This window comes from Thioalkalicoccus limnaeus, from assembly GCF_041197575.1.
Taxonomy (GTDB): Bacteria; Pseudomonadota; Gammaproteobacteria; order Chromatiales; family Chromatiaceae; genus Thioalkalicoccus; species Thioalkalicoccus limnaeus.
The window spans coordinates 57,672-162,563 of the sequence record NZ_JBDKXB010000006.1; the positions used below are offsets into that span (position 1 = coordinate 57,672).

82 protein-coding genes, 1 tRNA gene, 2 pseudogenes and 1 CRISPR repeat array (1 of these 86 cut by a window edge) are annotated in these 104,892 nt (G+C 65.2%); of the genes and pseudogenes, 54 read left to right on the top strand and 31 right to left on the bottom strand.

Annotation, left to right across the window (positions count from 1 at the left end; translation table 11 throughout):
- The 5 genes from ABC977_RS06880 to ABC977_RS06900 form a co-directional block, all read right to left on the bottom strand.
- Positions 1 to 1,216, bottom strand: the 5' portion of a protein-coding gene (locus ABC977_RS06880) for an autotransporter outer membrane beta-barrel domain-containing protein (protein WP_369666590.1). 95 nt of this gene lie to the left of the window's left edge; the window shows 1,216 of its 1,311 coding nt (coding positions 1–1,216); it begins with the start codon at positions 1,214 to 1,216; the stop codon falls past the left edge of the window.
- 387 nt (positions 1,217 to 1,603) lie between these two features.
- Complete coding sequence (locus ABC977_RS06885) at positions 1,604 to 3,196, bottom strand: c-type cytochrome (RefSeq protein WP_369666513.1); 1,593 nt, start codon at positions 3,194 to 3,196, stop codon at positions 1,604 to 1,606.
- Between the two features lie 15 nt (positions 3,197 to 3,211).
- Positions 3,212 to 5,230 carry a c-type cytochrome gene (locus ABC977_RS06890; protein ID WP_369666514.1) on the bottom strand — a complete coding sequence of 673 codons (2,019 nt, stop codon included), beginning with the start codon at positions 5,228 to 5,230 and terminating at the stop codon, positions 3,212 to 3,214.
- A 26-nt stretch (positions 5,231 to 5,256) separates the two neighbouring features.
- A complete protein-coding gene (locus tag ABC977_RS06895; RefSeq protein ID WP_369666515.1) occupies positions 5,257 to 6,468 on the bottom strand; it encodes a cytochrome P450 in 1,212 nt (403 codons plus the stop codon).
- A 126-nt stretch (positions 6,469 to 6,594) separates the two neighbouring features.
- A complete protein-coding gene (locus tag ABC977_RS06900) occupies positions 6,595 to 9,399 on the bottom strand; it encodes a peroxidase family protein (RefSeq protein WP_369666516.1) in 2,805 nt (934 codons plus the stop codon).
- Positions 9,400 to 9,912: 513 nt separating this feature from the next.
- On the opposite strand from ABC977_RS06900, the gene ABC977_RS06905 reads away from it, so the two are divergent.
- Positions 9,913 to 10,272 carry a TusE/DsrC/DsvC family sulfur relay protein gene (locus ABC977_RS06905; protein WP_369666517.1) on the top strand — a complete coding sequence of 120 codons (360 nt, stop codon included), beginning with the start codon at positions 9,913 to 9,915 and terminating at the stop codon, positions 10,270 to 10,272.
- Between the two features lie 3 nt (positions 10,273 to 10,275).
- Here ABC977_RS06905 and gloB read toward each other — a convergent pair whose 3' ends face one another.
- From gloB to ABC977_RS06940, 7 genes are all read right to left on the bottom strand, one after another.
- A complete protein-coding gene (gene gloB, locus ABC977_RS06910; RefSeq protein ID WP_369666518.1) occupies positions 10,276 to 11,079 on the bottom strand; it encodes a hydroxyacylglutathione hydrolase in 804 nt (267 codons plus the stop codon).
- A 27-nt stretch (positions 11,080 to 11,106) separates the two neighbouring features.
- The gene (gene dxs / locus ABC977_RS06915; RefSeq protein ID WP_369666519.1) at positions 11,107 to 13,023 is read right to left on the bottom strand and encodes a 1-deoxy-D-xylulose-5-phosphate synthase; all 1,917 of its coding nucleotides are present in this window, start codon (positions 13,021 to 13,023) and stop codon (positions 11,107 to 11,109) included.
- Positions 13,024 to 13,166: 143 nt separating this feature from the next.
- Positions 13,167 to 14,216: a nickel/cobalt transporter gene (locus ABC977_RS06920; protein ID WP_369666520.1), complete on the bottom strand. Its 1,050-nt coding sequence runs from the start codon at positions 14,214 to 14,216 to the stop codon at positions 13,167 to 13,169.
- A complete protein-coding gene (locus tag ABC977_RS06925; protein WP_369666521.1) occupies positions 14,204 to 14,848 on the bottom strand; it encodes a DUF1007 family protein in 645 nt (214 codons plus the stop codon). The genes ABC977_RS06920 and ABC977_RS06925 overlap by 13 nt, the downstream gene beginning before the upstream one ends.
- A 188-nt stretch (positions 14,849 to 15,036) precedes the next feature.
- Positions 15,037 to 15,339, bottom strand: a complete 303-nt coding sequence (locus ABC977_RS06930; RefSeq protein WP_439849171.1) for a HigA family addiction module antitoxin — start codon at positions 15,337 to 15,339, stop codon at positions 15,037 to 15,039.
- 11 nt (positions 15,340 to 15,350) lie between these two features.
- A complete protein-coding gene (locus ABC977_RS06935; RefSeq protein ID WP_369666592.1) occupies positions 15,351 to 15,629 on the bottom strand; it encodes a type II toxin-antitoxin system RelE/ParE family toxin in 279 nt (92 codons plus the stop codon).
- 320 nt (positions 15,630 to 15,949) lie between these two features.
- Positions 15,950 to 16,891 (bottom strand): LysR family transcriptional regulator, encoded by a 942-nt coding sequence (locus ABC977_RS06940; protein ID WP_369666522.1) that lies wholly within the window; start codon positions 16,889 to 16,891, stop codon positions 15,950 to 15,952.
- Positions 16,892 to 17,285: 394 nt separating this feature from the next.
- On the opposite strand from ABC977_RS06940, the gene ABC977_RS06945 reads away from it, so the two are divergent.
- The 4 genes from ABC977_RS06945 to ABC977_RS06960 all read left to right on the top strand — a co-directional run bounded on the left by ABC977_RS06945 (position 17,286) and on the right by ABC977_RS06960 (position 24,513).
- Positions 17,286 to 18,704 (top strand): form I ribulose bisphosphate carboxylase large subunit, encoded by a 1,419-nt coding sequence (locus ABC977_RS06945; protein WP_369666523.1) that lies wholly within the window; start codon positions 17,286 to 17,288, stop codon positions 18,702 to 18,704.
- Positions 18,705 to 18,832: 128 nt separating this feature from the next.
- A complete protein-coding gene (locus ABC977_RS06950) occupies positions 18,833 to 19,189 on the top strand; it encodes a ribulose bisphosphate carboxylase small subunit (protein ID WP_369666524.1) in 357 nt (118 codons plus the stop codon).
- A gap of 322 nt (positions 19,190 to 19,511) precedes the next feature.
- Positions 19,512 to 20,972: a dihydrolipoyl dehydrogenase gene (locus ABC977_RS06955; RefSeq protein WP_369666525.1), complete on the top strand. Its 1,461-nt coding sequence runs from the start codon at positions 19,512 to 19,514 to the stop codon at positions 20,970 to 20,972.
- 157 nt (positions 20,973 to 21,129) lie between these two features.
- A complete protein-coding gene (locus ABC977_RS06960) occupies positions 21,130 to 24,513 on the top strand; it encodes a transglutaminase family protein (RefSeq protein WP_369666526.1) in 3,384 nt (1,127 codons plus the stop codon).
- A gap of 159 nt (positions 24,514 to 24,672) precedes the next feature.
- On the opposite strand, the gene ABC977_RS06965 is transcribed toward ABC977_RS06960, so the two are convergent.
- The 3 genes from ABC977_RS06965 to amrS form a co-directional block, all read right to left on the bottom strand.
- Positions 24,673 to 26,037: a saccharopine dehydrogenase family protein gene (locus ABC977_RS06965; protein ID WP_369666527.1), complete on the bottom strand. Its 1,365-nt coding sequence runs from the start codon at positions 26,035 to 26,037 to the stop codon at positions 24,673 to 24,675.
- Between the two features lie 167 nt (positions 26,038 to 26,204).
- Entirely contained in the window at positions 26,205 to 26,510 is a 306-nt protein-coding gene (locus ABC977_RS06970; protein WP_369666528.1) for an FmdB family zinc ribbon protein, read from the bottom strand.
- A gap of 122 nt (positions 26,511 to 26,632) precedes the next feature.
- Positions 26,633 to 27,730 carry an AmmeMemoRadiSam system radical SAM enzyme gene (gene amrS / locus ABC977_RS06975; RefSeq protein WP_369666529.1) on the bottom strand — a complete coding sequence of 366 codons (1,098 nt, stop codon included), beginning with the start codon at positions 27,728 to 27,730 and terminating at the stop codon, positions 26,633 to 26,635.
- 168 nt (positions 27,731 to 27,898) lie between these two features.
- Between amrS and amrB the strand changes: the two genes are divergently transcribed.
- From amrB to ABC977_RS07035, 12 genes are all read left to right on the top strand, one after another.
- Complete coding sequence (gene amrB / locus ABC977_RS06980) at positions 27,899 to 28,684, top strand: AmmeMemoRadiSam system protein B (protein ID WP_369666530.1); 786 nt, start codon at positions 27,899 to 27,901, stop codon at positions 28,682 to 28,684.
- Complete coding sequence (gene amrA / locus ABC977_RS06985) at positions 28,671 to 29,291, top strand: AmmeMemoRadiSam system protein A (RefSeq protein WP_369666531.1); 621 nt, start codon at positions 28,671 to 28,673, stop codon at positions 29,289 to 29,291. Before amrB ends, amrA begins: the two co-directional genes overlap by 14 nt.
- A gap of 455 nt (positions 29,292 to 29,746) precedes the next feature.
- On the top strand, positions 29,747 to 32,179 hold the full coding sequence (locus tag ABC977_RS06990) for a Lon protease family protein (RefSeq protein WP_369666532.1): 2,433 nt from the start codon (positions 29,747 to 29,749) through the stop codon (positions 32,177 to 32,179).
- The gene (locus ABC977_RS06995) at positions 32,176 to 32,982 is read left to right on the top strand and encodes a hypothetical protein (RefSeq protein WP_369666533.1); all 807 of its coding nucleotides are present in this window, start codon (positions 32,176 to 32,178) and stop codon (positions 32,980 to 32,982) included. The genes ABC977_RS06990 and ABC977_RS06995 overlap by 4 nt, the downstream gene beginning before the upstream one ends.
- Before the next feature lie 133 nt (positions 32,983 to 33,115).
- The gene (locus ABC977_RS07000; protein ID WP_369666534.1) at positions 33,116 to 33,715 is read left to right on the top strand and encodes a DUF502 domain-containing protein; all 600 of its coding nucleotides are present in this window, start codon (positions 33,116 to 33,118) and stop codon (positions 33,713 to 33,715) included.
- Between the two features lie 240 nt (positions 33,716 to 33,955).
- The gene (locus ABC977_RS07005) at positions 33,956 to 34,456 is read left to right on the top strand and encodes a hypothetical protein (RefSeq protein ID WP_369666535.1); all 501 of its coding nucleotides are present in this window, start codon (positions 33,956 to 33,958) and stop codon (positions 34,454 to 34,456) included.
- Positions 34,457 to 34,500: 44 nt separating this feature from the next.
- On the top strand, positions 34,501 to 34,878 hold the full coding sequence (locus ABC977_RS07010) for a hypothetical protein (RefSeq protein WP_369666536.1): 378 nt from the start codon (positions 34,501 to 34,503) through the stop codon (positions 34,876 to 34,878).
- A complete protein-coding gene (locus tag ABC977_RS07015; protein WP_369666537.1) occupies positions 34,875 to 35,888 on the top strand; it encodes a type II toxin-antitoxin system VapC family toxin in 1,014 nt (337 codons plus the stop codon). Before ABC977_RS07010 ends, ABC977_RS07015 begins: the two co-directional genes overlap by 4 nt.
- A 297-nt stretch (positions 35,889 to 36,185) precedes the next feature.
- Complete coding sequence (locus ABC977_RS07020) at positions 36,186 to 37,268, top strand: Fic family protein (RefSeq protein ID WP_369666538.1); 1,083 nt, start codon at positions 36,186 to 36,188, stop codon at positions 37,266 to 37,268.
- A gap of 388 nt (positions 37,269 to 37,656) precedes the next feature.
- The gene (locus tag ABC977_RS07025; protein WP_369666593.1) at positions 37,657 to 38,241 is read left to right on the top strand and encodes a Uma2 family endonuclease; all 585 of its coding nucleotides are present in this window, start codon (positions 37,657 to 37,659) and stop codon (positions 38,239 to 38,241) included.
- Positions 38,242 to 38,283: 42 nt separating this feature from the next.
- Positions 38,284 to 38,598 carry a type II toxin-antitoxin system RelE family toxin gene (locus tag ABC977_RS07030; RefSeq protein ID WP_439849172.1) on the top strand — a complete coding sequence of 105 codons (315 nt, stop codon included), beginning with the start codon at positions 38,284 to 38,286 and terminating at the stop codon, positions 38,596 to 38,598.
- Positions 38,599 to 38,796: 198 nt separating this feature from the next.
- Complete coding sequence (locus ABC977_RS07035; RefSeq protein WP_369666539.1) at positions 38,797 to 40,533, top strand: N-acetylmuramoyl-L-alanine amidase; 1,737 nt, start codon at positions 38,797 to 38,799, stop codon at positions 40,531 to 40,533.
- 202 nt (positions 40,534 to 40,735) lie between these two features.
- Here ABC977_RS07035 and arsA read toward each other — a convergent pair whose 3' ends face one another.
- Both arsA and arsD read right to left on the bottom strand, forming a co-directional pair.
- Positions 40,736 to 42,448 (bottom strand): arsenical pump-driving ATPase, encoded by a 1,713-nt coding sequence (gene arsA / locus ABC977_RS07040; protein ID WP_369666540.1) that lies wholly within the window; start codon positions 42,446 to 42,448, stop codon positions 40,736 to 40,738.
- A gap of 87 nt (positions 42,449 to 42,535) precedes the next feature.
- Positions 42,536 to 42,886, bottom strand: a complete 351-nt coding sequence (gene arsD, locus ABC977_RS07045; RefSeq protein WP_369666541.1) for an arsenite efflux transporter metallochaperone ArsD — start codon at positions 42,884 to 42,886, stop codon at positions 42,536 to 42,538.
- Between the two features lie 426 nt (positions 42,887 to 43,312).
- Between arsD and ABC977_RS07050 the strand changes: the two are divergent.
- Positions 43,313 to 43,462, top strand: a pseudogene (locus ABC977_RS07050) (IS3 family transposase); the annotation flags it as partial.
- A 266-nt stretch (positions 43,463 to 43,728) separates the two neighbouring features.
- On the opposite strand, the gene ABC977_RS07055 reads toward ABC977_RS07050, so the two are convergent.
- On the bottom strand, positions 43,729 to 44,016 hold the full coding sequence (locus ABC977_RS07055; RefSeq protein ID WP_369666542.1) for a hypothetical protein: 288 nt from the start codon (positions 44,014 to 44,016) through the stop codon (positions 43,729 to 43,731).
- A gap of 268 nt (positions 44,017 to 44,284) precedes the next feature.
- Here ABC977_RS07055 and ABC977_RS07060 point away from each other — a divergent pair, with 268 nt between their 5' ends.
- The 12 genes from ABC977_RS07060 to ABC977_RS07115 all read left to right on the top strand — a co-directional run bounded on the left by ABC977_RS07060 (position 44,285) and on the right by ABC977_RS07115 (position 59,322).
- Positions 44,285 to 45,997: a CRISPR-associated endonuclease Cas3'' gene (locus ABC977_RS07060; RefSeq protein WP_369666543.1), complete on the top strand. Its 1,713-nt coding sequence runs from the start codon at positions 44,285 to 44,287 to the stop codon at positions 45,995 to 45,997.
- Positions 45,998 to 46,039: 42 nt separating this feature from the next.
- On the top strand, positions 46,040 to 46,888 hold the full coding sequence (locus tag ABC977_RS07065; protein ID WP_439849174.1) for a hypothetical protein: 849 nt from the start codon (positions 46,040 to 46,042) through the stop codon (positions 46,886 to 46,888).
- Positions 46,889 to 46,905: 17 nt separating this feature from the next.
- The gene (gene casA / locus ABC977_RS07070; RefSeq protein ID WP_369666545.1) at positions 46,906 to 48,498 is read left to right on the top strand and encodes a type I-E CRISPR-associated protein Cse1/CasA; all 1,593 of its coding nucleotides are present in this window, start codon (positions 46,906 to 46,908) and stop codon (positions 48,496 to 48,498) included.
- Complete coding sequence (casB, locus tag ABC977_RS07075) at positions 48,485 to 49,057, top strand: type I-E CRISPR-associated protein Cse2/CasB (RefSeq protein WP_369666546.1); 573 nt, start codon at positions 48,485 to 48,487, stop codon at positions 49,055 to 49,057. The genes casA and casB overlap by 14 nt, the downstream gene beginning before the upstream one ends.
- Before the next feature lie 21 nt (positions 49,058 to 49,078).
- A complete protein-coding gene (cas7e, locus tag ABC977_RS07080; RefSeq protein ID WP_369666547.1) occupies positions 49,079 to 50,278 on the top strand; it encodes a type I-E CRISPR-associated protein Cas7/Cse4/CasC in 1,200 nt (399 codons plus the stop codon).
- 1 nt (position 50,279) lies between these two features.
- On the top strand, positions 50,280 to 50,996 hold the full coding sequence (cas5e, locus tag ABC977_RS07085; protein ID WP_369666548.1) for a type I-E CRISPR-associated protein Cas5/CasD: 717 nt from the start codon (positions 50,280 to 50,282) through the stop codon (positions 50,994 to 50,996).
- Positions 50,993 to 51,712: a type I-E CRISPR-associated protein Cas6/Cse3/CasE gene (cas6e, locus tag ABC977_RS07090; RefSeq protein WP_369666549.1), complete on the top strand. Its 720-nt coding sequence runs from the start codon at positions 50,993 to 50,995 to the stop codon at positions 51,710 to 51,712. The genes cas5e and cas6e overlap by 4 nt, the downstream gene beginning before the upstream one ends.
- Before the next feature lie 29 nt (positions 51,713 to 51,741).
- On the top strand, positions 51,742 to 52,596 hold the full coding sequence (gene cas1e / locus ABC977_RS07095; RefSeq protein WP_369666550.1) for a type I-E CRISPR-associated endonuclease Cas1e: 855 nt from the start codon (positions 51,742 to 51,744) through the stop codon (positions 52,594 to 52,596).
- 37 nt (positions 52,597 to 52,633) lie between these two features.
- On the top strand, positions 52,634 to 52,864 hold the full coding sequence (cas2e, locus tag ABC977_RS07100) for a type I-E CRISPR-associated endoribonuclease Cas2e (RefSeq protein ID WP_369666594.1): 231 nt from the start codon (positions 52,634 to 52,636) through the stop codon (positions 52,862 to 52,864).
- A gap of 64 nt (positions 52,865 to 52,928) precedes the next feature.
- Positions 52,929 to 56,861: direct repeats of the CRISPR family, unit length 29 nt; unit sequence GATTCCCCCGCGCTCGCGGGGATAGGCCC.
- A 34-nt stretch (positions 56,862 to 56,895) separates the two neighbouring features.
- On the top strand, positions 56,896 to 57,273 hold the full coding sequence (gene vapB, locus ABC977_RS07105; RefSeq protein WP_369666551.1) for a type II toxin-antitoxin system VapB family antitoxin: 378 nt from the start codon (positions 56,896 to 56,898) through the stop codon (positions 57,271 to 57,273).
- Complete coding sequence (locus ABC977_RS07110) at positions 57,270 to 57,674, top strand: type II toxin-antitoxin system VapC family toxin (RefSeq protein ID WP_369666552.1); 405 nt, start codon at positions 57,270 to 57,272, stop codon at positions 57,672 to 57,674. Before vapB ends, ABC977_RS07110 begins: the two co-directional genes overlap by 4 nt.
- 472 nt (positions 57,675 to 58,146) lie before the next feature.
- Positions 58,147 to 59,322, top strand: a complete 1,176-nt coding sequence (locus ABC977_RS07115; protein ID WP_369666553.1) for a methyltransferase domain-containing protein — start codon at positions 58,147 to 58,149, stop codon at positions 59,320 to 59,322.
- 125 nt (positions 59,323 to 59,447) lie between these two features.
- Here the strand turns inward: ABC977_RS07115 and ABC977_RS07120 are convergent, their stop codons facing one another.
- From ABC977_RS07120 to ABC977_RS07140, 5 genes are all read right to left on the bottom strand, one after another.
- Positions 59,448 to 59,918, bottom strand: a complete 471-nt coding sequence (locus tag ABC977_RS07120; protein WP_369666554.1) for an Hsp20 family protein — start codon at positions 59,916 to 59,918, stop codon at positions 59,448 to 59,450.
- Positions 59,919 to 60,361: 443 nt separating this feature from the next.
- Positions 60,362 to 60,438: transfer RNA gene (locus tag ABC977_RS07125), tRNA-Met, on the bottom strand.
- A gap of 39 nt (positions 60,439 to 60,477) precedes the next feature.
- Positions 60,478 to 61,818 carry a replication-associated recombination protein A gene (locus ABC977_RS07130; RefSeq protein WP_369666555.1) on the bottom strand — a complete coding sequence of 447 codons (1,341 nt, stop codon included), beginning with the start codon at positions 61,816 to 61,818 and terminating at the stop codon, positions 60,478 to 60,480.
- 31 nt (positions 61,819 to 61,849) lie between these two features.
- Positions 61,850 to 62,530 (bottom strand): outer membrane lipoprotein periplasmic chaperone LolA, encoded by a 681-nt coding sequence (gene lolA / locus ABC977_RS07135; RefSeq protein ID WP_369666556.1) that lies wholly within the window; start codon positions 62,528 to 62,530, stop codon positions 61,850 to 61,852.
- A gap of 335 nt (positions 62,531 to 62,865) precedes the next feature.
- Positions 62,866 to 63,906, bottom strand: coding sequence for an alpha/beta fold hydrolase (locus ABC977_RS07140; protein WP_369666557.1), 1,041 nt, complete (start codon positions 63,904 to 63,906; stop codon positions 62,866 to 62,868).
- Between the two features lie 285 nt (positions 63,907 to 64,191).
- Between ABC977_RS07140 and ABC977_RS07145 the strand changes: the two genes are divergently transcribed.
- From ABC977_RS07145 to pabB, 9 genes are all read left to right on the top strand, one after another.
- A complete protein-coding gene (locus tag ABC977_RS07145) occupies positions 64,192 to 65,583 on the top strand; it encodes an isochorismate synthase (RefSeq protein ID WP_369666558.1) in 1,392 nt (463 codons plus the stop codon).
- Complete coding sequence (gene menD / locus ABC977_RS07150) at positions 65,580 to 67,316, top strand: 2-succinyl-5-enolpyruvyl-6-hydroxy-3-cyclohexene-1-carboxylic-acid synthase (protein ID WP_369666559.1); 1,737 nt, start codon at positions 65,580 to 65,582, stop codon at positions 67,314 to 67,316. The genes ABC977_RS07145 and menD overlap by 4 nt, the downstream gene beginning before the upstream one ends.
- 22 nt (positions 67,317 to 67,338) lie before the next feature.
- Positions 67,339 to 68,202 carry a 1,4-dihydroxy-2-naphthoyl-CoA synthase gene (gene menB / locus ABC977_RS07155; RefSeq protein ID WP_369666560.1) on the top strand — a complete coding sequence of 288 codons (864 nt, stop codon included), beginning with the start codon at positions 67,339 to 67,341 and terminating at the stop codon, positions 68,200 to 68,202.
- A 3-nt stretch (positions 68,203 to 68,205) separates the two neighbouring features.
- Positions 68,206 to 69,105, top strand: coding sequence for a 1,4-dihydroxy-2-naphthoate octaprenyltransferase (gene menA / locus ABC977_RS07160; RefSeq protein WP_369666561.1), 900 nt, complete (start codon positions 68,206 to 68,208; stop codon positions 69,103 to 69,105).
- Complete coding sequence (menC, locus tag ABC977_RS07165) at positions 69,102 to 70,178, top strand: o-succinylbenzoate synthase (RefSeq protein ID WP_369666562.1); 1,077 nt, start codon at positions 69,102 to 69,104, stop codon at positions 70,176 to 70,178. The genes menA and menC overlap by 4 nt, the downstream gene beginning before the upstream one ends.
- Before the next feature lie 45 nt (positions 70,179 to 70,223).
- Entirely contained in the window at positions 70,224 to 70,682 is a 459-nt protein-coding gene (locus ABC977_RS07170) for an acyl-CoA thioesterase (protein WP_369666563.1), read from the top strand.
- Between the two features lie 133 nt (positions 70,683 to 70,815).
- Complete coding sequence (locus ABC977_RS07175) at positions 70,816 to 72,297, top strand: lipopolysaccharide biosynthesis protein (protein WP_369666564.1); 1,482 nt, start codon at positions 70,816 to 70,818, stop codon at positions 72,295 to 72,297.
- 272 nt (positions 72,298 to 72,569) lie between these two features.
- Positions 72,570 to 72,920 carry a cytochrome b5 domain-containing protein gene (locus ABC977_RS07180; RefSeq protein WP_369666565.1) on the top strand — a complete coding sequence of 117 codons (351 nt, stop codon included), beginning with the start codon at positions 72,570 to 72,572 and terminating at the stop codon, positions 72,918 to 72,920.
- 109 nt (positions 72,921 to 73,029) lie between these two features.
- Positions 73,030 to 74,475, top strand: a complete 1,446-nt coding sequence (gene pabB / locus ABC977_RS07185) for an aminodeoxychorismate synthase component I (RefSeq protein ID WP_369666566.1) — start codon at positions 73,030 to 73,032, stop codon at positions 74,473 to 74,475.
- Positions 74,476 to 74,589: 114 nt separating this feature from the next.
- Here pabB and moaE read toward each other — a convergent pair whose 3' ends face one another.
- Positions 74,590 to 75,051 (bottom strand): molybdopterin synthase catalytic subunit MoaE, encoded by a 462-nt coding sequence (gene moaE, locus ABC977_RS07190; protein ID WP_369666567.1) that lies wholly within the window; start codon positions 75,049 to 75,051, stop codon positions 74,590 to 74,592.
- Positions 75,052 to 75,235: 184 nt separating this feature from the next.
- Here moaE and ABC977_RS07195 point away from each other — a divergent pair, with 184 nt between their 5' ends.
- The 3 genes from ABC977_RS07195 to ABC977_RS07205 all read left to right on the top strand — a co-directional run bounded on the left by ABC977_RS07195 (position 75,236) and on the right by ABC977_RS07205 (position 78,017).
- A complete protein-coding gene (locus ABC977_RS07195) occupies positions 75,236 to 76,633 on the top strand; it encodes an NfeD family protein (RefSeq protein WP_369666568.1) in 1,398 nt (465 codons plus the stop codon).
- Positions 76,634 to 76,635: 2 nt separating this feature from the next.
- Complete coding sequence (locus ABC977_RS07200; protein ID WP_369666569.1) at positions 76,636 to 77,412, top strand: slipin family protein; 777 nt, start codon at positions 76,636 to 76,638, stop codon at positions 77,410 to 77,412.
- A 392-nt stretch (positions 77,413 to 77,804) separates the two neighbouring features.
- The gene (locus ABC977_RS07205; protein WP_439849175.1) at positions 77,805 to 78,017 is read left to right on the top strand and encodes a cold-shock protein; all 213 of its coding nucleotides are present in this window, start codon (positions 77,805 to 77,807) and stop codon (positions 78,015 to 78,017) included.
- A 172-nt stretch (positions 78,018 to 78,189) separates the two neighbouring features.
- Here the strand turns inward: ABC977_RS07205 and glgB are convergent, their stop codons facing one another.
- Entirely contained in the window at positions 78,190 to 80,529 is a 2,340-nt protein-coding gene (gene glgB / locus ABC977_RS07210) for a 1,4-alpha-glucan branching protein GlgB (RefSeq protein ID WP_369666570.1), read from the bottom strand.
- A gap of 248 nt (positions 80,530 to 80,777) precedes the next feature.
- On the opposite strand from glgB, the gene glgC reads away from it, so the two are divergent.
- From glgC to ABC977_RS07225, 3 genes are all read left to right on the top strand, one after another.
- Positions 80,778 to 82,061: a glucose-1-phosphate adenylyltransferase gene (gene glgC / locus ABC977_RS07215; protein ID WP_369666571.1), complete on the top strand. Its 1,284-nt coding sequence runs from the start codon at positions 80,778 to 80,780 to the stop codon at positions 82,059 to 82,061.
- A 256-nt stretch (positions 82,062 to 82,317) separates the two neighbouring features.
- Positions 82,318 to 83,814, top strand: a complete 1,497-nt coding sequence (gene malQ, locus ABC977_RS07220; RefSeq protein WP_369666572.1) for a 4-alpha-glucanotransferase — start codon at positions 82,318 to 82,320, stop codon at positions 83,812 to 83,814.
- Between the two features lie 217 nt (positions 83,815 to 84,031).
- The gene (locus ABC977_RS07225) at positions 84,032 to 84,808 is read left to right on the top strand and encodes an enoyl-ACP reductase FabI (protein ID WP_369666596.1); all 777 of its coding nucleotides are present in this window, start codon (positions 84,032 to 84,034) and stop codon (positions 84,806 to 84,808) included.
- A 352-nt stretch (positions 84,809 to 85,160) separates the two neighbouring features.
- Here ABC977_RS07225 and ABC977_RS07230 read toward each other — a convergent pair whose 3' ends face one another.
- Positions 85,161 to 86,210, bottom strand: a complete 1,050-nt coding sequence (locus ABC977_RS07230) for a class I fructose-bisphosphate aldolase (RefSeq protein ID WP_369666573.1) — start codon at positions 86,208 to 86,210, stop codon at positions 85,161 to 85,163.
- 212 nt (positions 86,211 to 86,422) lie between these two features.
- On the opposite strand from ABC977_RS07230, the gene ABC977_RS07235 reads away from it, so the two are divergent.
- The 8 genes from ABC977_RS07235 to ABC977_RS07270 all read left to right on the top strand — a co-directional run bounded on the left by ABC977_RS07235 (position 86,423) and on the right by ABC977_RS07270 (position 100,324).
- Complete coding sequence (locus tag ABC977_RS07235; protein WP_369666574.1) at positions 86,423 to 87,637, top strand: hypothetical protein; 1,215 nt, start codon at positions 86,423 to 86,425, stop codon at positions 87,635 to 87,637.
- A gap of 220 nt (positions 87,638 to 87,857) precedes the next feature.
- The gene (locus ABC977_RS07240; RefSeq protein ID WP_369666575.1) at positions 87,858 to 88,472 is read left to right on the top strand and encodes a mechanosensitive ion channel family protein; all 615 of its coding nucleotides are present in this window, start codon (positions 87,858 to 87,860) and stop codon (positions 88,470 to 88,472) included.
- Positions 88,473 to 88,704: 232 nt separating this feature from the next.
- Entirely contained in the window at positions 88,705 to 90,522 is a 1,818-nt protein-coding gene (locus ABC977_RS07245) for an SLC13 family permease (protein ID WP_369666576.1), read from the top strand.
- A 37-nt stretch (positions 90,523 to 90,559) separates the two neighbouring features.
- Positions 90,560 to 92,425 carry a glycoside hydrolase family 15 protein gene (locus tag ABC977_RS07250; RefSeq protein WP_369666577.1) on the top strand — a complete coding sequence of 622 codons (1,866 nt, stop codon included), beginning with the start codon at positions 90,560 to 90,562 and terminating at the stop codon, positions 92,423 to 92,425.
- A gap of 149 nt (positions 92,426 to 92,574) precedes the next feature.
- Positions 92,575 to 94,695 (top strand): glycogen debranching protein GlgX, encoded by a 2,121-nt coding sequence (glgX, locus tag ABC977_RS07255; protein WP_369666578.1) that lies wholly within the window; start codon positions 92,575 to 92,577, stop codon positions 94,693 to 94,695.
- Positions 94,685 to 97,339: a malto-oligosyltrehalose synthase gene (treY, locus tag ABC977_RS07260; protein ID WP_369666579.1), complete on the top strand. Its 2,655-nt coding sequence runs from the start codon at positions 94,685 to 94,687 to the stop codon at positions 97,337 to 97,339. The genes glgX and treY overlap by 11 nt, the downstream gene beginning before the upstream one ends.
- Before the next feature lie 2 nt (positions 97,340 to 97,341).
- Complete coding sequence (treZ, locus tag ABC977_RS07265; RefSeq protein WP_369666580.1) at positions 97,342 to 99,084, top strand: malto-oligosyltrehalose trehalohydrolase; 1,743 nt, start codon at positions 97,342 to 97,344, stop codon at positions 99,082 to 99,084.
- Between the two features lie 109 nt (positions 99,085 to 99,193).
- Positions 99,194 to 100,324 (top strand): site-2 protease family protein, encoded by a 1,131-nt coding sequence (locus ABC977_RS07270; protein WP_369666581.1) that lies wholly within the window; start codon positions 99,194 to 99,196, stop codon positions 100,322 to 100,324.
- A gap of 190 nt (positions 100,325 to 100,514) precedes the next feature.
- On the opposite strand, the gene ABC977_RS07275 is transcribed toward ABC977_RS07270, so the two are convergent.
- Together ABC977_RS07275 and ABC977_RS07280 are read right to left on the bottom strand one after the other, a co-directional pair.
- Positions 100,515 to 101,288: a competence/damage-inducible protein A gene (locus ABC977_RS07275; RefSeq protein ID WP_369666582.1), complete on the bottom strand. Its 774-nt coding sequence runs from the start codon at positions 101,286 to 101,288 to the stop codon at positions 100,515 to 100,517.
- Positions 101,285 to 101,830 carry a glutathione peroxidase gene (locus tag ABC977_RS07280; protein WP_369666597.1) on the bottom strand — a complete coding sequence of 182 codons (546 nt, stop codon included), beginning with the start codon at positions 101,828 to 101,830 and terminating at the stop codon, positions 101,285 to 101,287. Before ABC977_RS07280 ends, ABC977_RS07275 begins: the two co-directional genes overlap by 4 nt.
- Before the next feature lie 167 nt (positions 101,831 to 101,997).
- Here ABC977_RS07280 and ABC977_RS07285 point away from each other — a divergent pair, with 167 nt between their 5' ends.
- Complete coding sequence (locus ABC977_RS07285) at positions 101,998 to 102,741, top strand: ferredoxin--NADP reductase (protein ID WP_369666583.1); 744 nt, start codon at positions 101,998 to 102,000, stop codon at positions 102,739 to 102,741.
- A gap of 159 nt (positions 102,742 to 102,900) precedes the next feature.
- Here the strand turns inward: ABC977_RS07285 and rbp are convergent, their stop codons facing one another.
- The 3 genes and pseudogenes from rbp to ABC977_RS07305 form a co-directional block, all read right to left on the bottom strand.
- Complete coding sequence (rbp, locus tag ABC977_RS07290; protein WP_369666584.1) at positions 102,901 to 103,185, bottom strand: RNA-binding regulator; 285 nt, start codon at positions 103,183 to 103,185, stop codon at positions 102,901 to 102,903.
- 286 nt (positions 103,186 to 103,471) lie between these two features.
- Positions 103,472 to 104,256: pseudogene (locus ABC977_RS07300) on the bottom strand (DNA-formamidopyrimidine glycosylase family protein).
- Positions 104,256 to 104,892, bottom strand: a 637-nt coding sequence (locus tag ABC977_RS07305; protein WP_439849173.1) for an Lhr family helicase, incomplete at its 5' end; no start/stop codon positions are given. The gene ABC977_RS07305 and the pseudogene ABC977_RS07300, both read right to left, overlap by 1 nt.

The window sequence follows — 104,892 nt, forward strand, 5'->3', positions numbered from 1 at the left end:
GCGCGAATTGTGCCGACACGGCCACCGCAAGATCGAAGTAGTTGCGATCCGGCTCGTTGGTCACGACGAACAACGGCTGTTGATTGATATCATTGATGAAGGTCGCGCCGACCCTTTTCTGATCGTTCTCGAACTCATGGATCCATGACATGCGCAGTTGGGGCACGATCACGCCTGTTCGGTGGCTGATCGCATTGGCGATCTGCACCCCGAGGTTCGAGGTGAACGAGGTGTAGGTTTCCGAGTCGATCGCGAGCGCCATGCTACGCCCCGTGACGGTCGAGCCGACCATCCGCTCGCGAACCCGATCGATCTCGTTCTGTAAGTAGTTGAGACGCAGCGTAGGGGTGATGGACCAGGAGCCTTGCGACAGCGTGTAACCGGCCCCGAGGTGGAGGTTCCAAAGATGCCCGCGCGGCTCCGACTTGGCGATCTGGCTGGCCTCCTGACCACTGACCGTGTAGCGAACAAGGCGGTCGAGGTTGTAATCATGCTGGCCATAACCCGCGAGACCATCGACGAAAAAACCATTCGGTAGAAAATAGGTGCCGAAGGCCGTGATCGCCCAGCCGTTCCCCGTCATGTCGCCACGATCAGCGTCATAGTCGACATCCATATCATGATAGCGGACTGCTAAGCCACCAATCAGATTGTCGGAAAAACGATAATCCAGTCCACCAAGAACCGCCCAGCGGTCCAGGTCGTAGCCCGGCTGAAATGGGGTCGCATCTTCCTCGCCGGTGCCATAGTCGAATTGCAGAAAGCCGCCGAAGCGGCCAAACGCCAGATCGCCGCTAGCCCCTCCACCGGTCCATTGCACGGTGTGACCGTGAGCCGCTAAACGGTCACCCGACTGCCTGGAAGATCCTGTGCTTGCCAGGCGGAGGCGCTCGAGACGGCCCTGAATCATTGCCACACCCAAGCCGGCGGCCCGGCTCGCTCCCGAGTTCTGAGCATTGATCTGGTCGGCCGCGAGCGAGGCAAGAGCCTGCGACGTCTGACCCGCGCTGCTGTTGGAAACGATGAGATTGCAGTCACTCTGGAATGCCTGATTGCTTGGGCTGCCCAGACCATTGGCACCGCTCGCGCAGGTGGAAAAAAGTGCCGCACCGAGAACGGCCCCGTTCACGGTGGTTACCCCCAACGCAGTCTGATACGGCGGCGGCGGGGTCTGAGCCAGGGCCGGAAGGGCCGTGCCGACCACGACGGGGAGCACGAGCGCCAAAACGGCCACCATCCGATGAGCTGACGCGAGACAGCAATGGCGCGCCTTGGCCGTGCGGACCATTGGGGAGCGATCGAGCCTTCTCTTCACTGTCCGTTCTCCTGTCGTCAAGGCCACGAATAGGACGAGCCATCCGAGCCGGCGGGCTCGTCGTCCGGGGTGCTGGCGCCTTTTCCGTTGCTGGCGGATTCGCGTGCTGCGATAACACGACCCACCCCGATCGTTGGCAGCTCGAATTCCGCTCTTCGTGTCCCGAGAATGTGCTACCAGCACCTTGGGCCTTTTGATCTTATTGCTATTAGGATCGGAAGGCATCAAGGGTCGCTGCCATGATCATATTCGCATGCCGGTAATTTGCGAATGCTGCCCTTGGCCGAACTAAAGCGTCTTCAGGTACTCGACCAATGCGTCCTTCGACGCCTCATCCAGCGTGGTCCCGTAGGCATGCCCGCGATTACTGTTGCCACGCTCGGCGGTGTCGAAAAGCCAACCTTCGTGCCGAGGCATGCAGCCCCACTGCAATGATTCGCGATCCGCCGGCAACCCCGCATCCGCACCGGCGCAGCGGCGCGAGACGAAGCCGCCGTTCCAGCGATCGATCACATCGTAGCCGCTGTAGAAGACCCGAGGCCGCCGCTCTTCAGGCTCCAGCAGCGCGCGCAGGGTCGGCACGGAACCATTGTGCAGATAGGGTCCGCGCAGCCAGACGCCGTCCAGTTGCAGGGCGATGTAGCCGCGATCCTCCGGCTGCCCCATCGGCGTCCGGCCCAATTTGAAGCGATCCCGCACCAGGCGGTTCGCGGCATCGGCCGCCTCTTGCGACCAAGCTTCGGCGCGCTCGGGATCGGTCCCGATCTCGGCCAGCGGGATCACGGTACCGAGGCGGTTGTCGCGCCCAGCGGCATGGCAGCCCGCGCAGTGCTGCTCGAACAGGGTCTGGCCGGTCGCCGCGAGTTCCGCGTCGATGGGCAGGGGGTAGGCCGGTGCCGGCAGGGTCAGTAGCCAGTCTTCCAGCTCCTGTACCCGCTGGCGGAAGAACGGCGTGTTCTGGGCTTGCAAACCCAGCGCCGAATCGATGACCACGGCCCGAAACGACGTGGTCGCGCCGTCGAGATTCATCAACATCAGCCGCGAGGGTTCGATGTCCAAGGTGGACCAGTCGGCCGTCAGTGCATGATTGTCCTCGGGCCAGGTGCGGCCCGGTTGCACCCGGGCCTGTAAATTCCACAGCGAGGGGAAGCTGGTGTTGTCCACGCTGCCGTCCACCGGCATGTCCAGGAAATTGAACTTGGTCAGGTTCATCGGGGCATCGCGACCCGGTCCCCAACGCGGCAGATCGTCCGCCCAGGCAAAGTCACGGCCCTGTTCCTGCAAACGCTTGCGGGCAATCGGAATGTACAGGTACTTGTAGAGCTGACGGTCGACCCAGCTCAGCGGATACGAGAGATCGATCTGGGTCAGGATGGTCTCGGCGTTGAAGCGTGGATCGTTGGCCGCTCGGCTGAAGAATTCCAGCAGGGCCTGAATGTCCGCTGTATGGCTACCGCCGGCGGCCACGATGACCGGCGATTCCTGATCGTGGGTCCGGTATTGGGTGGCGTGACACAGAGCACAATTGAAACCAACGCGCTCGAAGCCCACGGTCTTGCGAGAGAATCCGACCGGCAACTCGGTGCCCTCGATCCAGGGCAGGCCGAACGCCGCGTAGCCGCCGGGGCCGGGCATCAAATCGTCGAAGATCCGCGGCAGCACCGCGACGATCCAATAGGGAATCCCACCTTCCGCCTCGCCGCCGATCGAGCCGTGCAGGAAGTTGGCTTCCGGATCCGTGGTGATCCAGGCCGGTTGCGGCACCTCGCGGACGAATTTGTACCAGCCATAGGCCGCGAGCGGCACCGCGAGGATGACCAAGAACGCGACCCCCCGCACCAGCCGTCCTTTCCAGTTGCGTTTCTTCGCTTGGCTGTTCATCGGCTTGCCCCCCGATCAGAAGGTCTTCAGGTACTCGATCAACGCCTCCTTGAGGTCCGGCGCGAGCAGGGTCCCATAGTCGTGGCCACCATTGCCGTTGCCGCGTTCGCGAGTGTCGTACCGCCAGCCCTGGCGTTCGGCGTCCGGTCCGAAACTGACGAAGCCGACATCCTGGTAGTCGTAGACGTCGTAGCCGATGTGGAACACCTCGGGCCGGTTCTCGGCCGGTTCGAGCAGGTCATACAGGGTCGGAACCGAGCCGTTGTGCAGATAGGGCGCGCGCAGCCACAGGCCGTCGAGCGGCAGGTTGGCGTAGCCGTAGGTCTTGCGGAAATGGCTGAAACGGGCCGGGTAGCAGCGTTCCAGGTCGCCGGGGCGGTCCCGGCAGTGCGCCTCGTCGGCCGGGAATCCGGCATAGAGCGAGTTCTGCGCGACGGCCAGCAGGCGAGTATAGGAATCCAGGCGTGCGCGGTCGGTGCCGATCTCGGCGATCGGCGTCACGGTTCCGACCAAACCGCCGTCGCCTTCGGTACGATAGGGCGGCTCGCGGTTGCCGTGGCAGGACCAGCAGTATTGCTGGTAGACGGGCTTGCCGCGCGCGGCCAGCTCTCGATCGATGAACGGCTCGGGAAAGTCCGGCGGCTGAGCCTTGTCCCAGAGCCAGGCCGCCACCCGCAGCACCTTGTCCTTGTCCAGGGTAGTCGGGGTGGCCCCGGTCCCGAAGGCCGCACTCAGGTTGCGCTCGTCGACACTGGTGTTGTTGCCGTCCCAGTGGAGTTGCATGCCCTGCTTCCAGCGCTGGTTCCAGACCGACGGCAGATCCGCATTCCCGACCAGCTCGCGTTCCGGCGCCTTCTCCATCGGGAACCCGAGCAAGGCCTTCGGCGGATTGAAGGTATCGACGCGACCCGGCCCCCAGGTGGTCATGTCCATGAACGCAAGGCGCGAGGTCAGGGTCAACAACTGCTCGCGCATCAACGCGATGCCGACATAGCGGAAGATCGCCCGGTCCAGCGCATCGAGCGGTTGCGGCTGGTAGCGGTCACCGGACAGCGTCAGTTCCTGCTGCAGCCGCGCGAGCTCCTCGATCTTCGGCAGCATCCGATCGGAGCGGAAGCGCCAATCAGTGGCGGCGCGGCCCAGAAAACCGGCCAGCGCACCGAGATCGAAGGTGTTGGCCGGCATGCCGAGCACGATCTCGGCCGGCTCGCCGGGCGCGGCACGCACGGTGCCCGTATGACAGACAGCGCAGTTGAAATAGACCCGGTCGATGCCCTGGACCCGGCGCATCGACATGCCGATCGGAAGCTCGAGCCGCGGATCGCGATCGGGCTCATAGATCATGCCAAAGGCGCGGTAACCCACCCCCGTTTGGCCGTCCGGCAGGTACTCCGGAAACAGCTCCGGCAGTGCCACCCACATCCAGTACGGGATACCGAACCCCAGTTGCTTTCCGAAGCCGCGCTCGCCGCCGGTGGAGCCGTACTTGAAATGGTCCTCGTCGAGCGCGTAGGTGACCGGTCGGTCGTCGGCCAACCTGATCGCGACATAGGCCCCGCCGATCAACAGCGTGGCGAGCGTAACGACCCCGACCGCCTTCGTGAAACCGGCGAGCCGGCCCTCCCCTTGATCGTCGGATTCCAGCGTGAAGCGGGCGATCCGACGCTTGCCCCAATAGACCACGCCCAGATACAAACCGGGGCTCACCAAGCGGATCTCGTCGCGGATCTTTCGCGCGAGGAACGACGTCTGCGAGTAATCGAGGATGACCGCCGGCCCGTCGGCGAACCAGCTGTCGCCCTCGGACACGGCCGCTCGAATCAGCCGCCAACCGAGCGGACCGACGCGGTTCTTCAGGTCGCCGGATTGCGGACGGAAGATCTTGCCCTTCCAGAACAGCACGCGAATCATGACTGACAGGAGACGGCCGAACCAGCTGCCGGCAAACAGGATCGCGGTGCCACGGGTCCGGCCCACCGGGATCGGCCCCGCAGGACTGCCGCGGAATAGCGTGTCGAGTTCGCTCCCGGACATCGATCGGAGGTCCTTCGCCAGCAGAATCATGACGGTGTCTCCGGGTGGAAATTGGCCTTGGCCAACGGAAACCTCACCGGCAGTGGGTCCATGGACAGACGGGACGCACGCACGCCGAACCCGATCTCGCCGAGTTGCCGCGCGAGCGCGGCCTTGCACACGAACAGAATCAAGGGCTGGCCAGGACAGCGGCGCGGACCGCGCAGGAACAGGAGGGACGCATCGGCGGCGGCATCGTGGTCAACGTTCAGCCAGCGTTCCGGCCGGAACGCATCGACCGAGTCGCCGAGAGCAGGGTCGCGATGGAGCAAGGGAAACCAATGGGCGATCTCGGTTTTGTCGTCGGCGCTGCGGTGGAAGGTTCTTGCGGCGGGCGGAAACAGGCGGCCAGCTTCCAGCAGACAGGCCTCGGTGTAGCGCAATGCGCTCAGGGTAGCCGCCTGATCGAGGGCACCGGCGCCCGCCAGTTCGTCCCGCACCCGCCGGTGGACCTCGGCACGGGCGGTGATCAAGGCCAGGGTGCGGGTCAGCAGATCGGTGCCCGAACCGGTGAAGGTGAACATCCAGTGCGGAATCTGCTGGATAAGCTCATCCTCGTCGGCCGGAGGTTGCTCTTGCAGCGCCAGATCCATCAGATCGCCGGGGTCCGCCGCAGCGCCCTGGCGAACACGGCCACGCAGATCCTCGTACAGGCGCTCGCGGACACGGCGATAGCGGAACCCCAGAAGCATGCGGCGGACGGGGCTTTGCACGGCCTCGAAGAGGGCCTGCACGTCGTCAAGGAGACCCTCCCGGGAGGCATCACCCGGCACGATGCCCAACATCGCCTTCCCCATCGCACGCCGTATGTCTTCGGGCGAGTGCACGGGCTGTGCGAAGGCGGCGCGAACGCGGTCCAGGAACCGCTGGGCCAGCGGATACCGATGATCGAAGTCGAGCACTCGTTCGTGGAAGGCCCGCAGCCGTGCCCAATCCTCGCCGTGCGCGATGGTCAGCGCCCGCGGCGCCAGAAACGACATGGCCTTGCGCTTCAGGCGGCCCGGCGGACAGGCACCGCTGGCGGGCGAGGCATCCAGAATCTGCCTGGAACGCTCGCCGTCAACGACCAGCGCGACCCGTCGCCCAGGTGTCCGGACGCTGATCGTGCCGTCCTCGACCGGCTGCAAGCCGGCCCAGCGGCACAGGACCCGGGCCGGATCGGCGTCGGATCGCCGTTGCACGCGATCGACCAACAGCATCGTCGCAAGACCAAAGAGCCCGGGCGCTCCAGCGCCCTGGTTCCGGTTCACGGCTGCGGCGCGAAGGCGGGATCGGTGGTCGCGTCGCGGCGCGGTCGCCACTCCAACGAATAATAGCGGCCCCGGTCACGCGCCCAGGGATCGAACACATTGACCACATCCCGCAGTTCGTCGTCCAATTCCGGCATGGTGCGCAGCAGGACCCGTTTCATCGGCGACACTTCCTGCGGGGCCGTTGTCGTTGACCCACGCGACGCCGTAATGGGTGTAAAACTCGGGGCGGAAGCTCGAGGTGAAGAAACGGTCGCTGAACAAGCGCCGCGAGGCATTGAGGATGAACACGGTAAACTGGGTTTCCGAGATCGCAAAGCCGTGCGGGCGGGTCGACTCGGCAAGCCAGCCGACCACCGTGTCCAGATCCTCGACGTTGTCGACCAGGGTCCCGTCGGGATGGCCGAGGCAGTCCGTGACCGGTTTGCCATTGAGGCGTTGGACGGCGGAGATCACCTTCGAATCGTCGCAGCGATGCTGACCATAGATCTCGCGCAGCTTCACGACGATCTGCGCTTGGCGCTCACGTTCGGGCGAATCGGCGGGCAGCCGGCGGTCGATAAAGTCATCGAAGCTCGTGAGACTCTGAAGGCCGTATTGGCGGCGGAACTCGTTGAAGCGGGGGATGCCGCGTTCCCGATCGCGGATCAGGTCCAAGGCCGCGACGTCAAGGAGCCGGGTCTCGCTGTCGAGCCGCGCCATCGGCAGATTCTGCAGGAAGCGCGGATGGTTCTGCAGCGTCAGCGCCCCGAGCCGCTGGCGGCCCATGCTCACCGCCCAGTCGGCCAGACCACGGTCGTGCATGGCCGGCGTCGCCGCACCGCGGAAGGTCGACATGACCGGAACCTGTTCGCGGATCGGATTCGGATCATCCCAGTGGCGGTATTCCAGCAGGTCCGGTACCAGCGGATGCAGGCGATAGACCGTGACGAATTCCTCGGGAAAATTGAACGGTGATCCGAAATGGTTGACGCCACCGTTGACGTGTTCTGGGTTGCGCAGATCCCAGATATCCTCGCCCGAGGGGCGGATCTTCAGGAGACCAGGGCTGTCGGCGTAGCGACGGCTGCCTAGGCCGAAGATCCCTGAACCGGAGGCGAACACCGACCACCAACTCGTGCGATCCACATCTCGAACCGAGGTACCCAACCGATCCACCACCACCTTCTCGAGGATCTGCGACACCCGGTCGCGGTCGCGGAACAGGCCGTGCCAATTGGAGTTCATCGCGAGGTGGAGGACCTCGTCATAGAGCAGCTGCGTGGTCCACTCGGTGGTGTGGATCTTCGCGATCGTGGCTGCCACGACCAGCCGTGCGACCTCATACAGTTCGTCGGGGGTCACGTCCTGGTAGGCGATGACTCGATCCGGCTCGGCCGGGTTGCGCAGGCCGGAATCGATATCCGGGTTGCGCTCGGCGTGGCGGCGGAATTCCTCGACGAAGATGTTGTGCTCCCGCGCGAACAGGTTGTGCAAAAAGCTCATCCCCACCGACCAATTGTCGGGGAAAGCGACAGCCTCCTGCCCTTGCCAGTCGCGATGGATCGGATCGTCGGCTTCGAACACCGGCAAATAGCCCTGGCGTTCACCGGGTCCAGCCGCCTCTCGCCCGGCGGCATCGTCACGCGGGACCATCAGCAGCTTCGCCGCGTCGTCGGGGTCACGCTTGACACGCTGCAGCGAGACATCGCTGTAGCCATACATCTGTGAGGCGTCCCACCAGGCCGTCGTGGTGTTGCGCGTCGTACGGTGGGCCCGCGCCAACCGCTCCTGCCCGTTCGCGGTGAACACAGGGGCCGGCTCGGTATCCTGGTACAAGGCGCGGTCGACCCGGTCTCCCGGCCGGCAACCCAGCGCGGCGATCTCGGCCTCGGTCAGCGGCCGTTCGACGCCGTCCTCGAGCCGGTTGCGGCAACCGACTTCCATGAATGTCGGGCTGTTCCGCCCTTCGTCCAGATGCGAGAACCAGTCGTGCGTCATGAACTGGATCCAGAAGGCGGCGATGACGTTGAAAAACGGCGCCTGGATGTAGTCGCAGTGGGCCCGGTCATCGCCGGTCCCAAGGCCGTCATTGCAGCGCTCCGGATCGGATTGTTCACGCGTGAAGAGCTCGCGGCTGATCAGCTGCGGATCGGGCCGCAGCACGCCCAGCCGGTCGCCGTGGCGGTTGCGGACGAGTTCGGACGGACTGAGCTCGGGAAAAGTTTCCTCGAACTGAACGTTGCGAGCGAACAGCGTGCCCGTCGACCCCATCAGCGGATTGCGGATGTCGTTGCAGACGCCGCTGACGGTGCGATGGCGAATCAGTTCACCGCTGCAGAGCTGATCGCCGCTGCCGCCCACGTCCCGATAGTGCGGGTGATCGGGTGGCAGCCGCATGGCCGCCCACTGAGTAACCGCCCGGCCCTCCACGCCATCCCGGCCCCGCAGGTAATCCGGGTATGTGTAGTTGTCGAACAGATTGAATTTGATCAACTCGATGCGTTGGTACTCGAGATCGAGCAGCGCCCCGTCGATGCCACGCTGGTTGCGCGAGAAGCGATCGAAGCGCTCCCCGGGCAGCAGACGAAAGCCCGATAGCGTGCTTTCGTCACCCGTGCCCCAATAAGTGGACCAATCGACCCAGGGCGTGTCCCGGTGAGCCAGCGCGTTCGAACCGCCGCGACAGCGCGCCGTGAACTCCTGGACCTTGCCGAGAAACCGATCCGCGGGCTCCTGCGCGACCGGCCGGAAGCCGGCGCGCCCGAGTTGGTAGCAGGCGGTGAGGGACAGCGCTTCCTCGCGCAAGTCCGGCCAAGCGGCCAGCAAAACGACGGGGATACCGAGAACTGCCACCACACCGATCAGGACGGCGCGGAGGAACGACCGTTTCGCTGCCATCTTCGAGCCCTCCTTTCTGGGGCCAAGGGGCGCAACGTGCCAGAGGCACTGCGCCTTATCCGATGGAAATCAAACCCGACCGCTTCACGAGGTTCAAAAGAAAGCTAGTCGGCGTTTGACCATTGGTCAACCTCAGGGATCATGCGTTAAAGGCGCGAATTCGCGGCCCCGGGTGCCGACGTTGGCGCCGCTAACCCGATCCAACGGGGCGCGTCGCAAAGAAGCGAGCAGAAAAGGGGGTATCGGTGTCGCACGAGGCACTCGCCGCCCACCGCCACTGGATCGGCGAAGAGGTGCGCTGGCGAGTAGCCATCAGGTGACGGCGCCCGAGAAGTGAGGCTCGGAATGAAAAGGAGGTCGGGGTCCGGTGGAATCGCTCCCATGGCTCACGGGGCCGCGAGGATCATTACGCGATTACCCTGCGCCGCTGGGCTTGACGATGACCACCGGACCTTCGCAGACTGCGAATCGGCCGCTTCGACCCATCGATCCCAGAGCAGCAGGAGGCGAACCATGACGACGACCATGCGCGACATCCTGAACCCCGGTTCGAACGAACCGGATGCCGAGTTCCCGAATGCCCCGAGCGACTGGACTCGGGCGACCGCCGAGGCCACCGCGGGGAACGAGGGTCTCGCCCTCGGCGCCGACCATTGGGCGACGATCCAGGCCTTGCAGAGCTATTTCGCGCGCAACGAACGACCGAACATGCGCGAGTTACAGGACGCGCTGGAGGAGCGCTTCCACGCCAGCGGTGGGCTCAGATATCTCTACGCACTCTTCCCCGGGGGACCCATCGCGCAGGGCTGTCGGCTGGCCGGCATCGAACCACCGGCCGGGGCCGTCGACAAATCCTTCGGCAGCGTCCGCTAAGCGTCAGTCGTAGCACGTGTCTTTCCAGCGGCGCAACGCGGCGAAGACCTCGGCCTGAGTCTGAAGGCGCATCCCAGCGAAGCGCTCGGCCGCCGCGACCACGACCGGCTCACCGGTGCGCAGAAACGGGTTGGTCGCCAGCTCGAGCGCGAGCGACGAGGGGACGGTCGGCTCGTGCCGGGCACGCTGGGACTCCACCTCGCGCTGACGCTCCTGCCGAGCGGCATTGTTCGGCTCGACCCACGCGGCGAACCCCAGGTTCGCCAGCGTGTATTCGTGAGCGCAATAGCAGAGGGTGTCCGGCGGCAAAGCCGCGAGGCGTGCGAGCGATCGCGCCAACTGCTCGACGGTGCCGTCGAACACGCGACCGCAACCGGCGGCGAACAGGGTGTCGCCGCAGAACAGGGTGCGCCCGCCCAGGAAGGCGATGTGCGTGGCCGTATGGCCCGGCACCTCGAGGACCCGAAAGGCCTCCGCGTGGCCGGGGACCCGGACCTCGTCGCCCTCGGACACCGGCCGATTCAGGCCCGGTATGCGCCGATCCTGCGGGCCAAACACCAACGCATCCGGGAAGGCCGCGAGCAGGTCCAGGACGCCGCCGGTATGGTCTGGATGGTGATGGGTGATCAGGATCGCCGCGAGCGCCAGATCCTCGTCCGCGAGCGCCGCCACGACCGGATCGGCATCCCCGGGATCGACCAGGGTCGCGAGCCTGCGCCCAGGATCCCGCAGCAGCCAGATGTAGTTGTCGTCGAAGGCCGGGATCGGTGAGATCCTGGCCCTCGCCTCGTCAATCTCGCCCGTCATCGCGCCATCCCATCGCCCATGGACTGGTCAGCCAGCGGATGCCAAGGGTTCGGTCATGGGCCCCGAATAGACCGCCCGTACCGCCGCGAGGATGCCGGCCGAGTCCAGGCCGCACTCGGCCCGTTGCTCGGCCTGGCTTGCGTGATCGATATAGCGGTCCGGCAGGCCGAGATGCAGGAGGCGCGTCGCGGATCCGTGCGCGGCGAGCAGTTCGCCGACGGCCGCGCCGGCGCCACCAGCGATGGTGTTCTCCTCGAGCGTCACCAGCAATTCGTGAGTCGCTGCCAATTCTAGGATCAGTTCCTCGTCGAGCGGCTTGACGAAGCGCATATCGATGACCGTGGCCCCAAGCTCGTCGCCCGCCGCGCAGGCCGCCGGGACCAAGCTGCCGAAGGCGAGCAGCGCGATGTCTCGACCCTCGCGGCGCCGGCGCGCGCGACCGATCGGGACCGTGCCAGCCTGCCGATCGACGGCCACCCCGGCCCCGACGCCGCGCGGGTAACGCACCAGGGCCGGGCCGGGATATTCGAAGGCGGTCTGCAACAGCCGATGACACTCGTCCTCGTCGCCCGGCGCCATGATCACGAGCCCTGGTATCGGCCGACAGAAACTGAGGTCGAAACTCCCGGCATGGGTCGGGCCGTCCTCGCCGACCTGACCGGCGCGATCGACGGCGAAGGTCACATCCAGACCTTGCAGGCACACGTCATGGATCAACTGGTCATAGGCGCGCTGCAGGAAACTCGAATAGATCGCGACGACCGGCTTGAGCCCCTCGCAGGCCATTCCAGCCGCCAAGGTCACCGCATGCTGCTCGGCGATGCCGACATCGAAGAACCGGCTCGGATGGCGACGGGCGAACTCGGTCATGCCCGAGCCTTCGCACATCGCCGGCGTGATCGCGATCAGGCGTTCGTCACGCGCCGCGGCCGCACACAACCAGTCGCCGAAGATCTGCGTGTAAGTCGGCCCGGCGCCGCTGGCCCGGGGCCGCCCGGTCTTGCGGTCGAACGGCGCGACACCGTGGTAGGTGACCGGCTGCCCCTCGGCCGGCTCGTAGCCCTTGCCCTTTTGGGTCACGACATGGAGCAGGCGTGGGCCGGGCATCGTGCGCATGTTGCGCAAGGTGGCGATCAAGGCCCCGATGTCGTGACCGTCGATCGGCCCGATGTAGTTGAAGCCCAACTCCTCGAACAGGGTGCTGGGCATCACCATGCCTTTCATGTGCTCTTCCCAGCGCCCGACCAGCTCGCGGATCTGCGGAAGCCCGCGCAATGCCGTCTTGCTGCCCTCGCGCACACTCGTGTAGAGCTTGCCGGACAACAGCCGCGCGAGGTGCTTGCTGATGGCCCCGACCGGCGGCGAGATCGACATCTCGTTGTCGTTCAGCACCACCAACAGGTCGACATCGAGCGCGCCGGCGTGGTTCAGCGCCTCGAACGCCAGGCCCGCACCCAGCGCGCCATCGCCGATCACCGCCACGACTTGGCGCCGTTCGCCCTTCCGCGCCGCCGCCAACGCCATGCCCATCGCCGCGCTGATCGAGGTGCTGGAGTGACCGACACCGAGCATGTCATACGGGCTCTCGCAGCGCTTCGGGAAACCGGATATCCCTCCCTTCTGCCGCAAGCTCAGCATCTGCTGCCGTCGCCCGGTCAGGATCTTGTGGGGATAGGCCTGGTGGCCGACATCCCATACCAGCCGGTCATCGGGTGTATTGAACACGTAATGCAGCGCGATCGTCAGTTCCACGACGCCGAGCCCGGCGGCGAAATGGCCGCCGGTGCGCGACACGCATTCGATCAGGAAGGCCCGCAATTCGTGGGCCAGCGCCGGGAGGTCATCCTCCGACATAAGGCGCAGGTCCGCCGGCAGATCCACGGCACTGAGCAGCGGGAAACGCAACGGAGCGAGCAAGGCGTCAGGATTCGGCTGGTCTGGCATGCCTGGTCATCACGTCATTGGCTGGAACAATCGCGTAGTCTAACGTGAAATGCGATTTCGTAGGGTACGGGGAGACACGAGCCACACGGATGGCCGTGCGCCGGTCGAGCCGACCGCGGGTTCCGGCGGCGATCCCGATCCACTCAGAATCGAATGCCGAGCGGGTGCGTGACCGGGGCATTCAGGCTGCCCACTAGCAGAAGACTGCCGACCGCCATGATCGCGAGTCCACCGGCCAACGCGACCACCTGCCCTGCCCTCTGCCAGCCCGGCCGCGATGCTCCGGTAGCCCACATCGCCAGTTGCCGGGTCTGAACCGCGAGGACCGCGAGGGTCGCCACCGTGATGGCCGTGCCGACCGACATCGCCATGACGGCGACCAGACCGGCGATCCACAACCCCATCAGTTGTGCGACTACCAACACCAAGATGGCTCCGGTACAAGGACGCACCCCGACCGCGGCGATCACGCCGACGACCGGCACAGCCCCCGCGTTCGCGGCGTTCCACTTGGCCGAGGCGATATCCGACGAGGAGGCCTTGCGTTCGGGGCCACCCGCGCCCGCGCGTTCGCAGACCGACGGATCCGACCGGCGGCCAGGCATTGGCTGCCCAGGTTGGCCCCTGGACGCCGCGATGGCGCGCAGTGCTCGGAACGTCAGCCAGGCACCGAGCAGGATCACCAACGTGAAGCTGAATTGCTCCAACAGCGACGCCTGGCTCAGGGCCTCGCGGGTCGCACGCCCAGCAAGGAACAGGACGACCGAGACGATGAGAATCGCGCTCAGTCCTTGCAGCAATGCCGCCGCGAATGACAAGGCGACACCGCGACGAACCGGGACGCGTTGGGTCAGCAGGTAGGTCGTGATGACCGCCTTGCCGTGCCCTGGACCGACCGCATGGAAGATCCCGTAGAGAAAACTCACGAGCACCAGGGCCGCGGCACTCCACAGCGACGGAGTCTCCCGCAGGTCTTGCAGACCCTCGGCCAACTGCCGATGCAACGCCCGCTGCTGCGCCAGCGTCCAGGCCACCGCCCTGTCCCACGGCGTCGCGGGCTCGGTTTCCACAACCTGCGGCCAGTCGGTCTCGGACGTCTCCCGGGCCGCACCGGATAGCAGCGACGCGTCGCCGGACAGGGGCCAGGATAGGAACAACAGCCCGAGCAGAAGAAACCGGTTCAGTGCGGACACCGGACCTCCATCCATTCGGCAAAATACCGACCCAAGGTCGGATCGGCGCGCTGATCGACGGCCATCGCGGCCGCACGTGCGACGATCGCCGGATCGGGCCGCGGCGGTATCCGTCGCGACTCGCAACCCTCCGCGCCATCGACGAAACGCAGCGCATCCTGCTCGGCATGCAGGATCTCGATGAAATAGGTCGGGTCGTACACGGTATAACGGATCTTATTCGCCCGTGCATCGAGCGGCTCGTCGAGCCTCAGCTCGAAACGAAAATCGAGGCGCCCACCGACTCGTTCCAGGCGCGGATCGAACGCCTGAAAGGCGGCGATCGCGCGCCCTTCCGCCTCGATCTCGGTGAAGTAACGGTATTCGGTCAGATTGCCCAGGATCGTCCGGGCGATCCAATCAAGCTTCTCGTCGAGGGACTCGCCGCGCGCCTCGGGCGCCATGTCCTCGATCAACAGCACACTGTAGATCGGATCCATCAGCCAGGATTGGTGCAGCGCGGTGATCCGCCCCCGGTCGTCGGTAGCCAAGGCCACGCGCAGATCGATCCACGAATGCGGGTGCGCATGACAGACGGCCGACAGCACCAGGATCAGGCCGCTGGTCAAGCCGCGGCAGAGCAAGTGTCGCATGCACGAAAGACTCGAATTGTTTCGGAAGAACTCCAACGACATGATCCGGTGCGGAACCATTGGTTCAACCCGACGGCGCCATGGCCGCCGGCTTGGCCCACTCGCTTGATCTCTGTCAAGACCAGATGCCACAACGGTCAGGGCGGGGCTGTCCTAACCGATTCCTCGCCGATTTCCCGGGCCGACGCTCAGGCCGCGCGTGGGCGCACATCCCGCTCGATGGTTGCTCCGAGATCGCGCTCGGCGATTTTCAGGTCGTAACTTGTCTGGAGGTTCAGCCAGGATTGCGCGTCACCGCCGAAGTAGCGCGCAAGGCGCAAGGCGGTATCCGGCGTCACCGCGCGCCGTTCCTTCACGATCTCGTGTAGGCGTGTCGCCGGCACACGCAGTGCTTGGGCGAGTGCATTGACGCTCATGCCGAGCGGCGCCAGGAAGTCCTCCCTCAGGATCTCACCGGGATGGACCGGGCGCATGCCGTTGAAGGGTTTCATGGGTTAACCTCTCAGTGGTAGTCAACGATCTCCACATCGTAGGCGTCGCCCTCGCGCCAGACGAAGCAGAGCCGCCATTGAGCGTTGATCCGAATGCTGTAGCTGCCCGTTCGGTCCCGGCTCAGGGCCTCCAACCGGTTGCCGGGGGGGCTGCGCAGAAAGTCCAGGGTGGACGCGTTGTCGAGCTGCGCCAGTTTTCGCTCGGCGACGGCCTGAAAGGCGCGAAACCGCGCCGGGCAACGGCCACCAAAGAGCCTCTCGGTTTCTTTGCACCGGAACGAGCGGATCATGCCGCCGACGATATTACGCCTGGCGTAATGAGTCAAACGCATAAGTCGATGTATCGCTGTCGAAACCGGGGGCAATCCCTGGATCTCGTCGTGGGGTGGGCGAGCCTGACGGGCTTTTGGGCCTGAGGATCGGGGATCGGAAACCCAACCGTCCTTGGGAGTCGCGAAGCCCAGGGGGCTTGACCGCAGCGGGGCTCAAAGATCGGAAAACAGGAGTCGCGGGACCAACTAGCCGCCGCCTGCATATTCGTGGTACGTCCCGTATTTCCGCGCAGCGGCACCGCCACGAAGGGTCGCCCTAGAAGGGACCTGAACAAGGCCTACGGGCTCGCCCGATAGCGCTCGAGTACGGTCACCCCGGCCAGGTCGGCCAGCGATCGCGCCTCGGACAGGACCAGATCGCGAAAGGCCCGGGCCGCCGGCGAGAGGCGTTTGCCACGCCGGTAAACCAGGTACCAGTGGCGCGACAGCGGAAAGCCCTCGACATCGAGCACGACCAGCCGCTTCGTCTCCAATTCGAGTTCAATCGTGTGCGCCGAGACCACGCTCAGACCCAACCCGGAGCGCACCGCTTGCTTGATCGCCTCGTTGCGCGTCATCTGCATGCCGGCCCTTAAGGCCAGGCCCTGTTCTTCGAAATAGCGTTCCAGGGCCTTGCGCGTCCCGGACCCAGGCTCGCGCATCAGAAAGACCTGATCGGCGAGCGCCACCGACGGGACGCGGTCGAGCCTGGCGAGCGGGTGGTCCGGCGGGGCAACGACCACGAGCGGGTTGTCGAGGAAGACTTCGGATTCCAGGTCGACCCCGTCCGGCGGCTGGCCCATCAAGACTAGGTCGACGTTGTTGGCCTCGAGTAGCCGAACCAGCTGCTCCCGGTTCGTGATATCGAGTTCCAACGCGATGCCGGGGTAGCGACGCTGAAACAGCGCCAGCAGTCGCGGCGCGAAATACTTGACCGTGCTCGCCACCGCCACAGACAGCCGCCCGTGATCCAGCCCCTTGACCGCAGCGATGACCTCCTCGAGGTCCTTCAGCGACTGGTTGATGCTGCGACTGTAGTGATACAGCTCGTGACCGGCCTCGGTCAGCGCGACCGTCCTGCCGAGGCGCTCGAACAGCGGCATCCCGACCTCCTCTTCGAGCTGCCGCACCTGCATCGAGACGGCTGGTTGACTCAGGTGGAGCTCCTCGGCCGCGCGCGTGTAGCTGAGCCGCCGCGCCACGGTCTCGAAGATCCGCAACTGCCGCAATGAGAGGTTCATCGCTGAGGGTCCCAGCCGGCTGACGTGCCGTACCCGAGCGATTGGCCGCTGCGATGCCCGAGCCCCAAGCGGCGCCCGCCCCGACCGAGCGTCCTGTGGATCAGGCAACGGACCGGCATCAGCGGAATCTGGGGTATTACCATGACTGGCATAAGTGATTGCTTATCGCCTTGATTAGAAATACTGAATAGAAATTATAGCTTGGCCGCCTATAATGCACCGAGGTTACGCAGCGACCAATCCGCTGGGTGTAACCCAACGCCCGAGCCACCCGATGTCGGCTCGGCCCGATTCAGCGAACGGGCGATGCGGCGCATAACCAAACGAAAGGCGGGGTGTCGCCACCGCCTGGCACCAGCCCTTCATCACCCTACAGGAACAGAGGACATTGGCCATGGCTAAGACCTACAGCGCGGGCGTCAAAGAGTACCGCGAAACCTACTGGATGCCGGAATACACCCCGCTCGATACCGACCTGCTCGCCTGCTTCAAGATCACGCCGCAGCCGGGCGTGCCGCGCGAGGAAGCCGCCGCCGCCGTTGCCGCTGAGTCCTCGACCGGGACCTGGACCACGGTTTGGACCGATCTGCTGACCGACCTCGACCACTACAAGGGCCGCGCCTACGCGATCGAAGATGTCCCGGGCAACGACGACGCCTTCTATGCCTTCATTGCCTACCCGATCGACCTGTTCGAAGAAGGCTCGGTCGTCAACGTCTTCACGTCGCTGGTCGGTAACGTCTTCGGCTTCAAGGCGGTGCGCGCGCTGCGTCTCGAGGACGTGCGCTTCCCGATCGCTTACGTCATGACCTGCAACGGCCCGCCGCACGGCATCCAGGTCGAGCGCGACGTCATGAACAAGTACGGCCGTCCGCTGCTCGGCTGCACGATCAAGCCGAAACTGGGTCTGTCGGCGAAGAACTACGGCCGCGCCGTCTACGAGTGCCTACGCGGCGGTCTCGACTTCACGAAGGACGACGAGAACGTCAACTCCCAGCCCTTCATGCGCTGGCGCCAACGCTTCGACTTCGTCATGGACGCGATCGACAAGGCCGAGCGCGAGACCGGCGAGCGCAAGGGTCACTATCTGAACGTCACCGCCCCGACCCCGGACGAGATGTTCAAGCGCGCCGAATACGCCAAGGAGATCGGCGCCCCGATCATCATGCACGACTACATCACCGGCGGCTTTTGCGCGAACACGGGCCTCGCCCAGTGGTGCCGCGACAACGGCGTGCTGCTGCACATCCACCGCGCGATGCATGCGGTGCTCGATCGCAACCCGAACCACGGCATCCACTTCCGCGTGCTGACCAAGGTCCTGCGCCTGTCCGGCGGCGACCATCTGCATACCGGCACGGTCGTCGGCAAGCTCGAGGGCGATCGCGAATCGACACTCGGCTGGATCGACCTGTTGCGCGAATCCTACATCAAGGAAGACCGCTCGCGCGGCATCTTCTTCGATCAGGACTGGGGCGCGATGCCCGGCGCCTTCGCCGTCGCCTCGGGCGGTATCCACGTCTGGCACATGCCGGCACTCTTGGCCATCTTCGGCGATGACGCCGTGTTCCAATTCGGTGGCGGCACGCTTGGCCACCCGTGGGGCAACGCGGCCGGCGCCGCGGCCAACCGTGTCGCGCTCGAGGCCTGCGTCGAGGCCCGCAACCAGGGCGTCGCGATCGAGAAGGAAGGCAAGGAGGTGCTGACCAACGCCGCCAAGGACAGCCCCGAACTGAAGGCCGCGATGGAGACCTGGAAAGAGATCAAGTTCGAGTTCGACGTCGTCGACAAGCTCGACGTGGCGCACAAGTAGGCCCCCAACTGGCCAGGCCGTCGTCGCACGACGCGCGGCCCAACGCACGACGACGCCGGGCGCCACAGGCGAACGCAATCAGTCCTGGGCGCGCGCAACCGAACCCACCGAAACCGGAGTAATGACACATGAGCGAGATGCAGGACTACCAATCCAGCCTCGAGGATCCGAACAGCCGCAAGTTCGAGACCTTCTCCTACCTGCCGGCGATGGATGCCGCGCGCATCCGCAAGCAGGTCGAATACATCGTCAGCAAGGGCTGGAACCCGGCCATCGAACACACCGAGCCGGAGAACGCCTTCGACCATTATTGGTACATGTGGAAGCTGCCGATGTTCGGCGAGACCGACGTCGACCGGATCCTCGCCGAGGCCGAATCCTGCCACAAGGCGCATCCGAACAATCATGTGCGGCTCGTCGGCTATGACAACTACGCCCAATCGAAGGGCGCCGAGATGGTCGTCTTCCGCGGCAAGCCGGTATGACGAGAACCTGCACCGACTGACTGAGTCATCGGAACCGGGAGGCCGCGGGTGAGCCATCGCCCGCGGCCGCCCGGCCACATCGAGATCTTCCCACGACCCGGTCGGCGCCATCGCGCCGCACGGCTGCCAATCCTCCCTCGTCGGTCCGGGCGACGGCCATACCCGAGAACCCATCGCGATTGTCAGATATTTCTGACATCCCCGCTCATCGATTTCTCATAGCAGATCGGTCACCACTCACTACAATTCCGACTAGAAGGATCGGCTTTGTGCCGCGCCTTGGGTGCAAGCGTGCTGGCCATCTCTTACGAGGATCCGAACCATGAAAAGATCGGTCGAGGTCGCTGTGATCGGCGCGGGGCATGCTGGACTCAACGCTGTCAAGGAGATTCGCCAGGCTACCGACGATTGGGTTCTGATCAATGGCGGCCCGCTGGGCACGACGTGCGCCCGTATCGGCTGCATGCCGTCGAAGGTGGCAATCCATCTCGCCGACAGTTTCAAGGCCCGGGATCGTCTCGATCGTTACGGCATCGCCGGCGGGGACACCTTGGCGCTAGACCCCTCCAAGGCGCTCGAGCATATCCGTGACCTGCGCGATACCTTCGTCGACCTGGTGCTCGCCAACACCACCGACGAGATGGACCCCGAGCACCTGATCGACGGCTACGCCGAATTCATCGGTCCGCGGCGGATCAGAGTCGGCGACGACGAGATCGTCGCCAAAGCGGTTGTCATCGCGACAGGCGCACGCTCCGTAGTGCCCAACCACTGGCAGGAGGCGTTTGGCGACCGCATCCTGACCGTCGACACCCTCTTCGATCAAGAGACCTTGCCGCGGTCGGTCGCCGTCATCGGACTCGGACCGGTCGGCATCGAAATCGGCCAGGCCCTGCGCCGGATGGGGGTGTCGGTCACCGGCATCGACCATGGCCAGCGGGCATCTCGGCTGGCCGATCCCGCGATTAACCGAGCGGCGATCGAGATCCTCGGCCGCGAATTTCCGCTCTGGTTCGGCGATGAGCCAGAGGTCGAGCCCTGTTGTGAGGGTCTGCGCGTACGCGCCGGCCAACGCGAGGTCGAGGTCGAACGGTTATTCGTGTCCCTTGGGCGGCGCCCGAATCTCGAGCGCCTCGGCCTCGAACGGCTTGGTGTGCCGATAACATCGAGGGGTGCGCCTCGCTTCGATCCCGAGACGCTCAAGGTCGGCCGTCATCGGGTCTTCGTGGCCGGCGATGCCACCGGTGGTCTCGCCACCCTGCAGCGGGCCAGCGCGCAAGGCCGCATCGCCGGATATAACGCGACCCATCGTCGGCTGCGCCGTTACCAGCCAGGCACACCGATGTGGATCGTGTTCAGCGATCCAAACATCGCCTGTGTCGGTGCCAGCTGGAACCAACTGGACGAGCGGCATCTGGCCGTCGCCGAGCGGCGCTTCGGTCCGGTCGGTCGCACCCTGATCATGGGCCAGAACCGCGGCCTGCTGCGCGTCTATGCGGACCGACGCGACGGCCGGCTGCTCGGCGCCGCGATGATCGGGCCGCGCTGCGAGCATCTCGCGCACCTGCTGGCGTGGGGCATCGAATCCGGTCTGACGGTCGAAACGGCCTCGAAGATGCCCTTCTACCACCCGGTCATCGAGGAGGCCTTGCAAGAGGCGCTGATCGAACTGCAAGCCGAGCTCGCGCGCAGTCGCTGGCTGCATCGGCTCTTCCGGGGCTGGAAGCGCCGGTCCGGCCAGGGTGTGCCGGCAGCGACCAGGGCCGCCCGCCCAGCGATTTGACGGGCCACACGCGGGCGGGGACCGCCGTCCGGCCGTTGCCAGCGAGAGTCCATCGGTCGACAATGCCGGACGGCGCGTGCCGGCGCCAGACGTTGGCTCCGGCATCCCGGCCGCGCCATCCGAAATCATCCGAGCCCCCACGCGCAGCAGGCCGTCCATGTCGATACAGGTTGCCATCAATCACAAGACCGAGTACCGATTCGATCGTCCGATCGGTCTTGCCCCCCACGTGATCCGGCTGCGACCGGCGGCCCATTGCCGCACGCCGATCCTTTCCTACTCGCTGCGCATCGAGCCACGCGATCATTTTCTGAACTGGCAACAGGACCCATTCGGCAATTACCTCGCGCGGCTGGTCTTTCCGGAACGCGCGCGGCGGCTCACGATCGAGGTCGACGTGATCGCCGAGATGATCACGATCAACCCGTTCGACTTCTTCCTCGAGGAGTCGGCACAACGCTACCCGTTCGTTTACGAACCACAACTCGCAAAGGAATTGACCCCGTACCTGGAGATCAAGGACCGAGGCCCGCGGCTGATGGCTTGGCTCGCCGAACTCGACATCGCCGAGCCGGGCACGGTCGACTTCCTGGTCGCGCTGAACCAGCGTGTGCAGCAGGATGTCGGCTACGTCATCCGCATGGAGCCCGGGGTCCAATCGGCCGACGAGACCCTCGCGCGCCGTCAGGGGTCGTGCCGGGATTCGGGTTGGCTGCTGGTGCAGATCCTGCGGCATCTGGGCCTTGCCGCCCGGTTCGTCTCCGGATACCTGGTCCAACTGACGGCGGACGTCAAGTCACTCGATGGCCCGAGCGGCCCGGAGCGCGACTTCACGGACCTGCACGCCTGGGCCGAGGTCTATGTGCCAGGCGCCGGCTGGATCGGCCTCGACCCGACGTCCGGCCTGTTCGCCGGCGAGGGCCATATTCCGCTCGCCTGCACACCGGACCCGATCAGTGCGGCGCCGATCACCGGGGCCACCGACCCCTGCGAGGTCGAGTTCTATTTCCATAACCGCGTCCAGCGCATCCACGAGGATCCACGCGTCACGCGCCCCTACACCGCCGAACAATGGCGCGCGATCGAGGCCCTCGGTCACCAGGTCGATGCCGAGCTCGAAGCGCATGACGTGCGGCTGACGATGGGTGGCGAACCGACCTTCGTCTCGATCGACGACATGGATGGGGCCGAATGGAACATCGCGGCCATGGGGCCGAACAAGAAACGGCTGGCCGAGGACCTGCTGCAACGGCTGCAGCGGCGTTTCGCGCACGGCGGCCTGCGCCATCTGGGCCAGGGCAAATGGTATCCGGGCGAGCCGCTGCCGCGCTGGTCGCTCGCGTGCTTCTGGCGCCAGGACGGGCAGCCGGTCTGGCGCAATCCCGACTGGCAGGGGCAGGAACACGCCGATTACGGTCACGGACCGGAACAGGCCGAGCGCTTCATCCGGCAACTGGCGACCCACCTCGGTCTCGATCCAGGCTATGCGGCTCCGGCCTACGAAGACGTCTTCTACTATCTGTGGCGCGAATCGCGCCTACCGGTCAATGTCGACCCGCTCGACAGCCGCCTCGAGGATCCGCTCGAACGCGCACGGCTGGCCCGGCTCTTCCAGCGCGGGCTCGACCAGGTCGCCGGCTACGTGCTGCCGCTGCGCTGGAAGGGCCTGCATCCGAACGGCCGCTGGCAAACCGGACGCTGGACCTTCCGCGACGGCCATCTGTTCCTGCTGCCCGGCGACTCACCGCTAGGGCTGCGCCTGCCGCTCGATGCGCTACCGCAGGTGCCGGAACAGGACCTCGAACCGGACATCGAGCGCAACCCGTTCGAGCCGCGGCACGAGCTGCTGCACATCGACGAGATCGCGCGCCGCCTCGGCCATCGCCCGAACGCACACGCCTCGCCGCAAGCACTCCGCGAGCAGGGAGCGCACCCGGACGCCCTGGCCCGGCACTACGAGCGCGTCGCCCCGCTCGACGGACCGCCGCAACCGATCAGCGAGCAGGACGCGCAGCCGGATGACCCGCGCGTGCGCACGGCGCTGTGCGTCGAGCCGCGCGACGGCCGGCTGTATGTCTTTCTGCCGCCCCTGTCGCACCTCGAACAGTGGCTCGAACTGATCGCGGCGGTCGAGGTGACGGCCGAAACCCTGGCACTGCCGGTGATCATCGAGGGCTACGAGCCGCCGCGCGACCCTCGGCTACTGAAACTCGCGGTGACGCCGGATCCCGGCGTCATCGAGGTCAATGTGCATCCCGCCCACAGTTGGGATCAGCTCGCGCGCGATACCGAGACCCTTTACGAAGAGGCACGGCTGGCCCGCCTCGGCACCGAGAAGTTCCTGCTCGATGGCCGCCACACCGGCACCGGGGGCGGAAACCACGTGACGCTCGGCGGGCCAACGCCGGCCGACAGTCCGCTGCTGCGCCGGCCCGATCTGGTGCAGAGCCTGCTGACGTACTGGCAACACCACCCGAGCCTGTCGTATCTGTTCTCTGGCCTTTTCATCGGCCCGACCAGCCAGGCCCCACGCGTCGACGAGGCGCGCGACGACAGCCTCTACGAGCTCGAGATCGCCTTTCAGCAGATGCCTACCGGCGAGGTGCCGCAACCCTGGATCGTCGACCGGCTGCTGCGCAACCTGTTGGTCGACGTCACCGGCAACACCCACCGCACCGAGTTCTGCATCGACAAGCTCTACTCGCCGGACACCGCGAGCGGCCGCCAGGGTCTCGTCGAGTTTCGCGCCTTCGAGATGCCGCCGCACCCGCGGATGAGCCTGGCCCAGATGCTCTTGCTGCGCACGCTGGTCGCGCGCTTCTGGCGCGAGCCCTACAGGCGGCGTCCGGTGCGCTGGGGGACCGAGCTGCACGACCGTTTCCTGCTGCCGCATTTCGTGCGCCAGGATTTCCAGGATGTGCTCGATGACTTGAACCGCGCCGGCTACCCGTTTGAACTGGCCTGGTTCGAGCCTTTCTTCGAGTTTCGCTTCCCCCACTATGGCGACCTGGTCACCGCGAACGGCCTCGCGATGGAGCTGCGCGCCGCGATCGAACCCTGGCACGTCCTCGGCGAGGAGGTCACGGCCCAGGGCACGGCACGCTATGTCGACTCGTCGGTCGAGCGGATGCAGGTCAAGGTCAGCGGCATGGTCGGTGACCGCCACGTCGTCGCGTGCAACGGCCGGCGCCTGCCGCTGCGCCCGACCGGACGCCAGGGGGAATTCGTCGCCGGCATCCGCTTCAAGGCCTGGAGCCCGCCCTCTGGGCTGCACCCGACGATCCCGGCCCACAATCCGCTGATCTTCGATATCGTCGACACCTGGAACCGCCAGAGCCTCGGCGGCTGCACCTACTACGTCGCTCACCCCGGCGGGCGCAGCTACGACACCTTCCCGGTCAACGCCTACGAGGCCGAGGGGCGCCGGATCGCCCGCTTCCGCCGCATGGGCCACACGCCGGGACCGATCGACCCGCCACCCGAGGAACCGGCCGGCGAACACCCCTACACGCTAGACCTGCGTTACCAACACAAGCTGTGATACCGCGCTGACGACCGCCGCACCAGGTTCCGCACCCGGCGGCCGGTGCGGCCTGGCGCGATCCACTCGCCCGCAACGGCGAGCCGATCCGGTCGTTCGGAGATCGCGCATATCCGCCGGCGCCGCCACAGGCCAGCCCGTGGCGTTCGTGCCCCGACCTCAGGTGTCGATCTGGGTCGCGTCCCGGACGCTGTCGTACAAGTCGATGTCCCAGGCGACCAGGTCGCGGCGAACGGCGTCGGCGCGCGGGCGAGGCAGGATTCGGGCGAGATCCTCGCCCGTCACGACGCCGGCGAGCCGACCCGGGGTGGCGCGGGCGAATTCGAGCGCGTGCCAGGCCAGAATCGCCGCACCGACGCCGGTCGGATACGAGATGTAGGTCGCGCCCGCGTAGGGCGTGCCGAGCAGGTCCTGGTAGCGGTGATAGCTGAACCCGACCGTCTCGATGACGGTCTGGCGGTCGTTGCGCACGATCTCGGAGATGCGGATCTCGGCGGCCGCGGCGAAATGGGCGCGCCGGATCACACCGGAACGCAGGTACTCCTCGATACGTCGCGGTTTGTTCATGCCGGGCAGGATCGCCCGCACCATCGCCTCCACGGTCAGCTCCGGCTGGTTCGGCAGCGTGCGCTTCGACAGCAGGTTGAGCTGGAACAGGGCCTTGACCAGTTCGACCTCGGAACCACCGGTGTAGACCCCGATCGTGTCGACCTCCGGAAAGGACCGCCGCAGCGAGAGCAGTTCTTCTTGGTAGAGCGGATACTGGCGCGTGGGCCGCGGCTCGTGCGGAAAGGCGTAATAGCGCGCAGCGCTGAAGGGTTCGAGCACCTGGATCCGACCCTTCGTCAGGATCCGCGGCTGCTGCGCCAGTTCCTCGAGGGCCACGACCGGCGACCAGGAAAAGACGATCGAATCGGATTCGATGTCTTCGAGCAGGTAGAGATCGATCCGCTCGATCTCGAGGTCCTTGCGGCCGGCCGCGAGCAGCTCATGCAGGCGCCGTCCGATCAGGAAATTGGTCACGCCCGGGGAGATGCCCAGATTGATCAGCGCCGCCGTTCCACGCTTGCGCAGCGCCCGGTCGTAGTCGTACTGGGCGAAGGTCAGAGTCTGCTCGGTCTTCTCGTCGTACATATCCGACGCGAGATCGACGGAGTGCGCACCGATGCGCAACGCGAGCTCGATCAACGGAATGTTGAACGCCGGCAGCGCGGCGTTGATCAGGAGCGCGGCATCTGCCAGGTGCGCATCGTGCGGGACCGCCAGGGCGAAGACCGGCGAGAAATCGGGCAAGCCGATGAACTCGATGCGATCGAACAGGCGCTCGGCGTGAAACAACGCATCACGCGCGGCATCCGGATCGATCGCATAGACGACGAAGCGGACCGGGACGCCGTCGCGTTCGGCCAATTCCGAGAGACAGATCAGCAGGTTCGAACCAACGGCACCGAGACCGAAAAAAACGATCTTGATCGGGTCCTGAACGCCCTTGGGTCGAGCATCGGTCACCTCGCTCTCAGCCATCGCCGCCTCTTCCGGGAGATCAAGCCCCGACCGTGATCGATCTCAAGTACACGAAGACATCCGGCCCGCGCCCCAGCGGGTGGGCCGCGTCATGGTAAGGCCGAGACAGGATCCCGGCAAGGCGGCACGCGCGGCCTCTCCATGAGCATCCCCAGGTCGAAGGGCGGCTAGGAGCTAGCCGGCGCCGGGGCATCGGCCTTCTTCGGTGCGGCTTCCTTTTTGCCGCCGTCGGTCTTTTCGCTGGCAGCCGGCTCCTTCTTGTCACCTCCTTCGTGGAGGTTCTTCTTCTTGCCGCTCTTGAAATCCGTTTCGTACCAACCCCCGCCCTTCAGGCGAAAGCCGACGGGCGAGATGCGCCGTCTCAACGTCGGCTGCTGACACTGCGGACAATCGACCAACGGCGCATCCTTGATCTTCTGCATGACCTCGAGTTCGTGACCACAGGCCTCGCACTGGTATTCGTAGAAAGGCATCGACGATTCCTCATTCGCAAAACGGGTTCAACGGCGCGCAATTATGCGCGCGCCATCGGCTTTTTCAAGATGGATCGTCGCGGCTTCTCGATGTCCCGATCGCCCTGAAGCGAGAAGACGGATCAGACGACCAGGTCGCGCAGACGCACCGGCTGGCGGCGGCTGCCCCAGGAGCCGGGTTGGTCCTCGAACAGGCCGGCGCAGACCGCGCCACAGCGAGGACAGGAACCCGTCGCCGACAGATGCCATTCGGTGATCCGATAGCCATCCCGAGCGATGAGCAAGAGGCCGCAGCGATGACATTCGGTGGCCGCACCATCTCGGTCTTCGACGTTGCCGGTGTAGGCGTAACGGACACCGTTCTTCCTGGCGATGGCTCGTGCGCGCGACAGCGTGGCTCGCGGCGTGGATGGCCGATCGGTGAGCTTGTAATCGGGATGAAAGGCCGTGAAGTGCATCGGAACCGCAGGCCCCAAGTGTTCGACGACCCACTGGGTCATAGCCTCCAGTTCGTGCGTCGAGTCGTTCTCCCCCGGTATCAGCAGCGTCGTCAGTTCGAGCCAGACCCGCGTCTCGCGGACCAGGTATTCGAGCGTCTCGAGGACCGGCTGCAGATGCGCGCCGCACTGACGCCGGTAAAAGGCATCGGAGAAGCCTTTCAGATCGACGTTCGCGGCATCCATGGCGGCGAAGAACTCGACCCGCGGCTCCGCCAGGACATACCCGGCCGTGACGGCCACCGAGCGGATCCCGCGTGCGTGACAGGCTTGCGCGACATCGATCGCATACTCGTGGAAGATGATCGGATCATTGTAGGTGTAGGCGACGCTGCGGCACCCGAAAAAGGCCGCGGCCCGAGCCAGGGTGTCCGGATCGGCCTCATCGGCCAGCGTATCCATCGCGCGCGACTTGCTCATATCCCAGTTCTGACAGAACCGACAGGTCAGATTGCACCCCGCGGTTCCGAAGGACAGGATCGGGGTGCCCGGGAGGAAATGATTCAGCGGCTTCTTCTCGATCGGGTCGATGCAGAAACCCGACGAGCGACCATAGGTCGTCAGCACGATTTCCCCTTGCTCGCAAGCGCGAACGAAACACAGGCCGCGTTGGCCCTCCTGGATTCGACAGGCCCGCGGACATAGGTCGCACTGGACCCGGCCATCCGCGAGCCGGTGCCAATAGCGCGTCGGCACGACGGTCTTCTGCGCTGAGTCTTTCATCCGTCACCCCCGCCCGCACGACGGGCACTGTTTTGAACGCAAAGACTTGGACAACGGTCGAAGCCATATCGACGACCAAAGCGCCGATCCGTATGCTGGATGAGGGCTACGTGACGATGGTTCATCGGCACCCGGCGGTTGCGCTCCCCACACCCAGGAGGTCTGCCCATGTTGAAGGTTCGCTCACCGGCCGTCGCCGGCCATTTCTATCCAGGCCAGCCCGACGCCTTGACGCGGACGATCCGGGACTACCTGGCCGAGGCGTCGGTCGCCGTCCCGCCGCCGAAGGCCTTGATCGTGCCCCATGCCGGCTACCCCTATTCGGGTCCGATCGCGGCGTCGGCTTACGCGACCCTGGCACCGCTTCGGTCGATCGTGACCCGAGTGGTCCTGCTCGGACCGGCCCATCGAGTCCTGGTGCATGGACTGGCGACGAGTCGGGCGGAGCGTTTCGATACACCGCTGGGCTCGGTGCGCCTCGATCGAGCGACGATCGATCAAGCCCTGACCTGGCCCGGTGTCGTCGCGATGGACGAGGCCCACGCCCACGAACACAGCCTCGAGGTCCAGCTGCCGTTCCTGCAACAGGTGCTCGCCGACTTCGAACTCGTCCCCTTCGTCGTCGGCGAGGCGCCCCGCGGGCAGGTCGCCGACGTCCTCGAGCGACTCCTCGGGGGGCCGGAGACCCTGATCGTCGTCAGCTCGGATCTCAGTCACTACCTGGATTACGCCACGGCTCGGCGGGTGGATGCCAAGACGACCAAGGCCATCGAGCAGCTGCAGCCGGACGAAATCGGCCCTGAGCAGGCCTGCGGCTGTCGGGCGATCGGCGGGCTCTTGGAACTCGCGCGGCGGCGCGGCCTCATCGCTCGGACGCTCGACCTGCGCAATTCCGGCGACACGGCCGGGCCACGCGATCGGGTCGTCGGGTATGGTGCCTATGTCTTCCATTGACCAGCGCGACCACTGGGACGACCCGGACGGTTCGTATGACCCGACGGAACGGGCCTTGCTGCTCGACCTCGCGATACGCGCGATGGAACGTGGCTTACGGCAACGCGACCGCTGGGAACCTGCGCTCGACGATCACCCGGACAGCTTGCGTGCGCATCGCGCGAGCTTCGTCACGCTGACGAGCGATGGCCGACTCCGTGGCTGTATCGGCAGCTTGCGCGCGACGCGGCCGCTGGGGCGCGATGTGGCACGCAATGCCTACGCCGCAGCATTCGAGGATCCGCGATTTCCGCCGCTCGCCGAGGCCGAGTTCGCATGGCTCGAGGTCCAGGTCTCGGTCCTCAGTCCGCCGCAGCCGATGACCTTCGGTTCGCGTCGCGAGCTCTTAGCGCAGATCCGCCCCGGTATCGACGGGCTGATCCTCGAAGCAGGAAACCGCCAGGGCACCTTTCTTCCGTCCGTCTGGGAGCAACTGAACGACCGGGAGCAATTCCTCGAACATCTGATCCGGAAGGCGGGTCTGCCACCGGGATACTGGTCCGAACAGCTGACCGTCTCGCGCTACACGACCGAATCCTTCGCTCGACCGGTCAGTGCCCGGCCCTGACCGATGAGGCCGCGAAAGCCGGCTGATCGATGTTCGAATCAGGCACCGTCCGCACGATAACGCATCAGGCTTACGCGGCTATCGATCGAATCCCAACGGATTGGGTGTAGGTGCGGCTTCAGCCGCACGAAGCGCGACCGCCGCCGCCTATTGAGGCCGGTATGGAAGTGTAGGTGCGGCTTCAGCCGCACGAAGGCCCTGGCTGCCAGGGCGAATGGTGTTGCGGCTGAAGCCGCACCTACGCCGATCATATACACTGGGGGTTGCGGCTGAGGCCGCACCTACAAGGGTCATCTGCACCGGGGGTTGCGGCTGAAGCCGCACCTACACCGAGCACCTACGCCGAGCCAACCCCATGCGAGGACGCTCGTGACGACAGGTGGCGGTACCGCGACAGACGCGCCGAAACCGGTTAGTCTTGGCTCACTGCAGACCAACCCCGACGACCGCTGATCATGGCCGTTGCCCCCCTCCGACCCGATGACCTCTATCGGCGTTGCGACCCGAGCCAGTTTTCGTTCGAGACCACCGCCGAGCTCGAGGCGGCCGATGATCTCCTTGGCCAGGAGCACGCGTTGGAGGCGATTCGTTTCGGGATCGGCATAGACCACCCGGGCTACAATCTGTTCGCGCTCGGCCCGGCTGGGACCGGCAAGTACGCGCTGATCCGACAAGCCATCGAAGAGCAGGCGAAGGCGGAACCGGTGCCGCCGGACTGGTGTTACGTCTTCAACTTCGACGCCGCACACCGACCGCGCGCCCTTCGTTTACCGCCCGGGCACGGCATGCAGTTGAAGCGCGACATGGATCAACTGGTGGCGGACCTGCACCGAGCGATCCAAGGCGTGTTCGAAAGCGACGAATATCGCACGCGCGCCCAGGCCCTCGAAGAGGAATTCGAGGAGCGCCAGGAACAGGCGATGGGCGAGATCCGCGAACTGGCCAAGGAAAAGGACGTCATCCTGCTCCATACCCCGACCGGCTTCACGCTGGCCCCGGTCCGTGACGGCAAGCCCGTCGGGCCAAATGAATTCCATGCCCTGCCAAAGGATGAGCGGGAGCGCATCGAAACGGATATCAACGCACTGCAGGCCGAACTCCGGAAGGTCATGCATCGCATGCCGCTGTGGAAGAAGCGATCCGAGGAACAGATCGAGGAACTCAATCTCGAGATGGCCGCCTCGGCACTTGAACCGCTGGTGGAAACCCTGTGTGCGAAGTACCAGGAACTGCCCGAGGTCGTGGCCTACTTGCGGCGCGTTCAACAGGATGTCGTCGAGCACTTCCGCGAGTTTCTGCCGAACCAGGACAAGCCATCGATCATGAATGTCTGGACCCCGCCGAACGGCGAGGGACCACCCTGGCACCACCGCTACCGAATCAACGTGCTGCTGGGTCACGACGGCCATGTCGGGGCACCAGTCGTCTATGCGGACCTGCCTGCCCACCATCAACTCGTCGGCCGCATCGAGCATCGCGCGCACCTCGGTGCGCTGGAAACCGACTTCACGATGATCCGTGCCGGCGCCCTGCATCAGGCCAACGGCGGTTACCTGATCCTCGACGCGCTCAAGGTGCTGATGCAACCCCTGGCGTGGGAAAGCCTCAAACGCCTGCTGCAAGCCGGTGAGATCCGCATCGAGTCGCTGGCCCAGATCGCGAGCCTGATCAGCACCCTGTCCCTGGAGCCGGAACCCATCCCGCTCGACGTCAAGGTCGTGATGCTCGGTGAACGCCAGATCTACTACCTGCTGTGCCAACTGGATCCGGAATTCAGCGAGCTGTTCAAGGTCGCCGTCGACTTCGAGGACCGAGTCGTGCGCGACCCCGACAGTCACTTGAACTTCGCCCGGTTCATCGCCGCCGAAACGCGCCGCGGAGGCCTACGTCCGTTCAATCGCGAGGCCGTCGCGCGCGTCATCGAGCAGGGCGCGCGGCTCGTCGATGACCAGGAGCGCCTGTCCGCGCACATGCGTTCGATCGGCGACCTGATTCGTGAGGCCGATTACTGGGCCGGCTCGTCCGGCCGGACCAAGGTGACCGCCGACGACGTCCAGCGAGCCATCGGTGCCCAGATCGCGCGCGCTGATCGCATCAGCCGACGGCTGCGCGAGGAGACGACCCGCGGAACCATCTTGATCGACACCACCGGCACCCGCGTCGCCCAGATCAACGGGCTCGCGGTGATGAGTCTCGGTGGCTTTGCCTTCGGCCATCCCACGCGCATCACGGCTCGCGTGCGACTCGGCAAGGGCGAGGTCATCGACATCGAGCGCGAGGTCAAGCTCGGTGGCCCGATCCACTCGAAGGGTGTCCTGATACTGCAGGGTTTCCTCGCGGGCCGCTATGCGCTCGACCATCCCCTGTCGCTATCCGCGAGCCTGGTGTTCGAGCAGTCCTACGGCGGGATCGAGGGGGACAGCGCCTCGTCCGCTGAGCTCTATGCGCTGCTCTCGGCACTCGCCGATCTGCCGATCCGCCAATCGCTCGCGGTCACCGGCTCGGTCAATCAACTCGGCGAGGTGCAGGCAATCGGCGGCGTCAACGAAAAGATCGAGGGCTTCTTCGATACCTGTGCGGCCCGCGGCCCGATCGATGGACATGGGGTGCTGATCCCGGCCGCCAACGTCAAGCATCTGATGTTGCGTGCCGATATCCGCGAATCCGTGCGCCAGGGCCGCTTCAGCGTGTACCCGATCGAGACCATCGATCAAGGGATCGAGGTCCTGACCGGGGTCCCGGCCGGGACGCGGAATCCGGATGGCCGGTATCCAGAGGAGACCGTGAACGGGCGCGTCGAGGCCCAACTGACCGGCTACTCGGAACGTCTGCGCACACTGAGATCGGCGCGCGCGAAGCGCGCAGAGCCCAGCGGAGAACGGCCATGACCAAGCCGATGAATCCGATCGCGGTGCGCCGCGTGGCGGTTGCGCTCGATGCCTCGCCCAACAGTCTGCAAGGGCTGGCGCTGGCCGCCGGGATCGCCGCCGCGCTGGGCGCCGAGATCGAGGGCATCTTCGTCGAGGATTCCGAACTCCTGCGCCTCGCCGGCCTGCCCTTCCTGCTCGAGTTCCGCGCCACGACTCGCGGCGAGGGCCGCCTCGACAGCCATCGCCTGGAACGTGAATTCCGCGCTGCCGCACGCCAGATGCGCACGCACCTGGAGCGCTGTGCCAATGAACTCGGTCTGGGCTGGTCATTCCGGACCTGGCGCGGCGATATCGAGGCGGAGATCCTCGGTGCGGCATTGGATGCCGAGCTCTTCACGCTCGGGCGGATCGGCCGCTTCGCGCCGCTGCACCGGCAGTCCAAGGTCAGCGCGACCGCTCGTCCGAGGGAGGGACTCACGGTCGGCGTCCTCGTCGATGCCAGCGAAGGGGCGACGCGGGCACTTGGCACCGCCGCGACCATCGCGAGCCGCGACACGGACCATCTGGTCCTGATCCTGCCGCCAGGAGACCCGCCGACGACGGCCTCGCTCCGCGAACAGGCCTTCGCGCAGATGGGTCCGCTTCGCGACCGGACCCTGATCCTGGCACCGGACCACCTGGATCCGGCGACGCTGGCGGCCATCGTCTCGACCTCGAAGATCGACCTGCTGGTCGTCGACGCCGCCAACCCGATGCTCGAGACGCCGTCGTTGTGGGCGAATCTCGAACGACTCGACTGCCCGGTCGTGATCGGACGCTGAGCCAACCGCGGCCAGCGATTCCGGCTCTGGCGCCCCCTTCCCGATAGGGTCAGAAACGGCATCCTCGCACGCTTCGTCGACGCGACGACCGTCCCCTGATCGATCCGCATTCCACCAATCAAGAGAACCTGGCGTGCATCACATCACTCGCACCTTTCTGACCGGGTTGGCGGCGATCCTGCCGCTCCTCGTGACCTTCGTCCTGCTGCTATGGCTCGGCAATACGATGGAGAGCCTGCTTGGCGCCGTTCTACAATGGATCCTTCCGGAGCCATTGTATTTTCCGGGACTGGGGCTCCTCACCGGCGTCGGGCTGATCTTCGCCCTCGGCTTGTTGCTGCGGGCCTATCTGGTGCAAGGGATCTTCAACTGGATCGAAGGCTTGATGCAGCGTATTCCGGTTGTCAAAACGGTGCATGGCGTCGTCCAGGATGTCACGCAACTCTTCTCCGGAGACATCCACAAGCGTTTCGGCGAGGCCGTGATCATCAAAGTACCGGGCACCGATTTCCGCGTGATCGGCTTCGTCACGCGGGAGGACTTCGATGGCCTACCGGACAATCTCGGTGGCGAGGCCACCATCGCGGTCTACCTGCCGATGAGTTACCAGATCGGCGGCTATACTTTGATGTTGCCCCGCGACCAAGTGGAACCTTTGAACATGTCACTCGAGGACGCGATGCGCTACACGCTGACCGCCGGGGTATCGGCCCGCAAGGGCCGGCGTTCATGATCGCCGGCGAGGCCTTCGACGAATACCGGCCCCCTGCGATCGGTAACGGCTGTTCCCCGCAAGCCGTTTGAAGGAAAGGCCCCCTCCGAACCCACGGGTGCCTGCGGCCGGCATGGACGCAGACGACGGAACCGCCGAAACGCACGATGTCCGATCGATCTTCGACCGGGGTCAGGGATCACACGAACCCCATCGGTTTGCAGAAGTGACGCTCGCATGGCAGAACTCAACAGGACTTCCATGGCCAAGAACATTGCCCCCGGCGCGCGTGTCACCATCCGCGACGAGGACTGGATCGTCCGCCGCATCGATCTGTGCGACGACGGCGGACACGCGCTGTCCTGTGACGGCCTGTCCGAGCTGGTGCGCGGCACCTCCGCGATCTTTCTCGACCGCCTCGAAGACGACATCGCCGTGCATGACCCGGCGAGCACCCAATTGTTCCAAGACGAGAGTCCCTACTTCGGCCAGGCGTTGCTCTATCTGGAAAGCCAGCGCCTGCGCACGGTCGCCAACGACCAACAGATGCATCGGGCGCACCAGGCCGCGATGCAGAGCGCCGCCTATCAGCGCGTGCCGGCGGAGAAAGCGCAGCGGATGCGGCTAAAGCCGCACCTCCACCCGACTTCTTCGCCAACCTCACGCCCGAATGGCAGCGTAACTGCGCCCTACGCACCGACTACGCCCGCCGCCAGGCCCTGCTCGAGATCGACGTCCTGGTCGCCCAAGCCCTCGGCCTGACCCTGGAGGAGCTGCTCACCATCTACCGCGTCCAATTCCCGGTGATGCGCCAATACGAGGCCGACACCTGGTACGACCAGACCGGCCGCATCGTCTTCACCCCCAGCAAGGGCCTGATCGGCGTCGGCCTGCCGCGCAAGGCACGCAAGAGCGACCTGAAGGCCGGCATCCGCTATGCCATCCACCCCCCGGGCGTAGGTGCGGCTTCAGCCGCATCTATGGCCCTCGGCTGGGAAGACGTGCGCGACCTGCCCGCCGGCAGCACCCTCACCAAGACCTTCCCCGACGACACCTTGCCCGGCGGCCCGGTGCAGCGCACCATCACCTACCAGCCCTCCTTCATCCGCCCCGATCGCGAGCAGGACTACCGGATCGCCTGGGCGTTTTTCGAGAAGGAGCATCGTGAGGACACCGCCGCATGACATCCCGCGTCTACATCGAGACATCGGTCATCAGCTATCTGGCCGCGCGCCCGAGTCGGGATCTGATCGTCGCCGCGCATCAACAAATCAGCCATGAATGGTGGTCGATGCGCCATGAGTGGGAACTGTCGATCTCGGCCCTGGTCATTGCAGAGGCCAAGACTGGAGATGCCGACGCGGCCAAACGACGTCTCGAATTGATCGATGGGTTGCAATCCCTGATCATCGACGACACGGCATCTGACATCGCTCGACAACTCGTCAGGCGCGCCGCCCTAACGGAAAAAGCCAAGGAGGATGCATTGCACATTGCCGTTGCGGCCGTGCATGGCATGGACTATCTGCTCACTTGGAATTGCAGGCACATCGCGAATGCCAAGAAGCGACATCTGATCGAAAGCATTTACGAGATGTACGGCTACCAACCGCCGCTGATTTGTACCCCGGAAGAACTGCTTGGAGGCGAAAATGTGGTGACCCCATTGTTGACGAGCTGCATCGCATCCGCGAAGAGCATGCCGCGCGTTTCAATTTCGATCTCGATGCCATTGTGGCGGATTTGCGCCGAGTCGAAGCGGAATGGCCGGGGCCGAAAATCGCCCCGCCACCAAGGCCATCGCAAACCGACCCGACGAACAGCCAGGATCGCGATGCTTCCCAGCCGAATGCCACCCATTGATCCCACTGATTCGGGCGAAGATCTGAAGGCCGACATCACCTACGGCATCCGTCCCGCCGCCGTAAGGTGCGGTGAGGAACGAACGATAATGAATGACGACATTCTCGACGAAGTCCGCGCGATCCGCGAAGCACACGCCGCCGCTTTCCATTTCGATCTCGATGCAATCTACGCCGATATCAAGCAGCGCGAGATGGAGCACCAGGCACAGGGCGCGCGCTTCATCGATCCACCCACAACGCACCGCCAGGTGAAATCGCCGTACCAAGGAATCCGGTTCGGCCATCGACCCTGTGAGGAGCAGCGAGCTGATCAGGAGCGCTCGGGATGAGCCGCCGTGTCGACTGACGCCATTGTCGAAGAACTGCATCGCGTGCGTAAGGCGCATGCCGCTCGCATCCATAACGACCTGCAAACCATCGCTGCGGACCTGCTGAGAACCGAGCGGGAGTGGCCTGGGCCGACGGTCCAGCCACGACCACGGCGGCCGAGCATCCGGCCGAGAACCTTGCCTGCCGTTGCACAGCACGCTGACCAGCGTACCTTGCGCGATCGACAGTAACCGGGCGACGCACGGAATAGGCTCCATGCGCATCGAGCGATGCGTCGAGCATCGGTGGCCATGCTCATGATCACGACACTTCGCCTGTTTCCACTCGATCGACTCGGTATCGGGGCGAGCACCGCCTGGTACCTGAGCGATCTGGGCGAGCTGCGCGGCAAACAGGCGCTCTATACTCAGCAGTCACCCCAGCGCCTGAAGGCCCTGCGTGAGTCGGCGATCATCGAGAGCGCCATCTCATCGAACCGAATCGAAGGAGTCACGATCGACCCGAAGCGGGTTCGCGAGATCCTGGTGGCCCCGCGTCCGCTGCTCCGCGACCGGGACGAAGAGGAGGTGCGGGGCTACCGCGACGCCCTCGCCCTGATCCACAAGCAGGCGCCAGATCTCCCGGTCACCAACGAGACCATCTGCCGGCTGCACGCCCTGACCCGCGGCCAGATCTGGGATGCGGGGCAGTACAAGTCGAAGGACGGTGACATCATCGAGCGCTACCCGGATGGCTCCGAGCGAGTGCGATTCCGTACCGTCTCGGCGGCGGAGACACCCGTGGCCATGGATACGCTGATCCGCGACTGGCACCTGTGCCTGGAAGAGCGCTGGGTGCCGCCGCCGATCGCGCTGGCCGCATTCAATCTCGATTTCCTCTGTATTCACCCATTCCGCGACGGCAACGGTCGCGTCTCCCGCCTGCTGTGGCTGTTGCAGGGCTATCAGCTTGGTTACGAAGTCGGACGCTACGTCAGCCTGGAGCGTCTGGTCGAAGAGAATAAAGACCGGTATTACGAGACCTTGGAGCAAAGCTCCCGGAGCTGGCATGAAGGGGCACACGATCCCTGGCCCTACATCAACTATGTCCTCTCGATCATGAAGGAGGCCTACCGCGACTTCGTCGACCGGGTCGGGGTGCTCAAGGCCCCTCGCGGCGAGAAGCGTCAAATGGTGATCGACGGCATCGAGCAGCTCCTGGCCAGGCCAGGCCACGCCTTCAAGATCAGCGAGCTGGAGCAGATCTGCCCCGGGGTCAGCCGTGACATGGTGCGCCACGTCCTTCGGGAGCAGCAGGAGCAAGGCGTCGTAAGCTGCTCCGGCCGCGGTGCCGGGGCCAAGTGGTCGCAGGGACCAGGCGGAAATGAGGGTAATCAATGACCCTCGAATGAGGGTAAAGAAGGGGGTAATAACCCGTACCCTTACCCATGAGTCGGCAGGATCGACAGAGCAATCGGATGCCCACTCAGCGGTGAAGAGCGCTGCCGGTGCGCTGTAGGTGCGCTGTAGGTGCGGCTTCAGCCGCAACGCCATTCGCCCCCAAGGGGGCTCCTACAGGAGGGGCAGAGGGTCGTCGCCTCGAACAGGCCCGTGCCGCAACGCCAATCTCGCCCGCCAGGCCGCGGCCGAAACCCATCATGGCCATCGCGCTACGCTGCCCATCCGACTCATGGGTAATGGCATGGCCCTGACCCGCGGCCAAGACACGCGACGCCGGGGCTATAATCGACTCAGCCGCATCCGTTGCAACGATCCACCGGAGGCCATGATGCCCGCCGCGCCCCAACCGCGTCTCTCCTTCGACGACTGGCTCGCCATGGAGCGGACTGCCACCGACCAACGCAGCGAATACGTTGCCGGCGAGGTCTTTGCGATGGCCGGCGGCACCGAGGAACACAACCTGATCGTGCTCAATGTCGGCGCAGAGCTGCGCAACCAGCTCAAGGGTCGACCCTGCCGGGTCTACCCGAGCGACATGAAGGTCCATATCGTCCCGGCTGACGTCGGCACCTACCCGGACCTGATGGTGATCTGCGGCGAGCGCCAGTTCCACGACGGACGGCGCGATCTGGTCACCAATCCGACCCTGATCGTCGAGGTCCTGTCGGACTCCACCGAGGCCTACGACCGCGGCGACAAGTTCCGACACTATCGACACCTCCAAAGCCTGCAAGCCTACCTGCTGCTGTCGCAATATCGGATGCAGGCGGAGCTGTTCCTCCGTCAGCCGGACGGGACCTGGAGTCTGAGCAGCTACCAGGATCCGTCGGAATCCATCCCGCTGCGCGTCATCGAGGCCGAGCTGTCGCTGGCCGAGGTCTACGACAAGGTGGAGCTGTCGGGACCTGAATAGGGGAGGCACCGACTTGAAGGACCGCCGTTATATTTGTCAGACATGTCACCGAAGAGCCGACCACCATGCTCGCCGCAAGACTTGACCCAGAGACGGAACTTGACCCAGAGATGGAAAAGGAGCTCGAGCAGCGGCAGGCCGCCATCCTTGATCCTCTCGAAGGCGAGATTGCCGCCCTTGACGATCCCCGCCCTTGACGATCCCCGCCGTCGCGGCAAGCCGCTCGTCGGGGACACGAAGGGCCTTTGGCCTTATCGCGTCGGGGACTATCGGATCCTGTGTGAGCTGCGCGACAACGAGCTGATCATTCTCGTGGTGACGTTAGGACATCGGCGCCAAATCGATCGCAAACCTTAGCGCAACAGGGATCCGGTTATGCTTCCATCGCTGGTCGTCGACGAGGTTCGACGCGGTAGCGATCGCGGCGGGGTCCTGTTGTTGGGCATTCGGCCGCTCAGGGCTATGATTGGTTTGCGCCGCGGTAGTGCCCCGCTGTGATGGCCACCGGTGCCCGTTGGTTATTCGCCTGTCCACCATCTGCTGGGAGACACGCTCATGACCCATCTCGCCGCGTCCGATCTGCCTACTGCCCAGCCCCAGCGCATCATCTGCCACTGGACCGCCGGCGCCTATAACGCCTCTGCTCTCGAGCGCAAGCACTATCATTTTCTCATCGAGGGTGATGGCAAGGTCATCCGCGGCCTGCACAGCATTGCCGACAACGATTCCACCGCCGACGGCCACTACGCTGCCCACACACGCCGATGCAATACCAGGTCCATCGGGCTCTCGGTATGCTGCATGGCCGGGGCCACCCGCACCAATCCCGGCCGCTTCCCGATGACCGCGGCACAATGGCACCGCATGGCGGAGCTGGCCGCCGAACTGTGCAATCACTACGGGATCGAGGTCACGCCAAAGACCGTGCTCGGTCATTTCGAGGTGCAGTCTATCCTCGGGATCGCCCAAAGCGGCCGGTGGGACCCTGGCCTGCTGCCCTGGGAGCCGAGCCTGAACGCGAAGGCAGTGGGCAACCGCTTCCGCAGTCTGGTGCTGACCTGCAAGGAAGGCTCGGCCGGGATCGACGAGACGCCTGGTGCCATCCTCGCCGTCACCGTGCAGGGCAAGCCGATCGCCGACGCGCTGGTGATCAACGAGGAACCGATGGTGCCGGTCAAGAGCCTCGTCGCGGACCTGGGCGTCAAGGTGCCCTATGCGAATGCGAGTCATGCGGTGCTCGACGTCGGCCGCGGACTCACGCCCATCTATCTTCGCATCCACTTCCTGGAGGATGGCCTCGGCGTCGACGAGGGTGCGCCGGAGGACCAGGCCGTTGCGTTGGTGGTCGACAAGGGCTATCTCGCGGTCAAAGAGGTGGCGGAAGAGCTCGACCTGTCGACCGAATACGATGCCGGCACCAATACGCTGAAGGTTGGCATCAAGCCCGCGCGCGGCAGCAAGTCGGCGCCCGCGAGCGTCCGCCCGGTGGTGGTGCGTCGGGGTGACACCCTGAGTCGCATCGCGGCGATCCATCTGGGAAACGGGGGCCGCTGGACACAATTGACGCGCGAGAACGGCCAGCCCTTCACGGCCGAGGAGGCCCGCCGGCTCCGGGTTGGCGAGGTAGTGCTGGTGCCGATGATCGCCGGCGACGAGGTCGGACGAGCGCCGGTCAGTGTTACCGCGCCCCCGTCCGATCTCACACCCACGGGGGTCGACCTGGACCTGCTCGTCGATGCGGCACAACCCGCGTTCCGACGTTTTGCCATCGAATCCGTCCCGGTGATCCTTGCCGAGTGCCTTTCCAGCGGCGTCAGCATGCCGGCGCATGTCGCCTATGTGCTGGCCACCTCGGAGCACGAATCGGGCTGCGGTAGGTGGATGCGGGAGCTCTGGGGACCCACGACGGCACAAAGGAGCTACGAAGGCCGCGCTGACCTCGGCAACACCCGGCCAGGCGACGGGTTGCGCTTTCGGGGGCGGGGTTATGTACAGATCACCGGACGGCGCAACTACACCCTGTGGGCGCGCCGGCTGGGCGTGGATATCGTCGCCGATCCGGATCTGGTCGCCTCCGATCCGAGCATGGCGGCCAAGATCCTGGTCCAAGGTATGCGCGATGGCAGCTTCACGGGCAAGAAGCTCCTCGATTATATCCGCCCGGATGCACCACCGGACTTCTTCAACGCCCGTTCCATCGTCAACGGCGACAAGCACAAGAACGGCGAAAAGATTACCGGCCATGCCCGAAACTATCTCGCGGCACTGACCCCCACATCCGTGCCCGGATAGGGCAGTCGGCGTGACAGCGACAACCCGATCGGCAGTCGCCTGTCTCCCGAACAGGTCTTTCCGGCCGCGCTGGCACGGACGGTGATCACCCCGACCGAAGTCAGGGGTGTCTCATCGGATCTCTTTTCGAACCTGCGGCGGTTGAATGCACGGCAGACGCCTGCAACCTCCTGTCCGCAGCAGGGCCAGTGGCTCTGCGTGATCAGTCGTGGGTCTCGCTCCAGGGCTCCACGACGAGCCGTCGGTGATGCTGCTCCAGGATTTCCCGGATCCATCGACCCTCGGCGGCCTGACGCGCTCGCAGGATGGGATCGCTTACCTTCAATGGGCTCAGTGCCTGATTGACGATCCAAGCGGCGGGCTCGATACCGGCCCGACGCAGATCCGCCTGCAGGGCCGCCGCTTCGTGCACAGGCGTGGCTTCGGGCAGGCTACAGATCAGCACATGGGTGAAGGCCGGGTCCCGCAACCGGGGCAGCAACAGCTCCACCGCCTCCGGCACACCCTGACTCTGGCGCCCCAACTCGCGATGGTAGGCCTGCGCGGCATCCAGCAGAAGGATGGTGTGACCGGTGGGCGCCGTGTCAAGGACCACGAACCGGTCCCGGGCCTGATCGACGGTCTTGGCAAAGGCCTGGAAGACGGCGATTTCTTCGGTGCAGGGAGAACGCAGATCCTCCTGCAACAACCGGCGGCCCTCCTCGTCCAAATCCTTGCCCGCCGAGGCCATGACCTCTTCCCGGTAACGCCGAGTCTCCAGCACCGGGTCCACCCGGCCAACGGTCATGCCCGCGGGGATCTCGCCCACTGCGGCCTCCACATGGGCCGCCGGGTCCGTGGTGGTCAGATGGACCTTGTGGCCGCGCCGGGCCAGGGTCACTGCGATGCGAGCTGCCAGGGTGGTCTTGCCCACGCCACCCTTGCCCATGGTCATGATGACCCCGCGACCGCCGGACTCCAGGGAGTCGACCAGAGTGTCGAAGGCCTCACCCTCGGGAGGCCCAACCGATTCACAGGGCACGGATGGTGGCTCGTTCTCGGCCAGCAGGAGGCGCAGGCCTTCCAGGCCCATGGGTGGGCGCCCCCGCAGCGGGCGTTCGGTGCGGGGCAAATCCCGCAGCAGGTCGGGCATGTGCGCCAGTGCCCGGCGCCCCCGCGCCTCCAGTGCAAGGGCCACCGGATCGTTCGGATCCCGTGCCTGGAACAGGCCATTCACCACCAGGAGCTGATTGGCCACGCCCAACTCCCGCAGCTCCCCACTGGAACGAGCCGCTTCTCTGAGGGCCGCCGCCTCGGGACGGCTTACGAGAATGAGTGTGGTGCGCTCGCCATCGCCCAGGCTGTCCACGGCCCGGGCGTAGATCGCCTTCTGGCTGGTCAACCCCTCCAGGGGTCCCAGACAGGAAGTGCCGGAGGTATTGGTTTCGATATATCCTGTCCAGGCACTGGGCAGGGACAGGAGGCGCAGGGTATGCCCCGTGGGTGCGGTATCGAAGATCAGATGATCGAAGCCCCGGGTGGATTCCGCGTCGCCCAAGAGCGCGGCGAAGACATCGAATGCGGCAATCTCCATGGTGCAGGCACCCGAGAGCTGTTCTTCCATGCTGTTCACCACGGCCTCCGGGAGCTTGCCCCGGTAAGGACCCACCACCCGTTCGCGATAGGCGGCCGCAGCTTTCTCCGGATCGATGTTCAGGGCCTCGAGGCCGGGAACCTCCGGGATGGGGGTCGGCGCGTCGGAAAGGGGACTCTCAAACACCTCATCGACGTTGGAGGCCGGATCGGTGGAGATGAGCAGGACTTTTTTGCCCTGTTCCGCGAGAGCCAGCGCACTGGCGCAGGCCAGCGAGGTCTTGCCCACGCCGCCCTTGCCGGTGAAGAAAAGATGTCGGGTCGGGGTGCGAAGAAGATTCATGAAGGTACCTCGATGCGGATTCATGTCCGCTTGGGCCCCTCTCCCGTCGGCGAGAGAGGGTTGGGGCGACGGCGACGGGGCCTTGATTCAGCCGCAGCAGGTACTGGCCAGACCGATGCTCTTTCTGCATTCGGCCTCCAGCCCCGTCCACTGGGCCAGTTGTTCCCGATCCGGGTACACGCCCTGGCTCTTCACCTGTCCGTCCACCAGGAACACCGGCAGGGCGTCTTCACCCCCCTTCTCCAGAATGGCCTGTATCGTGGCGTTCTCTACGAAGGCCCCCGGTTGCTGGGCCAGGTTATAGCGGGTCACGGTCACCCCGGAATGACGCAGCCAGGCCAGGTCGCCCGCCAGTTTGGAGAGCTTGGGGTCCACACTGGGTCCGCAAACGCCACTGGCGCAGCACTGGGGTGGATCGAACACGGTGATCTCGGTCATGGGTGAATCCCTCGTCGTGGATGACAACAGGTAACGAGAATACGCCGTTTCATATATATGATCAACCGCATGTCTAGGCCGCTCCGACGGTGAAGCGCATGATGGACGGTCGCACCTTTCACCGTCCACGCCGATCCGCAGGGCTTCGTGGTGCTCGCCAAACGCTGGCTGGTCGAACGGCCCCACGCCTGGAACGACCGTGCGCGGCGCCTGGTGATGCATGATGCCCGGCAACCCGGTAACGGATGGAGGTCGCGCGCGGCGGCGATCTCGCGTTCCTGCGGCTCACTGTGATCCTCCCGCCGATGCGCCGTCGGCCCCTTGTGCTGGGGCATCCGGACGCGCGGTCCCGATCCGCGAAGGCCCGGATTGGCCTCGCACCCCCGGTGCGCGAAGCCGGGCGATCGTCTCGCGGGCCAAGGGGCCTTTCGCAAGCTGCTAAAAGCCCACGGCATCGCCGGCAGCATGAGCCGCAAGGGAGATTGCTGGGATAAAGCGGTGCTGGAGGGCTTCTTCGGTTCCTTGAAGTCCGAGCGGATCCACTGGCGCCGCTACCAAACCCGCGAGGAAGGCCGGGCCTTCCATGCCGACCTGCCGCTCTTGCTAATGTGCTTTCGTGGGATGTTGCCGTGTGCGGAATCGTCAATCTGAGATCGACGAAGGTACGATAACCTTTGCAACAAGGTCTTGTGACGGAACGCAGGAATGGGTTCGTTCTTGACCAGGAAGATGGCGCCTTGTGGGTCCGGCTGCACAAGGATCCCGAATCGATCACGTTGCAGCGACTTACCAAGAAGACCTGTGCTGGGCTCGACCCGACATCGAGCGGTCAACGCTGTTGGCTACGGCGGCCCATCCCGATAGAGCCGATCCACCCAGTCCCGGAACCAGGCGGGCCGCGCGAGCAGGACGTACGCGATGAGCAGGGCCGCGAGCGGGATGACCAAGACCAGGGTATCGATGAGGACCAACGTCAGGGCCAGGGTCAGACGATCAACGAAGCGCATGACGACATCCCTCCGGGCAGGGCTCAAGGGGCGGGCGGCGCCGGCGGCCGGACCGACCGCATCGATCGGGTGCTGCAAGGCGCCAGTCGTGCGATTGTAGCGACCGGCGGCGACGTAGCCCAAGAGCGGGATCTCGACGCCGGCTTCCTCCGCGAGGTCGAGCGGTGTCAGATTAGGACCCCGGTTCAGGCGGTGAAGGCGGCGTAAAGAGAACCACTTGATTGCTCAAAACCCTTGCGATCACATGCCATCTCGGCGACGATTGAAGCCGGATTCGCGCGAAGCGGCGCGGCCGGAACGCAGGTCTTAGACCAGCGACTCCAACGGAGCTGGCCCACCTGATCGCGTCGCAGGTTTCGGGCTTGGTGCAACGGATAGGGAGATGATGTGCATGGCTGGCCTGCCGGCGTTCGGGAAACTGGACCGTGACGAGTACGGTATCGTCGTCGCATGGCATCCGCTCGTCGATCACCTTATTGATGTAGCCGCTTGTTTTTGCCGATTGGCGGGCTGTCGGTCGATCCGCCGCGCGATGGAGCGCGCGGCTGGCCGCGAACTGAGCCCGAAAGACCTGGCACGTCTCGCCGTGCTGGTCTTCCTGCACGATTTCGGAAAGGCCAACTGTGGATTCCAGGCCAAGCGATGGCTCCAGGGATCCATCCCACCGGGTTGGCCGAGCCATGCCGGGCATGGTGTTGAAGCGACCAAACTCTTCGCCGATGATGGCTTTCTTCAGCCTCTGGTTGCCCTATTGCCGGTCGAGGCCATTTGCACCTGGGGCGAGGCCGTCGAGCCACTGCTCAAGGCGAGCATCAGCCATCATGGCCGTCCGATCATCGAACGCGTAGGAGACTGGAAGCGCGCGATCTGGAAGCCAGTCGTAGGTCCGGAGGGGCAAACGCTCTACGATCCAGCTCCCGTGCTTGCCGAGATTGGGCTGCGCGCTGTCGAACTATATCCAGACGCCTTCACGTCGGGCGGTGATCCGCTGCCAGACGCGCCGGCCTTCGGTCATCTGTTCGCCGGGTTGGTGCAACTGGCGGACTGGCTCGGCTCGGATACGGCGTTTTTCCCGTTTTCCGCACTTGGCGAAGATCGCGCTAAGACCTCTGTCGACTATGCGGATCGCGCGGTCATGTCGTTGGGCCTGGATGCCGACAGCTCGCGCACGGCCCTGGAGACGCTTTCACCAAGCTTCGCTCAGATCTTCGGCAATCCGCCTTATCCCATCCAGGCGGCGATGGATGGTGCGGATCTGGGGTCCTTGGTCGTCCTGGAGTCCGAGACGGGCAGCGGCAAGACCGAGGCAGCGCTCTGGCGTTTCGTTCATCTCTTCGAGCGCGGTGCGGTCGACAGTCTCTTTTTCGCGCTGCCGACGCGCGTCTCGGCCAGTCAGGTGTACGAGCGGATTCTGGCGGCGGTCGCACGACTCTGGCCAACGGATCCGCCGGTGACCGTGCGTGCCCTACCGGGCTATGCCAGCGCCGATGGCCAGGAGCTCAAGGCCCTGCCGGATTTCAAGGTGCTGTGGTCAGATGATCCGGCGGACGCGGAAGCCCACCGTCGATGGGCGGCTGAATCGCCTAAGCGCTTTCTCGCTGCCCCGATCGCTGTTGGTACCATCGATCAGGCGCTGTTCGGCGCATTGCAAGTGCGTCATGCCCACCTCCGCCACGCCCTTCTCGCACGCAGCCTGGTGGTCGTGGACGAGGTCCATGCCTCCGATCCCTACATGACGGTACTCTTGGAGCGTCTGCTGCAAGCGCACCTGGGGTGCGGCGGCCATGCGCTCCTGCTGTCCGCGACCCTCGGTTCCAGCGCGAGAGCGCGCTATCTCGCGATCGACCACGGTCATCCGTTGGCGCCCTCGACTTACCAAACGGCGTGCGACGCGCCCTATCCCGCACTGTCTGACGGACTTGCCATGCGCGCCATTGGGTCGACGATGCGTCCCAAGTCGGTCACCTGGTCCCTGCGCGATCTCATCGATGATCCAGAGGCCATCGCTGGCCTGGCGATCGATGCCGCATCGGTCGGCGCCAAGGTGCTCATCGTGCGCAACACCGTTCCGTCGGCGGTCGCCGTCTTCCAATCCCTGGAATAACAGGTTCCCGACCTGCTGTTCGATGTCAACGGCGTCAGGACCCTGCATCACAGCCGTTTCAGCCGCCAAGACCGCCCGTTGCTGGACGCCGCGATCCAAGCGCAGCTCGGCAAGGACCGCCCGCCCGGCCCCCGGATCGTCGTCGGCACCCAGACGCTGGAACAGAGCCTGGACCTGGATGCCGATCTGCTCATCACCGATCTCTGCCCGATGGACGTGTTGCTGCAGCGGATCGGGCGCCTGCATCGTCATCCGCGCCCGCAAGGACAGCGCCCCGAGGCGTACCGCTCACCCCAAGCCTGGATCCTGACACCGCCGGATCATGACCTGTCCCCGCTGCTGCAAACTGCCCGGCATGGCCTGGGGCCGTTTCGCGATGGCGATGGCATCTACCCGGATCTGCGCACTGTCGAGGCCACGCGCCGCCTGATCCTAGAGCGTCCGAGCATCAGGATCCCCGAGGACAACCGGGCATTGGTCGAGGGTGCGACGCATCCCGACCGGTTGCAGGACATGGAATCGCTGGGCGAGGGCTGGAAGCAGCTCGGGCAGAAGATCGAGGGACAGACCGGCGCCAAGCGCACGATCGCCCATCTCCACGGCCTGGAAATCGACAAGGCATTCGATGCTCAACAAGGCTTTCCGACCGATCTCGACATCGCCACTCGCCTGGGTATCCGCGATCGTCTCTTGACCTTCGATCCGGCACCGGCTGGGCCATTCGGCCAACCGCTCGAGCAGCTCCCCGTGCGCCATTTCCTAGTGCCCAAGGCGATCGATCCGGACGCCCAGCCGACGGCGGTGGATGTCCAGAACGACGTGGTCCTATTCAGGCTGGAGTCCGCCCTCTTTCGCTACAGCCGTCTGGGATTGGAAAAGATCGACGGCTAGTCCTCAAGGAGCCCGCGATGACGCTGCGTTATTCCCTCCTCGACGAACCCCTGATCGGCGCCCGCCTGACGGAAGATGGCTCACGGGTTCACCTGAGCCTGCCGGCGCTTTTCGTCGCCTTGGCAGACGATCGAATTCGCGACTTTCCGGCCTTGCGACCGCATCAACGCCACCCCTGGCATGCCTTTCTGGTGCAGCTCGCGGCGATGGCCCTGCATGAAGCAGGTCAAACCGCGCCCTTCGCGGACGAAGCCGCCTGGAAAGCCGCGCTGTTGGCCTTGACCCCGGATGATCCGGATGGGGCAGCTTGGTGTCTCGTCAGCCCTCCGGAACGTCCCGCGCTGATGCAACCACCGGTTCCAGAGGGAACCCTGAAGGCATGGAAGAACGCACTTACGGCCCCGGACGAGTTGGACATGCTCGTCACGTCGAAGAACCACGACCTCAAGGTCGCCCGCATGCAGCGATGCGCGCCAGAGGATTGGCTGCTGGCCTTGATCAGCCTGCAAACCCAGGAGGGGTTTCTTGGCGCGGGGAACTACGGCATCTCGCGGATGAATGGCGGATTTGCGAGTCGTCCGGCGCTCGGGGCGGTCCCAAGAGGTGGCTGGGGGCGCCGCTGGGCACGCGATATCCGCCGTCTGCTCGATTCTCGAGCGGAGATCGTGCGCGACATGGAACTCTGCGAGCAGGGCGGCCTTGGCCTGGTCTGGTTGCGGCCATGGAATGGGATCGACAGCCTCGCCTTCACCATCCTCGATCCCTTCTATATCGAGATTTGCCGGCGGATTCGTCTTGTCGAGTCCCCAGCGGGGATCTCGGCGCTGGCGACGGGTAGCAAGGCACCACGCATCGAGGCCAAGAGCCGAAATGGTGTGACTGGAGACCCCTGGATGCCGATCGATATCGGAGCAGGCAAGGCACTCACCATTACCGCTAAGGGGTTCGACTACAAGCTCTCGTCCGAGTTGTTGTTCGGTCAGAAATTCCGCTCCCCGATTGCACAAGCATTGATCGCGGAGGATGGCGCTCAAGGGATTGTCATGCTGGCTCGCGGGGTGACGCGCGGCCAAGGCAAGACCGAGGGCTACCATGAACGGAGGATTCCCATCTCACCGAAGGTTCGCGCCTTCATGATCCAGAAGAAGACCGATGTGCTCGCCAAGATTGCCGAGGAGCGGGTATCGGACATCGGCAAGGTCCGGGGCGTTCTATGGACGGCCTTGGCAACCCTGTTCGAGAACGGTTCATCCAAAGACAAGTTCGGTGACAGCGCCAAAGACATGGCCAATCTCTTCGCTAAACCGTTTGAGCGCTTCGAGGATTCGCGGTTCTTCGACGGTCCGCTCGGGCTGAACGAGGAGGTCGAAGCGGCACAGCCCGAGGATGTGCGCCTGCGCTGGTATCTGGACATGGCCAAGCGCGCCGAGGCCATCCTGATCGATGCCTTCGAGTCAGGGCCGCGCAGCGGTGAGCGGCGCTATCGCGCCCGTGCCGCCGCCCTCAGCCGATTGCACGGTGGTCTGCGCAGCGACAAGACCCTACCAACCCTGGCCCACCACTACAAAGCACAAAAGGATTCGAAGGAGGCACCGCATGTCCAGCTCTGAGATAGAACTCCCAGCACACGCGAGTACGGAGCGAGACAGCTCGCCGATCGCCAAGCTTGCCCACCTCATCGGTCAGGCCGCTCGCTTCAACGGCGATCTCTACGGCTTGGGTAAGGGCGAGAAGGCGGCGTTGGCTCGTCTGGACCCGGACGGCGAGATCCGCCCCCATCAGATCGCGGCGCTGGCGCGGGCGCTCATCCACGCCGGTCTCGAGCCCGAAGGTTGGCCACCGGAAACCTGGCGCCGCTGGGCTTTGATCGCCCACGGTATGGCGCTAGCGGGACACGCCAGCGGTTTTCTGGGTTATCAACTCTGCGCCGCCGAGGTCTCGGAGTCGCGGGTGACCAAGCTCCTTACCTCCCGCGGGGATGCCTTCCGCCAACTCCTGCCGCGCCTTCTGCGCCTGCTCGCGTCCAAGGAGGTTGCTCCGAACTGGCACGAGCTCGGTGGATTGATCCTGGCTGAAGGCCGGGATGAGGAGAAGGCCGAAGCCATCCGCATGCGAATCGCCGGGCGCTATTTTTCGGCGCTCGCCCACTCGAATAATAAAGCTGCCTGATTCACAAGGAAATGTAACGCCATGACAACGCAACCTCGTTTCATCCAGATCCACACCCTGCACTCCTACCCCGCCGCGTTGATCAATCGCGACGATGCCGGGCTTGCCAAGCGCCTGCCGCTAGGTAACGCCATGCGCACACGGATCTCTTCGCAATGCCTGAAGCGGCACTGGCGGATCGCCGATGACCGGTTCGCATTGTCACAGCTGGCAGTGCCGATGGCGATCCGCTCGCGGGGGACGCTGGAGCTGATTCGTAAGCGGATCGTCGAGGGCGGTGTTGCGGAAACTCTGGCCCAAGCGGCGGTGGAGGCGTTGCGTAATGGCGGGTTGGTCGACCGAGCCGGGAAGGAGATGAAGGGTAATGAGGCACTGAAGACCGGGCAGGCCGTCTTGATGGGGAGGGCCGAGATCGATTATCTGGTCGGCCGCTGTATCGAGGCGGCGCAAGCCAATAGCGACGACACCGCGTTACGTGGCGCTGTGGCCAAGATGCTCAAGGATGAGAAGAAGAATATCGAGGCCCTGAAACATGGCAGTGGCCTGGAGTCCGCCCTGTTCGGCCGGATGGTCACCTCCGATGTCCTCGCCAGCCGCGACGCGGCGGTCTACGTGGCCCACGCCTTTACCGTACATGAGGCGCAGGTGGAGAACGACTATTTCACCGTCGTCGATGATCTCCTCGAGGAAAGCGGAGAGATCGGCTCGGCGGGCATCTTCGACACCGAGCTCGCCTCGGGACTCTACTATGGCTACGTCGTGGTCGATGTCCGCCAACTGGTCGAGAACCTGGAGGGTATCGAGGCCAAGGACTGCTTTTCTGCCACGACGCCGCCCGAGAAGCGCGAGTTGGCGGGCAAGGTCGTCGAGCACCTGTTGCACCTGATCGCCACTGTCAGTCCCGGCGCCAAACGCGGTTCGACAGCTCCTTTCGACTGGGCGAAGCTCGCGCTGGTCGAGGTGGGCGATTGGCAGCCGCGCAGTTTGGCGGGAGCCTTTCATGATGCCTTGCCGCTGTCATCGAAGGACGGCAGACCGATGCGCGAGCGCGCCGTGGCGTGCCTGAGCGGCGAAATCGCCAAGATGGACGAGGCCTATGGTGCGACCCTGACACGCCGTGTGATGGCGCTCGACCCGGTCGAGATCCCCAACGCGCAACGCCTCGACCTCAGCGCACTCGCCACTTGGGCCGCTGACACGATCATGACAGGGGCGTGTTGACATGCCTCGCCATCTCCTCCTGCGGCTCGAGGCGCCGCTGATGGCGTTCGGTCGGGAAACCATCGACAACTTCGGCATTATCCGCGACTTTCCGGCGCTGTCGATGATCACCGGCCTGCTGGCCAACGCGCTGGGTTGGCGACGCGAGGAAACCGGGAAACATGATCGATTGCAGGAACGGCTTGTCTTGGGCGCGCGCCTGGAGCGGCCCGGAACACGTCTGCAAGATAACCAGAACGCCCGATTGTCGAAGGACGACAAGGGCTGGACGACCAAGGGTAAACCCGAGGAACGGGCTGGCGGGGCAGGTACCTACGAGAGTCCGCATCGCCGGTTTCGCGACTACCACGCCGACCTCTCCATGCTCGTGGCCCTGCGTCTGGAACCGACCGACGAGCCCCCGACACTGGATGATTTGATTGCGGCCCTCGATCACCCCGCCCGCCCGCTCTTCATCGGTCGCAAGCCATGCCTGCCGAGCCGCCGGCTATTCGCCGGTTGGCACGAAGGCGAGAGCGTTTCGCATGTCCTGCGCTCCGTGCCCTTGCCGAACGATTCGCCAGAGGGGGCGCGGCTGCAATGGCCGGATGGCGAGGGGACGCTGCCGGGCGACCGGGCACTCGACCTCTGCGACGAGCGCAACTGGACCAGTGGCGTCCACGGTGGCTGGCGACCGATTCGGGAAGGCCGGATTCGGGCCGAGGAGGAGTCGGCATGAGCCTTTTCTTGCTGCATTGTTCGCCGGATCCCGAAGCGCTGTCGATCTGGGCGACCCGCCATCGTCTGTTGTCGCCAGACGGCGAAAATGGATACGCCTTGCATGCCCTGCTCACGGCGGCCTTCGGCGAGCGGTCCCCTAAGCCGTTTCGCTATCTTGGCGCGCGACAAGGTCTCTTGGCCTACTCGGACCATCCTCCGGCGTTGCTGCATGACAACGCGGCTCTGGCGACCCCCGACGTGGCCCGGGCACTTGGGTTGGACACCCTCGCGGTTCGGCCGTTTCCGACAGCCTGGACCACCGGTCAAACTTTGAATTTCGAGGTCCGGGTACGTCCCGTCCTCCGTGCAAAGGACGGGCGCGAGCGTGATGCCTTTCTGCACGCCATCGAAGCGGAATCGTCCCCTGAACAGCCAATCAGCCGCGAACCGATCTACGCCGAGTGGCTGCGCAAGCAGTTCGCCGAGCAGGATGCGGCGCAGATGCTTCAGGTCGGTATGGACGCCTTTCGGCTCAGTCGCGTGATCCGACGGGCCGGGGTCGATGAAGCAGGGCAGCGCAAGGTGCGCACGCCGTCTGGCCCTGACGCCGTGTTCAAGGGGCAATTGCGTGTTGGCGATGGGCAAGCCTTTACCCGCCTGCTGACGCGCGGAATCGGCCGACACCGCGCCTTCGGCTTCGGGATGCTGTTGCTAAAGCCGGCGCGCCCATGCTGAAAGGGCGGCTCGGTCTCGAAACCTCGCGGATGCCACATGCCGATCGGCATGGGCTGATCTGGTTCGAGCGCGGCGAGTTGTGCGTCATCGACGGCTGTCTGCACTTCTTCGCCGGAAAAGACTCGCTGACGCCCTACTCGGTGCAGATCCCGCACCAGACGGTCTCGATGATCCTCCTCGGACCTGGCAGCACCGTCACCCACGACGCCCTGCGGTTGCTGGCTCGACATGGCACCCTGATGGCGGCCGTCGGAGAGGACGGCGTGCGCTGCTATACCGCACCGCCGTTGCTGCCGGATCGCTCCGACATCGCGCGCCGTCAGGCCGAGCTTTGGGGGAATCCACGTCGTCGCATCAGCGTTGCCCGTCATATGTACGCCCTGCGTCTCGGGGAAGTGCTGCCCCACCGCGATCTCGATACCCTGCGCGGGATCGAAGGCTCCCGCGTCAAGGCAACCTATCAGCTGATGGCGCAGCGCTACGGCATCGAATGGAAGGGACGGCGTTACGATCGCGCCAATCCGAACGCCGCGGATATCCCAAATCAAGCGATCAATCATGCGGCAACCGCAGTGCAAGCCGCTGCTGCGATCGCGGTACAGGCGGTCGCGGCGATCCCGCAACTCGGGTTCATTCATGAAGATTCAGGTCAGTCTTTCATCCTCGATATCGCCGATCTGTTTCGGGACAACATCACCTTGCAGATCGCGTTCACGGTCGCCAAGAAGGCCGAGACTGACAGTCAGTCGGTCGATCGCTTGGTCAGGCGTGAAGCGGCAACCGTGTTCCGCCAACAGGGGGTGATTCCAGCCATGATCGACCGGATCAAACAAGTTATCCGCATGGAGGAGATCAATGCCTCTGGTCATGATCGTAACCCGTGATGTGGCAAACCGATATCGGGGATACCTTGGATCGCTCATGCTGGAGGTGGCGCCAACTGTCTACATCTCGCCACGTATGAATCCCGGTGTCCGCTCGCGCACATGGGCTGTCCTGACGAGTTGGCATACAGCGGAGCCACAAGGGAGCGTAGTGATGGTATGGAAGGATGTGAACGAAACCGGTGGAATCGGTATCGCTACGTTGGGAACACCTCCAAGAGAGCTCCTAGATGTGGACGGCTTATGGTTGGTGCGGAAGCCCTTGTAGACGCTCTTTAAAAACTGATCGCTCTCCTGATTTACGCTGTTATAGCAATGTTTTAACTGCGAGAGATTCCCCCGCGCTCGCGGGGATAGGCCCGAAAGCGCTTGGGTGGATCAGGCGTTTGTGCTGATTCCCCCGCGCTCGCGGGGATAGGCCCCCCGGCGTGATCACCTCGGCCTACGGTCCGGAGATTCCCCCGCGCTCGCGGGGATAGGCCCCGCGCAAACCGTCCCAAACGCAGACCCATGGGGATTCCCCCGCGCTCGCGGGGATAGGCCTGGTCCAGATCTTCGAACGCGAGCCCTACCAGGGATTCCCCCGCGCTCGCGGGGATAGGCCCTGACGCCGCAATATCTCGATCTGCGCATCCAGGATTCCCCCGCGCTCGCGGGGATAGGCCCTATTGTACAACACGGCGTCTCGGCTCGGACGTGATTCCCCCGCGCTCGCGGGGATAGGCCCTCTGGTCGCGGGTTACAGGTTTATGGGATGACGATTCCCCCGCGCTCGCGGGGATAGGCCCCCTGGGCGCGCGACATGCCCGACATGCCCTACGATTCCCCCGCGCTCGCGGGGATAGGCCCGATGGTGATGGTCTTCATGTTCGGCTCATGGTGATTCCCCCGCGCTCGCGGGGATAGGCCTTTGATCTCACCATCCCCGGCCTCGTCCGAGACGATTCCCCCGCGCTCGCGGGGATAGGCCCCGTCTCCGTGGCGGGTCGAGATCCGGCGACCAGATTCCCCCGCGCTCGCGGGGATAGGCCGCCGACCTGCTACGTCGGCCCGACTGCCGATCTGATTCCCCCGCGCTCGCGGGGATAGGCCCGGGGCGCCGCCATGTGCCACAGCCAGATACTGGATTCCCCCGCGCTCGCGGGGATAGGCCCCCCGGACAGGCCGATGAAGAAGTCCTTGCTGTGATTCCCCCGCGCTCGCGGGGATAGGCCCTCTGGCCGACCGTCGACCCGGATCAGGCGCTCGATTCCCCCGCGCTCGCGGGGATAGGCCCACATTGGTCGGCACCCAGATTCGCCCTTCGGCGATTCCCCCGCGCTCGCGGGGATAGGCCCAATGGGACACCGCTCGCCGGATGCGCGATGCCGATTCCCCCGCGCTCGCGGGGATAGGCCCGGGGCGTGGCCACATACCACGGCCAGATACTGGATTCCCCCGCGCTCGCGGGGATAGGCCCTTCAGGTACGGGATGCTGATCGATTCCGTGACGATTCCCCCGCGCTCGCGGGGATAGGCCCCAAGCTAAGGCCGCGAAATATCAAGAGCGGCTGATTCCCCCGCGCTCGCGGGGATAGGCCCTCGGGCAGGCGCTGGCGGGGCATATTGCTCACGATTCCCCCGCGCTCGCGGGGATAGGCCCAGCACGATTGTCCTGCCGGGCGCGTTCGAGCCGATTCCCCCGCGCTCGCGGGGATAGGCCCGCCAATGTAGACGGCACTTCGTAGCACGGTGCGATTCCCCCGCGCTCGCGGGGATAGGCCCCAACTGGAGATAAGTCGTGATAGCATCCGAGCGATTCCCCCGCGCTCGCGGGGATAGGCCCACGGCGCCCTCACCTCTTGCCCTTGCCCACCCGATTCCCCCGCGCTCGCGGGGATAGGCCCAGTCGGCTCAAGCGAGCCAACAACAAGCAAGAGATTCCCCCGCGCTCGCGGGGATAGGCCCTGAATCTCCGGCCCCTCAGGCAGACGCGCAATGATTCCCCCGCGCTCGCGGGGATAGGCCCCTCCCAAGCCCGCACATGGCCCACAAGACCCAGATTCCCCCGCGCTCGCGGGGATAGGCCCGACGAGCATCCGGAACGCCCATACCCGAGCGAGATTCCCCCGCGCTCGCGGGGATAGGCCCCAGGACCGGCCGACCATAAGAGGACTCTGCCCGATTCCCCCGCGCTCGCGGGGATAGGCCTTTACCGACCGTCCAGCGTCACGGCATGATTCGGATTCCCCCGCGCTCGCGGGGATAGGCCCACTGTAATTTAAATACGACTGTAATTATGTTCGATTCCCCCGCGCTCGCGGGGATAGGCCGCCGCCACGTGCCGTCGACGACGGCCTGGCCGAGATTCCCCCGCGCTCGCGGGGATAGGCCCTATGATATTATGCTATCTATTCCATCCAAACTGATTCCCCCGCGCTCGCGGGGATAGGCCCCGGCGTGGCATCGGCGCCATTGGCCACGACCTGATTCCCCCGCGCTCGCGGGGATAGGCCCGGTGGCGTTGCGGGCGTCATGGGCCATCACACGATTCCCCCGCGCTCGCGGGGATAGGCCCCTCGCAGCCTGGATGTAATTCGGCGCTACCGAGATTCCCCCGCGCTCGCGGGGATAGGCCCCGGCGGAGTGCGGCGAGCGCCCATACGTCGTTGATTCCCCCGCGCTCGCGGGGATAGGCCCAAAAGAGCAAGTGCACGAGGCAGCTGCGGCTCGATTCCCCCGCGCTCGCGGGGATAGGCCCCCCCGGATACCGCCTGAAACAGCCCCCCGGCAGATTCCCCCGCGCTCGCGGGGATAGGCCCCGTGCACGGCGCGTAGAAATTTGGCATGTGCTGATTCCCCCGCGCTCGCGGGGATAGGCCCTGAACGCCCTGGGCGAGTGGGAGTACGTGCAGGATTCCCCCGCGCTCGCGGGGATAGGCCCAGCCGGTTCACGAGCCCACCCGCTGCACCACCGATTCCCCCGCGCTCGCGGGGATAGGCCCTGCACGCCGGACAGGGTCAGCGCCTTCAATCCGATTCCCCCGCGCTCGCGGGGATAGGCCCGACCCGGTGAACAGCGAGGACGCGCTGTTTGGGATTCCCCCGCGCTCGCGGGGATAGGCCCACGCGCATGCGCCTTACTCCTTCGCTCGCCGGGATTCCCCCGCGCTCGCGGGGATAGGCCCAGAAGCGGCCGCGAACACAGTGGCGCGATCCGGATTCCCCCGCGCTCGCGGGGATAGGCCCATAGCAAATTCACCATTGCGCGATCGGGATCAGATTCCCCCGCGCTCGCGGGGATAGGCCCGAGGGATGGGTTGTGGCCTTCGCGCCGTCCACGATTCCCCCGCGCTCGCGGGGATAGGCCCTCATGAAGATTCCCGATCCCGCCGGTGCCGAAGATTCCCCCGCGCTCGCGGGGATAGGCCCGTGCCAGACCCAGTACCGGAGCGACTGAAGGTGATTCCCCCGCGCTCGCGGGGATAGGCCGCCACCGCCGAGGAAATGAAGTGGCCTGAGCAGGATTCCCCCGCGCTCGCGGGGATAGGCCCCTTTGCCTTTATTGCGACGATTGAGGAAGCGCGATTCCCCCGCGCTCGCGGGGATAGGCCCCTTTTGCGGGCAAGGCCAGCAGTGGCATCGCTGATTCCCCCGCGCTCGCGGGGATAGGCCCTCGTCAATGATGTCGTTAGTGTCGGCGGTATGGATTCCCCCGCGCTCGCGGGGATAGGCCCTCAATTCGAGCCGTCGTCATTCTTCGCCTTCGGATTCCCCCGCGCTCGCGGGGATAGGCCCGCGCCGGATCCGGCTTACCGGCCTTCAGCGCCGATTCCCCCGCGCTCGCGGGGATAGGCCCAATTGACGGCTTGCGTGGCTTACAGATCGCTGGATTCCCCCGCGCTCGCGGGGATAGGCCCTCTCGCCGCCGGATGTGCGTCGGGCGAATCGAGATTCCCCCGCGCTCGCGGGGATAGGCCCTCGTCGATTCCCGCGGCTGCCCGTGGATCGAGGATTCCCCCGCGCTCGCGGGGATAGGCCCCCTGGCGTGGGTATCGGCGTCGATCAGTGCCGGATTCCCCCGCGCTCGCGGGGATAGGCCCGGGCCACCTGAGGTTATTTAGTTGCAACGGTGGATTCCCCCGCGCTCGCGGGGATAGGCCCTGACCCCACGGGCAGCACCTCCAGCGGCCTTTGATTCCCCCGCGCTCGCGGGGATAGGCCCCGGGTCTATCGGCTCGGGCGGCGGAGGGTCCGGATTCCCCCGCGCTCGCGGGGATAGGCCATGACGAGGTCGAGCTGAAGCACTGGCTGGCGGAGGTGGAAGCCTTGCTGGCAGAGAAACTCGAACAGGGGCCGGTGGCGCTCTATGGGCATGGCGTATATACTGGATATACAATCGACTGCAAGGAAACCTGTATGCTCACGCGAGTCTTCAAAAGCGGGAATTCCATGGCCGTGCGCATTCCTAAGGAGTTGGCCTTTGCGGACGGCATTCAGGAAGTCGAGATCGAGCGTATCGGCAACACGCTCGTCGTCCGCCCCGCGGGAGCGCAAACCCTCGGCGACGTGATGGATATCTGCGCCATGTTTACGCCCGACTTCATGGCGGATGGCCGCGATGAATCGCCGGAGGTCGAGCGAGATCGGGAGGCTTTCGGCAGCCCAGCCGGCGGGAAGGCGACCGCCGACTCATGAGATATCTGCTGGATACCAATATTTGCATCTATGTCATGCAACGTCGGCCCGCTTCGGTAGCCGCCCGTTTCGAATCGCTGAGTCGGGGCGATGTCGGCATGTCGATCATCACCTATGCGGAAATCCGCGCCGGGATCGAGAAGCGCCCCGACAGCCGAAAGCACAACGAAATGATCCTGGATCTGTTCGTGCAGCGGGTTCCGTATCTTCCCTTCGACGAAGCCGCGGCTCACGCCTACGGCGTGCTGCGAGCCGCCGTTCCCGATCGCCGGCGCAATGCCATGGATCGCCTGATCGCCGCTCACGCGCTCGGCATCGGCGCTACCCTGGTCACCAACAACGAAGACGACTTCAAGGACTATCCTGGTCTGGTCGTCGAAAACTGGATCCTTGACTCATGACCGCTCCGCCCGAAAAGCCCCTCCGCCCTCAGCGGAAAAACCCCGTCAACGCCGCACGCGACGCGGCGGATCTTGGCCGTCAACGTCTGGCGCAAAAACGATACGGCGATCGAGGGCGATTCCGACCAAATCTCAACGTCCACCACCCCGCCGACCAACAACCGTGCCTGACTGGACCTATAGGTAAGCGGCAGTTCGCTCGCTCCGGGGACGCGGAAATACGGTGATATCGTCGCGCCTGCCCCGAGCGGCCGAAGCAGACCTCCCCGGCGCTTACCCGTGACAAAACTCTTATTCACCCCGAGATTCGGGAACGAGCGAAGGCTGAATGCCGATCTCGTCGTGCCCGTTGCAGCGCGAGCCGACGGTCTCGGCGATTCTCCCAGCCCCCGACACGCGGCGTCGATGGCAGCCATCGACGCGCGAAGGTGTATCGGCGTCTTCTCGCAACAGACCCCTCGTGGAGGAACCAATGAAACGCTGTTCGGCATTGCGACGGCTATCCGTGGACCATCACAGGGGTCTGGTCATCGCGTTGCGGGCTCGCCGCGCCCAAGATGCGGTAGCGGCCTGGCATGAGTTGGGGCAGCGCTTTGCCGATGAACTGGAGCCGCATTTCGCGCTCGAGGAGGCAGGCGTGTTACCGGCACTCGAAGCGGCTGGGGAGACGCGCCTGGTGGAGCGGATCTGCGATGAGCACGGCGCGATGCGTGCGCTGATCGCCCAGGGTGGTCCTGACGACCTGTTGACCTTCGCCGACCTGCTCGAGGCGCACATCCGCTTCGAGGAGGCCAGCCTGTTCGCCGCGGCCCAACAGATCCTTCCGACGGCGGTCCTGGACGAGTTGCAAGCCCTGCATGACAAGGCTCCGGCGCCGGGCTGCGCTGTCCCGGGAGCGCATCATGCCGCGCGCCCTGCCCCGCCTTCGGAAGCGAGCATGCAGATCAACGACCCGGCGGCCTACCGCCGCGTCGAGGCGATCGATCTGATGGCCGAGTTGGTCGATCTGCGCGGTCGCCGGGTCCTGGAACTCGGCTGCGGCGCGGCCCATCTGACCCGCGCCATGGCCACGCGTCTGGGCGCGGCCCGGATCACGGCGACCGAGGTCGATCGTCGTCAGCACGCGTGTAATCTGACCATCACCGATCTGCCGCAGGTGTCCTTTCGCTACGGTGGCGCCGAGGCGATCGCCGATCCCGCCGCCAGTTACGACCTCGTGGTCATGCTCAAATCGCTACACCATGTCCAGATCGATCACATGGACCGGGCGCTGGCCGAGATCCATCGCGTCTTGGTCCCGGACGGCCTGCTCTATGTCTGTGAACCCGTGTACTGGGGCGACTTCAACGCGCTACTGCGTCTGATCGAGGACGAGCAGGAGGTCCGACAGGCCGCCTTCGAGGCGTTGCGCCGGGCCGTCGCGAGCGGACGGTTCGAACTGGTGCGCGAGGTCTTCTTCGAGTCCGAGGGGGTCTATCCGGACTGGGCGAGCTTTGCCGCACGGTTCATCGACGTGACCTTCGTCGAGCGTCGGCTCGACGATACCCGAATCGACACAGTCCGCGCGGCCTTCGAGCAACACCTGACGCCGGAGGGTGTCCGCCTCTGGAAACCTCATCGCGTCGATCTGCTGCGCCGCGTCGAATGAAACGGGCCTCGCACCGGCCTTCGCGGGCGCCGCCCGACGATTCCGGTCGCCGATAGCAAAAGGCCGGGCACGAATGCCCGGCCTTCTCACCTGCCGATCAGATTGGCACTGTCAGCGTGCCGTCCTCAGGCGACTTTGGCCTGCTCCGATGCGCCATGCTCGATCGCGGGGCTCGTGCCCGTTCCGCGGATCTCGATGCGCCGCGGCTTCATCGCCTCCGGCACCTCGCGCACCAGGTCGATGTGCAGCAGACCTTTCTCCAGCTTGGCCTCGACGACCTTCACGTAGTCGGCGAGCTGGAATTTACGCTCGAAGCCGCGGTTGGCGATCCCTCGATAGAGGAAATTGCCATCGCGCTCCGTCGCGTGCCGCTGACCCGACACGGTCAGCAGATTCTCCTTCACCTCGAGGTTGAGCTCGTCTTCGCTGAAACCGGCCACGGCCAGCGTGATCCGATAGCGGTTCTCGTCCTGCAACTCGACGTTGTAGGGCGGGTAGCCACCGGGCTCGCTGCGATAGGCAGTCTCCAGCGCATTGGCGAGACGATCGAAGCCGATCATCGAACGAAACAGCGGTGAGAAGTCGAGAGTGGTCATGACATATCCTCCAAATGAGCAATATGAACGAACAATTGGCGTTCGGTTGAACCGCCAGCCGGCAGTCCCCGGATGGGCGGCTGCTGGCAAGAAAGAAGATAGTCATCTGTTAGCACTCTGTCAAGAGGAGTGCCAAAGATCCGTCATGAACCGCCGAACGTCGATAACAGCCGCGGATCGACCTTCTCCACCGCCGTTGGGCGTGCCGCAAGTCGGACCTGGGTACAGAGGAGGCAAGCGTGATGGGCCGCCCGACGAGCGGCTCGATGGCAGTCTGGGCGGACTGGTGCGGGACGCCGACGGGTGTGCGCCAAGGCCGGGAGACCTTGCGGTATCGAGACAGTGGAGTGTCGCCGACCGGCGACCGCGCGAAAGCGAGCACCGACATGCGTCAGGTCGGCCGTCGCACAAAACGGGTGGATGTCGCCGAGGCGACCGAGATCTGGTGGCTACGGGTGGACTCGAACCACCGACCCCCGCATTATGAGTGCGGTGCTCTAACCAACTGAGCTACGTAGCCGAATAAGAGCGGGAATGTTAGCGACCCAGGCGGGCACCGTCAACCTTTTGGTGGCGTGCGTGCGGCGTTTCGATCGAGCTCGCGCAGATGCGCGAGCTTCTCGCCGATGCGGATCTCCAGACCCCGATCGACCGGCTCATAGTAGCAGCGCGGGCCCAGTTCGGCCGGGAAATAGTCCTCGCCGGCGGCATAGCCTTCCGGCTCGTCGTGGGCGTAGCGATAGGTCCGCCCGTGGCCGAGTTCTTTCATCAACGCTGTCGGGGCGTTGCGCAGATGGATCGGCACCTCGGCCGCGCTGGTGCCACGGGCATCGGCCCGGGCCGCATTCCAGGCTCGGTAGACCGCGTTGCTCTTCGCCGCGCAGGCGAGATAGACGACGGCCTGGGCGAGCGCCAATTCCCCCTCCGGGTGTCCGAGCCGCTGCTGGACCTCCCAGGCGTTCAACGCCAGGCCCAGCGCACGGGGGTCGGCGTTGCCGATGTCCTCGGAGGCCATCCGCACGATTCGCCGGGCGATGTAACGCGGATCGCAACCGCCCTCGATCATCCGCGCCAGCCAATAGAGGGCCGCGTCCGGCGCCGAACCACGCACCGATTTGTGCAGGGCCGAGATCTGTTCGTAGAACAGATCGCCGCCCTTGTCGAACAGTGCGACGGGGCCGGTGATGACCTCGGCCACGACGGCCTCGTCGATCTGCGATCCGGGCGCCAGATCCGCCGCGAGCTCCAGCAGGTTCAAACCGCGCCGCGCATCGCCGGCGGCCGCGGTCGCGAGCCGCGAGCAGGCGCCGTCGGTCAGCCTCAGACCGAGCCGACCGAGCCCGCGCTCGGGATCGCCAAGGGCCGCCTCGAGGATGGTTCGGATCTCGGCGGCCGTCAGCGGCTTCAGCAAGTAGACGCGGGCCCGCGACAGCAGGGCGTTGTTCAACTCGAAGGACGGGTTCTCGGTCGTCGCGCCGATGAACAGGAAGGTGCCATCCTCGACATGGGGCAAGAAGGCATCCTGCTGGGCCTTGTTGAAGCGGTGGACCTCATCGATGAACAGGATGGTTCCACGACCCTCTGCTTGGCGGCGTCGTTGTGCCTCGGCGACCGCGTCGCGGACGTCCTTGACGCCGGCCAACACCGCCGAGAGCCTGATGAACGCACTCCCGGAGTGGCCGGCGATCAGCCGTGCGAGCGTCGTCTTGCCGCTGCCCGGCGGCCCCCACAGGACCATCGAGTGCAGCCGATCGGCGGTGATCGCGTGCCACAAGGGCTTGCCCTCGGCGAGCAGGTGAGCTTGGCCTTGGAACTCCGCCAGCGTGCGCGGTCGGCGCCGCTCGGCCAGCGGTGCCTGTCCGCCGACCGGCGTCTCAGTTCGGGTGGGACGTGACACCATGGTCCGACTCTCGCGAACGCCTCGTCGGCCCTCAATCGAATTCGAGAAAATCCCCGCCGATCGAATGATCGAAGCGAAACAGGCTGCCGTCCAGGCGCGGATTGCGCCGGATGTCGTGGAAACGCAGATGGGTGACCTGCCCGAAGCGATCGACCATCACCAACGTATCGAGCTGATCGCCGAGGAAACCGAGCTCGATCCGTTCGATCTCGGTGTCGGCCGCCTTCGGTCGCAGCTCGAGCCACTCGCGCTCGCCGGTCCCCTCGATCGGCCTCAGATCGAACACCCGGTCGAACGGACCATCCTCGGTCAGCAACAAGGCCGGGGTGCCGCGCAGCGCCTCGCGCTGACTGCGATGGTAGACCTGTTCTAGCTCCGGATCGTGGACGTAGACCCGCCGCCCGTCAGCGACGATCAATTGCTTGAACGGTACCTGATATTCCCAGCGAAACTGTCCAGGCCGTTTCAGATAGAAACGCCCGTCCGACTCGAGCATCTGGCTCCGGTCAGCGTTGAAGGTCGTCTGACGGAAATCGGCCTGAAGCGTTTCGAGCCCAGTCAAGTAGGCATCGAGCTGCTTCACGCCGTCGGTGGCCGACGCCCCCGAAACGGCGAACCAGGTGAACAGCAACACCAGCAGCAGGCTCGCGCGCGCGACGACGCCGGGCGAACCAGACCGATTCCGAGACCGACGATGACTGACAAGATGCATGGGGGGAATCACTCGTTGAAGGGTGGGATGGGATGGCGACCGCCAAAGCTGGCCGGCAGTCGAGATATCGCTGGCTCAGACCGGTGATTCGCGAGCAAGATCCCACGAGCGACGCACTCGACGAACAAACCCTTGACCGACCCTGCTTGGCCTGACCTGGCCTGGACAGGCCGAACGACAGCAAACCGCGCTCGCCAGCCCCGCTATCCCAGCCCCGCTACCCCAGCGTCGCCCACAATCGAAGCCGCCGCACCCGCGCGAAGGCGACACCGCGCCAAAACATCCGCCCGGGGCCCCACCTGCGCGCGCGTCGACATCGATACGGCCGAACGCTGTCAATTGGCGTCGCGGAATTCCCCGACATGCACGGATCCAAAGGTCGTTTGGAGGCCCGCCAGCCAGTCGGCGACCGCATCGGCAACCTGGCCTGGACATTCTTCGTGAGCGACATGTCCGCACCCAGGCAGGACGACCAACTCCGACAAGGGAAGCGCCGCCGCCGCCTGCTGCGTATCCGCTAGGGGCACGAGGCGATCCTGATCGCCGGTAATCACCAACGCCGGCTGCGTGATCTCGGGCAGGCGGGCACTGACCGAGACGACATCGGTCAAGGATTGGTGCAGCAGATGTCCCCACGCCAGGTCCCAGTTTGCAACCCGTGCATGGACACCGGCGAGGGCCAAACGCTCGTCCGACAGGCGACTCGGGTCCGCATACGAGCGGCGCAGCAAGGCCGTGCTCTGGCCCAGACGTCGCGCGAGGAACAGACTCAAGCGTTCGGTCTGCGGGAGGTCAGCAAGGGATGGCGGCAAGGTCGGACGTTGCGCATAAACCCAGGGACTGACCAGTATCAATGCCGTGACCCGCTCCGGGCGCGCGAGCGCGGCCTCGAGCGCGAGAGAACCGCCGGCGGAATTGCCGACGAGGATCGCCTGAGCAAGTCCGAGAGCGTCCATAGTCGCGAACAGCTGATCGACGGCCGCCTCACGCGTGTACGGGCTCGCCTCGGCCCAGTCCAGCCGCGTCAGCTTGGCACTGAGTCCGTAGGGCACCTGGTCGTAGGCGATCACATGTCCCTGGCCATCGAAAAAGCCGAGCAACTCGTCCCAGGTGAAGGCATTCAGCGTGAACCCGTGCAGCAGCAGAAAGTTCGGCACCGCCGGTCCCGGCGGTGTCGTGCCCGCCAGGTAATGAACCTCGACTCCATCTGTACCCTCGAAGGGGATGACCAGGAACCGACTCGCGGGCGTCGCCGCCGCACGCGCCGGCTCCAGACCCGGCAGGGGCGTCGTGGACACCAAAAAGGGGCCGAGCCCGACAGCGACGGCGCCGATCAAGGCAAGGATCGTCAACGAGACCAACCAGGCTTTCCACATGACTTGTCCGTCTTCCTCGTCGAAGGATGGGCGTCGGAATCAGCCCGTCTGTGCCGCGTGCACGATACCATGCTCTTCCGAAACCATCGAGGTGGCCAGACTTGTCGTATCATGGGCGGCTGATTGTCGCTGAACCACTCGTAGCGGCCGGATACCCCGTGCCGGTCCTCGACAACTTGCCGGCCAGGTCGCATCGGGCCGGCCTTGTTTTCGTTGCCCGGCTGGCTCGGCCCCCTCGAGGGCTCCAAGCGGCCACGCCGACAACGATCTCGCTGTGGCATTGAGATGCTTGCGCCAACCGAAACCCACGAGTACCTGAAGCAACGCCTTGCGGAGACGATCGGCCTGCTGCCGCTGGATGACGACCAGGGCCTGGTGTCGTTGATCCTGGAGCTCCCCGACTTCCCGAGACTGGCCCCGACGCTGGCGGGTCCTCAGTTCCAGTTCGCGCATGGAGATCATAGAACACTGCACGCCGGCTACGGTGTCGCCGCCGAATGGCAGGCCATGGGACCGATGCGGTTCCATCAGCTTCGCGCCACCGCCCAAGCGGCCCGCGCTTCGTGGACCCAACTGGATGTCGACGACACCGGACATCGCGGCTTCGCGCTGCTGGGTTTCGCGGCCTCCCCCATGGAACTGGAGACCGATGAGCGCGATCATCTTCCCAACGCCCTCCTGTGGGTCCCGGAAGTCGCCCTGCGCGGTCATCACGACCGCGGCGCACTGATCCTGACGACGACCCTGCCGGCGTCGGCGGCGGCGCTGCTCGCACGCTGGCAAGGCTGGATCGAGCGCCTGGTCCCGGCATTGCGACAGGTGGAGCCGACGGCAGACCCCGGGCCGATACGCCTGCGCCGCGACCAGAATCAACCGGAGATTGTCGGCTGGGAACACTTGGTCGAATCGGCGCTGAAACAGATCGCCGAGGGCAAGCTCGACAAGGTGGTCATCTCGCGCCGACTTCGTGTTACTGGGGCACGGCCGTTCGATCGCGCGCGGCTCATGACCACTCTCGGTCGCCTCTTCCCATCCTGTCAACTCGTCTCGATCAGCCGCAATGAAACACATTTCGTTGCCGCCACGCCGGAACGGCTCGTCGCGTGCTCGGGTGACCGGATCGAGGTCGATGCCATTGCCGGAACCGTCGCCAGAGCCGCCCACCCGCATCGCGATGCCGCGCTCGGCGAGGCCCTGCTCAACTCCGTCAAAGACCGCCGTGAGCACGATCTCGTCATCGACGCGATTCGCGCGGCCTTGACCACCTGCAGCGACCAGATCGAGATCCCCGAGGTCCCGGTGCTGATGCGGCTGAAAAACGCGCAGCACCTGTGGAGCCCGATCCGGGCTCGGGTCGCGCCTGGAATGGATGTCTTTCGCCTCGCCGAATTGCTCCACCCGACCCCAGCGACGAATGGCGAGCCGCGCAATGCCGCCAGCTCCTGGCTGCGACGGACCGAACCGATCAACCGTGGCTGGTACACCGGTGCCGCCGGCATCGTCGAACCGGACCTGACCGGCGACCTCTGGGTCATGCTGCGGTGCGCACAGATATGCCGCGATCGGGCCGACCTGTTCGCCGGTGCCGGAATCGTCGCGGGTTCGGATCCCCTCTGCGAATGGCAGGAGACCGAGGACAAACTCGGCGCCATGCTGACGGCACTCCAGTTCGCATGATGGGTGCACCGCGCGACGATCAGGCCTGTCGCAACCTGCGCTGGTCGGTGGCCCTGCTCGATGGTCTGGTCGCGGGCGGGATGCGGCACCTCGTGCTGTCGCCCGGGTCCCGTTCGACGCCAGTGGTCCTGGCGGGGCAGCGCCAGCCGGCCCTGCAGCTGACGCCGATCCTCGACGAACGCAGTGCGGCCTTCTTCGCGTTGGGCCTCGCGCGGGCCACGCGCCAACCGGTCGGTCTCTTGTGTACATCGGGCAGCGCCCCCGCGCACTGGTTTCCCGCTGTCATCGAGGCCGCCGAGTGGGGCCTGCCCCTGATCCTGCTCACGGCTGACCGACCGCCCGAGCTGCGGGCCTGGGGCGCCAACCAGACGGTCGACCAGATCCACCTGTTCGGACGCTTCGTCCGCGAGTTTCACGATCCGGGACCACCCCGGGACGAGGCGCGCGCGATGAAGACCATGACCGCGCTGGGCGCGCGCGCGGCGTCGGTGAGCCGGGGACGACGTGCCGGACCGGTCCATATCAATCTGCCCTTTCCGGAGCCTCTGGTACCCGACACCGACTGTGATCCACCGGCGAGCGGAGATCTGCGACCCTTGCCGCACGCGCGACCTGGGGCGCCCGCCCCGACGGATGACCCGTGGTCGGTGGCCCCCGCGGCAATCGACTTCCACCAGCTGTCCGGCCCGGGCCTGATCTGTTGCGGTCCCGGTGAGTACACGGACGACGATATCGCGGCCCTGTGGTCCTGTGCCACCAACCTGGGCCTGCCTGTCCTCGTCGATCCGCTGTCGGGACTCCGATTCGGACCGGCGCCGGAGGTCCGGGTCACCCGCTACGATAGCTTCTTGCGCAATCCGCTGGCCGCGGCGGCGTTGCGCCCGGCGTGGGTCGTGCGCCTCGGTCGACCACCGGTCTCGCGGGTGCTCAACGAATGGCTGACCGGCGTTCCGTCGCTCCTCGTCGACCCCGCGGAGCGCTGGTGCGACCCGACCCACGATGCCGTGCAACAGATCACGGCAACGCCGGCGGTCTTCCTGGGCTGGCTTCAACGAACGGATCGGGTGACGGCGGCGCCTGGCTGGCTGGACGACTGGCTTGCCGCGGACCAGCGCCTGACGGCCTTGGCCGAGCAACACCTGGCCGAGAGCCCCTGGTGCGAGCCCCATCTGATCCAAACGCTGATCGCGAGGCTGCCGGCCGGCGACGCCCTCTTCTGCGCCAATTCGCTGCCGATCCGCCAGCTCGACACTTGGTCCGGGGCGCGCGCGCGCGCGCTGGCCATCCATGGCAACCGCGGCGTCAGCGGCATCGACGGACAGGTCTCGACTCTCGCCGGCCTCACTCGCGGCGGGTTGGCCACCTGGGGCTTGCTCGGAGACCTGGCCTTCTGCCACGATCTGAGCGGCCTGTTGCTGGCGCACACACTCGACCGCCCTTGCCTGGTGCTGAATAATGGCGGGGGTCGTATCTTCGACTACCTGCCTCAGCGCCATGTGCCAGGCGTCGAGACCCTGTGGCGAACACCCTTGTCGCTCGACCTGGGCGAACTGGTGCGCCCATTCGGCGTGCCCCATCGGATCGTCACCGACGGGGCCACCCTCGATCGAGCACTCGATCAGGTCATCGACCGAGGCGGCGCGAGAGTGATCGAGATACGGATCGACGCAACCTCGAGTCAGCGGGTCCACGAGGGCTTCTGGCAACGGGTCGCACGGCAAGACATCATTTGAAACCAGCGGAGGTAAGCATCCGGTGCGAGCGACGGACCCCACACGACCCGACCCATCGAACAGGGCGATCGACTGGCAGACACCTGCCAATTGCGATTATCAGGACATCCTGTATCAGGAGGCCGAAGGGATCGCGAAGATCACGATCAATCGTCCCGAGGTCCGCAACGCCTTTCGCCCGGAAACGGTCCGCGAGTTGATCGAGGCCTTTCATCGCGCCCACATGGACCCACGGATCGGGGTCGTCATCCTGACCGGCGCAGGGGATCTGGCCTTCTGCTCGGGCGGGGATCAGCGCGTCCGCGGCGACGAGGGTTATCGGGACGGCGCCGGGGTGCAACATCTGAACGTGCTCGAACTGCAACGCCAGATCCGCACGCTCCCGAAACCGGTCGTAGCGATGATCGCGGGTTACGCGATCGGCGGCGGCCACGTGCTCCATCTGATCTGCGATCTCAGTATCGCCGCCGACAACGCCCGCTTTGGCCAGACGGGCCCGCGGGTCGGCAGCTTCGATGCCGGCTTCGGGGCCGGCCTGCTGGCCCGGACCGTCGGGCTCAAGAAGGCGAAGGAGATCTGGTTCCTGTGCCGCCAATACGACGCGCAGGAGGCGCTGGCGATGGGCCTGGTCAACACCGTCGTGCCCCTTCGCGAACTCGAGATGGTCACGGTCGACTGGTGTCGCGAGATGCTGAAGCTGTCGCCGACGGCGCTGCGCGTGCTGAAGGCCGCCTTCAATGCCGACAGCGATGGACTGGCTGGGATCCAGGAACTCGCCGGCAATGCCACCGCCCTCTTCTACACGACCGAAGAGGGGCGCGAGGGGCGTGATGCCTTCCTGGAACGACGACCGCCGGATTTCGGTCGCTTCCCGCGGCGGCCCTGATCCGTGTCGGCTCCGGCGCCCGCCCAGCCGCTCGGCCGTTGGATCGCGGCCGCGCGCCCCAAGACCCTGCCCCTGACCGTGGCTCCGGTGCTCGCCGGACTGCTACTGGCGCTGGCCGAAGCCGGTCAGCTCGTGATCCCGATCGCGCTGGCGACCCTGCTCACGGCCATCGCCATCCAGGTCGGGACCAACCTGCACAATGACGCAGCGGACTTCGAGCGCGGACTCGATACGGCCGACCGCCTGGGGCCGCCGCGAGCGACGGCCGAGGGCTGGTTCACCGCGAGCCAAGTCAAGACGGCCGCCCATCTGGCCTTCGCGATCGCCTTCGTCCTCGGCCTGCTGTTGGCGATCCGCGGCGGCTGGCCGATCCTGATCCTCGGCATCGCCTCGCTGATCGCCGGATATGCCTACACCGGAGGCCCCAGGCCCATCGCCTACGGCCCCCTCGGCGAGGTCTTCGTGCTTGCCTTCTTCGGCATCGCTGCGGTCGCGGGAACCTACTATCTTCAGAACCTGACCCTGACCCCGGCGCCGGTGCTCACCGGGCTCGCGCTCGGTTTCCCCGCTGCCGCCGTGTTGCTGCTGAACAATTACCGCGATTTGGCCACGGATCGTCGCGCCGGCCGACGCACCCTGTGCCACCATCTCGGGCACCCCGGCGCACGGGTCCTCTACGCGCTGCTGTTGATCGCCCCGATCCCGGTGCTGTTCGCGGCCGATCTCCCGGGCCAGCCATGGCCCCTGTTGATCGCGCTCCCACTGGCCGGGATCCTGATCAGGCGCCTGTACCAGGGTGCGGCCGGGATCGAGCTCAATGCGTTGCTGGCCCGCACGGCCCTTTATCAGATGGCGCTCGTGGTCCTGCTGGCCGCGGGCCTGGCGCTGCCTGCGCCGACATGATCGACGCGATCAGGCTGAACCCCTATCGGCTGCCGATGCACGACCCCTGGGTCAGCGCGCACGGGCGCCTCGCGGAACGGAGCGGCTGGCTCGTACGGATCGACGCGGCGGACCATTCCGGGTTCGGCGATTGCGCCCCGCTGGCCGCGGCTGGCACCGAGACCCCGCAACAGGCCAAGCAGTGGCTCGACCAGGCTGGCCACCAGCTGGTCGGGCTCGAACCCGGAGCAGGGCTGGATCGGTGCCAAACCATCGGCCGCGCGGCCCCGGCGGCTCGCTACGCGCTCGAATGCGCCTTGAGCGATCTGATCGCGCAACGAAGCGGCCAGACACTGCGGCACTGGCTCGCTCCCGATGCGGGCGAGCGGGTCGGCGTCAATGCGATGCTCGGCAGCCTGACGACGGTCACGCACAACCAGATCCAGGCCGCCTGCGCCACCGGATATCGCGTGCTCAAGATCAAGGTCGGCCTGATGCCCGCCGAAATGGAACGGGCGCGCCTGGCCGAACTGGTCGCGTCGTTGCCACCCGGGGTCGGGTTGCGCCTCGATGCCAACGGCGCCTGGGACATGGCCACCGCGTCCTGGCTGCTCGAGCAGCTCGCGGACTGGCCGATCGAAGCGATCGAGGAGCCCTTGCGCGCTCCTTCGGCAGCGGATCTGCGCCGACTACAGGCCAGCACCAGGATCCCGCTCGCGCTCGATGAGACCCTCCATCGGCCCGATCTGCCCGCGGACCTGGCCGGCATACTGAGGGGAGATCCCGGGATCTCGCCGACTCGGCGGCTGGTACTGAAACCGGCCGCGATCGGCGGTCTGCGCACGACCCTGGAGCAGGCCCAACAGGCGATCTCCGCTGGCCTGCAGATCGTCATCACGAGCCTGATCGAGTCCGCCGCCGGGCTCTGGCCGACGCTCCAACTGGCCGCCGCGCTGCCGGCCGGGCAACCGCCTCATGGGCTGGCGACATCGAGTTGGCTGGTCCGGGATCTCGGTGCCCCGCCGGTGATCGACGAGGGCCAGGTCCGGCTGCCGCGCTCGCCCGGCAGCGGCTTTCGCCCGATGGCCGCCTAGCGCGATGCGGCCATCGTTCCTCGTTCGTCCGGATCGGACCATAGCATGAGCTTCGTCTACCACCATCGCATCCGGCTGCACGACACCGACGCCGCCGGGCTTTTGTTCTTCGGACACCTGTTCCGACATGCCCAGGATGCCTGCGAGGCCTTCTTCGACGACCTCGGGTGGCCCTTGTCCGAGCTGATCGCCGAACGCCGCTGGCTGCTACCGCTGGTCCATGCCGAGGCCGATTACCATCAGGCGATGCGCCATGGCGACGCCGTCGCCGTCTCGGTCGAGGTCGCACGCGTCGGCCAAAGCTCGTTCACGCTCGCCTATCGGTTCTGCGGCCCCGGCGGGCGGCTCCTGGCGCAGGCGCGGACGGTCCATGTCTGCATCGCTGGCGACAAGGCGGCGAGCCACCCGCTGCCACCGCGCTTGCGTGCGGCATTGCAGCAGCGACTGGCCGAGGTCGCGCCGCACAGATCGGACCCTGGACCGGGCGGAACCAGCGACGAATGATGAGCCGGCGCTCGGATCGGGCATCGATTCCGCAGCGCCGACGCCCCGCCCTTAATCCGAGAACCAAGCAGCCCGGCAAGGCACCCCTGCGAGGACCGCACCGCGATCGACCGGCCGCGCGTGACACGTAACGATGAATCCCCTGCGACGACTCGCCTCCCAGACCGCGATCTACGGTGTCAGCAGCATCCTCGGACGCCTGCTGAACTACCTGCTGGTCCCGGTTCTGACGTACATCTTCGCACCGTCCGAGTTCGGCATCGTCGCCGAATTCTATGCCTACATGGGCTTCCTCGCCGTCCTGCTGCTGTTCGGCCTGGAGACCGGCTATTTCCGGTTTCGCGCGCTCGGCGACTGGCCGGCCGAAACCGTCCTACAGACGGTGCTGCGATTCCTGCTGCTGGCCAATCTGGTCTTCGTGCTGACCGTCTTCGTGTTGCGCGAACCGATCGCCGACCTGCTGCGTCATCCGGACCAGACCCACCTGATCTGGTGGTGTGCCGCGATCCTGGCCTTCGATGCGATCGGCGCCGTGGCCTTCGCGCGGCTGCGCGCCGAGGAGCGTGCGGTGCGCTTCGCCACGATCAAGCTGATCGAGATCGCAATCAACCTCGGCTTGACCCTGTTCTTCGTCTACGTCTGCCGGCGTGCCTTCGAGGCCGACCCCACGTCATGGCTGGGCTCGCTGTGGGATCCGCGGATCGGGATCGGCTATGTCTTCCTGGCCAACCTCGGCGCCAGCCTGGTCAAGCTGATGCTGTTGGCTCCGCAGTTTCGGTCGAGCGGCGGCCGCTTCGAGCCGGCCCTGTTCCGGCGACTGGTTCGGTATTCGCTGCCGATGGTCATCATCGGTTTCGCCGGCGTCACGAACGAGATGCTGGACCGGGCCGCACTCAAGTACCTGCTGCCGTACGACGCCGACACCAACATGGCACAGCTCGGCATCTACAGCGCCGCCTACAAGCTGGCGATGCTGATGACGCTCTTCATCCAGGCCTTCCGTTACGCGGCGGAACCCTTCTTCTTCGGCTACGCGAAGCAACAGGATGCGCGCGCGATCTACGCGCTCGTGCTGAACTGGTTCGTGATCAGCTGCGTCTTCGTGTTCCTGTTCGTCACGCTCTTCATCGACGTCTTCCAGTATTTCATCGGTCGCGACTATCGCGAAGGCCTCGTCGTGGTGCCGATTCTACTGCTGGCCAATCTGCTCCTCGGCATCTACATCAACCTGTCGATCTGGTACAAATTGACCGACCGGACGCTGATGGGGGCGGCGGTCGCCCTGATCGGATCGGCGATCACCGTGATCCTGCTCTTGTGGTGGGTCCCGCGCTACGGCTATCTGGGTGCCGCCTGGGCCCATCTAGTATGTTACGGGTCGATGGCGCTGATCTCCTATCTCCTAGGCCGCCGCTTCTACCCGGTTCCCTATGATTTGCGCCGCGTCCTCGGCTATCCGGCCTATGGCGTCATCCTTTATCTGGCCAGCCTCGTCCTGGCATCCTGGCTGGCATGGCCGTCCGTATTGGTTGGAATCCTGTGCCTGGCACTGTTCCTGTTGGCCGTCGCCCTCGTCGAAGGCCACCGCTTCTGGTCACGGCGAGTTCGGCACTGACTGGAAGACCCGTGCGACTAGAGGCCCCTGATCGCGCGCCGACTGGCCCGCGCCGACCATGTCGTGAATTCGGAAACCGGGCTTGCGCGCGGCATCCGACTCGGCCAGTATCGAATCTCGATGGGGCCGCGTCGCGCGCCGGATCGGCCCGAGGCCCCTGCCACGACCACCGGTCGCCGCGGTACAGCCTAATGGGCACGCTCGCAGCATCCACGCCGTACCGACTGGAACAGGCACCATCCCGTCACGCACCTTTTTCGGAGTCTGCAACGATGACCCAGACGATCTGCCGCCCCTCACGAGCCACGCGAACGACATCGCTGATCTGCTTCATGGTCTTGGCCGGGGCATGGAATCTCGCCGCTGGCCAGTCCGGCGAATACACGCTGGAACAGGTCGCGGAACACGATACCCTGGACTCCTGCTGGATGGCGATCGAGGGACAGGTCTACGATGTGACCAGGCAGATTCCGATCCATCCGACCACGCCGGACGTGCTCGAGCCCTGGTGCGGCCGCGAAGCGACCGAGGGCATGCGCACGCGCGGGCAGGATGAGGATCACAGTCCGGCGGCCTGGGCCATGCTTCAGATCTATCGGATAGGCCGCTTGGCCGAACAGTGACCGACGGGCGCCCGGCGCGATCCAAACGCGGGGCCCATGTGAGGCGATCAGCCCGCGCGTGGCTGAGCCCTAACGGCGGCTTTCCGGCTCGGGGGCGACGCTGATCGCGATGGATCCCAGCCGCGACATCGTCGTTCGCGAACAGGGCTACCACCCCGACAGCAGCCGACTGTTCCCGGCGCTCCGCGGTCTGACCTGGCCCATCTTTCTCGACAGCGGCCGACCCTGGTCTACGTTGGGTCGTTACGACATCCTGACGGCGGAGCCGGGCGTGCGCTTGATCACGCGCGGCGGTCGGACGCACATCGACACGCCATCCGGGAAACGCGAATCCTCGGCCGATCCGCTCGAGCTGCTGGCCGAGCAACTGGGGCCGCGTCGGGCACCGCACCGGTCCTTGCCTTTTGTCGGTGGCGCGCTCGGTTACTTCGGCTACGACCTGGCTCGACGTTTTCAGCCGTTGCCGGACGTGTCCGCCGATGGCGAGGGATTGCCGGAGTTGGCCGTTGGCCTGTTCGACTGGGCACTTGTCGTCGATCACGTCGCGCGCCGCAGTCATCTCGTCGCGACCGACCCGAGCGAGTTGGAACGTCGTGAGCGGCTGTTCGCTATCGATCCGCCCTCACCGTATGACGACCTGGAACGGCGATCCTTCCGCGTGACAGGATCCATCCGCTCGAATCTGACCGCCGACGACTATCTCGCGGCGGTCGCACGGATCCAGCACTACCTGCGCGAAGGCGACTGCTACCAGGTCAACCTGGCGCAACGCTTCTGGGTGCCGGCCGATGGGGATCCCTGGCCCCTGTACCTCGATCTGCGCCGACGCAATCCGGCACCTTATGGCGCCTACCTGGATATCGGCGAAGGCCAGATCCTCTGTTCCTCTCCAGAGCGTTTCCTGACCCTTCGCGGGGACCAAGTGGTGACCAGCCCGATCAAGGGGACCCGCCCTCGCGGACGCGACCCCGAAGCGGACCGCCGCCTGCGCGACGCCCTGTGGCGCAGTCCCAAGGACCGTGCGGAGAACCTGATGATCGTCGATCTGCTGCGCAACGATCTCGGCAAGGTCTGCGCCATCGGGAGCGTGCGTTGCGACGAGCTGTTCCAGGTCAAAGCCTATCCAAACGTTCATCACCTGGTCAGTTCGATCCGCGGACGACTGGCGGCTGGAGTCGAACACCTGGACCTGCTGCGGGCCTGTTTTCCCGGCGGCTCCATCACCGGCGCGCCGAAACGACGCGCGATGGAGATCATCGAGGAGCTCGAGCCCCATCGCCGTGGTGTCTACTGCGGGGCCATCGGGTATCTGGGTTTCGATGGCGCGATGGACACCAACATCGCCATCCGCACGCTGGTCTACTCGTCCGGTATCGCACGCTTCTGGGCCGGTGCCGGCATCGTCGCCGATTCGGACCCACTGGCCGAGTACCGCGAAACCCGCGACAAGATCGCACCGATCATCGCGGCCTTGAAGCGGACCCGAGACGCGCCTCGGCCGGATGGCCCGGATGGCCCGGATGGCATCGAAGACGTAGACCCTGCGTCGATCTGAGCGGTCGAGGCCGCGCCGAGCGGACGCGACAGGTCAACGGGCGATGTCGTCGCCCCGGATCGAGCACCGGCACCTGGTGCCGACGGGCCGGCGACTCGCCGACAGGCATCCCGGTCAAAGGTCGCTCTCCCAACGCCGTGCCGCCGCCTCATCGCTGACCCGTGCCGCGACCCAGTGCTCGCCATCGGTCCGGGATTCCTTTTTCCAGAACGGGGCCTTCGTCTTCAGATAATCGATCAGGAACTCGCACGCGCGAAAGGCATCGCCCCGGTGGCGGCTGGCGACACCGACGAAGACGATCGGATCCTGCGGGGCCAGGGTGCCGATGCGATGGATCAGCGTCAGACCGCCAAGCGACCAGCGATCGGCCGCCTCGGCTGCGATCGCCTCGAGCGCCTTCTCGGTCATCCCTGGATAGTGTTCGAGGGTCAGACGCTCGATCCTGGCATCCTCATTGATGTCGCGGGTGAGTCCAACGAAGGTGACCAAGGCGCCGATCTCGGCGCGGCCGCGCCACAGGTCGTGCTGCTCCGCAGCGATATCGAATGGTTCCCGTTGCACACGAATACGGTTCATTGCCAGCCTCCCGTCGTTACGGAACACGATCGGAATCTTGATTCGCCATCGGGCCAGATCCATCTTGCCGGTATCATGGCTCGGCGCCAGGTTCGCCCGAGACCGCGTCGATGAGCTCACGAGCCGACACTGTTTCGGCCGCTCGTCTAAGCTAACAGTGTCGATCACGCAGAGGGTAGCACTGATGAGACGCCCGCCGGTGGCTTGGTTGATGGCTGCGGTCCTGTTGTTATCCGGATGGTTGTGGGCGGCGACCGACACACCCGGACGGGCATTGGTCGCCCATGTCGATGGAGCGATCGGTCCGGCAACCGAAGCCTTCGTCGCCGACGCGATCGCCAAGGCCGAGGACCAGGGAGCACGCGTGCTGATCCTGCGGATCGATACGCCCGGAGGGCTCGATAGCGCCATGCGCTCGATCATCAAGTCGATCCATGCCTCATCGGTGCCGGTCGTCGGCTATGTCGCGCCAAGCGGGGCGCGCGCGGCGAGCGCCGGGACCTACATCCTTTACGCCACCCACGTCGCGGCAATGGCACCCGGCACCACACTCGGCGCCGCAACCCCTGTCCAGATGGGCGGCATGCCGGGTGGCGGCGAGCGCGACCGGGGCCGATCCCCCGCGGCCGACGGCGATGAGGCCGACGACAATGGCGACGCCGAACCTGCTCCGGTCGACGGCGACGCGATGACCAAGAAGCTCGTCAATGATGCCGTGGCCTATATCCGCGGCCTGGCGAAGATGCACGGGCGCAATGCCGACTGGGCCGAGAAGGCGGTCCGCGAGGGCGCCAGTCTGCCTGCCGAGGAGGCGGTCGCCATCGGGGTCGTCGATCTGGTGGTGCGGGATATCGATCAACTACTTCAGGCGATCGACGGCCGAACCGTACAGCTTCAGGGCGAGGATCATGTGCTCGACACCGCCGATCTGGTGTTGACCGAGCTCGAACCCGACTGGCGGTTAAAGCTGCTCGCCATCATCAGCAACCCGAATGTCGCCTACATCCTGATGTTGATCGGCATCTACGGGCTGATCTACGAGTTTTCGAACCCCGGCGCGATCTTTCCGGGCACCGTGGGCGCCGTCAGTCTGGTGTTGGCCCTTTACTCGTTCCAACTGCTACCCGTCAATTACGCTGGCCTCGCACTGATCCTGCTGGGTCTCGCCTTGATGGTCGCCGAGGCGTTCGCGCCGAGTTTCGGCGCCCTCGGCGTCGGGGGCGTGGCCGCCTTCATCGTCGGCTCGCTGATCCTGATCGACACCGATGTGCCGGGATTCGGTCTGTCGATCCCGCTGGTCCTGGCCTTCGCGGCCACGTCGGCACTGCTCTTGTTCTTCATCGTCACGATGGCGGTCCGCTCGTACCGCAAGCCGATCGTCAGCGGGGCCGAGGAACTCGTCGGCGCACGCGGTCTGGCCACGCACGCCTTCACCGAGGACGGCACCGTGCACCTCCACGGCGAGGACTGGGCCGCCCGCAGCAGCCGGCCCATCGACGCCGGCCAATCGGTGCGAGTTACCGGGCGAGATGGCCTGGTCCTGCTGGTTGAACCTGATATCCAACTCGACAAGGAGCCGTGAACATGCCATTCGAGGTCATTGCCTTTCTCGTAACCCTGGTCGTCGTCTTTTTCGTATCGGCGATCAAGATCCTTCGCGAGTATGAACGGGGCGTCATCTTCACGCTGGGGCGCTTCACCAGCGTCAAAGGACCCGGCCTGATCATCGTGATCCCGGGGATCCAGCAGATGGTCAAGGTCGATCTGCGCGTGCTCGTGATGGATGTGCCGAGCCAGGACGTCATCTCGCGGGACAACGTCTCGGTCAAGGTCAACGCCGTCGTCTATTTCCGCGTGATCGATCCCGAGCGGGCGATCATCCAGGTCGAAGACTTCTTGTCGGCGACGAGCCAACTCGCGCAAACGACGCTGCGTTCCGTGCTGGGTCAGCACGAGCTCGACGAAATGCTGGCCGAGCGTGACAAACTCAACGCCGATGTCCGCAAGATCCTCGACAGCCAGACGGATGCTTGGGGGATCAAGGTGTCGAACGTCGAGATCAAGCATGTGGATCTCGATGAGAGCATGATCCGCGCCATTGCCCGCCAGGCCGAGGCCGAGCGGTCGCGGCGCGCCAAGATCATCCATGCCGAGGGCGAGGAACAGGCCGCGGAAAAACTGATGCAGGCCGCCCGAATTCTCGCCGCGGAACCGCAAGCGATGCAGCTGCGGTTCCTCGAAACCTTGACCGCGGTCGCCGGAGACAAGACATCCACGATCGTCTTCCCAGTACCGATCGATCTGGTCCAGCCCTTGCTCCAAAGGACACCGCAGGCCGTCACGATCGACAAGCGCGAATGATCGCATGGATCGGCGCCGAGTCGGGTCGCGAGACATCGGTTCGGCGCCGACTTCGATACCCTGCAATCCGCCCTCGTTCCGCGTTATTTTTTTGCATCCGACGGGAACTCGTGCGAAGATCGAGTCCCAGGCAGCCCTACTCGCCGGACATCGACCCGAAAACCCATCCCGCAAGCCCCCTTTCGCCAAATCAACCATTCAGATGCCCAGGTTCCAAGCGAGCGACCCTCGCCGAACGCGGTACTGTGCATGCTGGGTCGCTAGGGCGCGGGGATTGCGGATATCGTGGGTGGATCGGGCCTTTACGTTACCGAGCCAGGGGGTTGGTCGAGGATGTGGTTGGATTCAAAGTCATGCCAAGTTTGCTTGGCGCGTTAAGGCAAGAGGTCGATATGTCAGGTCAGTTGGTCACCGGTACCGTCAAATGGTTCAACGACGAGAAGGGATTCGGTTTCATCGAACGCGAAGGCGGTAAAGACGTCTTCGTCCATCACAGCGCGATCAACGGTACGGGTCGCAAGAGCTTGGTTGAAGGCCAGAAGGTCACGATGGTCGTTACCCAGGGACCAAAGGGACCGCAAGCGGAGAATGTAACGCCGGCGTGATCCGTTCTGACCGGCCCTAGGATTCTGGGGCGTTACGGCGGGGGTTATCGCAACCCTCGCGTGCTACCCGTGGCCACGCCTGTGTCGAACGATTCGATCGAACACGGGACGAGACGCGGTGTGGCTCCATGTCAGGATCCCGGCCCTCCGAGCCGGGCTCCTTGTCTCGTGGTCACGCCGCGTCGGCCGGGCCTTGTCCATCGAGGGCAGGCGCCCCCCTACTCGGCTCGACCAGCACTCGTGCCGGAACCTCCTCCCGATCACCTTGCCCGGCGGCAACGTGGTCATCACCGCGCCCGGGCTCGACTTGGTCGGCTGCGAGGCTCTCGTGCCGCAGCAAAAGCCCTCCGAGCGGCGGCAATTGCAGACTTATCGAGAAAGGCCGATCCATCCATGGGATCGCCTCCGCCATGATCCCACCTTGGTTGCCCATATTGGTTCCGCCATAGCATTCGGCGTCTGAACTGATGGCCTCCCGATAGAAGCCCGGCAACGGCACGCCAATCCGGTAGTCGCCGCGCGGCACGGGCGTGAAATTGAGTACCGCAACGACCAGGCCCTCGCCTGCTTGGCCCTTGCGCAAGTAACTGAGAACCGACTGCGAGCTGTCGTGGCAGTCGATCCATTCGAATCCCGAATGATCGAAATCCAGCTCGTGCAACGCAGGACAGACCGAGTACAGCTGGTTCAAGTCCGCCACGAGACGACGCAACCCCTGGTGTTGAGGTCGATCGAGCAGCTCCCAATCCATTTGCGCGGCGGCGTTCCACTCGCGCCCGTGCCCGAACTCGCACCCCATGAACAGCAGCTTCTTGCCGGGGTAGGAAAACATATAGGTGTAAAGCAGGCGCAATGATGCGAATCGCTGCCAGGCATCGCCGGGCATCTTATCGAGCATCGACCGCTTGCCGTGGACGACCTCGTCGTGCGAGAAAGGCAGGACGAAGTTTTCGGTAAACGCATAGAGCAAACCGAAGGTCAATCGGTCATGATGATAGTGCCGATAGATCGGATCTCGCGCCATATAGGTCAAGGTGTCGTGCATCCAGCCCATATTCCATTTCATGCTGAAGCCCAACCCCCCGAGATACGTCGGCCGGGACACGGCTGGCCAGGACGTCGACTCCTCGGCAATGATCAAGGTCCCGGGATGCTGTTGATGCGTCACCTCATTCAGCTGCCGGAGAAAGGCCACCGCATCCAGGTTCTCGTTACCTCCGTACTGGTTCGGGATCCAGTCGCCCGGCTCGCGCGAATAATCCAGGTAGAGCATCGAGGCGACGGCGTCGACACGCAAACCGTCCAGGTGGAACTCTTCCAGCCAATACAGGGCACTCGATAGCAGGAAATTCTTGACCTCGTTGCGGCCGAAATTGAAGATCAGCGTACCCCAATCCCGGTGTTCGCCTTGCCGTGGATCGGCATGCTCATAGAGTGACGTGCCATCGAAGCGGGCTAGCGCATAGGCATCCTTTGGAAAATGGGCCGGCACCCAATCCAGCAAAACGCCAATACCCCGGGCGTGAAAGTAATCGACGAAGTATCGGAAATCATCCGGAGATCCAAAACGGCTGGTCGGTGCGAAATAGCCGGTGGTCTGATATCCCCAGGAACCGTCGAATGGATGCTCGGTGATCGGCAAGAGCTCGATATGAGTGAAACCCATCTCCACCACATAATCGGCAAGACGCGCGGCCAACTCGCGGTAATTGAGGAAACTTCCCTCGCTATCGCGTAGCCAGGAGCCGAGGTGCACTTCGTAGACGGAGAACGGGCGATGCTGCCAATCCGCCGACGCGCGTTGCGCCATCCATTCTTGATCCTGCCACTGATGACCAGACGGACCGCAGATGATGCTAGCTGTGTTCGGCCGAAGCTGATAGGCCTGTGCATAGGGATCGGTCTTGACATGGATGTTCCCATGGCCATCGCGAATCTCGAATTTGTAATAGCCGCCGACCGGCGCCTCGGGTATGAAAAGCTCCCAGACGCCGGAACCACCGCGAACCCGCATCGGATGGGTGCGGCCGTCCCACGCATTGAAATCGCCGACGACGCTGACGCGGGCCGCGTTCGGCGCCCACACGGCAAACAAGGTGCCGGCGATGCCATCGGTCTGATGCGGATGGGCACCGAGAAACCGATACGCATGCCAATGACGCCCCTCGCCGAAAAGGTGCAGATCGAAATCGCCCAACTGCGGCGGAAAGCAATAGGGATCGTGATGATGATGAACAAATCCGCTCGCATCGTACCAATGCAGCCGGTAGCGCTCCGGCACCAGATCGGCCGCCCCCTCCCATGAGAAAAGCCCCGTGCCGCCGATCCGCTCGAGCTCGACGCCGCTCTCGATGATACGGACCCGTTCGGCTCGTGGCAGGAAGGCCAGGATTCTCGCCTGGTTTCCAACACGGTGACGACCGAGTATCTCGAAGGCATCATGATGACGGGCCTCGATCAAGCGCTGGTACGCGTCGGGGATCGGCGACGAGGTGGCGTTCGGGTTCGACATGGCTACGGATTCCTGTGTGCGTCGGATCAGAGTAACTGGCTGAGAGACGAGCCTTAAATAGCTGTTTTCGTACCTTGCTCGGGCGCTTCGAGACGGCCGTCTCCTCGGGGCAGCGCGGCGATCGCGCCGCGGCCGCATTCGACGAAACCGCGCCCCGTAAACGGCCAACATGGTACCATGCGACCGTCTACGCGACGTCTCGGCCTATGACAGGGGTCATCCGCCACAGCGGAGGAGGTTATTCGGTTATGCCCGATCCGAAATCGTTCTACCAACATCGCCTGGTGAACAATACGCTGGCACTGATTCTGGCGGGAGGCCGCGGATCCCGCCTGATGCACCTGACGAGTTGGCGTGCCAAGCCAGCGGTGCACTTCGGTGGAAAATTCCGCATCATCGACTTTCCTCTCTCCAATTGCATGAACTCCGGGATTCGCAAGATCGGTGTGCTGACCCAGTACAAGGCGCACTCGCTTATTCTGCATATCCAAAAAGGCTGGGGATTTTTGCGCGGCGAATTCGGCGAGTTCATCGAACTATGGCCCGCGCAACAGCGTATCGAGCGTAATCGCGATGCTGCCTGGTACGCGGGCACGGCGGACGCCGTCTATCAAAATGTCGATATCATCCGAAACCACAAGCCCGAATACGTACTGATCCTCGCCGGCGATCATGTCTACAAGATGGATTACGGGACCATGATCGCCCATCATGTCGAGTCGGCTGCGGACGTGACCATTGCTTGTATCGAGGTCGAGCGCGAGCGTGCCCGAGAGTTTGGCATCGTGGCTGTCGATGACAACGGCCGGATCACCGATTTTCACGAGAAGCCGAGCGATCCCCGCACGATTCCAGGTCGGCCGGATACCTGCTTGGCGTCGATGGGGATTTACATCTTCAACTGTGACTTTCTCTTCGAACAGTTATTCAAAGACGCCGACACGCCCAGATCCAGTCACGACTTCGGCAAGAACATCATACCGAGCATCATCGCCTCTGGGTACCGGGTGCACGCCTTCCCCTTCATCGATCCCACCAGTGGAGTTCAGGCGTATTGGCGCGACGTCGGCACCGTCGACGCCTTTTGGGAAGCCAATCTGGAACTGATCGGCGTCACCCCGCCCTTGAATCTGTACGATCAGACCTGGTCGATCTGGACCTATCAGGTGCAATTGCCGCCAGCGAAGTTCGTGTTCGACGATGAAGATCGCCGAGGAATGGCCGTCGATTCCATGGTGTCTGGCGGCTGCATCATTTCCGGAGCGGTCGTGCGTCATTCTCTGCTGTTCTCGAGCGTCCGAGTCAACTCTTATTCCTATGTGCAGGATTCAGTCATCCTGCCAGATGTCGAGATCGGCCGTAACTGCGAGATCCGCAACGCGGTCATCGATCGGTTCTGCCAGATCGATGAGGGGATGCAGATCGGCGTGGATCCGGTCGCCGACCGCGAGCGGGGATTCCATGTGACGGCCGGCGGGGTGACCCTCGTGACGCCCGACATGCTCGGCCAGCAGATCAATTTCCACCGCTGATCGGGGCCGGACCTTTCCGGCCGCCGCCATGAGATCGATGGTCGTACAAGCCCTTGCATGGTCTCGTCGCGGCGCGCGGTGAAGCTTCACGGCAGACGGCGGCGAAGCCCCTCGCGCTCGCGATCGCACGGCCGCCATGCGAAGACCCCCGGAAAAATCAAGAAACCAAGCAAAAGAAACGCGCCGGCGCTCTGGTCAGTGACACCAGGCTCGCGTCGGCGACCAGCTCACGCCAAACAACGGAAAGTCGGCTTCGATGCTCGTAGAAGACACCCCTCCATCGGTCGGACAGGATCATCGGCGTGCCGGGATCCTGCTTCATCTTACCTCTTTGCCCGGCACTGGCCCGTGCGGTGACCTCGGGCCGGGTGCCCATCACTTTCTCGACTTCTTGACCGACTGCGGCGTCACCGTGTGGCAGATGCTGCCGGTCGGGCCGACCCAAACCGATTATTCGCCCTATCAGAGCAGCTCTGTCCATGCCGGCAACCCGCGTCTGATCGGGCTCGAGCCCTTGGTCCAGCGGGGGTGGCTCGTTCCGGACGAGTGGGAGGCGGCCAAGACCAGCGATGCAGGCAAGGCAAACGCCTTGCGCACGGCCCATCGACGCTTTCGCCAGCAGGCCAGCCCCGAGGCGACGGATGCGTTCGCACGCTTCGCCGAGCAACACGACTATTGGCTCGCCGACTACGCGCTCTATCGAGCGTTGCGCGAGGAAGCCGGCCAACCTTGGTGGCGCTGGCCCGAGCCGCTGCGCGACCGCGATGACCGAGTCCTCGCGCAGGCTCGACGACGCCTCGCCAATGACCTCGACTACATCGCTTTCGAGCAATATCTGTTCTTCGATCAATGGCAGCACCTGCGCGATCACGCCGATACCCGCGGCATCCGCTTGTTCGGTGACATGCCGATCTTCGTCGCGCACGATAGCGCGGAGGTTTGGGCCCGGCCACGGGATTTCGACTTGCATCCGGACGGCAGTTTGCGCGTCGTTGCCGGAGTCCCACCCGACTACTTCTCGGCGACCGGCCAGCGCTGGGGCAATCCCTTGTATCGCTGGGACGCGATGATCGCCGACGGGTTTCAGTTCTGGATCGACCGGATCCGCACGCAATTTCAATTGTTTCACCTGGTACGCATCGATCATTTTCGAGGCCTGGAGTCTTACTGGGAGATTCCGGCGGACGAGGAATTCGCGATACATGGCCGGTGGGTCAAGGCATCGGGGGCGGCCCTGTTCGAGCGCTTGAACCAATACTTCGGCGAGATCCCGTTGATCGCCGAGGACCTAGGCCTGATCACCGAGGAGGTGGAGACCTTGCGCCGGCGGTTCCGCCTTCCGGGGATGAAGGTGTTGCAGTTTGCCTTTTCCGGCGGGGCCGCCAATCCGTACCTCCCCTTCCACCACGACCGCGACTCCGTCGTCTACACCGGCACACACGACAACGATACGACCCTTGGCTGGTATCGGTCGCTCGACCGGGCAGAACGCGACTACGTCGACGAATACCTCGGTCACCCCCGTGAACCCATGCCCTGGCCGCTGGTTCGCTGTGCGCTGGCTTCGCGCTCCCATCTCGCGGTCGTGCCGATGCAGGACATCCTGGGTTTGGACTCTACCCATCGCATGAATACCCCGGGAACCTGCCATCCGACGAACTGGCAATGGCGATTCGATTGGACCGATATCCCGCCCGATCTCCCGACCCGAGTCCTCCGCCTCGTCGACCTCTATGGCCGCCGGGTTGGCTAACGACAGCCACCCCAGGACAGACGCCGCGGAATCCGGTATGGTTGGCTCTGCGATGGCCACGGATCGGAGCGACCGACCAGACACGGGGCCTGCCGCGTCGCACCAACGAATTGGACGCGACACGCGGAGCTCCGTTTGGGCAACCAGGGCGCTGTCAGGCCCGGATGTGGCTGGTCACCGTAGAGCCTTCTAACAATACGAACGGGAAACGATGACGATGGGGTTTCTTCAAGACAAGCGAGTACTCATTACTGGCGTTGCGAGCAACAGGTCCATTGCTGCCGGGATCGCGACGGCCATGCATGCCCAAGGCGCGGAGTTGGCCTTCACCTACCAGAACGACAAGCTCAAGTCACGAGTGACCGAGCTCGCGTCCCAGTGCGGATCGGATCTGGTACTCCCGCTCGATGTGGCAAGCGATGCCGACATCGAAAGCCTTTTCGACGTCCTGGGCCGCACCTGGGACGGGCTCGATGTGATCGTTCACAGCATCGGCTTTGCGCCGCGCGAACAGCTCGACGGCGACTACATCGATGCCGTTACGCGCGAGGGCTTCGCGATCGCGCACGACATCAGCTCGTACAGCTTCGCGGCACTGGCCAAGGCCGGACGGGACATGATGAGCGGACGCAACGGCGCGCTGCTGACGCTCAGCTATCTCGGCGCGGTGCGTGCCGTCCCGCACTACAACGTGATGGGTCTCGCCAAGGCGAGCCTGGAAGCCAATGTCCGTTATCTGGCTGCTTCGCTCGGCCCGACTGGCACAAGGGTCAACGCCATCTCCGCGGGCCCCATCCGCACCCTGGCGGCATCCGGCATTGCCGATTTCCGCTCGATGCTCAAGCAGGCCGAGGAACGCACGCCGCTGCGCCGCAATGTCACGATCGACGAGGTCGGTCAGGCCGCCGCCTTCCTGTGTTCCGACCTGGCCTCGGGGATCACGGGTGATGTCCTGTACGTCGACGCGGGCTATCACATCCTCGGCCTGGCCTGACCCGCAGACCCCGACACGACCAGCGCCGGCGCATCGCCTCTCTTGCGCACGGCGCTGATCGTGTCCGGCGACGGTGAGTGACCACCAAACGGGAAACAACCTGTCGCGACGCTCCGCGTCGATGATCACGGCCGGACGATCGCTGTTGTCGCGGCTCGTTCACTCGACCGGCCAACCAAATCTCCAATGAGCCATGGCCCTTCAAGGACTCGAGGGCTCGTGACACCCGCTCGGCGGTGTCGCGCTTGCCCCGTGGCGATGTCAAGAGCTCTGGGCCGTCTGCGAGCGTGCGAACGAAGCCCTGTGGTCGCGCGAGGCCGGGGCATCCTGCACGCCTCATCTCGCATGAGTTTCAGGCGATCGTCACCTCCGGCGACAGATAGACGTCCTGGATGGCGTTGAGGAGCCGCACCCCGTCCTCCATCGACTTCTGGAAGGCCTTGCGCCCCGAGATCAAGCCCATACCACCGGCCCGTTTGTTGATCACCGCCGTGCGCACCGCCTGATGCAGGTCATCCTTCCCCGACGGGCCACCGGAGTTGATCATGCCGACGCGGCCCAGATAGCAGTTCGCCACCTGATAGCGTACCCAGTCGATGGGGTGGCTGCCGGAGAGCTCGGCGTAGACCCGCGGGTGGGTCTTGCCGAAACCGATCGCGGTATAGCCGCCGTCGCGCGTGGCCTGCTTCTGCTTCACGATGTCCGCCTCGACGGTCACCGCCAGGTGATTGGCCTGGCCGGTGAGGTCCGCCGCCTCGTGGTAATCGACCCCCTCGTGTTTGAAGGCCGAGTTGCGCAGGTAGGCCCAGAGCACGGTCACCATCCCCAACTCATGGGCGTGGGCAAAGGCTTCGCTGACCTCCTGGATCTGGCGCCGCGACTCGGCAGAGCCGAAATAGATGGTCGCCCCCACCGCCACCGCACCCATATCGAAGGCCTGATCGACCGACGCCCACAGAGTCTGGTCGTGGATCGTCGGGTAGGTCAGCATCTCGTTGTGGTTGAGTTTGACCAGAAAGGGAATCTTGTGCGCGTATCGGCGCCCCACCGAGCCTAGTACCCCGAGGGTGGAGGCCACCGCATTGCAGCCACCCTCGATCGCCAAGCGGACGATGTTCTCCGGATCGAAGTACAAAGGGTTGGGGGCAAAAGAGGCCCCGCCCGAGTGTTCTACCCCCTGATCCACCGGCAGCAGCGACAGATAGCCGGTGCCGCCGAGGCGCCCGTGCCCGAGCAGCGTGGCGACACCGCGCAGCACGCCCGGCTTACGATCCGAATCCATCATGACCCGCTCGACGAAGTCGGGGCCCGGCAGGTGCAACATGTCCTTGGGGATGCCTCGGCACTGGTGTCCCAACAGATCCTCGGCCTCATCTCCCAGCAATGCGGCGATATCGGTCATGGATTCCTCCGGCTGTTCTCGAGAACATTCGAGCTAGAATTGACCCTGGGGTCACGCGCCACACTCTGCGTCTCCAGCGAGGCAGTGTGCCGCGCGCGGGTGTCGGCCAGGATTGCCGATGATCACAGCGCCCCCAGGAGCTTCGAGGATCGGATGGTTCGAAGGTTCGATCCCCTACACCGAGACGCAGACGTGAGCAGCGAAACATCCAGATGACGAAAGCTCATGACGAGTCGAGCACCCCGGTTTGGGAAGTCGTGCCCATCGGGGATTTTGCGCTCCCCTCCGACACCCAACTGAACCTGGCGAAAAAGAGATGGCACTCTTTGCGGAGCCTCTTCCAGTTGCCGCAAGGATCCGTGGAGACCCACGCCAAAGCGGAAGAGGACCTGCGCGCGCTGCCAACGGTGCGACTGGAGCAGCTCGTACCGCCAATCGACTGGTCCGAGCCCGCGACGGCGCTGGATCGGTTCCTGGCGCCCCGGCAAGAGACAGCCGGCCGCGAAACCGGACTCTATGTGCTGATCGGCCAGCCGCATATCGACCACGGTGCCATGCTGCGCGAGTGGGCTGGTCCACGGGCGGCAGCGGTCCACGAAGCGCCTGATCCCGCCGTGATCCTGTCGGAGAAAAGGGATGCCAGCAGACACTGGAAGGCTTCCGACGGCCCCTGGGTCATACCCGAGTTGGAACGCTGGTTCCTGCGCCACGCCCATGGCCTCTGGCTGGTGCGCGACCTGCTCGAACAGGCGGCCCGGGGCCAATGGGGCGCGGGGATCATCGGCTGTGACAGTTGGGCCTGGGCCTACCTCCAGCGCGTCTGGCCGATCCCCAATCCCACGGTCCTGGCGCTCCAAGCCTTCGACGGGCGATCCCTGGCCCGGTACCTCACGGCATCGCGTCTCGCCGGCCCGCGACCGTCCGTGCGCTTCTGCAACGCCCGTACCGGCGAACCCTTGACGTCCGGGGCCGACGACGGAGAGACCAGTCGCGAGTTGCGGCAACTGGCCGCTCATTGCCGCGGCAATCCAGCCATTGCCCGGGAGTATTGGCGCCGGCGCCTGCGCACAGAGCCGGAAACGGCGCACGCACGGGTTTCCGATGCCCCAGATCCCTCGCCGGATCCGAGTGCGGACGAGGATGTCGTCTGGCTCGCGTCGGGCATCGAGACCCCCGTGCTGCCGGTCGAAACCAGCGAAGATCTGATCTTCATCCTCCACACCCTACTGCTGCACAATGGCCTCCCAGCCACGACCCTGGCCGATCTGCTGCCGCCGCCGAGGACCCAGCTGATGTCGAATCTGCTGCGATTGCAAGCGATGGGACTGGTCGAGAGCCAGGACGACGTCTGGCGCGTCTCCGCCCTGGGCTATCCCGGCGTGCGGGAGTTCCTGAGGTCGCACGGCTACCTGGTCGACGCCTTTTGAATGCAGCGAGGCAACAGCATGGATACCGGCGTGGAGCTCTCCAACCTCTTCAACCAAATGGACACCTCCGCGTGGCTCGAGATCGCCGTCGTCGTCGTGCTGGCACTGATCCTGATCGTCGCCTCGCAAAAGGCCCTATCCTGGATCGCGAACCGGCTGCACGACCGCCCAAGGTTCCCTGCTCTTCGCGTCGATACCGCTGACGCGCCTGCTGATCCTGATGGCAGCCGCCATCTGGATCGTGCCGATCTTGATCGAGCCTTCGCTGCGGAACATGGTCGCGCTACTGGGCGCGGTGGGCATCGCCGTCGGGTTCGCCCTGAAGGATTACGTCAGCAGCCTGATCGCGGGCCTGGTCTCGGCCTTCGAACTGCCCTACCGACCGGGCGACTGGATCGAGGTCGACGGCGTCTATGGCGAGGTCAAACACGTTGGAACGCGCACGATCAAGCTCGTGACCCCGGACGACAACTCGGTCAGCATCCCGCATCTGAAGCTCTGGAACCAAGCCATCCACAATGCGAACAATGGTGGTCCCAGCCTGCAGTGCGTGGCCCATTTCTACCTGCGACCCGATCACGATCCCCATGCGGTCTCCCAGACGCTTAGCGACGTGGCCTTGACCAGCCCGTTCCTCGAGATCGACAAGCCGATCCTGGTCATCGCGCAAGAGCGTCCGTTCGGGACGCACTACCGCGTCAAGGCCTATCCGATCGATCCGCGGCAGCAGTTTCGCTTCGTCTCCGATCTGACGCTGCGCGGCAAGGCCGCCCTGCGGCGATTGGGCGCCGCGGCGGCCATGGCGCCGCTATCGGTCGATCAGGCGACCTCCTGAGCCGGACACCTGGCTAACCTCGGCGGAACACCCAGTTGAAACGACCTCGCACCAGAGCCGAAACCCTCGAACCCGGCCCACAGGCGACGCTGGAGCATCGACGGCGGCCACTTCTGGCCGGGCCACCTTTGCGCGACACTATGGCCACCTCGGACGACCGGCCGCGATGCTCCCCCGCGCGCCCAACCGGCCCACGAACGGCAACCCTTCGGGTGCTTCCAGGAGACGACAGGTGACCGTCGAAATCGCGCTGGTCTTCACCATCATCGCCGCAGCCCTCTACCTTTTCGCCAGCGAGAAGCTGCCGCTGGACATCACCGCGATCCTGATCCTGATCACGCTGATCGCGATTCCATTGCTGTTCCACTCCCCTTGGCTGCTGGAGCGCGGCATCGATCTTCAGGCCGCCTTCCCCACGGTCAGCGAGGGTCTCTCTGGGCTTTCGAGCCCAGCCACGGTCACCGTACTCGCAATGTTCATTCTGTCGGCCGGCATCCAACGCTCAGGCGTGATTCATGTCCTCGGCCAACGGCTGTTTCCGATGGTCGGGACGTCCGAACTGCGCATGATCCTGATCATCGCGGCACTATTGGGACTGATCTCCGGATTCATCAACAACACCGCGGCGGTCGCGGTGGCCATCCCGCTGATCCTGGACATGGCACGGCGGTTGAAGATGCAGGCCTCGCGGCTGCTGATGCCGGTCAGTTTCTTCGGCATGCTCGGGGGCACCCTGACCCTGATCGGTACCTCGACGAACATCCTGGCCTCGTCGATCCTCGCGGAGACCGAGGACTTCGGACGTCAGATCGGCATGTTCGAGTTCACGCACCTCGGCCTGATCGTGCTGGGTGTGGGCCTGATCTACTTCGTGACCGTCGGTCGCTGGCTGATGCCGAAAAAGGACCTGATCCGGCTGGGCGGTGACGAGGACCGCTTCATCATCGAACTGGGCATTTCGGCCGGCAGCCCACTGGTTGACCAGACCCTGGACGAGACCGGGTTCGCATCCAATGCCTCCGTCGAGGTGCTGAAGCTCATCCGTGGCGACACCGTCCACATCAAGCGCGCCAAGGAGATCCGCATCCGTCCGGACGATATCATCCAGGTCCACGCCGAACTGCGACAGGTGATGGACCTGATCCGCTCGGACAAGGTCCAGGTCCTCTCGGTATCGGGCGAATCCAGCCGGGTTCGCGGCGATGGCAAACTCGTTCGCGTGCTGCTCCGCAATCCCCGTTTGTTCGACGGCAAAGAGGTCCGTGCCGCGAAATTCTGGGATCGCTATCAGGCGCGGCTGATCGGCCTGGAAAAGGAGACCCTGGCGAAACGCCGCGTTGCCGACGAGCCGCTCGAGGTCGGTGGGACCGCGCTGCTGGAGATCTCGCGCACGGCGCTGGCCCGTCTGCGCGGAACCGAGGATCTGTTCATACTGGAAGAGAGCCAGGACGAGGTCGACCGCCGCCGCATGTGGCTCGCCGGCGGCATCCTCGCCGCCGTCGTGCTCGGCGCCGCGTTGACGCCACTGCCGATCGTGATCACGTCATTGCTCGGCGTGGTCGCGATGGTCGCGACGAATTGTGTCGACAAGAAGGACATGTACAGCGCGGTCTCTTGGCCGGTGATCTTCCTGCTCGCCGGCGTGATTCCATTGGGCATCGCGATGACCAAATCGGGCGGGGCCGATCTGCTTGCCGGACTCTTGGCCAACCACGCCGACACCTGGCATCCGATCCTGGTGTTGATGGCGCTGTATCTGGTCACCACGCTGCTCACCGAACTGGTCAGCAACAACGCCTCCGTGGTGATCCTGGTACCCGTGGCGATCGCGCTGGGAAACATCCTGCAGATCGACATCTTCGCACTGGTGCTGGCGGTGATGTTCGCGGCCTCGACCAGCTTCCTGTCGCCGATCGGCTACCAAACCAATACCATGATCTACGGCACCGGCCTGTACCGTTTCACCGATTTCGCGAAGGTCGGGGCCCCCCTCAATCTGCTCCTGATGGTCGTGACCAGCCTCGGCATCTGGTGGCTGTGGCTGCTGTGATCTGCCGCCACGGCGTGCGACGACGCAGGGGGTTCGGTTGAAGGTCTCCGAGAGACCACCGCTCCGACGAGGCGGCTATCTGCCGATCGAGGATCACGGCCTGATCGGGGACGGTGCCACGGCGGCGCTGGTCGGCCGCGATGGCGCGATCTCCTGGCTCTGCGTCCCCCGTTTCGATTCGGAACCCCTCTTCTGCGGATTGCTAGACCGAACGCATGGCGGCACCTTTTCCGTGACGGCGGAGCCCTTGACCGGCGCATCCCAGCGTTACGAGCCGGACACCGGCGTGCTCGTGACCGAGATGTGCGGTCCCGACGGCCGCCTCCGAATCACCGATGCACTGACCCTGCGCGCCGGTGCAGACCTGTCCGAGGATACCGCGGCGGCGCGGGGAGAACTCCTGAGGACGATCGAAGTGCTCCAGGGCCGCATCCAGATACGCATCCGCCTCGAGCCATGGGGCGGCGCCCACGCCTATCCACATGCGGGCGGCCTGGCGTTGCGGCCGCACCGGCACCCCGAGCTTGAACTGCATCTCGCCTCCTCGCTGTCGCTGAACAGCCTGGACAGCACGCATTCGCTCGCGGCGGGAACCCGGCACCATCTGGTCCTGGCCTGGGGATCGGCAGGCCACCGCTTTCACCCGAAGCCGCCCGACGAGATCCTTGCGGACACGATCGCGGCCTGGCGAAGCTGGATGCGCCACTACCACTACGCGGGCCCGCAAGAACCCCTGGTGCGTCGGGCCGCGATCACGCTCAAGCTGATGGACCACACCGCGACCGGCGCCATCATCGCCGCGCCGACCTCCTCGTTACCGGAGGCAATCGGCGGACCTCGTAACTGGGACTACCGATACGCCTGGATTCGCGACGCGGCCTTCTCTGTCTACGCGCTGGGGCGCATCGGGATGGGACACGAGGCCGCGGGGTTCTTGGGCTGGGTGCTCGACGCGGTCGACCGTGCCGGCCGACCGCTCGTGCTCTATGATGTCGATGGGCAACCGCCGCCACCGGAACGGCTGGACAGCGGCTTGGAGGGGTACCGAGGTTCGGCCCCGGTGCGTTGGGGTAACGCGGCGGCCGACCAGCGACAGCACGACGTGTTCGGCGAAATCCTGGACTGCGCGTATCGCTGGATCCGCTGGGGCGGCACGCTCGACGCCGCGCTATGGGACCGTCTCCGGCGGCTCGTGGAGGCAGCGGCGACCGACTGGCGGATCCCCGACCACGGAATCTGGGAGGTGCGCACCCCGGGTCGGCCGTTCACCTATTCCGCGGCCCTTTGCGCAGTGGCGCTGGATCGCGGCGCGCGGATGGCCCAAGACGCGGGACAGGAAGGAGACATGGAGCGCTGGCGGACGGAGGCCGAGGGCATTCGCACAGCCATCCTGGAACAGGCTTGGGATCCGCGTCTGCAATCGCTGACCGAGCATCTCGGAGGAGGCGGGATCGACGCCAGCCTGCTGGCGCTGCCGCTGCGCGGCGTCATTCCAGCGGACCACCCAAAGATGGTGGCGACCACGCAGGCCGTGACGCGCCGGCTCGGTGCCGGGAACGGGCTCTTGTACCGCTATCTCCCCGACGAATCGCCGGACGGTCTGCCCGGACACGAGGGTGCTTTTCTATTGTGCAGCTTCTGGCTGGCGGACAACCTCCTCGGCCAGGGCCGACTGGACGCGGCGATGGAACTCTTCGATGCCTTGTGCGCACGGGCCAATCCGCTGGGCCTGCTGTCGGAACAGATCGACCCAGCGACCGGCGCCTTCCTCGGAAACTTTCCCCAAGCCTTCAGCCACATGGGCCTGATCTCCACCGGCGTGAACTTGGGGCGCGCCCTGCAGACCCCATCGCACATGGGGCGTGGCGATACCCCGCATACCTCCGGAGAACCCTCTTCCTAATCACCCGCCTCCGGCTCCGCGACCTATACTGAGGGAGCCCCCGGCCGTCGCCGCGGTATCCCTGCGGCCAAGACCGACGCCAGGACGGCCACCGAGATTCTTTCGCGGTGACACCAAGGGACAGGCACCACCCGATCCCAGGAGCCCGTATGAACCAGGAACCCGCAACCGTGCTGCCGGGCGAGCCCTATCCACTCGGGGCCAGCTTCGACGGCAAGGGCACCAACTTCTCGCTGTTCTCCGAGGTGGCCGATCGCGTGGAGCTCTGCCTCTTCGGCGCCGACGGCCAGCAGACCGCATCCCACGACCTGACCGAGGTCACGGCCTTTCGCTGGCACGGCCACCTCCCGGACGTGGGTCCGGGACAGCGCTATGGCTATCGGGTGCACGGCCCCTGGGACCCCGACCATGGGCACCGCTGCAACCCGGCGAAGCTCCTGCTCGATCCCTATGCCAAGGCCGTGGACGGCGCCGTTGAATGGGACGAGGCGGTGTTTCCCCATCGTCTCGATGATCCCGATGGATCCTTCAACGACTTGGACAGCGCGCCCTTCGTACCCAGGTCGGTGGTCGTCGACCCCGCGTTCGACTGGGAAGACGACCGCCATCCCCGCACCCCCTGGCACCAGACCCTGATCTACGAGACCCACGTAAAGGGCCTCACGGCCCGTCACCCGGCCATCCCGGAGCCTCTGCGCGGAACCTACGCCGGCCTCGCGCATCCGGCCGTGATCGAGTATCTGATCGATCTCGGCATCACCGCGGTCGAACTGATGCCGGTCCACCAGTTCATCCACTATGCCTTTCTCGAAGAGCGTGGTCTGCGCAACTATTGGGGATATAGCAGCATCGCCTACCTCGCCCCGCACAACGAATACGCGGCCGACGGTTCCGACGGCGGCCAGGTGCGGGAATTCAAGAATATGGTCAAGGCCCTACACCGGGCTGGCCTCGAGGTGATCCTCGACGTGGTCTACAACCACACCAGCGAGGGCAACCATCTGGGCCCGATGCTGAGCCTCAAGGGCATCGACAATGCCGCCTACTACCGTTTGGTTGCCGACGATCCGCGCCGTTACATGGACTACACGGGCACCGGCAACAGCCTGAACATGCGTCATCCGCACGTGCTGCAACTGATCATGGACTCGCTGCGCTACTGGGTGCTCGAGATGCACGTGGACGGCTTTCGCTTCGATCTCGCGTCCACGCTGGCCCGCGAGCTACACGAGGTCGATCGCCTCTCGGCGTTCTTCGACATCATCCAGCAGGACCCGGTCATCAGTCAGGTGAAGCTGATCGCCGAACCCTGGGACCTCGGCGAGGGGGGCTATCAGGTGGGCAATTTCCCGCCGCTCTGGTCCGAGTGGAACGGCAAGTATCGCGACACCGTCCGCGATTTCTGGCGCGGCACGGACCAAACGCTCGGGGAATTCGCGTACCGGCTCACCGGCAGTTCCGATCTCTACGAACTGTCCGGGCGCTGGCCGCACGCGAGCATCAACTTCGTGACCGCCCATGACGGATTCACGCTACGCGACCTGGTGTCCTTCAACGAGAAACACAACGAGGCCAATGGCGAGGACAATCGAGACGGCGAAAGCCACAACCGCTCCTGGAATTGCGGGATCGAAGGACCGACCGACGACCCAGACATCAATGCGCTACGGCAACGACAACAGCGCAATTTCCTGGTCACGCTGATGCTGTCCCAAGGCGTCCCCATGCTGCTCGGGGGCGACGAGATCGGCCGCACCCAGCAGGGGAACAACAACGGCTACTGCCAGGACAACGAGATCTCCTGGTACGACTGGGAGACGCCCGACGAGGAGCTTCTGGGCTTCACGCGCCGTCTGATCCGCCTGTGGCGGGACCATCCGGTGTTCCGTCGCCGCCGCTGGTTCCAGGGCCGACCGATTCACGGCGATGACATCAAGGACATCGCCTGGTTCACACCCGATGGCGCACAGATGTCGGAAGAACACTGGGGGGAGGGCTTCATGAAGTCGCTCGGCGTGTTCATCAGTGGGCATTCGCTGATCGCGCCCGGCCCGGATGGTCAACGCATCGTCGACGACGATTTCTATCTGATTTTCAATGCCCATCACGAGGCCTTGGCTTTTACGCTGCCCGGTCGCGCTTGGGCCGAGGATTGGATTCGCGAGCTCGACACGAGCACCGGCTGGAGCCACGACCAGAAGACCTTCGCGGCGGGCCGTGTCCTCCCCGTCGCGGCTCGTTCCATCCTGGTCCTGCGCCGTGCCGACTGAACCCATCGCGACCTACCGCCTGCAACTTGATCGGGGCTGCACGCTCGACGACGCCGTCGGCCTGGTGCCCTATCTCGCCGCGCTGGGCATCAGCCACGTCTACCTCTCACCCTTCCTTCAGGCGGTCCCGGGCAGCCCCCACGGCTACGATGTGGTCGACCCCTGCCGCGTGAATCGGGAACTGGGTGGAGAAGGGGCCCGCCAACGGCTATGCGCGGCGCTCGCGAGGGCCGGCATGGGGCAGGTACTGGACATCGTCCCCAATCACATGGCCATTGCCGGCGCTGACAACCCCTGGTGGTGGGACGTCCTCGAGAACGGGCCGTCGAGCCGTTACGCACCCTGGTTCGACGTCGACTGGGAATCGTCCGAGGAGCGCTGGCCCAACAAGGTCCTGTTGCCGGTGCTGGGCGATCACTACGGCCGGGTACTCGAAGCCGGCGAGCTGCAGATCCGGTTTCGGGATGGCCGCTTCAGGTTGCACTATCGCGAACACTGTTTCCCGATCGACCCCTCCTCGCTCGATACCTTGCTGCAGCGGGTCTATCGTCGCAGCCGCGTCGAACTGCTGGGTTTTCTCGCCGAGTCCTGCGCCCGCCTGCCGCGCCCTCTGCTCACCGCCCGCGACCCGGCGGAGCGCCGTCAACGCGACCAGGAGGTGATACGCAGCCTATTGGATGAAATCTGCCACGAGGACGCCGCGGCCCTCGCGGCGGTCGAGGTCGAGTTGGACTGCATCAACACGAGCCCCGACGCCTTGGACCTCCTGATCGGCAGACAGAATTACCGCCTGGCCTGGTGGAGAACCGCGGCCCAGGATCTTGGCTATCGCCGGTTCTTCGATATCAACGACCTGGCCGGATTGCGCGTTGAAGAGCGCGAGGTGTTCGAGGCCATTCACGCCCTGCCGATCCGCTGGGTGCAGGAGGGCTCGGTGCAGGGTCTGCGGGTCGATCACCCCGACGGGCTGCGGGATCCAGGCCAGTATTTTCGGCGCCTGCGCGAGGCGTGCCCGAACGCCTGGATCCTGGCCGAGAAGATCCTCGAGCCCGGTGAACGACTGCGCGACGACTGGCCGATCGCGGGCACCACCGGCTATGACTTCCTGAACCGCGTGCAGGGCCTCTTCGTCGACCCGTCCGGCGAATCCCCCTTGACCGAACTCTACGAGGAGATCACCGGTCACGCGGCGGACTTTGCCGGCACCGTTGACCTCGGCAAGCGCCAGGTGCTGCGGGAGCTTCTCGGCAGCGAAGTCCAACGCCTGACATCCTTGTTCATCACGATCTGCGAACGACATCGCCGGCATCGCGACTACACGCGCGAGCAACTCCATGAGGCGCTTCTCGAGGTTGCCACCTGCTTTCCCGTCTACCGAACCTACGTGACACAGGGTGCCGACCCCACCGAGACCGATATCCGCTCTGTCCAGGCGGCCATCGACCGGGCTCGCGCCCAGGCGCCACACCTGGATCAGGAGCTCCTCGATTTTCTGCGCGCACTGCTCCTGCTGCATATCGACGGTGATCTAGAGGCCGAGCTCGCGTTGCGCTTTCAGCAACTGACGGGGCCGGCGATGGCCAAGGGCGTCGAAGACACCGCCTTCTACCGATTCCATCGCCTGGTGGCCCTGAACGAGGTCGGCGGAGACCCCAAGCGCTTCGGACTGTCCGTTGCGGATTTTCACGAAGCCTGTCGAGTCGCCCTGATGCGACACCCGAGCGCGATGCTCGCGAGCTCCACGCACGACACCAAGCGCAGCGAGGACGTCCGGGCGCGCCTGCTCCTGTTGTCGGAGATCCCGCAGGTCTGGACCACGACCGTGCGTGAATGGATGCGGCGTCACGCTCGCCACCGGTCGAGCGAGGGGCCGGACCCGGCAACCGAGTACCTGCTCTATCAGACCCTGGTCGGCGCCTGGCCGATCGACAGCGAACGCGTGACCACCTACCTCGAGAAGGCGATCCGCGAGGCCAAGGTTCACACGAGCTGGACGCAACCCGATCCCGCGTACGAACAAGCGGTTTTGGACTTCGCACTCGGCCTGCTCGGCAACCGCGACTTTCGGCAGGCGATCGATGCCTTCGTAACTCCGCTGGTTCATCCGGGTCGCGTCAACAGCCTTGCGCAGACCCTGATCAAGTGCACCGCTCCCGGCGTGCCGGATCTCTACCAGGGGACCGAGCTCTGGGATCTGAGCCTGGTCGATCCGGACAACCGCAGGCCGGTGGACTTCGAACAGCGCCACCACCTCCTCGCCGAGCTGGACACCCTCTCGCCAACCGAGATCCTCGCTCGGAGCGATGACGGGCTGCCCAAGCTGTGGATCATCCGCGAGGCCCTGGCCCTGCGCCGTCGCCGACCGGAGATGTTCGGTCCGAACGGCGCCTATCAGCCGCTCGCCGCCGCCGGGGCGAAGGCCGAGCACGCGGTCGCCTACCTGCGCGGGGCGGGTGTCCTGATTCTGGTCCCCCGCCTGGTGATCGGTCTCGGCGACGACTGGCAGGACACCCGGTTGCCGCTGCCGCCGGGACGCTGGCAGAATCGTTTCACCGGTGCGCTACTGAACGGTGGAAGCACACCGGTGGCCGACCTGCTCGCGCCCTTCCCGGTCGCGCTGCTCGAACAGATGGAGGAGGCCTGACCATGACCCTCGTCAGCGTCTGGGCACCGAATGCAAAGCAGGTCGTGCTCGACTGCGCCGGAACCCAAAGGCCAATGGCACGGCGGGACGGCGGCTGGTGGAGGCTCGAGGCCGACCACCTGGTGCACGGTGTCGATTATGGCTTTCGCGTCGATGGCGACGGCCCCTTCCCCGACCCGCGCTCGGCGTGGCAACCCTTCGGTGTGCATGGGCCTTCGCGCTGGGTCGACCACGAGACCTTCGCATGGCGCGACGCGGCGTGGCGCGCACCACCGCTTTCCGCCGCTGTCATCGGGGAACTCCACGTCGGCACCTTCACCCCCGAGGGCACCTTCGATGCGGTGATCGGCAAACTCGATCATCTCGTCGAATTGGGGCTTACGCATCTAGAACTGATGCCGGTGCAGGAATTTCCCGGTGAGCGAGGCTGGGGCTACGACGGGGTCGACCTGTTCGCACCCCATCACGCCTATGGCGGACCGGACGGGCTGAAACGCCTGGTCGATGCCTGTCACCGCCGCGGGCTCGCCATGCTGCTCGACGTCGTCTACAACCACCTCGGGCCCGATGGCAATTACCTCGGCCGCTTCGGCCCCTACTTCACGGACGCCTACAGCACGCCCTGGGGCGACGCCGTGAATCTGGACCGGGCCCACAGCGACGAGGTCCGGCGCTTCGTCATCGACAATGCGCTGATGTGGCTGCGCGACTACCACTTCGACGGGCTGCGCATCGATGCGGTCCACGCCATCGTCGACACCTCCGCCGTGCATCTGCTCGAGGCCCTGTCCGGCGAGGTCCGGCGGCTGGAAAGCCGAATCGGGCGGCACCTGGCGCTGATCGCCGAGAGCGACCTCAATGATCCCCGTCTGATCCGCCCCGTGGAGAGCGGAGGGTACGGACTGGACGCTCTGTGGAACGAGGACTTCCACCATGCCCTGCACGCGGCACTGACCGGTGAATCCGCTGGTTACTACGCCGATTTCGGAGAACTCGGACACCTCGCGAAGGTGCTGACCCGCGGATTCGTCCACGACGGCACCTACTCCCGTTTCCGGAAGCGCTCCTATGGACGTCCTGCCGCCGACGTGCCGGGCCGGTGTTTCGTCGGCTGCCTGCAAAACCACGATCAGGTCGGCAATCGGGCCGCTGGCGAGCGCAGCAGCCAGCTCCTTTCCCCGGGCTTGTTGAAGGTCGGAGCGGCCCTGGTCCTGACCTCACCATTCGTGCCGATGCTGTTCCAGGGCGAGGAATGGGCCGCGACGAGCCCATTCCTGTACTTCACCGATCATCGCGACCCCGAGCTTGCCGCGGCGGTGCGCAACGGCCGGCGCGAGGAGTTCGCGGCCTTCGGCTGGGATCCAGAGACGATCCCGGACCCGCAGTCCGACGACAGCTTCGAGCGCTCCCGGCTCGACTGGGCCGAACCCGTGCAGCACCCCCATGCGGAGATCCTCGACTGGCACCGGGCGCTGATCCGGTTGCGACGCCATCACCCGGCCTTTACCGACGACCGTCTCGATCGGCTCCGGGTCAGCGTCGACGAACAGCGATGCTGCCTGACCCTGCGGCGCCCTGACCTGATCCTCGTCTGCAACCTCGGAAAGCAAAGACAAAAACTGCATCTTGCCGCAGACGCCGCGCACCTCGGCTTGCGGCTCGCCTCCACCCCCGGCATCGAGCTGCGGGACGCAGCCATCGGGCTACCCGGGGAATCCGTGGCGATCCTCGCCGAGATGGACTAGCCACCGCTCCTGTACCATCCCCCCCGGATCCATTGCGCGACCGAGCCGCTCGCCCGAACCCTGCTAGACTTTGAACGAACGCGCGCCCCGGCACATTCCACGAGTCCCTATGTTCGGTGAAACCTACAGCCTGTTTCGTGTACTAGGATTCGAGATACGCGCCAACGTCACCTGGCTCTTTCTCGCGTTGCTGGTCACCTGGTCGCTGGCCGAAGGTCTGTTCCCCTACGCCTATCCGGAACTGGCGCCGGCCACTTACTGGCTGATGGCCCTGACAGGCATGTTGGGGCTGTTCTTCTCATTGCTGTTTCACGAGCTCAGCCATTCCGTGGTGGCGCGCCGCTATGGGCTGCCCGTGCGGGGGATCACCCTGTTCCTGTTCGGCGGCGTGGCCGAGATACAGGCCGAACCGAAGGAGCCGCGGGTCGAGTTCTGGATGGCGATCGCCGGCCCCATCGCGAGCCTGTTTCTCGCGGCTGTCTTCTATCTGCTCGCGGTGAGCCTGAACGCGTTGGGTCTGCCGGAGCCTCTCGCTGGCGTGGCGGGCTATCTCGCGTTCATCAACCTGCTGCTGGCCGTCTTCAACATGGTGCCAGCGTTTCCGCTGGACGGCGGGCGGGTGCTTCGAGCCGTTCTATGGAAACTGAAGGGGGACCTGCGCTGGGCGACGCGCTGGGCATCGCGCATGGGCCAGGCATTCGGGCTTCTGCTCGTCGCCCTCGGGCTCCTGAGCTTCGTGGCCGGCAACTTCATCGGCGGCATGTGGTGGCTCTTGATCGGCTTGTTTCTCCATGCCGCTGCCGGGGCCGGTTATCGGCAACTGATGATCCAACAGGCCCTGACCGGCCGACGCGTGCGCCGTTTCATGACCACCGACCCGGTCGCGGTGCCCGCCGAGACCAGCATCCGCGATTTCGTCGAGCATTACGTCTACCACCATGCCTTCGACCTGTTTCCGGTGGAGCGCAACGGACGGCTCGTCGGCCAGGCTGGTCTTCGCGAGGCCAAGCAGATTCCGAGGGAGGAGTGGGATGGCACGCGCATCGGCGACATCTGTCGTGACGTCGGTGACGACGCCCGCGTAGCAGCCGACGAGGACGCCAACGAGGCCCTCGAGCGTATGCGGCGTCACAAGGCCAGTCGTCTGATCGTGACCGAGGGTGAGCGCATCGTCGGGATCCTGGCACTGAAGGATCTGCTGCACTTCTTGCAGGTCCGTTCCGAATTGGAACAGAAATGACCGATGAGCGCATCCGGTCGCGGCCCGGCGGCGGTTCACCAGATGACGGAGGTCATCAACACACCGCGGCACCCGACGGACGCGAGCCGATGACAGCGGATCGGAGACAGACAAGCGCCCCGTAGCACCCCTGAATGGGCGGTCCACCGGAAGAAACGCCGCGGCCTGGAGCCGCCTGAGGGACCAGGCGTCAGTCCAAACCAGGGTCGAACGGCAAGCCCTCGCGCGTCAAAAGCTCGCAGAGCGCCGCGAAGGCCAGGTCGATCCCGTCGTGCCCCCGAAAACCGATTTGGACCGATGGCTCCGGGCCAAGGCGCGGCAGGCTGAACAGCTTGAGCTGCGGGCTCTCGGCGGCCAATTGCTCCATCATCGGAATCAAGCGGCTTTCGGTGACACCCCGCACGAGCACAGATCGTTCCCGCAATGGCGGGGACCGCCCAGGATAGTCGCGCTCCAGCACGGCCTCGGCCATCGGCCAGGCCATCTCCGGAAAGCCTGGAAGAAAATAATGGCGACGCAGCACAAAACCCGGGATCTGGTTGTAAGGGTTCGCGATCAGATCGCTGCCGACGGGGAGATCCGCCATCCGAATGCGGTGCGGATACGCCTGCGCGCCGAAGCGCCCCTCGATCAACGCTGCCGCACCCTCGTGACGCGTGAGCGGCACGCCGGCGGCGGTCGCCGCCGCGCACCGCGTATGATCATCGGGGGTCGCACCGATGCCGCCACAGACGAAGACCGGATCGGCGCCGGCCATCGAATGCGCCAACTGCTCGGAGAGAAGATCTGGCTCGTCGGGCAGGATCCAGCACCAGCGCAGGGCATGCCCGCGCTCGCTGAGACACTCGCGAAAATGCCGGAAGTGCCGGTCTTCGCGCGTGCCGACGAGCAACTCGTCGCCGATCAGGATCAACCCGAAGGCGACCGACGAGGCCACACCGCCGGCATCTCGATCGAGCGTCACAGAAGCCGCTCGATGGCGGCGGTAACGCGCTTGCTATCGGGTGCGATCATACTCGAATAGTGTTCGACGAGACGACCTTCACGATCGATCAGGTATTTGTAGAAATTCCACTTCGGATAGGCGGCCCCGGCTTCGGCCAACCGCTGGAACAGCGGATGGGCCTCGCCCTTGCGCACCTGGACCTTCTCGAACATCGGAAACTCGATCGAATAGGTCAATCGGCAGAACTCGGAGATTTCCTCTTCGGTGCCCGGTTCCTGATTCATGAAGTCGTTCGAGGGGAACCCCAGCACGACCAGCCCACGGTCCCGGTAGGCCCGGTACAAGGCTTCGAGTCCTTCGTACTGAGGCGTGAAGCCACAGCGACTGGCCGTATTGACGATCAGGATCACCTGACCCTGATAGGCGTCGCACAGATGCACCGTCTCGTCCGACGCGAGCCGACGCATTTCGTGGTCGAGCAACGGCGCACAGGGACGCGTTTCGGCCGACGCGGCCGTGGCCATCGCAGCCAGCGATAGGACCAAGAGCGGGTTCTTCATCATGGTTGCTCCGCGGGGTGGAAAGACGCACACTCGCCTGGCGACGGATCTGGGGATCCGCGGCAGTCGTTCCAATCGGGCGCCGCCCCGTCGCCTTTGAAAAGTCGAGCGTCGGCACCGATCTGCGACACTAATGGTTCTATGCGAAATCGATGAGGAAGGGGTTCATGAGCGACTGGATCAAAGGCCGGGTGATCGCCAAGCGGCGCTGGAAGGAAGGGCTGTACAGCATGCAGTTCGAGGCCCCGATCGCCGACTTCACGGCCGGACAGTTCATCAAAGTCGCCCTCGATATCGATGGGGACCGCGTCGGCCGACCCTATTCGCTCGTCAATCCGCCACATCAGAGGCCGCTCGAGATCTACTTCACCGAAATCCCGTCCGGGCCCCTGACGCCGCCGTTATCCCACCTGGACCCGGGCGCCAGCCTGTGGATCTCGGCGAAACCGAACGGCATCTTCACGCTCGAGGGCGTGCGACCTGGACGCGAACTGTGGATGCTTGCGACGGGAACCGCCCTCGGTGTCTATCTGTCGATCTTGCGGACCGACGACCCCTGGGCCTTGTTCGAGCGCGTGATCCTCGTTCACGGCGTTCGTCAAGGCGACGATCTGACCTACGGCGAGACCCTCTCGCTGATCGCCGATGCCCAGCGCGAGCGCTTCACCTTCATCCCGGTCGTGAGTCGCGAGGCCCATCCGGCGGCGCTGCCCGGCCGGATCACAGACCGGATCGTCGCAGGCGACCTGGAACGGCGCGTCGGCGCCCCGATCGATCCGGCGCGCAGTCACGTGATGCTCTGCGGCAATTCCGAGATGATCAAAGAGGTCAAAGTCATCCTCGAGACGCGCGGGCTGACCCGACACCGACGCCAAACCCCCGGTCACTACACGACCGAGCACTACCATTGATCCCGAGCCCGAATGGCGACTTGAGACTGGCGATCTTTCTTCAAAAAAAACGGGGCCTTTCGGCCCCGTTTTCGATCCCCTGCGATTGGGCAAGGGTCTTTGCGATCTAATCGACCGCCTTCCTACAGGGCCAATCGGCCCGGCAAAAGGGTCGATCGGTCAGTAACGACGGCCGCCGCCACCGCCGTATGATGGCCGGTCGCCTCTCGGCTTGGCCTGGTTCACGGTGATGTTCCGCCCCTTCATATCGCTGCCGTTCAGGGCCTTGATGGCCGCATCGGCCTGCGAGTTGTTCGCCATCTCGACGAAACCGAAGCCCTTCGACTGGCCAGTGAACTTGTCACTGATCAGACTGGCCGACGAGACCTCGCCGAATTCGGAGAAGGCCGCGCGCAGATCATCGTCCGTGACGCTGTAGGGGAGATTACCGACATAGATATTCATGGTGTCATTGCCTTTGGATTTCGTGCGTGGGACTGGGCACCATCGAAAAAAGACGCACGAAAGGCTCTTCGACAGCGGCGTTGCCGGGCATCCGGCAACGAACGGGAGGCTAGGAATCGCGCGCAGAAATCCAAGGAATCGACACGGACCGGCTAGTTCATGGCAAGCCTAACACCTTCCAGCGCCGAATGCACGAGCCGGTGACATTCCCGATGTCGAAAGCCGCTCTCATGCGCCCCATCCGTTCAGCGAGCCGGCATCGGCAGGGTTTCGATCTCCACACCCTTCAAGCCGGCTGACAGCGTGGGCACCAGTAGGTCCCGCGTTGGTCGGTGCCGAGCCGGGCATAGGCGATCGGCGTGGCGCAGACGAGGCAGGGGTGGCCGCGGCGGCGATAGACCCAGAGCCTGCTGCCGCGGTCGGCGGGGCGTGTGATCCGGCGTCCGCCGCCCAGGTTCGCGCGCAAGAGCCGGCCAGCACGCTGATACAGCGCGGCCAGGGCCTCGTCGTCGAGGCCCTCGACCGGCGTCAGCGGGTGGCGACGCTCGAGGAACAGGATCTCGGCCTTGTAGACGTTGCCGATCCCGGCGGCGATGCGCTGATCGAGCAGCAGGTCGACGAGCGGGGCCGCTCCGGCGAGGAGCTCGCGCGCCCGGCGGACGATCGCCGCAGCTCGGCCTCGTGATCGATCAGGTCCGGCCCGAGCCCGGCGGCCAGTTGCCGGTGGCGTAGCCCTTGATCGCGCAGTCGTTCGACCTCGCGCGGCCGGAAGCAGACATAGACCTGCCCATCGATCTCGAGCTCGATCGCCGCCTCGCGCGCCGGCCGCTGCCAGGGCTCGTTTAGCCGGTATCGATGCCAGGACCCCCACATGCCGAGGTGGCAGCGCAACCATGTGCGATCGTCGAGCCCGATCAGCAGGTGCTTGCCGAGCGCCTGCACCAAGTCGATCCGACGCCCGGCCAGCGAGATCGGCTCGGCGAGCCGCACCAGGCCGGCGGTGATCGACCGGCCCTGCCAGCGGGGTCGCAGATAGTCCGCGAGCTTGTGGACCGTATCCCCTTCCGGCATCAGCTGGCCCGCCGTTGGCCGATCTCGGCGGCCAGGCCACGATAGTCATCGATGAAACCACACTCGCGCATCGTCGCGTAGTGGACGGATTCGCGAGCCGGCTGTCCGTCGATCCGCTCGATGACCAGCGTGCGCCGGCGCGGTAAGCGATGCAGGGCCTCGAAGGCCGCCGCGAAGCTCCGATCATCGCCGCCGTTGACCGGGAAGGTCTGTAGTCGCCGGCCGCCGGGCCCGAGGTAGAGCATCGGCCGTCCGGCGACCGTGATGACCCAGGCCCCGGCCACGCGACGCGGCCGGGCGGTTTCGTCGCCGCTCGCCGGCCAGGGCCAGACTGCCCCCCAGGGATTGGCCGGATCCAGCGCCGCGAGCAGCACGACATCGGTTGCCAAGGCGTCCCGGTCCTCCCGCTCCGGGCGCGCCGCGCGCAGGCGCTCGAGCGCGCCGGGCAGCGCGAACTGGGCACCAGACAGGCCCTCGACGAAATAGCCGCGGCGCACGCGGCCGGCCTCTTCGAGCCCCTCGAGGACCGGATAGAGCGCGCCGAACCCGCCCGGGCAGTCCTCGGCCAGGGCCAGCTCGCGGCTGACCAGGCCGTAGCGTTCGAGCAACTGTTCAGCGCGTGCGAGCGCGCGTTCG

Excerpts from the sequence above, each read along its gene's own strand:
- ABC977_RS06885 (WP_369666513.1), bottom strand. The coding sequence starts at position 3,196 with ATGAACAGCCAAGCGAAGAAACGCAACTGGAAAGGACGGCTGGTGCGG.
- ABC977_RS06890 (WP_369666514.1), bottom strand. The coding sequence starts at position 5,230 with ATGTCCGGGAGCGAACTCGACACGCTATTCCGCGGCAGTCCTGCGGGG.
- ABC977_RS06895 (WP_369666515.1), bottom strand. The coding sequence starts at position 6,468 with ATGCTGTTGGTCGATCGCGTGCAACGGCGATCCGACGCCGATCCGGCC.
- ABC977_RS06900 (WP_369666516.1), bottom strand. The coding sequence starts at position 9,399 with ATGGCAGCGAAACGGTCGTTCCTCCGCGCCGTCCTGATCGGTGTGGTG.
- ABC977_RS06905 (WP_369666517.1), top strand. The coding sequence starts at position 9,913 with ATGACGACGACCATGCGCGACATCCTGAACCCCGGTTCGAACGAACCG.
- gloB (WP_369666518.1), bottom strand. The coding sequence starts at position 11,079 with ATGACGGGCGAGATTGACGAGGCGAGGGCCAGGATCTCACCGATCCCG.
- dxs (WP_369666519.1), bottom strand. The coding sequence starts at position 13,023 with ATGCCAGACCAGCCGAATCCTGACGCCTTGCTCGCTCCGTTGCGTTTC.
- ABC977_RS06925 (WP_369666521.1), bottom strand. The coding sequence starts at position 14,848 with ATGCGACACTTGCTCTGCCGCGGCTTGACCAGCGGCCTGATCCTGGTG.
- ABC977_RS06930 (WP_439849171.1), bottom strand. The coding sequence starts at position 15,339 with ATGAAACCCTTCAACGGCATGCGCCCGGTCCATCCCGGTGAGATCCTG.
- ABC977_RS06935 (WP_369666592.1), bottom strand. The coding sequence starts at position 15,629 with ATGATCCGCTCGTTCCGGTGCAAAGAAACCGAGAGGCTCTTTGGTGGC.
- ABC977_RS06940 (WP_369666522.1), bottom strand. The coding sequence starts at position 16,891 with ATGAACCTCTCATTGCGGCAGTTGCGGATCTTCGAGACCGTGGCGCGG.
- ABC977_RS06945 (WP_369666523.1), top strand. The coding sequence starts at position 17,286 with ATGGCTAAGACCTACAGCGCGGGCGTCAAAGAGTACCGCGAAACCTAC.
- ABC977_RS06950 (WP_369666524.1), top strand. The coding sequence starts at position 18,833 with ATGAGCGAGATGCAGGACTACCAATCCAGCCTCGAGGATCCGAACAGC.
- ABC977_RS06955 (WP_369666525.1), top strand. The coding sequence starts at position 19,512 with ATGAAAAGATCGGTCGAGGTCGCTGTGATCGGCGCGGGGCATGCTGGA.
- ABC977_RS06960 (WP_369666526.1), top strand. The coding sequence starts at position 21,130 with ATGTCGATACAGGTTGCCATCAATCACAAGACCGAGTACCGATTCGAT.
- ABC977_RS06965 (WP_369666527.1), bottom strand. The coding sequence starts at position 26,037 with ATGGCTGAGAGCGAGGTGACCGATGCTCGACCCAAGGGCGTTCAGGAC.
- ABC977_RS06970 (WP_369666528.1), bottom strand. The coding sequence starts at position 26,510 with ATGCCTTTCTACGAATACCAGTGCGAGGCCTGTGGTCACGAACTCGAG.
- amrS (WP_369666529.1), bottom strand. The coding sequence starts at position 27,730 with ATGAAAGACTCAGCGCAGAAGACCGTCGTGCCGACGCGCTATTGGCAC.
- amrB (WP_369666530.1), top strand. The coding sequence starts at position 27,899 with ATGTTGAAGGTTCGCTCACCGGCCGTCGCCGGCCATTTCTATCCAGGC.
- amrA (WP_369666531.1), top strand. The coding sequence starts at position 28,671 with ATGTCTTCCATTGACCAGCGCGACCACTGGGACGACCCGGACGGTTCG.
- ABC977_RS06990 (WP_369666532.1), top strand. The coding sequence starts at position 29,747 with ATGGCCGTTGCCCCCCTCCGACCCGATGACCTCTATCGGCGTTGCGAC.
- ABC977_RS06995 (WP_369666533.1), top strand. The coding sequence starts at position 32,176 with ATGACCAAGCCGATGAATCCGATCGCGGTGCGCCGCGTGGCGGTTGCG.
- ABC977_RS07005 (WP_369666535.1), top strand. The coding sequence starts at position 33,956 with ATGGCCAAGAACATTGCCCCCGGCGCGCGTGTCACCATCCGCGACGAG.
- ABC977_RS07010 (WP_369666536.1), top strand. The coding sequence starts at position 34,501 with ATGCGCCAATACGAGGCCGACACCTGGTACGACCAGACCGGCCGCATC.
- ABC977_RS07015 (WP_369666537.1), top strand. The coding sequence starts at position 34,875 with ATGACATCCCGCGTCTACATCGAGACATCGGTCATCAGCTATCTGGCC.
- ABC977_RS07020 (WP_369666538.1), top strand. The coding sequence starts at position 36,186 with ATGATCACGACACTTCGCCTGTTTCCACTCGATCGACTCGGTATCGGG.
- ABC977_RS07025 (WP_369666593.1), top strand. The coding sequence starts at position 37,657 with ATGCCCGCCGCGCCCCAACCGCGTCTCTCCTTCGACGACTGGCTCGCC.
- ABC977_RS07030 (WP_439849172.1), top strand. The coding sequence starts at position 38,284 with ATGTCACCGAAGAGCCGACCACCATGCTCGCCGCAAGACTTGACCCAG.
- ABC977_RS07035 (WP_369666539.1), top strand. The coding sequence starts at position 38,797 with ATGACCCATCTCGCCGCGTCCGATCTGCCTACTGCCCAGCCCCAGCGC.
- arsA (WP_369666540.1), bottom strand. The coding sequence starts at position 42,448 with ATGAATCTTCTTCGCACCCCGACCCGACATCTTTTCTTCACCGGCAAG.
- arsD (WP_369666541.1), bottom strand. The coding sequence starts at position 42,886 with ATGACCGAGATCACCGTGTTCGATCCACCCCAGTGCTGCGCCAGTGGC.
- ABC977_RS07060 (WP_369666543.1), top strand. The coding sequence starts at position 44,285 with ATGGCTGGCCTGCCGGCGTTCGGGAAACTGGACCGTGACGAGTACGGT.
- casA (WP_369666545.1), top strand. The coding sequence starts at position 46,906 with ATGACGCTGCGTTATTCCCTCCTCGACGAACCCCTGATCGGCGCCCGC.
- casB (WP_369666546.1), top strand. The coding sequence starts at position 48,485 with ATGTCCAGCTCTGAGATAGAACTCCCAGCACACGCGAGTACGGAGCGA.
- cas7e (WP_369666547.1), top strand. The coding sequence starts at position 49,079 with ATGACAACGCAACCTCGTTTCATCCAGATCCACACCCTGCACTCCTAC.
- cas5e (WP_369666548.1), top strand. The coding sequence starts at position 50,280 with ATGCCTCGCCATCTCCTCCTGCGGCTCGAGGCGCCGCTGATGGCGTTC.
- cas6e (WP_369666549.1), top strand. The coding sequence starts at position 50,993 with ATGAGCCTTTTCTTGCTGCATTGTTCGCCGGATCCCGAAGCGCTGTCG.
- cas1e (WP_369666550.1), top strand. The coding sequence starts at position 51,742 with ATGCCACATGCCGATCGGCATGGGCTGATCTGGTTCGAGCGCGGCGAG.
- cas2e (WP_369666594.1), top strand. The coding sequence starts at position 52,634 with ATGCTGGAGGTGGCGCCAACTGTCTACATCTCGCCACGTATGAATCCC.
- ABC977_RS07110 (WP_369666552.1), top strand. The coding sequence starts at position 57,270 with ATGAGATATCTGCTGGATACCAATATTTGCATCTATGTCATGCAACGT.
- ABC977_RS07115 (WP_369666553.1), top strand. The coding sequence starts at position 58,147 with ATGAAACGCTGTTCGGCATTGCGACGGCTATCCGTGGACCATCACAGG.
- ABC977_RS07120 (WP_369666554.1), bottom strand. The coding sequence starts at position 59,918 with ATGACCACTCTCGACTTCTCACCGCTGTTTCGTTCGATGATCGGCTTC.
- ABC977_RS07130 (WP_369666555.1), bottom strand. The coding sequence starts at position 61,818 with ATGGTGTCACGTCCCACCCGAACTGAGACGCCGGTCGGCGGACAGGCA.
- lolA (WP_369666556.1), bottom strand. The coding sequence starts at position 62,530 with ATGCATCTTGTCAGTCATCGTCGGTCTCGGAATCGGTCTGGTTCGCCC.
- ABC977_RS07140 (WP_369666557.1), bottom strand. The coding sequence starts at position 63,906 with ATGTGGAAAGCCTGGTTGGTCTCGTTGACGATCCTTGCCTTGATCGGC.
- ABC977_RS07145 (WP_369666558.1), top strand. The coding sequence starts at position 64,192 with ATGCTTGCGCCAACCGAAACCCACGAGTACCTGAAGCAACGCCTTGCG.
- menD (WP_369666559.1), top strand. The coding sequence starts at position 65,580 with ATGATGGGTGCACCGCGCGACGATCAGGCCTGTCGCAACCTGCGCTGG.
- menC (WP_369666562.1), top strand. The coding sequence starts at position 69,102 with ATGATCGACGCGATCAGGCTGAACCCCTATCGGCTGCCGATGCACGAC.
- ABC977_RS07170 (WP_369666563.1), top strand. The coding sequence starts at position 70,224 with ATGAGCTTCGTCTACCACCATCGCATCCGGCTGCACGACACCGACGCC.
- ABC977_RS07175 (WP_369666564.1), top strand. The coding sequence starts at position 70,816 with ATGAATCCCCTGCGACGACTCGCCTCCCAGACCGCGATCTACGGTGTC.
- ABC977_RS07180 (WP_369666565.1), top strand. The coding sequence starts at position 72,570 with ATGACCCAGACGATCTGCCGCCCCTCACGAGCCACGCGAACGACATCG.
- pabB (WP_369666566.1), top strand. The coding sequence starts at position 73,030 with ATGGATCCCAGCCGCGACATCGTCGTTCGCGAACAGGGCTACCACCCC.
- moaE (WP_369666567.1), bottom strand. The coding sequence starts at position 75,051 with ATGAACCGTATTCGTGTGCAACGGGAACCATTCGATATCGCTGCGGAG.
- ABC977_RS07195 (WP_369666568.1), top strand. The coding sequence starts at position 75,236 with ATGAGACGCCCGCCGGTGGCTTGGTTGATGGCTGCGGTCCTGTTGTTA.
- ABC977_RS07200 (WP_369666569.1), top strand. The coding sequence starts at position 76,636 with ATGCCATTCGAGGTCATTGCCTTTCTCGTAACCCTGGTCGTCGTCTTT.
- ABC977_RS07205 (WP_439849175.1), top strand. The coding sequence starts at position 77,805 with ATGTCAGGTCAGTTGGTCACCGGTACCGTCAAATGGTTCAACGACGAG.
- glgB (WP_369666570.1), bottom strand. The coding sequence starts at position 80,529 with ATGTCGAACCCGAACGCCACCTCGTCGCCGATCCCCGACGCGTACCAG.
- glgC (WP_369666571.1), top strand. The coding sequence starts at position 80,778 with ATGCCCGATCCGAAATCGTTCTACCAACATCGCCTGGTGAACAATACG.
- malQ (WP_369666572.1), top strand. The coding sequence starts at position 82,318 with ATGCTCGTAGAAGACACCCCTCCATCGGTCGGACAGGATCATCGGCGT.
- ABC977_RS07225 (WP_369666596.1), top strand. The coding sequence starts at position 84,032 with ATGGGGTTTCTTCAAGACAAGCGAGTACTCATTACTGGCGTTGCGAGC.
- ABC977_RS07230 (WP_369666573.1), bottom strand. The coding sequence starts at position 86,210 with ATGACCGATATCGCCGCATTGCTGGGAGATGAGGCCGAGGATCTGTTG.
- ABC977_RS07235 (WP_369666574.1), top strand. The coding sequence starts at position 86,423 with ATGACGAAAGCTCATGACGAGTCGAGCACCCCGGTTTGGGAAGTCGTG.
- ABC977_RS07240 (WP_369666575.1), top strand. The coding sequence starts at position 87,858 with ATGGCAGCCGCCATCTGGATCGTGCCGATCTTGATCGAGCCTTCGCTG.
- glgX (WP_369666578.1), top strand. The coding sequence starts at position 92,575 with ATGAACCAGGAACCCGCAACCGTGCTGCCGGGCGAGCCCTATCCACTC.
- treZ (WP_369666580.1), top strand. The coding sequence starts at position 97,342 with ATGACCCTCGTCAGCGTCTGGGCACCGAATGCAAAGCAGGTCGTGCTC.
- ABC977_RS07270 (WP_369666581.1), top strand. The coding sequence starts at position 99,194 with ATGTTCGGTGAAACCTACAGCCTGTTTCGTGTACTAGGATTCGAGATA.
- ABC977_RS07280 (WP_369666597.1), bottom strand. The coding sequence starts at position 101,830 with ATGAAGAACCCGCTCTTGGTCCTATCGCTGGCTGCGATGGCCACGGCC.
- ABC977_RS07285 (WP_369666583.1), top strand. The coding sequence starts at position 101,998 with ATGAGCGACTGGATCAAAGGCCGGGTGATCGCCAAGCGGCGCTGGAAG.
- rbp (WP_369666584.1), bottom strand. The coding sequence starts at position 103,185 with ATGAATATCTATGTCGGTAATCTCCCCTACAGCGTCACGGACGATGAT.